The sequence below is a fragment of the Tenacibaculum sediminilitoris genome, assembly GCF_964513795.1.
GTDB classification, from domain to species: domain Bacteria; phylum Bacteroidota; class Bacteroidia; order Flavobacteriales; family Flavobacteriaceae; genus Polaribacter; species Polaribacter sediminilitoris.
Genome location: NZ_CAZEQR010000044.1, coordinates 57672 through 173014, shown reverse-complemented (window position 1 = coordinate 173014; position 115343 = coordinate 57672). Strand labels below are relative to the sequence as shown.

General features: G+C 30.6%; 99 protein-coding genes and 1 other RNA gene (2 of these 100 cut by a window edge). 43 read left to right on the top strand and 57 right to left on the bottom strand.

Going from position 1 to position 115343, the window contains the following annotated elements; all coding sequences use genetic code 11:
- Nucleotides 1–518, bottom strand: the beginning of a protein-coding gene (locus ACKTSW_RS10400) for an alkaline phosphatase PhoX (protein ID WP_408025194.1). 943 nt of this gene lie to the left of the window's left edge; the window shows 518 of its 1461 coding nt (coding positions 1–518); the start codon lies at nucleotides 516–518; the stop codon falls past the left edge of the window.
- Nucleotides 519–2176: 1658 nt separating this feature from the next.
- Here ACKTSW_RS10400 and ACKTSW_RS10395 point away from each other — a divergent pair.
- The 3 genes from ACKTSW_RS10395 to ACKTSW_RS10385 all read left to right on the top strand — a co-directional run bounded on the left by ACKTSW_RS10395 (nucleotide 2177) and on the right by ACKTSW_RS10385 (nucleotide 5141).
- On the top strand, nucleotides 2177–2374 hold the full coding sequence (locus ACKTSW_RS10395) for a hypothetical protein (protein ID WP_408025193.1): 198 nt from the start codon (nucleotides 2177–2179) through the stop codon (nucleotides 2372–2374).
- Nucleotides 2375–2713: 339 nt separating this feature from the next.
- Nucleotides 2714–4468 carry a tetratricopeptide repeat-containing sensor histidine kinase gene (locus ACKTSW_RS10390; protein ID WP_408025192.1) on the top strand — a complete coding sequence of 585 codons (1755 nt, stop codon included), beginning with the start codon at nucleotides 2714–2716 and terminating at the stop codon, nucleotides 4466–4468.
- Nucleotides 4458–5141, top strand: a complete 684-nt coding sequence (locus ACKTSW_RS10385; RefSeq protein WP_408025191.1) for a response regulator — start codon at nucleotides 4458–4460, stop codon at nucleotides 5139–5141. The genes ACKTSW_RS10390 and ACKTSW_RS10385 overlap by 11 nt, the downstream gene beginning before the upstream one ends.
- Before the next feature lie 20 nt (nucleotides 5142–5161).
- Here ACKTSW_RS10385 and acs read toward each other — a convergent pair whose 3' ends face one another.
- Nucleotides 5162–7069, bottom strand: a complete 1908-nt coding sequence (acs, locus tag ACKTSW_RS10380) for an acetate--CoA ligase (protein WP_408025189.1) — start codon at nucleotides 7067–7069, stop codon at nucleotides 5162–5164.
- A 152-nt stretch (nucleotides 7070–7221) separates the two neighbouring features.
- Here acs and ACKTSW_RS10375 point away from each other — a divergent pair, with 152 nt between their 5' ends.
- The gene (locus tag ACKTSW_RS10375) at nucleotides 7222–8001 is read left to right on the top strand and encodes a sulfite exporter TauE/SafE family protein (RefSeq protein WP_408025188.1); all 780 of its coding nucleotides are present in this window, start codon (nucleotides 7222–7224) and stop codon (nucleotides 7999–8001) included.
- Nucleotides 8002–8011: 10 nt separating this feature from the next.
- Here ACKTSW_RS10375 and ACKTSW_RS10370 read toward each other — a convergent pair whose 3' ends face one another.
- A complete protein-coding gene (locus tag ACKTSW_RS10370) occupies nucleotides 8012–9424 on the bottom strand; it encodes a serine hydrolase domain-containing protein (RefSeq protein WP_408025187.1) in 1413 nt (470 codons plus the stop codon).
- A 114-nt stretch (nucleotides 9425–9538) separates the two neighbouring features.
- Nucleotides 9539–10009 carry a Dps family protein gene (locus ACKTSW_RS10365; protein WP_408025186.1) on the bottom strand — a complete coding sequence of 157 codons (471 nt, stop codon included), beginning with the start codon at nucleotides 10007–10009 and terminating at the stop codon, nucleotides 9539–9541.
- A 116-nt stretch (nucleotides 10010–10125) separates the two neighbouring features.
- Here ACKTSW_RS10365 and ACKTSW_RS10360 point away from each other — a divergent pair, with 116 nt between their 5' ends.
- Nucleotides 10126–11067 carry a hydrogen peroxide-inducible genes activator gene (locus ACKTSW_RS10360; protein WP_408025185.1) on the top strand — a complete coding sequence of 314 codons (942 nt, stop codon included), beginning with the start codon at nucleotides 10126–10128 and terminating at the stop codon, nucleotides 11065–11067.
- Between the two features lie 92 nt (nucleotides 11068–11159).
- On the opposite strand, the gene ACKTSW_RS10355 is transcribed toward ACKTSW_RS10360, so the two are convergent.
- Nucleotides 11160–13052 (bottom strand): SulP family inorganic anion transporter, encoded by a 1893-nt coding sequence (locus ACKTSW_RS10355; protein ID WP_408025184.1) that lies wholly within the window; start codon nucleotides 13050–13052, stop codon nucleotides 11160–11162.
- 147 nt (nucleotides 13053–13199) lie between these two features.
- Here ACKTSW_RS10355 and pyrR point away from each other — a divergent pair, with 147 nt between their 5' ends.
- The 5 genes from pyrR to ACKTSW_RS10330 are packed head-to-tail and all read left to right on the top strand — an operon-like array spanning nucleotide 13200 to nucleotide 16352.
- Nucleotides 13200–13754, top strand: a complete 555-nt coding sequence (pyrR, locus tag ACKTSW_RS10350) for a bifunctional pyr operon transcriptional regulator/uracil phosphoribosyltransferase PyrR (protein WP_408025183.1) — start codon at nucleotides 13200–13202, stop codon at nucleotides 13752–13754.
- A gap of 24 nt (nucleotides 13755–13778) precedes the next feature.
- Nucleotides 13779–14711 carry an aspartate carbamoyltransferase catalytic subunit gene (locus ACKTSW_RS10345; protein ID WP_408025182.1) on the top strand — a complete coding sequence of 311 codons (933 nt, stop codon included), beginning with the start codon at nucleotides 13779–13781 and terminating at the stop codon, nucleotides 14709–14711.
- A gap of 3 nt (nucleotides 14712–14714) precedes the next feature.
- Nucleotides 14715–15047: a hypothetical protein gene (locus ACKTSW_RS10340; protein ID WP_408025181.1), complete on the top strand. Its 333-nt coding sequence runs from the start codon at nucleotides 14715–14717 to the stop codon at nucleotides 15045–15047.
- A 42-nt stretch (nucleotides 15048–15089) separates the two neighbouring features.
- Nucleotides 15090–15410, top strand: a complete 321-nt coding sequence (locus ACKTSW_RS10335) for a T9SS type A sorting domain-containing protein (protein ID WP_408025180.1) — start codon at nucleotides 15090–15092, stop codon at nucleotides 15408–15410.
- Complete coding sequence (locus tag ACKTSW_RS10330) at nucleotides 15411–16352, top strand: ribonuclease Z (protein ID WP_408025179.1); 942 nt, start codon at nucleotides 15411–15413, stop codon at nucleotides 16350–16352.
- Here the strand turns inward: ACKTSW_RS10330 and ACKTSW_RS10325 are convergent.
- A complete protein-coding gene (locus ACKTSW_RS10325) occupies nucleotides 16349–16711 on the bottom strand; it encodes a CoA-binding protein (protein ID WP_408025178.1) in 363 nt (120 codons plus the stop codon). The two genes, ACKTSW_RS10330 and ACKTSW_RS10325, sit on opposite strands and share 4 nt — an antisense overlap.
- Nucleotides 16712–16808: 97 nt before the next feature.
- On the opposite strand from ACKTSW_RS10325, the gene ACKTSW_RS10320 reads away from it, so the two are divergent.
- The gene (locus tag ACKTSW_RS10320; RefSeq protein ID WP_408025177.1) at nucleotides 16809–19205 is read left to right on the top strand and encodes a TonB-dependent receptor domain-containing protein; all 2397 of its coding nucleotides are present in this window, start codon (nucleotides 16809–16811) and stop codon (nucleotides 19203–19205) included.
- Nucleotides 19206–19291: 86 nt separating this feature from the next.
- Nucleotides 19292–21661 (top strand): TonB-dependent receptor domain-containing protein, encoded by a 2370-nt coding sequence (locus ACKTSW_RS10315; RefSeq protein ID WP_408025176.1) that lies wholly within the window; start codon nucleotides 19292–19294, stop codon nucleotides 21659–21661.
- A gap of 583 nt (nucleotides 21662–22244) precedes the next feature.
- On the opposite strand, the gene ACKTSW_RS10310 is transcribed toward ACKTSW_RS10315, so the two are convergent.
- The 3 genes from ACKTSW_RS10310 to htpG form a co-directional block, all read right to left on the bottom strand.
- Nucleotides 22245–22373 carry a hypothetical protein gene (locus tag ACKTSW_RS10310; RefSeq protein ID WP_408025175.1) on the bottom strand — a complete coding sequence of 43 codons (129 nt, stop codon included), beginning with the start codon at nucleotides 22371–22373 and terminating at the stop codon, nucleotides 22245–22247.
- Between the two features lie 122 nt (nucleotides 22374–22495).
- The gene (locus ACKTSW_RS10305) at nucleotides 22496–24229 is read right to left on the bottom strand and encodes an ankyrin repeat domain-containing protein (RefSeq protein ID WP_408025174.1); all 1734 of its coding nucleotides are present in this window, start codon (nucleotides 24227–24229) and stop codon (nucleotides 22496–22498) included.
- Nucleotides 24230–24801: 572 nt separating this feature from the next.
- A complete protein-coding gene (htpG, locus tag ACKTSW_RS10300; protein WP_408025173.1) occupies nucleotides 24802–26712 on the bottom strand; it encodes a molecular chaperone HtpG in 1911 nt (636 codons plus the stop codon).
- Nucleotides 26713–26877: 165 nt separating this feature from the next.
- On the opposite strand from htpG, the gene ACKTSW_RS10295 reads away from it, so the two are divergent.
- Nucleotides 26878–27885 carry a 3-oxoacyl-ACP synthase III family protein gene (locus tag ACKTSW_RS10295; RefSeq protein WP_408025209.1) on the top strand — a complete coding sequence of 336 codons (1008 nt, stop codon included), beginning with the start codon at nucleotides 26878–26880 and terminating at the stop codon, nucleotides 27883–27885.
- 427 nt (nucleotides 27886–28312) lie between these two features.
- Entirely contained in the window at nucleotides 28313–29641 is a 1329-nt protein-coding gene (locus tag ACKTSW_RS10290; protein WP_408025172.1) for a M28 family peptidase, read from the top strand.
- Nucleotides 29642–29833: 192 nt separating this feature from the next.
- On the opposite strand, the gene ACKTSW_RS10285 is transcribed toward ACKTSW_RS10290, so the two are convergent.
- Nucleotides 29834–29956, bottom strand: a complete 123-nt coding sequence (locus ACKTSW_RS10285; RefSeq protein ID WP_408025171.1) for a hypothetical protein — start codon at nucleotides 29954–29956, stop codon at nucleotides 29834–29836.
- Between the two features lie 142 nt (nucleotides 29957–30098).
- Here ACKTSW_RS10285 and ACKTSW_RS10280 point away from each other — a divergent pair, with 142 nt between their 5' ends.
- Both ACKTSW_RS10280 and ACKTSW_RS10275 read left to right on the top strand, forming a co-directional pair.
- Nucleotides 30099–30998 (top strand): TIGR01777 family oxidoreductase, encoded by a 900-nt coding sequence (locus tag ACKTSW_RS10280; RefSeq protein ID WP_408025170.1) that lies wholly within the window; start codon nucleotides 30099–30101, stop codon nucleotides 30996–30998.
- Nucleotides 30982–31659 (top strand): GNAT family N-acetyltransferase, encoded by a 678-nt coding sequence (locus ACKTSW_RS10275; protein ID WP_408025169.1) that lies wholly within the window; start codon nucleotides 30982–30984, stop codon nucleotides 31657–31659. The genes ACKTSW_RS10280 and ACKTSW_RS10275 overlap by 17 nt, the downstream gene beginning before the upstream one ends.
- A gap of 48 nt (nucleotides 31660–31707) precedes the next feature.
- Here the strand turns inward: ACKTSW_RS10275 and ACKTSW_RS10270 are convergent, their stop codons facing one another.
- The gene (locus ACKTSW_RS10270; RefSeq protein ID WP_408025168.1) at nucleotides 31708–32448 is read right to left on the bottom strand and encodes a DUF6263 family protein; all 741 of its coding nucleotides are present in this window, start codon (nucleotides 32446–32448) and stop codon (nucleotides 31708–31710) included.
- Nucleotides 32449–32517: 69 nt separating this feature from the next.
- A complete protein-coding gene (locus ACKTSW_RS10265; protein ID WP_408025167.1) occupies nucleotides 32518–33837 on the bottom strand; it encodes a dihydrolipoamide acetyltransferase family protein in 1320 nt (439 codons plus the stop codon).
- A gap of 246 nt (nucleotides 33838–34083) precedes the next feature.
- On the opposite strand from ACKTSW_RS10265, the gene ACKTSW_RS10260 reads away from it, so the two are divergent.
- Nucleotides 34084–36723, top strand: coding sequence for a DEAD/DEAH box helicase family protein (locus tag ACKTSW_RS10260; protein ID WP_408025166.1), 2640 nt, complete (start codon nucleotides 34084–34086; stop codon nucleotides 36721–36723).
- Nucleotides 36724–36731: 8 nt separating this feature from the next.
- Here the strand turns inward: ACKTSW_RS10260 and hemF are convergent, their stop codons facing one another.
- From hemF to hemA, 10 genes are all read right to left on the bottom strand, one after another.
- The gene (gene hemF / locus ACKTSW_RS10255; RefSeq protein ID WP_408025165.1) at nucleotides 36732–37634 is read right to left on the bottom strand and encodes an oxygen-dependent coproporphyrinogen oxidase; all 903 of its coding nucleotides are present in this window, start codon (nucleotides 37632–37634) and stop codon (nucleotides 36732–36734) included.
- A gap of 27 nt (nucleotides 37635–37661) precedes the next feature.
- Nucleotides 37662–38408 carry an EI24 domain-containing protein gene (locus ACKTSW_RS10250; RefSeq protein ID WP_408025164.1) on the bottom strand — a complete coding sequence of 249 codons (747 nt, stop codon included), beginning with the start codon at nucleotides 38406–38408 and terminating at the stop codon, nucleotides 37662–37664.
- A 73-nt stretch (nucleotides 38409–38481) separates the two neighbouring features.
- Nucleotides 38482–39084, bottom strand: a complete 603-nt coding sequence (locus tag ACKTSW_RS10245; protein ID WP_408025163.1) for a TlpA family protein disulfide reductase — start codon at nucleotides 39082–39084, stop codon at nucleotides 38482–38484.
- 20 nt (nucleotides 39085–39104) lie between these two features.
- On the bottom strand, nucleotides 39105–40136 hold the full coding sequence (gene hemE / locus ACKTSW_RS10240) for a uroporphyrinogen decarboxylase (RefSeq protein WP_408025162.1): 1032 nt from the start codon (nucleotides 40134–40136) through the stop codon (nucleotides 39105–39107).
- Complete coding sequence (locus ACKTSW_RS10235; RefSeq protein WP_408025161.1) at nucleotides 40133–40603, bottom strand: protease complex subunit PrcB family protein; 471 nt, start codon at nucleotides 40601–40603, stop codon at nucleotides 40133–40135. Before ACKTSW_RS10235 ends, hemE begins: the two co-directional genes overlap by 4 nt.
- 12 nt (nucleotides 40604–40615) lie before the next feature.
- Nucleotides 40616–41905, bottom strand: coding sequence for a glutamate-1-semialdehyde 2,1-aminomutase (gene hemL, locus ACKTSW_RS10230; RefSeq protein WP_408025160.1), 1290 nt, complete (start codon nucleotides 41903–41905; stop codon nucleotides 40616–40618).
- Nucleotides 41906–41987: 82 nt separating this feature from the next.
- Nucleotides 41988–42953 (bottom strand): porphobilinogen synthase, encoded by a 966-nt coding sequence (gene hemB, locus ACKTSW_RS10225; protein WP_408025159.1) that lies wholly within the window; start codon nucleotides 42951–42953, stop codon nucleotides 41988–41990.
- A 100-nt stretch (nucleotides 42954–43053) separates the two neighbouring features.
- The gene (locus ACKTSW_RS10220) at nucleotides 43054–43656 is read right to left on the bottom strand and encodes a hypothetical protein (RefSeq protein WP_408025158.1); all 603 of its coding nucleotides are present in this window, start codon (nucleotides 43654–43656) and stop codon (nucleotides 43054–43056) included.
- A 14-nt stretch (nucleotides 43657–43670) separates the two neighbouring features.
- Nucleotides 43671–45257 (bottom strand): hydroxymethylbilane synthase, encoded by a 1587-nt coding sequence (gene hemC, locus ACKTSW_RS10215; protein ID WP_408025157.1) that lies wholly within the window; start codon nucleotides 45255–45257, stop codon nucleotides 43671–43673.
- A complete protein-coding gene (gene hemA / locus ACKTSW_RS10210; protein WP_408025208.1) occupies nucleotides 45241–46512 on the bottom strand; it encodes a glutamyl-tRNA reductase in 1272 nt (423 codons plus the stop codon). Before hemA ends, hemC begins: the two co-directional genes overlap by 17 nt.
- Before the next feature lie 211 nt (nucleotides 46513–46723).
- On the opposite strand from hemA, the gene ACKTSW_RS10205 reads away from it, so the two are divergent.
- From ACKTSW_RS10205 to ACKTSW_RS10190, 4 genes are all read left to right on the top strand, one after another.
- The gene (locus ACKTSW_RS10205; RefSeq protein WP_408025156.1) at nucleotides 46724–47608 is read left to right on the top strand and encodes a helix-turn-helix transcriptional regulator; all 885 of its coding nucleotides are present in this window, start codon (nucleotides 46724–46726) and stop codon (nucleotides 47606–47608) included.
- 14 nt (nucleotides 47609–47622) lie between these two features.
- Nucleotides 47623–48147 carry a TrmH family RNA methyltransferase gene (locus ACKTSW_RS10200; RefSeq protein ID WP_408025155.1) on the top strand — a complete coding sequence of 175 codons (525 nt, stop codon included), beginning with the start codon at nucleotides 47623–47625 and terminating at the stop codon, nucleotides 48145–48147.
- A 50-nt stretch (nucleotides 48148–48197) separates the two neighbouring features.
- On the top strand, nucleotides 48198–49235 hold the full coding sequence (hemH, locus tag ACKTSW_RS10195) for a ferrochelatase (RefSeq protein ID WP_408025154.1): 1038 nt from the start codon (nucleotides 48198–48200) through the stop codon (nucleotides 49233–49235).
- A 162-nt stretch (nucleotides 49236–49397) separates the two neighbouring features.
- The gene (locus tag ACKTSW_RS10190; RefSeq protein WP_408025153.1) at nucleotides 49398–49988 is read left to right on the top strand and encodes a CopD family protein; all 591 of its coding nucleotides are present in this window, start codon (nucleotides 49398–49400) and stop codon (nucleotides 49986–49988) included.
- A gap of 136 nt (nucleotides 49989–50124) precedes the next feature.
- On the opposite strand, the gene recR is transcribed toward ACKTSW_RS10190, so the two are convergent.
- On the bottom strand, nucleotides 50125–50742 hold the full coding sequence (gene recR, locus ACKTSW_RS10185; RefSeq protein ID WP_408025152.1) for a recombination mediator RecR: 618 nt from the start codon (nucleotides 50740–50742) through the stop codon (nucleotides 50125–50127).
- A 71-nt stretch (nucleotides 50743–50813) separates the two neighbouring features.
- Between recR and ACKTSW_RS10180 the strand changes: the two genes are divergently transcribed.
- The 8 genes from ACKTSW_RS10180 (at nucleotide 50814) to ACKTSW_RS10145 (ending at nucleotide 61294) form a co-directional block, all read left to right on the top strand.
- Nucleotides 50814–52274, top strand: coding sequence for an aminoacyl-histidine dipeptidase (locus ACKTSW_RS10180; protein WP_408025151.1), 1461 nt, complete (start codon nucleotides 50814–50816; stop codon nucleotides 52272–52274).
- A 93-nt stretch (nucleotides 52275–52367) separates the two neighbouring features.
- A complete protein-coding gene (locus tag ACKTSW_RS10175; protein WP_408025150.1) occupies nucleotides 52368–53057 on the top strand; it encodes a hypothetical protein in 690 nt (229 codons plus the stop codon).
- Between the two features lie 2 nt (nucleotides 53058–53059).
- The gene (locus ACKTSW_RS10170) at nucleotides 53060–55765 is read left to right on the top strand and encodes a TonB-dependent receptor (protein WP_408025149.1); all 2706 of its coding nucleotides are present in this window, start codon (nucleotides 53060–53062) and stop codon (nucleotides 55763–55765) included.
- Between the two features lie 3 nt (nucleotides 55766–55768).
- Nucleotides 55769–56944 (top strand): DUF4249 domain-containing protein, encoded by a 1176-nt coding sequence (locus tag ACKTSW_RS10165; RefSeq protein WP_408025148.1) that lies wholly within the window; start codon nucleotides 55769–55771, stop codon nucleotides 56942–56944.
- A 10-nt stretch (nucleotides 56945–56954) separates the two neighbouring features.
- Entirely contained in the window at nucleotides 56955–58592 is a 1638-nt protein-coding gene (locus tag ACKTSW_RS10160) for a hypothetical protein (RefSeq protein WP_408025147.1), read from the top strand.
- A gap of 51 nt (nucleotides 58593–58643) precedes the next feature.
- The gene (locus ACKTSW_RS10155) at nucleotides 58644–59231 is read left to right on the top strand and encodes an acyl carrier protein phosphodiesterase (protein WP_408025146.1); all 588 of its coding nucleotides are present in this window, start codon (nucleotides 58644–58646) and stop codon (nucleotides 59229–59231) included.
- A gap of 6 nt (nucleotides 59232–59237) precedes the next feature.
- On the top strand, nucleotides 59238–60917 hold the full coding sequence (gene ggt, locus ACKTSW_RS10150; protein ID WP_408025145.1) for a gamma-glutamyltransferase: 1680 nt from the start codon (nucleotides 59238–59240) through the stop codon (nucleotides 60915–60917).
- A 98-nt stretch (nucleotides 60918–61015) separates the two neighbouring features.
- Nucleotides 61016–61294, top strand: coding sequence for a hypothetical protein (locus ACKTSW_RS10145; protein ID WP_408025144.1), 279 nt, complete (start codon nucleotides 61016–61018; stop codon nucleotides 61292–61294).
- Between the two features lie 58 nt (nucleotides 61295–61352).
- Here the strand turns inward: ACKTSW_RS10145 and ACKTSW_RS10140 are convergent, their stop codons facing one another.
- The 23 genes from ACKTSW_RS10140 to ACKTSW_RS10030 form a co-directional block, all read right to left on the bottom strand.
- Nucleotides 61353–61865 (bottom strand): hypothetical protein, encoded by a 513-nt coding sequence (locus ACKTSW_RS10140; protein WP_408025143.1) that lies wholly within the window; start codon nucleotides 61863–61865, stop codon nucleotides 61353–61355.
- A 15-nt stretch (nucleotides 61866–61880) separates the two neighbouring features.
- Nucleotides 61881–63080 carry an eCIS core domain-containing protein gene (locus ACKTSW_RS10135; RefSeq protein ID WP_408025142.1) on the bottom strand — a complete coding sequence of 400 codons (1200 nt, stop codon included), beginning with the start codon at nucleotides 63078–63080 and terminating at the stop codon, nucleotides 61881–61883.
- A gap of 59 nt (nucleotides 63081–63139) precedes the next feature.
- Nucleotides 63140–63949 (bottom strand): hypothetical protein, encoded by an 810-nt coding sequence (locus ACKTSW_RS10130; protein WP_408025141.1) that lies wholly within the window; start codon nucleotides 63947–63949, stop codon nucleotides 63140–63142.
- Between the two features lie 30 nt (nucleotides 63950–63979).
- A complete protein-coding gene (locus tag ACKTSW_RS10125; protein ID WP_408025140.1) occupies nucleotides 63980–64675 on the bottom strand; it encodes a GH-E family nuclease in 696 nt (231 codons plus the stop codon).
- A 1-nt stretch (nucleotide 64676) separates the two neighbouring features.
- A complete protein-coding gene (locus ACKTSW_RS10120; RefSeq protein ID WP_408025139.1) occupies nucleotides 64677–66023 on the bottom strand; it encodes an ATP-binding protein in 1347 nt (448 codons plus the stop codon).
- Nucleotides 66013–66930, bottom strand: coding sequence for a hypothetical protein (locus ACKTSW_RS10115; RefSeq protein WP_408025138.1), 918 nt, complete (start codon nucleotides 66928–66930; stop codon nucleotides 66013–66015). Before ACKTSW_RS10115 ends, ACKTSW_RS10120 begins: the two co-directional genes overlap by 11 nt.
- A gap of 333 nt (nucleotides 66931–67263) precedes the next feature.
- Complete coding sequence (locus ACKTSW_RS10110; RefSeq protein ID WP_408025137.1) at nucleotides 67264–68178, bottom strand: hypothetical protein; 915 nt, start codon at nucleotides 68176–68178, stop codon at nucleotides 67264–67266.
- 17 nt (nucleotides 68179–68195) lie between these two features.
- Entirely contained in the window at nucleotides 68196–70130 is a 1935-nt protein-coding gene (locus ACKTSW_RS10105) for a hypothetical protein (protein ID WP_408025136.1), read from the bottom strand.
- Nucleotides 70131–70228: 98 nt separating this feature from the next.
- Complete coding sequence (locus ACKTSW_RS10100; protein ID WP_408025135.1) at nucleotides 70229–74404, bottom strand: contractile injection system tape measure protein; 4176 nt, start codon at nucleotides 74402–74404, stop codon at nucleotides 70229–70231.
- Nucleotides 74397–77093 (bottom strand): hypothetical protein, encoded by a 2697-nt coding sequence (locus ACKTSW_RS10095; protein WP_408025134.1) that lies wholly within the window; start codon nucleotides 77091–77093, stop codon nucleotides 74397–74399. Before ACKTSW_RS10095 ends, ACKTSW_RS10100 begins: the two co-directional genes overlap by 8 nt.
- Nucleotides 77093–81583 (bottom strand): hypothetical protein, encoded by a 4491-nt coding sequence (locus ACKTSW_RS10090; RefSeq protein WP_408025133.1) that lies wholly within the window; start codon nucleotides 81581–81583, stop codon nucleotides 77093–77095. Before ACKTSW_RS10090 ends, ACKTSW_RS10095 begins: the two co-directional genes overlap by 1 nt.
- A 3-nt stretch (nucleotides 81584–81586) precedes the next feature.
- On the bottom strand, nucleotides 81587–82012 hold the full coding sequence (locus ACKTSW_RS10085) for a GPW/gp25 family protein (RefSeq protein ID WP_408025132.1): 426 nt from the start codon (nucleotides 82010–82012) through the stop codon (nucleotides 81587–81589).
- The gene (locus ACKTSW_RS10080; RefSeq protein ID WP_408025131.1) at nucleotides 82005–82307 is read right to left on the bottom strand and encodes a PAAR domain-containing protein; all 303 of its coding nucleotides are present in this window, start codon (nucleotides 82305–82307) and stop codon (nucleotides 82005–82007) included. Before ACKTSW_RS10080 ends, ACKTSW_RS10085 begins: the two co-directional genes overlap by 8 nt.
- A gap of 15 nt (nucleotides 82308–82322) precedes the next feature.
- Nucleotides 82323–84122 carry a type VI secretion system tip protein VgrG gene (gene vgrG, locus ACKTSW_RS10075; protein WP_408025130.1) on the bottom strand — a complete coding sequence of 600 codons (1800 nt, stop codon included), beginning with the start codon at nucleotides 84120–84122 and terminating at the stop codon, nucleotides 82323–82325.
- On the bottom strand, nucleotides 84119–84796 hold the full coding sequence (locus tag ACKTSW_RS10070) for a CIS tube protein (protein ID WP_408025129.1): 678 nt from the start codon (nucleotides 84794–84796) through the stop codon (nucleotides 84119–84121). Before ACKTSW_RS10070 ends, vgrG begins: the two co-directional genes overlap by 4 nt.
- A 5-nt stretch (nucleotides 84797–84801) precedes the next feature.
- Nucleotides 84802–84969, bottom strand: a complete 168-nt coding sequence (locus tag ACKTSW_RS10065) for a DUF5908 family protein (protein WP_408025128.1) — start codon at nucleotides 84967–84969, stop codon at nucleotides 84802–84804.
- Nucleotides 84970–84993: 24 nt separating this feature from the next.
- Nucleotides 84994–85464, bottom strand: a complete 471-nt coding sequence (locus ACKTSW_RS10060; RefSeq protein ID WP_408025127.1) for a phage tail protein — start codon at nucleotides 85462–85464, stop codon at nucleotides 84994–84996.
- The gene (locus tag ACKTSW_RS10055; protein WP_408025126.1) at nucleotides 85454–85921 is read right to left on the bottom strand and encodes a phage tail protein; all 468 of its coding nucleotides are present in this window, start codon (nucleotides 85919–85921) and stop codon (nucleotides 85454–85456) included. The genes ACKTSW_RS10060 and ACKTSW_RS10055 overlap by 11 nt, the downstream gene beginning before the upstream one ends.
- Before the next feature lie 67 nt (nucleotides 85922–85988).
- Nucleotides 85989–87572: a phage tail sheath family protein gene (locus tag ACKTSW_RS10050; RefSeq protein ID WP_408025125.1), complete on the bottom strand. Its 1584-nt coding sequence runs from the start codon at nucleotides 87570–87572 to the stop codon at nucleotides 85989–85991.
- A gap of 32 nt (nucleotides 87573–87604) precedes the next feature.
- Complete coding sequence (locus ACKTSW_RS10045) at nucleotides 87605–88438, bottom strand: hypothetical protein (RefSeq protein ID WP_408025124.1); 834 nt, start codon at nucleotides 88436–88438, stop codon at nucleotides 87605–87607.
- A gap of 11 nt (nucleotides 88439–88449) precedes the next feature.
- Complete coding sequence (locus ACKTSW_RS10040; RefSeq protein ID WP_408025123.1) at nucleotides 88450–89271, bottom strand: hypothetical protein; 822 nt, start codon at nucleotides 89269–89271, stop codon at nucleotides 88450–88452.
- Nucleotides 89264–89839, bottom strand: a complete 576-nt coding sequence (locus ACKTSW_RS10035; protein WP_408025122.1) for a DUF4255 domain-containing protein — start codon at nucleotides 89837–89839, stop codon at nucleotides 89264–89266. The genes ACKTSW_RS10040 and ACKTSW_RS10035 overlap by 8 nt, the downstream gene beginning before the upstream one ends.
- Before the next feature lie 226 nt (nucleotides 89840–90065).
- Entirely contained in the window at nucleotides 90066–90911 is an 846-nt protein-coding gene (locus ACKTSW_RS10030; RefSeq protein WP_408025121.1) for a helix-turn-helix transcriptional regulator, read from the bottom strand.
- Between the two features lie 232 nt (nucleotides 90912–91143).
- Between ACKTSW_RS10030 and ACKTSW_RS10025 the strand changes: the two genes are divergently transcribed.
- From ACKTSW_RS10025 to ACKTSW_RS09990, 8 genes are all read left to right on the top strand, one after another.
- Nucleotides 91144–92001, top strand: coding sequence for an RluA family pseudouridine synthase (locus tag ACKTSW_RS10025; protein ID WP_408025120.1), 858 nt, complete (start codon nucleotides 91144–91146; stop codon nucleotides 91999–92001).
- Nucleotides 92002–92033: 32 nt separating this feature from the next.
- Nucleotides 92034–92708 carry a tRNA (guanosine(37)-N1)-methyltransferase TrmD gene (gene trmD / locus ACKTSW_RS10020; protein WP_408025119.1) on the top strand — a complete coding sequence of 225 codons (675 nt, stop codon included), beginning with the start codon at nucleotides 92034–92036 and terminating at the stop codon, nucleotides 92706–92708.
- 122 nt (nucleotides 92709–92830) lie between these two features.
- Nucleotides 92831–93178, top strand: coding sequence for a 50S ribosomal protein L19 (gene rplS, locus ACKTSW_RS10015; RefSeq protein WP_408025118.1), 348 nt, complete (start codon nucleotides 92831–92833; stop codon nucleotides 93176–93178).
- A 700-nt stretch (nucleotides 93179–93878) separates the two neighbouring features.
- Nucleotides 93879–96104 (top strand): NADP-dependent isocitrate dehydrogenase, encoded by a 2226-nt coding sequence (locus ACKTSW_RS10010; protein WP_408025117.1) that lies wholly within the window; start codon nucleotides 93879–93881, stop codon nucleotides 96102–96104.
- A 150-nt stretch (nucleotides 96105–96254) separates the two neighbouring features.
- On the top strand, nucleotides 96255–97070 hold the full coding sequence (gene murQ / locus ACKTSW_RS10005) for an N-acetylmuramic acid 6-phosphate etherase (RefSeq protein WP_408025116.1): 816 nt from the start codon (nucleotides 96255–96257) through the stop codon (nucleotides 97068–97070).
- On the top strand, nucleotides 97063–97302 hold the full coding sequence (locus ACKTSW_RS10000) for a DUF6095 family protein (RefSeq protein ID WP_408025115.1): 240 nt from the start codon (nucleotides 97063–97065) through the stop codon (nucleotides 97300–97302). Before murQ ends, ACKTSW_RS10000 begins: the two co-directional genes overlap by 8 nt.
- Before the next feature lie 3 nt (nucleotides 97303–97305).
- Nucleotides 97306–98358: an ATP-grasp domain-containing protein gene (locus ACKTSW_RS09995; RefSeq protein WP_408025114.1), complete on the top strand. Its 1053-nt coding sequence runs from the start codon at nucleotides 97306–97308 to the stop codon at nucleotides 98356–98358.
- Nucleotides 98359–98872: 514 nt separating this feature from the next.
- Nucleotides 98873–99049 (top strand): T9SS type B sorting domain-containing protein, encoded by a 177-nt coding sequence (locus tag ACKTSW_RS09990; RefSeq protein ID WP_408025207.1) that lies wholly within the window; start codon nucleotides 98873–98875, stop codon nucleotides 99047–99049.
- Nucleotides 99050–99210: 161 nt separating this feature from the next.
- Here the strand turns inward: ACKTSW_RS09990 and ACKTSW_RS09985 are convergent, their stop codons facing one another.
- Nucleotides 99211–99708, bottom strand: a complete 498-nt coding sequence (locus ACKTSW_RS09985; RefSeq protein ID WP_408025113.1) for a DinB family protein — start codon at nucleotides 99706–99708, stop codon at nucleotides 99211–99213.
- Nucleotides 99709–99945: 237 nt separating this feature from the next.
- On the opposite strand from ACKTSW_RS09985, the gene ACKTSW_RS09980 reads away from it, so the two are divergent.
- Entirely contained in the window at nucleotides 99946–100650 is a 705-nt protein-coding gene (locus tag ACKTSW_RS09980) for a hypothetical protein (RefSeq protein WP_408025112.1), read from the top strand.
- Nucleotides 100651–100710: 60 nt separating this feature from the next.
- Here the strand turns inward: ACKTSW_RS09980 and rny are convergent, their stop codons facing one another.
- The 4 genes from rny to ACKTSW_RS09960 form a co-directional block, all read right to left on the bottom strand.
- Nucleotides 100711–102276, bottom strand: coding sequence for a ribonuclease Y (gene rny, locus ACKTSW_RS09975; protein ID WP_408025111.1), 1566 nt, complete (start codon nucleotides 102274–102276; stop codon nucleotides 100711–100713).
- A 46-nt stretch (nucleotides 102277–102322) separates the two neighbouring features.
- Nucleotides 102323–102431: non-coding RNA, 6S RNA (ssrS, locus tag ACKTSW_RS09970), on the bottom strand.
- Nucleotides 102432–102486: 55 nt separating this feature from the next.
- Nucleotides 102487–102774: a cell division protein ZapA gene (locus tag ACKTSW_RS09965; protein WP_408025110.1), complete on the bottom strand. Its 288-nt coding sequence runs from the start codon at nucleotides 102772–102774 to the stop codon at nucleotides 102487–102489.
- A 16-nt stretch (nucleotides 102775–102790) separates the two neighbouring features.
- Entirely contained in the window at nucleotides 102791–103081 is a 291-nt protein-coding gene (locus ACKTSW_RS09960; RefSeq protein ID WP_408025109.1) for a hypothetical protein, read from the bottom strand.
- A gap of 147 nt (nucleotides 103082–103228) precedes the next feature.
- Between ACKTSW_RS09960 and ACKTSW_RS09955 the strand changes: the two genes are divergently transcribed.
- From ACKTSW_RS09955 to ACKTSW_RS09935, 5 genes are all read left to right on the top strand, one after another.
- Nucleotides 103229–104926: a M23 family metallopeptidase gene (locus tag ACKTSW_RS09955; RefSeq protein ID WP_408025108.1), complete on the top strand. Its 1698-nt coding sequence runs from the start codon at nucleotides 103229–103231 to the stop codon at nucleotides 104924–104926.
- 6 nt (nucleotides 104927–104932) lie between these two features.
- Nucleotides 104933–107377, top strand: a complete 2445-nt coding sequence (locus tag ACKTSW_RS09950) for a carboxypeptidase-like regulatory domain-containing protein (protein ID WP_408025107.1) — start codon at nucleotides 104933–104935, stop codon at nucleotides 107375–107377.
- Nucleotides 107378–107399: 22 nt separating this feature from the next.
- Nucleotides 107400–108149 (top strand): hypothetical protein, encoded by a 750-nt coding sequence (locus ACKTSW_RS09945; RefSeq protein WP_408025106.1) that lies wholly within the window; start codon nucleotides 107400–107402, stop codon nucleotides 108147–108149.
- 150 nt (nucleotides 108150–108299) lie between these two features.
- Nucleotides 108300–109562 (top strand): glycosyl hydrolase family 18 protein, encoded by a 1263-nt coding sequence (locus ACKTSW_RS09940; protein ID WP_408025105.1) that lies wholly within the window; start codon nucleotides 108300–108302, stop codon nucleotides 109560–109562.
- A 293-nt stretch (nucleotides 109563–109855) separates the two neighbouring features.
- Nucleotides 109856–110368 carry a hypothetical protein gene (locus ACKTSW_RS09935; RefSeq protein ID WP_408025104.1) on the top strand — a complete coding sequence of 171 codons (513 nt, stop codon included), beginning with the start codon at nucleotides 109856–109858 and terminating at the stop codon, nucleotides 110366–110368.
- 93 nt (nucleotides 110369–110461) lie between these two features.
- On the opposite strand, the gene lgt is transcribed toward ACKTSW_RS09935, so the two are convergent.
- The 6 genes from lgt to ACKTSW_RS09905 form a co-directional block, all read right to left on the bottom strand.
- Nucleotides 110462–111313: a prolipoprotein diacylglyceryl transferase gene (gene lgt / locus ACKTSW_RS09930; RefSeq protein ID WP_408025103.1), complete on the bottom strand. Its 852-nt coding sequence runs from the start codon at nucleotides 111311–111313 to the stop codon at nucleotides 110462–110464.
- Nucleotides 111314–111412: 99 nt separating this feature from the next.
- Nucleotides 111413–111661, bottom strand: coding sequence for a membrane protein insertion efficiency factor YidD (yidD, locus tag ACKTSW_RS09925; RefSeq protein ID WP_408025102.1), 249 nt, complete (start codon nucleotides 111659–111661; stop codon nucleotides 111413–111415).
- Nucleotides 111662–113143, bottom strand: coding sequence for a cysteine--tRNA ligase (gene cysS / locus ACKTSW_RS09920; protein ID WP_408025101.1), 1482 nt, complete (start codon nucleotides 113141–113143; stop codon nucleotides 111662–111664).
- A gap of 111 nt (nucleotides 113144–113254) precedes the next feature.
- Nucleotides 113255–114721 (bottom strand): hypothetical protein, encoded by a 1467-nt coding sequence (locus ACKTSW_RS09915; RefSeq protein ID WP_408025100.1) that lies wholly within the window; start codon nucleotides 114719–114721, stop codon nucleotides 113255–113257.
- Nucleotides 114702–115268 (bottom strand): hypothetical protein, encoded by a 567-nt coding sequence (locus tag ACKTSW_RS09910; RefSeq protein ID WP_408025099.1) that lies wholly within the window; start codon nucleotides 115266–115268, stop codon nucleotides 114702–114704. The genes ACKTSW_RS09915 and ACKTSW_RS09910 overlap by 20 nt, the downstream gene beginning before the upstream one ends.
- Nucleotides 115261–115343, bottom strand: partial view of an RNA polymerase sigma factor gene (locus tag ACKTSW_RS09905; RefSeq protein WP_408025098.1) — the final stretch only. Its footprint extends 472 nt past the window's final position; 83 of the gene's 555 nt are visible here — the last part of the coding sequence; the start codon falls outside the window, past its right edge; its stop codon occupies nucleotides 115261–115263. Before ACKTSW_RS09905 ends, ACKTSW_RS09910 begins: the two co-directional genes overlap by 8 nt.

Here is a 115343-nt window from a genome sequence, read left to right as displayed (position 1 = left end):
GCGGCAGAAGCACTTTTTAAAGGATTGGTTGCAAAAACTCCTTTAGAAGCTCCTCCCCATTCACCACCTGAAAGATATAAAGGACCAAAGCCATGTTCTTCTTCAGTAATTAACGATCCTGAACATTGTGCTGTGCTTGCTGTTGCATTGGCGTTTAAGATATATTCTCCTTCAACTGGTTTAAAGGTTTTATCTAATTGAATACGAGCAATTGAATAATCTGCTTCAATATTATTGATTAATGTAAATGTTCCATCTGAATTTCTTAGTAAACCAGCTCCATCTGCCATAGAACCGTACACAAAGTTGGGAGTATCTGCTAATTGGTCTTCAGAGGATAATAAAGGATATATTTTTACTCCAGAAAAGGCTGACTCTAATTTTAAAAAGTTGGGAGTTTTAGAATACGCTTTTAATTCAACCAAATCTCCTCGACTGGGTGAACTATCAGAATCACAAGATGCTAAAGTTATTACACCACAAACACCTAAGAACCCTAATTTAAGTAAGTTTTTCATTGTTTTCTTAATTTTTGTTTATACCCGCAAATCAACAACACTAACTTTAAGAAGTTCTTAGCTGTAGTTTAAATCTACCTCATTAAAAGGTTACGAACTTTAACTAAAGTTAAACCATTCTACAGAACAACCTCACAAAAAAACCTTAAAAACTCATAATCAACACAATACAACTTAACCTCTAGTTAACTTACTAAATATACTTTTGCTTTTACTTACCCCTTTAACAAAAAAGAACGCCCTTAGTAGGCGCTCTTGACTTTGATCATAATTTTACTTTGGTTAAATAAAGTAAAAGTAATTTTGTTTTCTTTTCATAAAATTTCCCCCAAAACGACAAAAAGCAAATTAGTTACTTTTTGACCTTAGCAATAAAGGCTTTAAGCTTTTAACCATGCCAAAAGTAACCCCTCTATTTTTGTTTTTGGTAAGTCAGTGACTTACTAAAAGTAAGTCACTGACTTACTTTTTTATCAAAACGGAAGAAAAAAACACTTTTAAAGCTAAAAAATAGTCTTAAAACAAGAATTATTAAAAATTATATATATTTGCTACTTATGAAAAATATGATTTCACATATAGTACAAAAGCTTGTAAGCTTAGTATGTAGTTTTCGCGGGAATCCTGATAAAGGAATCTGTCGAAATCGGACGTTGTATGTTAATTATAATGAAAACTCAAACATGATTTGATTATAAAACTAGTAATATATAAAGCGTCCAAATAATTTGGGCGCTTTTTTTTATATATATTTTTTGATAAATGACATTTTAATTTAAAACATATAAAAAATACGTAATTGAACTGTAAGCAACTAACGTACAAAAAGTTACATAAGCTATACTTATCTGGGCATTCCCTGGACAGGACTCTCTTATCTCAAAAAGAACATAACTAACTGATTTACAATTATTTAAAATGTTAAATTTCTTGTTTTATTAAAAAATATCCGTATATTTGTACCATACTTATTAAGATATGCTTAATTGGTATTATTAATAAAAATAATTTAGAACTATGGTATTAACAAATATAAACACAAGTATCAGCTTACCTTTTAGAAAAGGGGTTGACTACATAACAAAAAAAGACACGGATGTTTATTGTGAAGCACAATATTTAATGAAGAATTAGCAATTATTCTATACTTATATATAACACAAAGACGTCTTTTTAAAAAAAGACGTCTTTTTTTATTAAAAAACATATTATAGCAAGTTAAAAATTTGCGTAATTCGTTTTTTTTCACTATATTAAGGGGACAAAATAAAAGCTATGAAAAAAATTAAAATTGCACACACTAAATGAAAAAGGACGTTTACTCATTAAACAAGAACGCTTACTAAAATTACCTTCATTATTTATAATGATGTTGCTATTTTAGAATCAGAATCAACTAGCGTTCATTTCAAAATTGCAAACGCTTCCTTTATGACAAAGTAGAATTTCCTGAAGTCTGTTGTACTCAATAGCCCTTGGCAGTAACGCATCTTCATAAATTGATGTTTCTTATCAATTTAATTCTACCTACTACCCAAACACTTGGGTTAGATGACTATTGCCTCATTTTAAAAATGAAGTAATACACACGAAAATTTATTTCGATGCTATATAAGCTGCACATGCGGCTAGGAAAACTATTGTTAAAAATTGAAATTATGAGAACTTTAAAATTTACACTACTAATAAGCATGTTATTTTTGTTAACTACAAGTTGTACAGACTTAACAGAAGATATTGTACCAAACAATACTGTTAACAAAACAGAATTAGTTACAAGTACTGGAACGCTGTCTCTTGATACAGGTGGTACTGGTGATGGAACTGGTACTGGTGATGGTACAAAAGGAAACTAATGGTTATATTTATAAGCTTTTAACAAATTTGTTAAAAGCTTTTTTTAGTTTTGTACAAAACTAAAATCTTTGAAGCCTCTTAAAAAAAACTCATTCTGGTTTATTTTTCTTTTTTTCATATACTCTTATTGTTTTTCTTCTCCTTTACAAGAAATAAAACAAAATGATAGTATAAAAGTGTGGCTTAAGAAAGCAAAAAGCAAAAAAATAGATATTGTCTCAAAAAAACATTTACTCTTCAAGTCTTATGAGCATATCATTGAAAATAATAGTAACTCACCTCTAGAACTGAGCTCTATCGCCTATGAATTTTATAAATTAAAAGACAGTATTAATTTTTTGAAAATTAACAAGAAAGCATTACAGTTAGCTAATAAAACTAATCATAGTTATGCTATTGGTGACGCCCATTGGAATTATGCCACTTACCATGTAAAGTCGGAAGTTTACAGTAAAGGCTATTATCACTTTGATAAAGCCTATCAAAGCTTCATTAAAGGAGGTTTTAAAAAAGAAGCTTCACAAACATTACAAGGAATGGCCAGTATAAAAGGAAAGTATAGAGATTATACAGGTGCTGAAATTTTAAACATTGAAGCCATTAAACTTTTTAAAGATTTAAAAGATTATAGACGATTATATGCCTCTTATAATCACCTAGGTCTTTTACAAGAAGATATCAAGGAATACGATAAAGCAATTTATTATTTCCATAAAGCCATGGAATATTCCGATAGGTTAAATACCCCCTTAAAAAAAGGAGAGTATATTACGGTTAATAATAATATTGGTAATATTTTCTTGAAAAAGAAAGAATACTCAAAAGCATTAGAATTCTACTATAAAGACTTTAAAATACCACTGATAACTAAAACTCAATATGTAAGAATCCTAGACAATATAGCCCATTGTAAGCTTTTAATGAGAGATACATTAGATGTTAAAAAAAACCTACAAAGAGCACTCTTTATTAGAGATAGCTTACAAAACAAAGAAGGTATTGTTTCTTCAAAAATCCATATTTCAGATTATTATAAATACATCAAAGACACTACTAGGGCGCTACAATATGCTAAAGAAGCTAATGTATTGGCCAAAGAGTTAAAAAACGGGGGAGATTATTTAACTACATTAAACCAACTCGCTAACTTAGACACACAAAATTCTAAAAAATACTTAGATAGGTATATAGTGTTTAACGATAGCTTAATTAGTGCTGAACGAAGAATACAAAACAAATTTACGCGTATAGAGTTTGAAACAGATGAATATATTGAAGAAACCAAGCGCTTAAGTCAACAACGTATTTGGATTCTAGTAACCAGTTTTGGAGGCTTATTGGTTCTTAGTTTACTGTACTTTTTACGTGTACAAAAAGTAAGAAATGAAAAATTAAAGATCGAGGCCGAACAACAGAAAGCCAATGAAGAGGTATATGTATTAACCCTACAACAGCAAGCTAAACTAGAAGAAGAACGTTTTAACGAACGCAATCGTATTTCAGCTGAACTACATGATGGTGTTTTAGGTAAGCTTTTTGGCACACGGGTAAACCTTGGTTTTTTAGCTATGCAAATGAAACCTGAGACTCAAGAAAAACATCAAGCTTTTTTAGATGAACTACAAGAGATAGAAAAAGAGATTAGAGATGTTTCGCATAGGTTAAGTGATAATTTTGATAGTGCTAACATTAACTTCACCACTATTTTAACGCAGCTTTTAAAAGATAGAAGCATCGTTGGTAACTTTTCTTATGAGTTTAATTTTAACAAAACTATTCCTTGGAGTGAAATAAACGAAATTACCAAAGCCAATATATATCGTATAGTCCAAGAAGCTTTACAAAATATTATTAAGCATGCAAAGGCAAAAAATGTTATCTTAGACGTCTCTAGTTTTAAAAAAGAGCTTATTATTTCGTTAAAAGACGATGGAATTGGTTTTAATACCGAAAAAAACAAAAAGGGAATTGGCATAAAAAATATTACGGCAAGAGTAAAAAAACTAGGCGGTACTTTAGAGTTTACCTCAAAAGAAAACCAAGGTACTACACTTGTTATTAGAACCCCTTTTAATATGAAAAATGGAAAGTAAAAAGTATAACGCGTTAATAATTGACGATCACCCCTTAATATCAGAAGCCTATAAAAGTGCTTTTACTTATATTGAAAGTCAATATGAAGATGTTTCTTTTCATATTCAAACAGCAAATAATTGTCGTACTGCTTATGAAATTATAGAAGTGCATGCTTCATCTAACCAACCTATTGAGGTTATATTTTTAGATATTAGCTTACCTCCATTAGAAGAAAAAGGTATTTTATCTGGTGAAGATTTAGGATTAGTTATTAATGAAAAACTTCCTGAAGCTAAAATTATTATCTCAACTACTTTTAACGATAATTACCGAGTGCACAGCATTTTAAAAAATGTAAATCCTGATGGTTTTTTAGTTAAAAACGACATTACTCCTGTAGAATTAGTTCATGCAATTGAAGAAGTGTTAAACGACCCTCCATATTACAGTAAAACGGTAATGAAAATGATGAGAAGTCAGGTTTCTAATGAGTATTTCTTAGATGATTTAGATCGAAAAATTTTATATGAATTATCTATTGGTAATCGTGTAAACAAACTTCCTAATATTCTTCCTTTATCGTTAGCTGCTGTTCAAAAAAGAAAACGACAAATGGCTAAGGTATTTGGGGTTGACAATTCTGATGATCGTGATTTAATTTTAATAGCAAAAGAAAAAGGATTCTTGTAAGAATCCCTTTTTTCATCGTTTTAAAATCTATTATCAATTATACTTTGTACAACTTCAGGGTTTAAGAGTGTAGAAACGTCTCCTAAATTATCTAATTCATTATGTGCTATTTTTCGAAGAATACGACGCATAATTTTTCCTGAACGTGTTTTAGGCAATCCTTCCGTAAACTGAATTTTATCTAGCTTCGCTATCGGACCGATATGCTCAGTAATAATTTGATTTATCTCTTTACGTAAGTTATCTTGATTTCTTACCTCTCCTGTTTCTTTTAAAATTACATAACCATATAGGGCATTTCCTTTTACTTCGTGTGGAAAACCAACGATAGCACTTTCAGCAACTGCAGGATGCTCATTTACTGCATCTTCAATAGGTGCTGTTCCTAAATTGTGGCCTGATACTATAATTACATCGTCTACTCTACCTGTAATTCGGTAATATCCTACCTCATCACGAAGCGCTCCATCACCTGTAAAATACATATCCTCAAATGCTGAGAAATATGTTTCTTTATAACGTTGATGATTTCCCCATATACTTCTTGCCATAGATGGCCAAGGATATTTTATACACAATCTTCCATCAACTTGATTTCCTTTCACTTCTTTTCCGTTTTCATTCATTAATGCTATTTGAATTCCTGGTAAAGGCAATGTTGCATAGGTTGGTTTTGTAGGGGTAATATATGGTAATGGTGAAATCATAATTCCGCCTGTTTCTGTTTGCCACCAAGTATCTACAATTGGGCTTTTCTTTTTTCCCACATTATCGTTATACCAATGCCACGCTTCTTCGTTTATTGGTTCTCCTACGGTTCCTAAGACTTTTAGTGATGACAAGTCGTAACTATCTACAAAACCTAAATGTTCTTTTGCTAGTGCTCTAATTGCAGTTGGTGCTGTATAGAATTGGTTTATACTGTGTTTTTCAACTATTTCCCAAAAACGACCAAAATCTGGATAACTAGGAACACCTTCAAACATTACAGTCGTTGCCCCGTTTGCTAGGGGTCCGTACACAATGTAACTGTGACCAGTAATCCAACCAATATCTGCCGTACACCAATACACATCATTTTCTTTATAATTGAATACATTTTTAAATGTGTAGGCTGTATACACCATGTAACCTGCTGTGGTGTGTAGCATTCCTTTTGGACTTCCTGTTGAACCTGATGTATATAAAATAAATAGTGGGTCTTCAGCATCCATAATCTCAGGAACACAATCTTGATAGGCTTCTTCTAACAAAGGTTCTAACCACTTATCACGTCCTTCTTTTAGTTGAATATCTGAATTAATTCTTTTTGCTACCAATACATTCTCTATTGTAGGACAGTTTTCTAATGCTTCATCAACAATACTTTTTAAATCTATTGTTTTAGCTCCTCGGTAAGATCCATCAGAGGTTATTACCATTTTTGCTTCACAATCGTTAATTCTCGTTGCCAGTGCTGTTGAAGAAAATCCTGCAAATACCACCGAATGTACTGCTCCAATTCTAGCACAAGCCAAAACTGAAATGGCTAATTCTGGAATCATTGGTAAGTAAATACAAACTCTATCTCCTTTTTCAATTCCATGGTCTTTTAGCACATTAGCAAATTTACAAACGCGCCTATGTAGTTCTTTATAAGATATGTGTTGAGCTTCTTCATCTGGGTTATTAGGTTCAAATAAAATAGCCGTTTTATCTCCTCGAATATGCAAGTGACGGTCTATACAGTTTTCTGTTATATTTAATTTCGCTCCTTCAAACCATTTGAACTCTGGTTTATTAAAATTGTAGTTTAAAACGGTGTCCCATTTTTTTCTCCAAACAAAGTGTTCTTCTGCTATTTCTTCCCAAAATAATTCTGGGGTTCTTACAGATTTTCTATATACTTGAAAGTATTCTTCTAAATTTTTTACGTGGTAGTTACTCATTCTTATACTCCTTTTTATTTTAGCTGAAGCTACTAAAATAAATCATTTTTAATTGTTTATCAACTAAGAAGAGCTACTTCTTTAAAATAGCTTAAACCACTATTAAATTAAAGACTTTTTTAAAAAAGCTTTTATAGTTACATTTGTTTCTTATGGCGATACCTCTTTTCTTAGATGTTTTAAGTGCTAACTGGCACATTGTTTTACTTTTTTTTTTCGTAGCTGTTTTATACTCTTCTGTAGGCTTTGGTGGAGGTTCGAGCTATTTAGCTGTTTTAGCACTTACTGGGTTACTTTTTACACAGATAAGAGCCACTGCCTTACTTTGTAATGTAATGGTGGTTACAGGAAATGTTTTACTATATATGCAACAAAAGCAATATTGTTGGAAAAAGGTTATTCCTCTTACTTTATTTAGCATTCCTATGGCTTTTTTAGGTGGTTTTTTACGCATAAGCCAAACTTTTTTCTTTATTCTTTTAGGTTTTACATTACTTTTTGCTGCTGTTACCATGTGGATTTCTAGCAAAGTGGTTACAAGTAGTGGTAAAACTACCAATTTAAATTTGGCGAAAAATGCTGGTTATGGGGGAATTATTGGTTTTGTTTCTGGAATGGTAGGTATTGGCGGCGGTATTTTTTTAGCTCCATTACTTCATTTAACCAACTGGGATACTCCTAAAAAAATAGCAGCTACAGCAAGCTTCTTTATTTTGGTAAATTCTATATCTGGGTTGATAGGTCAGTATACAAATCCTGATTTTTCTATTGATTGGCGTTTAACCTCTATTTTATTAATTACTGTTTTTATTGGTGGACAAATTGGTAGTAGGATGAGTAATCAATTCTTTACTCCATTTCAATTAAAAAAGGCAACCGCTATTTTGATTGCCTTTGTGAGTATTCGTATTTTAATTAAATACTTGTTTTAAACTTCTGATGCTACTGAGATATCTTTTTATCTTTTGGTGCTTCTTTTTGAATAAAAACACCTTTTTCTTTGTTTATCCTATTTTGAAAAAATACAGCTTTCTTCCCATTTTCTTCTAAAAAACTGTAAGATATAAAACCATCTTCAAAAGAAAATTCATTTGCTGCGGTTGGATAAATTTTATTTTTTTGCGCACTACCCTCTCGCTGACTATACAATTGATTATCTTCAAGGGTAATAAAACGAACAGATTTATCTTCAAATTCATAAGAACCAACCCATTTATTCAGTTCTTCTTTTGATAAAGTAGTTATTTTTTCTTTACTGAAAATTGGTTTATTAATAGCTAATGCTGCTATTTTTATAGCTGTATTTTTTGGTGATTGATTTCCACAATTAGAAAATATAATTACATATACATCTTCACTCGGAACATATACTCCCATAGACCTATATCCAGGAATTGCTCCACCGTGTTCAATAGTTGGTACACCATTTATTTCGTTAAAACTCCAACCATACCCATAATTTATTTTCTTACCATTGTTTAGTGTGTAGTTAGTAAAAGCTTTATCAATTGTTTCTTTTTGTACTAGTATGTTATTACTAATTGCTTTTTGCCACTGTAACATATCATCTACATTCGACATAATTGACCCTGCTGCATAAGGCAATGTTAAACTTATGTATTGAGCATTTACAAACCCTTCGTTCCTTTTTTGGTATCCTGTAGCTCTGTTTTTGATTAATTTTGTATGACTTCCATAGCAAGAAGAATTCATATTTAATTTCTTAAAAATTCGTTCTTCAACAAATTTTGGATAACTCATTCTGCTTACCTTTTCAATAATATATCCTAAAATAAAATATCCAGAGTTATTGTATTTATATTTTTCTCCTGGTTCAAAATCCATAGGTTCATTTTTAAAGAAATCAATAAATTTTAAAGGAGATTCATCTTTGGTCATTACTTCTCCAAACTTACGCATCGATGTGTAACTTTTAATTCCAGATGTGTGTGTTAATAAGTGATGAATGGTAATTTGTTTTCCTTTGGTTGGATAATTAGGTATAAATTTAGTTATATCGTCTTCTAAACTTAGCTTCCCTTCTTCTAACAACATTAATATTGAAACTGCTGTAAACTGTTTGGTAATTGAGCCAATTTCGAAAACATTTTCTGGTTTCATGTTTACATCTAATTCTAAATTAGCTTTTCCATAAGCTTTTCTATAGATAACTTTTCCTTGCTTTGCCACCAAAGTAACAACTCCACTTTCATTATCTTTATATTGAGCTTTTAAAATTTCATCAATTTTTGACTCTAAATTTTGAGCAGAGATTATACTTGTTAGTAAAAAAAATAAAGAGCAGAAAAGCACTTTTTTAATTTGAATTTGGTTTTTCATTTGGTTTGTTTTCATGATTATTACATTTAAGACGAAACTAGAGCAAATAGGTTACATACTACTTCTCAAAAATAAAAAAGCAGCATTATTTTATGCTGCTTATAATCCCCAAAAGTGTGAATGATGTTCTTAGCCTAACCAAGCGTTCATCATCCATAAAGTTTTTTCTTGTTCTGCAATAAAATCGCTCATCATAGAATTTGTTCCTTCATCTTCAGCTTCATCAGCCAAATCAAGAATTGTACGTTCTATTTTTAGTAATTCTGATAATGAATTAATAATTAACTTCACTGCTTCAACATCATTTGAAATATTTTTCCCTACAGGAACTCTTGATACACTACTGTAATCTTCAAAAGTATGTAATGGTGTGCCTTGTAATGTTAAAATACGTTCTGCAATTAAATCTACTTTCTCTTGTGCATCGGTATAAAACTCCTCGAACTTCATATGCAATTCAAAGAAGTTTTTCCCTTTAATATTCCAGTGTAATCCTCTTGCATTTTGATAATACACTTGAAAGTTTGCTAATAATGTATTTAACTCGTTTACTAAGTTTTCAGTTTTTTGTTTATCTAATCCTAAAATTGTAGTTGACATATTGTATTGACTTTAAGTTTTTTACTTTTTCTACTACAAATTTAAGGCAACTTTTAACAGTTATACTATAAAGGTAATCGATTGTTTTAATATCTTTATCGAAAATTATTATAGAAATGACTATAACACAATTAAAATATACATTAGCTGTCGCAGAATATAAAAACTTTACGATAGCAGCAGAACATTGTTTTGTTACGCAACCTACGTTGAGCATGCAAATTCAGAAATTAGAAGAAGAATTAGATGCTAAAATTTTTAATCGCTCTAAAAAGCCAATAGAATTAACTGAAGTTGGTAAACGTATTGTAGAACAAGCTAAAGTTATTGTTGATGAGAGTAACCGTATTATAGATATTGTACATCAACAAAAAGGTTATGTTGGAGGTGAGTTTAGGTTAGGAATTATTCCAACCGTTATGCCTACATTACTACCTATGTTTTTAAAAACCTTTAGTAGAAATTATCCAAAAGTGCAATTGGTTATTGAAGAGTTAACTACAGAAGAAATTGTTAGAAAATTGATGGATGGTTACATCGATGCTGCCATTGCCGCAACTCCATTAGAAAATGAAGCTATTAAAGAGCGTGTGCTATATTATGAACCTTTTGTTGGGTTAATTCCTAGCGAACATCGATTATTTAAACAAAAGAAAATTAAGGTAGATGATTTAGAGGTTGATGATATTTTATTGTTAGAAGATGGGCATTGCTTTAAAGATAGTATTATTAACCTTTGTAGAACCAATAAAAGAAGTGCAACGCATCATTTTCAATTAGAAAGTGGAAGTTTTGATACATTGATTAAGTTATCTAAAGATGGTTTAGGAATGACCTTACTTCCTTATTTAAATACTTTAGATTTAAATGAACGAGACAAAACTCATTTAAGAGAATTTGAAACCCCTACTCCAGCACGTGAAGTTAGTTTAATTTACCATAAATCTCAATTAAAAATGCAGTTAATAGAAGCTTTAAAAAATACTATTGATGGTGTTATTCGAGGCGCTATTGCTTTTAGTGATGTTGAAATTATAAGTCCACTTCAAAAGAATTAAGTTGTTTAATTTACATAAAAAAATCCCGCTAACTGCGGGATTTTTTATTTTCTATCAAACCTAATCTAAATATTTGGCTATCTCTCTGCGATTTAAAAGCGGTACTCCGATAAAGGCTTTGGAAAATCTTCTGGATTTGCTGCTAAATGATATCGAGGATCATCTACCGCTTCTTCAATAACATCTGCAAAAATTGGACTTGCTTTATATAACAATATCTTACAATCTTCACTCAAGTGTTTCAGAGTTACTTTTTTTCCTGCTTTTTGATATTTTTCAACTAATATAAAAATTGCTTCAATAGCCGAATGATCTGAAATACGAGATTCTACAAAATCAATCTCAATATTGGATGGATCATTTTTAACATCAAACTTTTCATTAAAAGCTGTAATGCTTCCAAAAAACAAAGGCCCCCATATTTCATAAACTTTTGTTCCATCTTTCTTAAAACGCTTTCTCGCTCTAATTTTCTTGGCATTTTCCCATGCAAAAACTAAAGCAGAAATAATTACCCCTACAAATACAGCTATTGCTAAGTCGAATATTACGGTTACAGCAGATACTATAATTAATACAATTGCATCCGATTTTGGAATTTTATTCATAATTCTAAAACTAGACCATGCAAATGTATCAATCACCATCATAAACATAACACCCACTAAAGCAGCAATAGGCACTTGCTCTATATATTTATCAGCAAAAAGAATGAAAATTAATAAAGTAACAGCCATCATAACTCCTGATAAGCGTCCTCTACCACCTGCATTAATATTAATCACAGTTTGACCAATCATACCACAACCACCAGTACCTCCGAACAATCCACTCAACATATTTCCAGCTCCTTGTGCTACACATTCTTTATTCCCGTCACCTCTAGAATCAGTTAATTCATCTACCAAATTCATTGTCATCAATGTTTCAATCAATCCAACTGAAGCTGCTAAAAAGGCATACGGTGCAATAAATTTTAAGGTATCTAGGTTAAACGGTAAATTACTCCAAAGTTCTGCTAAGTTCATTTTCTTAGAAATCTCATCAAAACCATTCAAACCGGCTCCTCCACCATCTCTAATAAAATCTCCTACATTAATAGACTCCAATCCTCCAAAAATAGATATAAATGTTACGATTAAGATAGCTGTTAATGCTGCTGGAACTTTAGTTGTTAATTTTGGTAGCAACCATATAATTAGCATCGTTAATAATACCAAGCCAATCATGGTGTATAATTTTGTTCCTTGCAAAGTAGACTTCACTACTCCACTATCTTTTATTGAATAAAATCCGTCATTTTCTATATTATAAACTACCTTTTTTGTTTTTGCATCAAAAACTTGCGTATCTGACCTTACAAAAACTTCTTGGTTTGTTCCGTTATTGATTATTGAATTTCCTTTGATAGAAAATATTGCTGCACTTGAAACTAAATCTTGTACTTCATTATCGGCTACTTTATATACTAATTCTTTCGATTCGGTTTTGCGCATATTTTGCCCAAAAACATCTTTCTTATTCTCTTTGAACATTCCTAACTGCGCAATAAAAATAACTACAGCTAAGCCATTTACAAACCCCATCATAACTGAATGTGGAATTAACCGAACTAATTTACCTAGTTTAAAAACACCTGCTAGTACTTGAATAATTCCCATCAAAACCACAGCTGCTAATAAATAGAAATAGCCCATATTTTCAACAGGTGTATCAAATAATAACCCTTTTGCGTGACCTTCTTGTATCATATTCACGAAAATTACAGCTACAGCACCAGCTGCTCCAGAAATCAACCCAGGCCTACCTCCAAAAACTGCAGAAACAATTCCTATCACAAAAGCTCCAAATAATGCTACAATAGGACTAATTTGAGCCACAAAAGCAAAAGCTACTACTTCTGGTATCATTGCTAAGGATACTGTTATACCTGCCAATGAATCATCTTTAACGTTAATCTTCTTACTTTTAATGTATTTCATCATAATTTCTAAGAGTCTTTTGTAAAAGTGCGCAAATGTAAAGATAATTTTATAGACCTAGTTTCACGTTTCATTAAGTTTAATTTTGTCAGCTTTAATTTTTGCCTTAATTTTGAGCGTTGAACTATCAAACCAATTTGGTAGCAACAAATGAGCAGAAAAATACTACTTACTTCAAAAGAAATTGAAATCATTCTGCATCGATTAGCGTGTCAGTTAATCGAGAATCACAACGATTTTTCTAATACCGTTTTAATAGGGTTACAACCAAGAGGTACTTATTTAGCTAACCGATTAGCTAAACTGCTAAGAGATGAGTACCAAATTAAAGGTTTACAATTAGGCTTATTAGATATTACTTTTTACCGTGATGATTTTCGTAGAAGAGATGAACCCTTAGAAGCCACTTCAACTCAAATTGACTTTTTAATTGAAGGAAAAAAAGTGGTGATTATTGATGATGTATTATTCTCTGGAAGAAGTGTACGAAGTGCATTAACGGCATTACAATCGTATGGAAGACCTGATAAGGTTGAGTTGTTAGTATTAATTGATCGTCGTTTTAGTCGTCATTTACCTATTCAACCTAATTACCGAGGAAGACAAGTAGATGCCATCAATGAAGAAAAAGTAGTTGTTAACTGGCAAGAAACTCATAAAGAAGATACAATTTACCTTGAACCCAAGCTCTCAAAGCTTGATTAGTTATGATTAAAAAAACAAACTAAGATGAAGCAGTTAAGCGTTGAACATTTATTAGGAATTAAATACCTTAACAAAAATGACCTTGAACTTATTTTTGAAACTGCTGCTCATTTTAAAGAAGTCATTAACCGACCTATAAAAAAAGTTCCTTCTTTACGTGATATTACTATAGCTAATTTATTCTTTGAAAATAGTACTCGCACAAAACTTTCGTTTGAATTAGCTGAGAAACGTTTGTCTGCTGATGTTATTAATTTTTCTGCAGGGCAATCTTCTGTAAAAAAAGGAGAAACTTTAATTGATACAGTGAATAACATATTATCAATGAAGGTAGACATTGTAGTAATGCGTCACTCGAATGTTGGAGCAGGAATTTTCTTATCAAATCATGTCGATGCAAAAATTATCAATGCAGGTGATGGTACTCATGAGCACCCTACTCAAGCATTATTAGATAGTTTTTCTATGCGAGAAGCATTAAACAGCGACCTAAAAGGTAAAAAAATTGTAATTGTTGGAGATGTACTACACTCTCGTGTAGCCTTGTCAAATATTTTTGCACTACAGTTACAAGGAGCTAAAGTAAAAGTTTGTGGTCCAAGCACTTTAATTCCTAAATATATTTCAACTTTAGGAGTTGAGGTAGAAACAAACCTTAAAAAAGCTCTAGAATGGTGTGATGTTGCTAATGTATTGCGTGTACAACACGAACGTATGGACATTAAGTATTTTCCTTCTACAAGAGAGTATACACAACTTTTCGGGATTAATAAAGAAATATTAGACAATCTTAGTAAGAAAATTGTGATTATGCACCCAGGTCCTATTAATAGAGGCGTAGAACTAACAAGTGATGTTGCCGACAGTGATCAATCGATTATTCTAAACCAAGTAGAAAATGGAGTTGCTGTTCGTATGGCAGTTATTTATTTGTTAGCGCAACAAATAAAAAGATAGTTTATGAATATAATACATAAAACAGATTACACTTTAATTACTTCTGATGAAAAAACGTTTTCTAATTTTATAGAAAGTTTTAATGATGAATATCTGAACCTTACAGGTAAAAACCTAATTATTCAAATTTCAGAAGATTTTAACGCTTCTAACGAAAAAATTTTGCTATTTTTGAAATACGCTCACGAACATCAAAACAATGGCACATCTTTTGTAGTTGTGTCTAAAGGTGTTAATATTGATGATTTTCCTGAAACCTTTAACATTGTTCCTACTCTAGTAGAAGCAGAAGATGTTATAGAAATGGAAAAAATTCAACGTGATTTAGGTTTTTAACCTATGTTTTTTGACGATTATCCATCCTCTAAATGATAATACATGGTAAGAAAAATACTTTTTATAACTTTATTCTTGACTATTTCAGTTGGTTTTTCTCAAGAAAAATCAATCGAAAAGTTAGTAGCATCCCCAAACCCTTTTACAACTAGTACGACTATTTACTTCAATGCTAAACACGAACAAACAGTTATCTTAACTGTAAGAAATGTTTTGGGTAAAACTGTTTTTAATAAAGAACTTAAAGTAGTTAGAGGACGTAATTCTTTTCCGTTTCAGCGTAATGATTTAAAGTCGGGAATGTACATTTATGCAATACAAAACAATAAAGAGATTATTTCAAAACGTTTTGTTATCAAATAAATGAGTTTACAGTTAACCGTTTTAGGTTGTCATTCAGCAACTCCAAGAGTTAATGCATATCCTACCGCACAATATTTAGAAATTAACGGTCGTCATTTTTTAATTGATTGTGGTGAAGGTACACAACGACAAATGCGAAAATATAAGGTTGGCTTTTCAAAAATAAACCATATATTTATTTCTCACTTGCATGGAGATCATTTTTTTGGTTTAGTTGGGCTCATTGCCACTTTTGGAATTTTAAATAGAGAAAAAGAGTTATATATTTATGGTCCAAAAGGAATTAAAGAAGCTACAACACTTCAATTAAAAGTTTCTAAATCATGGACAAAATATCCAATTATTTTTCAGGAATTAGAATCTAAAGAAAGTGAACTTATTTTTGAAGACGATAAAGTTTCTGTAAGAACTATTCCTTTGAACCATAGAGTGTATACCAACGGTTTTTTATTTACTGAAAAGTCTAAGCTTAGAAAACTACACCTTGAAAATATTCAGCAGTATACAGAAATAGATACTTGTGATTTTCATAATATTAAAGCTGGTAAAGACTTTGTGCTTTCTTCAGGAGAAATTATTCCTAATAAAGATTTAACCATCTCCCCACCTAAACCTGTAAGTTTTGCTTTTTGTAGTGATACTGCCTATAAACCCGATATTATTCCTATAATTAAAAATGTAGATTTACTGTACCATGAAGCTACCTTTTTAAAAGATAGAGAAGATTTATGTGATAAGACTAAACACTCTACAGCAGAACAGGCAGCTTCTATTGCTCATCAAGCAAATACAAATAAGTTAATTATTGGTCATTATTCTAACAGATATAAAAACATTAATGACTTTAAAATTGAGGCTCAAACGATTTTTAAGAATACTGAATTAGCTGAAGCAGGAAAACGATATAGTATCGACTCTTTTCCGATAGAAATTTTAAACTAGTATTGCCTAGTTGATAAAAGTACTAACGTACAAGCTATTTCGCTCTCAATACCATTTTCTTTTAACAAATTTATAAACTCTTCATTTTCAGTTCCTGGATTAAAAATAACTCTATTAGGTTGTAAGCTAAGAATATAATCATAGTATTTTTTTTGACGCTCAGGATTAAGATAAAGAGTTACTGTATCTATGTTGGTAAAATACTTCTTTTCTGTTTCAATAATAACATTACCTACAGTACCTTCTCGTAGTCCGATAGCAAAAGTTTCTACCTTGCTATCTATCAATCTTTTAATAGCAATATTTGAGTATTTATTAGGGTTTAAAGAAGCCCCTATAACTAAAGTACGTCTCTTCATTTCTTGTTAATATTACGTTAAACTCTAACAATTTAAGTAACAAAGATAGAGCATATGTAGTCTACTAAGTATCAAAACAATTCAAAAAACAATTAAAATGAAAAACATACTACTAGTATTTTTAGCTGTATTTACTACAAGTTTATATGCTCAAATGCCTAAAAATAGCCTTCCTAAACCTGGAGTAATTTCTGGTAAGGTAATCGACCAAACAACCAAGCAAGCTCTGCCTTATGTTAATGTTATAATCAAAGATACTGCCAAAAAAATTATTACTGGTGGAATTACAGATGATAACGGTTTATTTTCTATAAAAAATATTCCTGAAGGCAATAGTATTATTGAAATTCAATTTATAGGTTATAAGACATTTTCTAAGCCTGTTTCTATAAATCGTAAGTCTAGTAAAATTAACTTAGGTGTCATTTCTCTTGAAGAAGATAGTACTACTCTTGATGAAATAGAAATTCGTGCTGAAACTTCTTCTGTTACTCAAAAAGTAGATAGAAAGGTAATTAATGTAGGTAAAGACTTAACTTCTGCAGGTGCAACTGCTTCTGAATTATTAAACAACGTACAATCTGTAAGTGTTGATAGCCAATCTGGTAACATTAGCTTACGTGGTAACGAAAATGTACGTGTACTAGTTGACGGAAAACCAACTAATATTCCTGCTTCTGAGTTATTAAAACAAATTCCTTCTACATCTATTAAAAGTGTTGAATTAATTACCAACCCTTCTGCAAAATACAATCCTGAAGGAATGAGTGGTATTATTAATATCATTCTTAATAAAAATGCCAACATGGGCTTTAATGGCTCTATTAATACAGGTGTTGAAGCTGGACATTATGTTCGTTATAATGCGTCTACAAACATGAATTATAAAACAGGAAAGGTTAACTTTTTTGGTAACTACGGATTTAATGGTGGAGATCGGTATAACTTTGGTTATGTTAATAGACCTGGAGTTAACAATCAAGACTTTATTTTTATTAATGACAATGAATCTCATTTATTTAAAATTGGAGCTGATATTTATTTAGATGATAAAAACACCTTATCTCTTTACACTACTCAAAACTGGTTTGATAGTAATGCTAGAGGTCGTGCTATAATTACGGATAATAATGGTGATTTAATAGAACATTCTCCTAACACACAAACAAATGAAAGTCATAACCAAGCATATAATGTAAATTATAAACATGTGTTTGAAAAAGAAGGGCATAACATAGAGTTTGAGGCTAACTTCACTCAAAATGATTCTCCTAACTTTTTAGAAAATAGTTTTACAGAAGGCTCTCAACCTAATTATATTAATGATATTAAAAACAAAAGAGAAAACACGCTTTTAAACTTAGATTACACAAACCCTATTTCTAAAAATGGGAAATTAGAGCTAGGTTTAGAGTATAGAGTAAATAACACCAATAACACAAACGCAACAACACAAGTTGGTTTTAATAATTCTTCTTTTACTTATGACAGAGATATTTATTCTGCTTATGCTAATTATGGGCATAAGTTTGGAAAAGTTACCATGCAGTTAGGAGCACGTTTAGAACAGTATAAGATAGAAGGAGTATTTAATCAAGTGGGGGAAGCTACAGAAACTGTTACCGATGATATTTTTAGTATATATCCATCTGCTTTCTTTACTTTTAACCCTTCTGAAAAAAACCAATTTCAATTAAGCTACAGTAAAAGAGTTGACAGACCTGGAATACAACAAGTAAACCCTATTAGAGAATGGAGTACCCCTTTAATTACCTCAGTAGGTAACCCAGATCTTGTTCCTCAATTCACAAACTCAGTTGAATTTAATTATACACGAAAAATAAAAGGTGGATCTATAACTTTAGGTAGTTTTTATAGAAATATTAATGATGTTATTAACAGAGCCACTTATAAAGACCCAAGTGATGCTAATGATGTAAGACAAATTTTAACTTTTGCTAATTTTGACGATACAGATGCGTATGGTTTAGAGTTTTCTGCAAACTATAAAATTGCTAAATGGTGGAGAGCAAATGCTAGTATGGATTACTATTCTCAAAAACAATTTGGAACTACTGATTTAAGTGACCCTAACGCTCCTACTACTGAAGTTAAAACAGATATTTTTAACGCACGTATAAGTAATAGCTTTACAGTATCTAAAAAGTTACGTTTACAATTATTTGCAATGTACAGAGGTCCAAGAGAAGATATTCAATGGAATGTTGAACCTATGAAAATGATTAACATTGGTGCTAACTATAGTATTCTTAAAGGAAAAGGAAACATTAACCTTAGAGTGAATGATATTTTTAATGACATGAGATTTAAGTTTAACTCTACAAGACCTTTTGTTCAAAACGGACGCTTTAAATGGGAAAGTAGAACCGCTTATATCGGATTTAATTATCGATTTGGTGGAGGTAAAAACAAAGCTCGTTCTAGAAAACAACGTGATAATAATGAAAAACAAGGAGGCGGAGGTTTCTTATAAAATTAGTTTTTGATTAATTATTTAAAAAAAACGAAGTATTTAACTTCGTTTTTTTACTTTTAGGGAATTTTTTAATCCCCCGATATATGAAAAGATCACTGATCTTATTATTTTTATTAAGCTTTCAACTGTCTTATTCTCAAAATTTTGAGATATCAGGAACTGTTTTAAACAAAAAAAACAACGAACCAATTCCTTTTGTTACTATTACCTGTAGAGATATTTCAAACAAGATAATTACGGGTAATATCTCTGATGAAAAAGGAAGTTTTAATATAAAAAAACTTCCAAAAGAAAATCTACTACTAACCTTTCAATTTATTGGTTACCAAACTCTAGAAAAAAAAATAAGCTTAAAAGAAAGTAGTAAAATAGGAATAATTTATCTTGAAGAAAACACTACACAATTAGATGAAGTTGAAATACAAGGAGAAACTTCTACTACTATTCAAAAAATAGACAGAAAGATTATCAACATAGGAAATGATTTAACAGCTACAGGAACCACTTCTTTAGAAATGCTTGAAAACATTCCTTCTATAGACATTAACCAACTTTCAGGAACTATAAGCTTGCGCGGCAATGAAAATGTTAGAATTTTGGTAAATGGAAAACCATCGAACATGAATACGGCTCAGTTACTAAAACAAATACCTTCTAATTCTGTAAAAAGTGTTGAAATCATTACAAACCCATCAGCAAAACATACCCCTGAAGGTATGAGTGGTATTATTAATTTAATTCTTAAAAAAAACATTGAAATAGGATTTAACGGAAGTTTATCTGCTGGGATAGAACAGAGCAGAAACTTAAGACCTGAGTTTTCTTTAAATACAAACTATAAAACCGGTATTACTAATTTTTACCTAAACTATAATACAGGTTGGGGGGATTATGAAACCTTTAACGATTTAGAAAGAACCAATATTAACTTAACTCAAAACATTGATTTTTTAAGTACTTCAAATAATCATAATATTAAGTTTGGTGTGGATATAAACCTAAATTCTAAAAGTATATTATCTGCATACACATCTCAGAATTTTGATAATAATAGTTTAACTACCAATACTCTCGTTCATGAAAACAACTCGTTAGTTTTTAACAACAAAAGTTTTTCTGACTATAACCAAAAAGATGAGAGTTATAATATTAATTATGTTTATAATTTTGATGATAAAGGTCAGAATTTAGAAGTTGAATTTAATCATTCCATAACTAAAAACCCTGAAAAAACGATTAACGATGAATTCATCAACCCTAATTCAAAAGAATATAATTATGCAAACAATATAAAAGACACACGAAAGCTCTGGTTATTAAATATTGACTACGTTAAACCTATAAAACATGGAAAGTTAGAATTTGGATTTGAGTTTAGAGAACAAGATTTTTACAATCAAATACTCACAGATAGAGAAACTGCTAGTAGTTCATCCACCATACAACCTGTTGGGAATACTGACTTAAATTATGATCGTTCAATTTACTCTGGATATATAAATTTTAGTAAAAAACTCAATAAGTTTGCTATTCAAACAGGGCTTAGAATAGAACAATTCAATTTAAACGCCCTTTTTACAAATACTGAACAAGGAAAAACACCGCTAAAAAACAATATTTTTAGTTTGTATCCTTCAGCATCAATCACCTATAACTTTACTGAAAAAGATAACTTACAATTTGCATATAGCAGAAGAGTTGACAGACCCTCTGCATATCAAATAACTCCTATTCAAGAATGGTTTTCACCACTAACAATATCTAAAGGAAACTTAAACTTACAACCACAGTTCACAAACTCTTTAGAACTTAACTACACTAAAACAATTACTAAAGGTTATATATCTTTCGGTACATTTTATAGAAGAACAAATGACAAAATTGGTCGATTATTACAACAAGGTGATCAAAATCCTGATAGAACTATTAGTTCTTTTACCAATTATAACTTTGCTGATAGTTATGGAGTTGAGATTTCAGCTAGTTTTAAACCTATAAAATGGTGGACTCTTAGACCTTCTTTTGAAACGTATATACAAGATTCTCAAGGAGTGCTAAACAACAACTTAGAAACGGTTAAAAACACCTTACTAAAAGGTAGAGTAAGTAACTCTTTTAAAGCTTCTAAAAAATTAAGTTTTCAATTATCAGGAACTTATAGAGGGAAAAGTAAAAACATACAATATTCAGTGCAACCGTACACGATGATTAATGCTGCTGCGAGGTTAAAAATATTTAGCGGTAAAGGCTGTATTACTTTAAGAGGAACCGATATTTTCAACAATGTTAATTTCGACTACACCTCATACAACCCTTTTATACAAAAAGGAAAATACACTTTAGAATACAACTCTATTTACCTAGGTTTTTCATACAACTTTGGAAGTGGCAAAAATAAAATTAAAGGCAGAAAATATAGAGATGATAACGAAGCCCAAGGAGGCATGTTTTAATATAGTGTTACATCTAAACATTATAAAACGGACTCAAATTACAAAAAACATACACAAAAAGATTACTGTTTAAGTTTAAAGCTTCAAGTTGTAAAAGAGATAGATCAGAATATTTAGCAGACAGAGTTGATAAAAGACCATCTTGTTTGATATGATGATTGATATGGCTGAAAAAAATTCATATACCTAGCAGAAAAAGCAAGACTCCATGTAATATGATTCTTTTCAAGAGAGCACAAACAAAGCATAACAACAATCTGTAGTTTACTTGAGCTAGATAGACAGGCGTATTATCGCGCTATAAAATCTACAAAACAAAAATTAACGTTGAGGTATAGGGTAATAGCACTCATAGTTTTATCCTTGTTTTTTAGAAGATATCCAGTTGTCGATTTTGTTTTCTAAAAGGGCTAACGGAATACAACCAGTTTCTAAAATTTAATTGTGGTATTCTTTAATATCAAATTGATTTCCTAATTCCTTTTTAGCTTTTGCAAGTAATTCACAGTTTTTCAATTGTCCAATTTTGTATGATAATGCCTAACCAGGATTTGCCTTATAACGTTCAATTTCAGAAATAATACTAGCTTGTTTCTCCTTTTGAATTAACTTGATTAATGTTGGCTCCTAATTTTAGGAGGATTTTTACAATTTCTATATTATCATTTCTAATTGCTTTTAATAACCGGAGTGCATCCTTTTGAATTAGCATAGTTAACTATAGCACCTTTTTTAATTTCATTTATCAATTTTTTTTTAATAATATCTTGTGTCCAGCAATAATTATAAGTGCTAAAAAAAATTGTAGCTTTATTACCTATACAAGGTAAAGAATTATTTAAAAAGTTTTTTAATTTCTGAATCATTTGTTAAATCTATAGCTTGTTTATTTGTAGTGTCTCTAATTGTAGTGTCTGCACCAACAGAAAGTAAGTATTTTACAATTTCTTTTTGGTTGGTAATACAAGCAAAATGAAGAGCAGTTCTTCCATTTTTACTCATTTTGTCTAGGTTTACTCCAGCTTTATGAAGGTATTTTACCACTTCTAGTTTTGTTGAAAACACAGCGGAGTGTAGTGTAGTCATTTTAAAATATTTTTCAATAGAATGTACATCAGCTCCAGCATTAATTAATTGTATTAGAACCTGTAAATTTCCTTTATAAGCAGCAGTATGTATAAGAGGTTGACCCTCAGTAGTTGAGGCATTTACATTGGCTCTTGCAGTTATAAGTTGTTCTGCAATTTTTGGTTTCGAATTATTTATAGCAAGATATAAAGGGGTTTCTCCATCATTACTAACTGCTTCTATATTTGCTTTATTATTAATTAAATAACTAACTACTTCATCATGACCTTTTCTTATTGCTAAATGTAAGGGAGTTTGTTTGTCTGATCTTGGTATATTTATGTTGGCGCCAGATTTAATCAAGTATTTTACAATTTTTAAATAGCCTTTTTCTGCTGCTTTAGAAATAGGAGTTTCACCAAACATATTTTGTTTGTTTATATCTGCTGATTGTTGAATTAAAAACTGAACGATTTCTAAGTGGTTATTTTGAGCAGCTAGGAACAAGGCTGTGTTATCTATCAGATTAATTGTTTTTATAGGGGCTTTATATAAAACTAAAAGTTTTACAATATCTAGATAACCATTTTCTGCGGCAATCATCAATGCTGTATCTTTATTCAACTTGTATTTTAATAAAACGTCCGCACCTTTATCAAGCAATAATTCTACCATTTCTTTTTGGTTTTGAGAAACGGCTCTGTATAGAACAGACTCACCTAATCTATCTAATAAATCGATATCTGCTCCTGCTTCAATCAATATTTTCATAATTTCTAAATTATTGTTATATGCAGCCATATAAAGGGGAGATAAACCAAGATTTCCTGTTAAATTTACCGAAGCTCCTTTTGAAAGCAATAGTTTAACTATAGATCTATGATTTTGTCTGGCCGCCATAGAAAGTGGCGAAATCTTAGCAAGTAAGTTAATATCTGCTCCAGCATTAATTAAAAGTTCTACTATTTTTAATTGATTGTATTCAACGGCTAGTAAAAGAGGCGTATAGTTGTTTCTATCAATATAATTAATCTCTGCACCTTTTGAAAGTATTAAATCAACAAGTTCAATATAACCTTTATCAATGGCTAAGAATAATGGTTTTTGAAAGCTTTCTGTAGGCTTATTTACATCTGATCCTTTTAAAATAAGCATCTTGGCAAGCTCTTTATGTTTATTTTCTATGGCATTTGTTAAGGGAGTGAAATTGTTTTTATTCACTTTATTTATTAAAGCTCCAGATTTAATAAGGTATTCTGCAATTTCTAAATGACCTTTATATGATGCCCAATGCAAAGAGGTGTTTTGTAAATTGTCTTCATAATTTATGTTCGCACCTTTTTTAATTATCTTTTTAATTATGTTGATATCAGCATTGTTTTTTTTTACTTCTTTTATAAGTTTAACATGTATAGAATCATTTGAAATACAGCTAAAGGTAAATAAAAATTGAGCTAAAAATAGAAGTAGAGGTATAGTTGATTTTCGATATACTAGCATTTGGTTTTATTCTTTTTTTTAAAAAAAATTTTTGTAATTTTTATTGTTTTAAGGTGTTTAATTACTACTAAAAAAGTATACATAAATAATGAGTATGGTGTTTTCCCTTTTGAGTTTATTGAAGGTAACTTTCTGTTTACTAAGTGAGGTAGTATGCTACAATTGACTTTATTTATTGGTATTCATAATTAACTAAAAACGAAGCTACATTTTTTTTATTTTACAATAAAACAAAAAATATTTGTTTATAGTTAAGAGGTTTTTGAATGTTAATTATCTGCAATTTTTATAGTATGTACAGGGTACAATAAAACTTATCAATTGTAAGACACAACATCGTGAAAATTCTTCTAAAAAAGTTCATTGATTTCAAAACTGAATTTATTTTAAAACATGCACTTTCAACTACTTGATAATTAACACGGTGTGTAGTTATTGTTTTTGTTGAAATAAGATTTAGGTATTGATGCTTTGTGATGAGTAAATAATATATTAAGTGAGTTAATAACTATAAAAAAGAACCCTAATTGTTTTCACAAAGAGGGTTCTTTTTTATCAATGACGATTCGCTATTATTTAATTAATTCGTAGCTACGTTTGATAAAGTTTGTTAACTCTTCACCATGTAATAGGTTTTGAGATAATTTCGCTAAATCAAAAGCTTGCGAAACTAATTGCTTTTGTTTGTCTTCATCAGCATTTAAAATTTCTGATACTAACTCATGATTGGTGTTTACTACTAAGTTGTACATTTCTGGCATATTACCCATTCCCATCATTCCACCACCGGTAGCACTCATTTCTTTCATACGACGCATAAATTCTGGTACGGTAACTAAGAAAGGAGAAGCACTTGAATCCATAGCTTCTAATTGTACTGTATAGCTAGAGTTGTTTACAGCACCTTCAATAACAGGCTTTAATTTTTCTTTTTCTTCATCAGAAAGTTTAGAAATTACCGTATCGTCTTTCTTAATTAAATTATCAACATGATCAGCATCTACACGTTTAAATTGTACTTTAGCATCTCCTGATTCTGTTTCTAACTTTTGCATTAAATGCGGAACAATAGGAGAGTCTAATAACAATACTTCATATCCTTTTGCTTTCGCTTCTTCAACATAACTGTGTTGTGCTTCTTTGTTTGCTGCGTATAAGATTACATGATTCCCATCTTTATCTGTCTGAGCATCTTTTGTTTTTTCAACCAATTCGTCAAACGTAAAGAACTTATCATCAACTGTAGGATATAAGGCAAATTTCTTAGCTTTACTGAAAAATTTATCTTCCGATAACATTCCGTATTCAATAATCACTTTGATGTCATTCCACTTTTGCTCAAAGTCTTCACGATTGTTTTTAAATAAAGAAGCAAGTTTGTCGCCTACTTTTTTAGTGATGTACCCAGAAATCTTTTTAACAGCTCCATCTGCTTGTAAATAAGAACGAGAAACGTTTAAAGGAATGTCTGGAGAGTCAATTACCCCTTTTAGCATTTGTAAAAAATCAGGAACAATTCCTTCCACATTATCGGTAACAAATACTTGGTTTTGGTATAATTGAATTTTATCTTTTTGCATATCCAAGTTCTGCGTTAACTTAGGGAAGTATAAAATTCCTGTTAAGTTGAATGGATAATCTACATTTAAGTGAATGTGAAATAAAGACTCTTCAAATTGCATTGGGTACAATTCACGGTAGAAGTTTTTATAATCTTCCTCTTCTAAATCTGCTGGTTTTTTAGTCCATGCAGGATTTGTATTATTGATGATATCATCAACTTCAATTTGTTTGTGAGGCTCCGTAACTTCCTTACCCTCTTCGTCTTTTGTGGTTTTAGGAGTAAAATCTGGATCGTTTATTTTCTTTGTTCCAAATTTAATTGGTACTTGGTTAAAACGATTGTATTTAGTTAATAATCCGCGAATTTTACCTTCCTCTAAAAACTCGGTAGAATCTTCAGCAATATGTAACACAATTTCTGTACCTCTGTCAGATTTGTCGTGTTCTACTAAGGTGTATTCAGGCGAACCATCACATACCCAGTGAGCAGCAGGTTCGTCTTTAAAAGATTTGGTAAAAATTTCTACTTTGTCAGCAACCATAAAAGCAGAATAGAACCCTAACCCAAAATGACCAATAACTCCTGTTTCGTTTTTATCATCTTTATATTTTTCTAAGAACTCTTCAGCTCCAGAAAAGGCAATTTGATTGATATATTTTTCAACCTCATCCATAGTCATACCAATACCTTGGTCTTTAATAGTTAAGGTTTTTGCGTCTTTATTTATACTGATTTCAATTTTAGCATTACCTAATTCTGCTTTTGCTTCACCAATTGAAATTAAGTGCTTTAATTTTGTAGTAGCATCAGTTCCGTTAGAAATTAACTCACGTAAGAAGATTTCGTGATCAGAATACAAGAATTTTTTAATCAGTGGAAATATATTTTCAACCGATACATTAATGTTTCCTTTACTCATAAGTATATATTTTATTTGATATTATTTTCTATAGAATGATTAGTCAAAAAAAATACCAAATATAATTTTATGACAAACTGACACTTTTTGTTGAAATTACATAAAATCCGTACTTTTATGGGCTGTCAATTAACAAACAACCATAAAACAAACAATAAAACAAATATGTATAATTCAAAAATAACAGGGTTAGGTTACTATGTTCCTGAAAATGTAGTGACTAACGACGATTTAGCTCAGTTTATGGAGACGAGTGATGAATGGATTCAAGAAAGAACTGGTATCAAAGAACGTCGTTGGATAGATCCAACATCTGATGACTCTACATCTGTAATGGGCGCTAAGGCTGCTAAAATAGCTATTGAACGTGCTGGTTTAACAAAAGATGATATTGATTTTATTGTTTTCGCTACGTTAAGTCCTGAGTTATATTTTCCTGGAGGAGGTGTGCAGGTACAAGACTTATTAGATATGCCAACAATTGGTGCGCTAGATGTACGTAATCAATGTTCAGGTTTTATTTATGCAATGTCTGTAGCAGATCAGTTTATTAAAACAGGAATGTATAAAAATGTTTTAGTAATTGGTTCTGAAAATCATTCAGGAGGATTAGATCGTTCTACTCGTGGAAGAGGCGTAACTGTAATTTTTGGAGATGGAGCAGGAGCTGCTGTATTATCACGCAGTGAAGAGGAAGGAAAAGGAATTTTATCATCACACTTGCATTCGGAAGGAAAACATGCAAAAGAGTTGGTTTTAGAGGGGCCTTCTACTGGACATTGGGTTCCAGAAATTTTAAAAAAAAATGATCCAACGGATGTGTCGTATTATCCACATATGAATGGACAGTTTGTATTTAAACATGCAGTCGTTCGTTTTTCAGAAGCAATTATAGAAGGTTTACAGGCTAATGGATTACAAAAGGAAGATATTGATATGTTAATTCCACATCAAGCGAATTTACGTATTGCACAATTTATCCAGAAGAAATTCCAATTGCCTGATGATAAGGTATATAATAATATTATGAAGTACGGTAATACTACTGCCGCTTCAGTTATTATTGCATTAACGGAAGCTTGGGAAAAAGGAAAAATTAAAGATGGTGATTTGGTAGTTTTAGCTGCTTTTGGTAGTGGGTTTACTTGGGGGTCAGTAGTGATTCGTTGGTAACCTTATGATGTATTATCACGTTCTGAAATAGCGATACAGAATTAACAATTATAAAGGTAGTAATTTTATATTGCTGCCTTTTACTTTTTTATATGCTTTTCTTTTCATTATTTTTTGCTTGTGTATTTGATTAGGTGTTAGCATGTAGTTAGATAAATAAGGCTAAAGTTATTGTAAACCTCTCTCTGAGTAATGGGTAAAAGGTTCATTTTTGTAAACTCTATTTTTTAGTACCATTTCTATAGCGAGTAGAAAACCTTTAACACTTTTGAATCATCCTAAAATAGGTTGACAATTTTATAAAAAAATTAGATAACGAGTAAAATTTGTTTAAATAAATGCTAACTTAAATAAAAATGTTAAAAGAGAATAAAGCTAATTTTATTCTCTTTTTTGTTTTGTAATTTAGTAAACTTAATTCCTTAACATGAAAAAATTCATAGTACTATTCTTACTTATTACTACTACAATATCAGCACAAACAGATACTAAGATATACGATATTATCAATGCTGTTTCAGTAGATAGAATCAAAGCTGATCTTACTATACTAACAAATTTCGGAACACGTCACACATTAAGCGATACTATTTCTAATACACACGGAATTGGTGCTGCACGTCGTTGGATTAAATCTGAATTTGATAAAATATCTTCCGATTGTAACAACTGTTTAGAAGTATTTTACCAAAAAGACTTCATAGAAAAAGGAACCAACAGTAGAATTACCAAAGATGTTTGGGTTGTTAATGTCGTTGCTGTTCAAAAAGGAAATAAATATCCTAATAATTTTATTATTATGAGCGGTGATATTGATTCTAGAATCTCCGATCCTAATAATTTTACTGATGATGCTCCTGGAGCTAATGACAATGCCTCTGGAATGGCTGGAACAATAGAAGCGGCTCGTGTTTTAAGTAACTATACCTTTGAAAACAGTATTATTTATGTTGGATTGTCTGGTGAAGAACAAGGCTTATTTGGTGGAAAAGGATTGGCTACATATGCTAAAGAAAAAGGTTGGAATATTGTAGGTGTTATAAATAACGATATGATTGGAAACATAAAAGGTGTTGATGGAGTAATTGATAATCGTACCTTTAGAATATTTTCTGAACCTGTACCTCCCACAGAAACAGAACGCCAGCGAAAATCACGTCGTTTTTACGGTGGTGAAGTAGATGGAATATCACGCCAATTAGCCCGCTATATCTATAAAACTACCAAAACCTACATGCCAGAAATGAATCCTAAAATGATTTATCGTTTAGATAGGTTTGGCCGTGGTGGACATCACAGACCTTTTAACGATGCTGGTTTTGCAGGTATACGAATTATGGAAGCTCATGAAAACTACACACAGCAACATCAAGATATTAGAACCGAAAATGGTATTGAATATGGTGACCGATTAAAGTTTGTAAATTTTGATTATGCTAAAAATTTAACTGCTGTAAACGCTATTAACCTAGCTAGCATTGCTACTGCTCCTCCAGCACCTAAAAATGTGGGAATTGGTGGTATTGTTGAAGCTTCTGCAAAACTTCAATGGGATAAAGTTGACGGTGCTAAAGGGTATAAAATTTACTGGAGAGACACTACTTCTCCCACCTGGGATAATTTTAAATATATTGAAAATACTACTAAGTTTACTTTAGATGGAATTGTTTTAGATAATTTTTTCTTCGGAGTAAGTGCTGTTGGTAAAGACGGACACGAAAGTATTGTTTCTTTTCCTTCCAAAATTATTCGTTAGCAAATGAGTAACAAACCTCTTCAATATTTTAAAACACAAATTGAATGGAAACTTTATGTTTCGATTGGATTGATTAAAAAGTTTAGGAGACGGAAAGAGACAACATTACTCCTACTCTAGAAAACCTAAAAGATTAAACACCACAAAGGTTTTGAAAGTATTGAATTGTTCTATACCTATTGTGTTTTCTCCTTAAAAGGCATAAAAGTATGTAATATCACTTGACACTACTAAACCTAGAATATCAATATGATAAGCTGCTAACAACATTAATCCTTTTAATACTAATGTGTTAGCTTCAATAATTAATTTCATTTTTTTATGGTTGTAAATTTTAAAAAATTAATTACTCATTCAATCTTACTTACGAAGAAATGATAATCTTGGTTTTTATTTTTAAAAAAAACGCTATCAATCTTTTTCTTTCATTAGAAATGAATGTTTATTTTTGAATATTATGGCTACAGTATTAATAACAGGCGGAAAGGGTTTAATCGGAAAAGCGTTAACTAAAAAGTTAACTAATAAAGAACATGTAGTAAATATTCTTACTAGAAATCCTAAAAAGAACAATGAGTTTCTTTGGAATGTGAAAGAAAACTTTGTAGATAAAGATGCTTTTTATAATGTGAGCCACGTAATTCATTTAGCTGGAGCTGGTATTGCTGATAAACGTTGGACAAACGAACGAAAAAAAGAACTAATTAATAGTCGTGTAAAAACTGCTAACTTAATTTTTAATAAAGTACAAGAGTTTGAAATACCTCTAAAAGGTTTTATTTCTGCATCTGGTATTGGTTATTACGGAGCTATTACTTCAGATAAAATTTTCACAGAAGACGACAACAACCCTGAAAATGATTTTATCTCAAAAAATTGTGTAGAATGGGAAAATGCTGCTCATCAATTCGAACTATTAAACATTCCTGTTTCTATTTTACGAACCGGTGTTGTACTTTCTAAAAACGGGGGAGCTTTGAAAAAAATGAATACACCTGCATTTTTAGCTGCCTTAGGAAGTGGTAAACAATACATGCCTTGGATTCATATTGATGATTTATGTGAACTTTATGTAAAAGCCGTAGAGGATAAAAGCTTTACTGGAATTTTCAATGCTGTTGCTCCTGAACATCAAACTAATGAGAGCTTTACAAAGTTACTAGGAAAGGTTATTCATAAACCTGTGTTACCTATGAGTACTCCTTCTTTTATTTTAAAAATAGCTTTAGGAGAAATGGCCTATATTTTACTAAAAGGAAGTAAAGTTTCTTATAAGAAAACTGCCAATATGCACAACTTTTTTTTTCCTGATTTAAAAACAGCTTTAACAAATATTTATAGTGGAAAACAAACTTAAAAACCCCGTTTGGTATTCATTATGTGAAACCCATCATAAATTTCTTCTAAACTATGATGAAGTAAAGTTTTATGACCCTTCTATTTGTCCATTTGGAGCTTTTACCAATACTTCAAAAACAGTAGAAGCTTTAAATGAATATTCTAAGTTAACAGATAAATTCTTTTTAGTTTCCGAAAATAAAATTCCTACTTATGATAAAGATAAAATACGCCTAGATAAGAAAATTGATGGTTGTCAAATGGTATTGGAAAACCTAACAGATTTTGATATTACTGAAGAAGTTATACCTTTAACTGAAAACCATATTGATCAAATTTATAATCTAGTTTGGTTGGTAATGCCTGGTTATTATAGAAAAAGAACTTTTGATATGGGAAAGTATTTCGGTATTTTCAAGGATAATAAACTTGTTGCTGTTACCGGACAACGTATGCAAACTGATGATTTTATAGAGGTTAGTGCTGTAGTTACTCATCCTGAATATACTAGAAAAGGATTTGCTAAGCAGCTTTCTCAACACGTTACCAAAGAAATTTTAAACGATGGAAAACACCCTATTTTGCACACTAATAAAGGAAATCATGCCATCCAACTTTATGAAAAGTTAGGTTATCGGTATACAAGGGATATGAACTGGTGGTATTTTCATAAAAAATAAAAGCTCAGAATAAATTCTAAGCTTTTTAAATCAAATATATTTTTTACTCTATTCTTTAGTAAGTGTAACCGTTATATTAGTTATTGCATCTTGTCCTTGAATCTTCATTGTCATATTAATTTTTGATTCTAAAGGCATACCTGAATCTCTGTCTATATCCATAGATCCTGTGATATCACCATCTGCAGCTCCTGTAATTTTACCTAAAATATCTATTAAAACATTTTTAGAAGAGATGGATTTTACTTTATAAGTAAAACTAAAACTCATTGCTCCATCATTTTTAGTTTTTGTCCAAGTATCACCTACTGCTACTGCTTCTTTAGGGTAAATTACACTACTAGATTGTTTTGTAAAATCTTTTGCTTCTTGAATATTACTAGGCTCAACCTTCGTTTCTAAAATGTTTCCTAAGTTATCTCCTTTAGTCATAATTGTAGCTGATAACATAGGCTGCATTCTTGACTTCATCATTTTCCCTGTTTCATCTAACTCTTCATCTTTTTTAGATGAGTCATATGACACATTCACACCTCCTTGTTTCATATCCATTACCATTTTGGTAATTTTAGCACTACTTTCATACGTGTCATCTGAAACTCCTGTTATATCATATTTCATTTGAATATGCATGTTGTTTGTCATTACACCAACACCTATTACTTGAGCCATTTTCATGTCCATAGTGTACTTTTGACCTTTTTCATAGTTTAAACGTAGTAATACTTTTTTTTGTGCTGTACTAACCATTGTTACACCTAAAAAAAGTGCTATTAAAATTTTTTTCATTTTTTTTATTTCTATTAGTAATTTAAAGTAGCCGCTAATGTAGGTAAAAATTAAAAGGCTTTATTTATTTTAAAAATCTTGATTTACGTCCCAAGATTCTAAAATTTCTTTTAATGTTTTAATAAACATACCTCCTAACGCTCCATTTACCACTCTGTGATCGTAAGAATGAGAAACAATCATTTTGTGACGGATTCCTATAAAATCTCCTTCTGGAGTTTCAATAACCGCTGGCTTTTTAACAATAGCTCCTAAAGCTAAAATTGCTACTTGAGGTTGATTGATTATTGGTGTACCTGTAATACTTCCAAAACTACCAACATTCGTTACCGTATAAGTTCCACCTTGAATTTCGTCTGGTTTTAACTTATTAGCACGAGCTCTACCTGCTAAATCGTTTACTTGTTTGGTAATACCAACTAAATTTAACATATCAGCATTTTTAATTACTGGTACAATTAAATTTCCATCAGGTAACGCTGCTGCCATTCCTAAGTTTACATTTCCTCTTTTAATGATTTTATCACCATCAACAGAAATATTTATCATAGGATGTTTCTTTATTGTAGAAGCTATTGCTTGCATAAATATTGGTGTAAATGTTAACTTCTCTCCTTCTCTTTGTTGGAAAGCATTTTTAACTTTATTTCTCCAATTAACAATATTAGTTACATCAATTTCAATAAACGACTGTACGTGCGCTGATGTTTGAATAGAGTCAACCATATGTTTAGAGATTAATTTCCCCATACGGCTCATTTCTATAATTTCATCTTGACCACTTAATGAAACTGGCGCTGGTGCAGGTTGAGGTACCGATTTCTTTTCTGTTGGAGTTGGTGTCGCAACTTTAGGTTGATCTCCTTTGTTTTCTAAATATGATAAAATATCATTTTTAGTTACTCTACCTTCTTTACCTGTTCCTTTTATAGTTTCTAACTCTTCTACAGATATTCCTTCTGTTTGAGCAATACTCTTTACTAATGGTGAGTAAAAACGATCGCTTGATGAAGTATCAATCGTAGTAGTCACAGTTTCTTTAGCTACTTCAACTGTTTTTTCTACTGCTGCAACAGTTTCTGGTTGAACCTCTTCTTTCTTAGGTGCATTTGTTGTTACTCCTTCTTCTCCTTCTTCTCCTTCTTCTCCTTCTATTTCTATAATTGCAATCGTTTCACCTACTTGCACAACAGTATCTTTTTCAAATAAGATTTCAACTAAGGTTCCTTCAACTTCACTAGGTACTTCACTATCTACTTTGTCTGTAGCTACTTCAACAACGGTGTCATCTATATCAATAGTTTCTCCAACTTCTTTTACCCAAGAAGTTATTGTTGCTTCTGCAACACTTTCGCCCATTTTAGGCAACTTCAATTCGTATCTAGCCATAGTGTATAATTTTAAACGCTTGCGAAGTTACTAAAAATCAACGATTTTTTTATGATTTTCTCCGTTAAATATTTTAGTACTCTTCTTCATCTATTAAATTATTCTCAATTCAACTCTAAAAAATCATAAATACATTATTGTTATCTCTGTAAAAAACAAATATTATTACGAATAACCTAATATTAAATTAAACTTTTGTTTGTTAACTCAAAATTCTATTTTTGAACTCTTTAACCTAATTAAAAATTGTTGAACGAAGCTATTACCAAATTTAACTTCTTATTTGACTGGAGACCTTATCAAGCAAAAGTGCTTCAAAATTTTTCAGTTCATATACAGGATGATCATTTTCATATAGTTGCGCCACCTGGTTCTGGAAAAACAATTTTAGGAATAGAAATTATTAAAAAAATAGGTAAAAAAACATTAATTCTAGCTCCCACTTTAACCATTAGAAATCAGTGGGAAGATCGTTTGCAAAATTTTTTTACTACCGATTGTAATTTCAAGCAGATTTCATTTGATATTAAACAACCTTCTGATATTACTTTTTCTACATATCAGGCTTTACACAGTTTTTATAAATCTTTTAACACTAAGGAAGCCTATTATAATTTCTTTAAAAAACATCAAATAGAGGTTTTATTATTAGATGAAGCTCATCATTTGAAAAATGCTTGGTGGGAATGTTTGTATGACTTGAAAGAGCAACACATACAAACTGTTGTTGCTTTAACCGCTACTCCACCATACGATAGTGAAAACTCAGAGATTCAAAAGTATTTTAAACTTTGTGGAGAAATTGACGACGAAATTGTGGTTCCCGATTTAGTAAAAGAACATAATCTTTGTCCGCATCAAGATTTAGTTTTTCTATCTAAACTAGAAGATCAAGAAATTAATTTCATTACCGATTTCCGATTAAAAATTGCTCAGTTTGTTACTGATATTTTAAAAGATAAAGAGTTTATTTCTTTTCTAAAGCAGCATAGATTTTATGCGAAAACAGAAGAAAACTTAGAAGAACTCTACAAATATTCTGATTTCTTTTCTTCTTTATTAATCTCCTTACACCAAGCAGGAGAAGCTATTCCTTTTGAAAAGCTACATGTATTAGGCTTTGAAGAAAATGAAAAAATTGAATTCCCTTCAATTACTAATGAATGGATTCAAATTTTATTTCAACACTTATTAGTGGTTGACCGTGAAAACCTTATTGAACATGAAACTTATCTTCATATTTTAGAAAAAAGGCTTCGTAAACTAGCTGTTTTTAGCAAAAAGAAAGTCAATTTAGTAGGAAATGAGCTACTGTATAAATCACTCAGTAATAGTCCAAGTAAATTAAAAAGCATTACCACAATTGTTCAACAAGAACAACAAAACTTAGAAGACGATTTACGTTGTGTTATTTTATCGGATTATATTAGGAAAGAATATTTAAATGCTACTTTACCTGAAATAAAAGAGATAAAAAAACTAGGGGTTATTCCTATTTTTCATCACGTTAGAACAACTACTAAAAACAAAAATAGTTTAGCTGTTCTTACAGGTAATTTGGTAATTATTCATAGTAGTAATATTGCTAAACTGGGTTTAATTGATGCTATTGACAACTACAATTATACTGCTTTAAAATCAGATACCGAGTTTGTAATTCTCTCTAGTAAAAATTCATCGAAACATACTATTGTTGAAGCTATTACTCAGCTTTTTGAACTCGGACATATCAAAATTTTAGTGGGTACAAAATCGTTATTAGGTGAAGGTTGGGACGCTCCATCCATCAACAGCTTAATTTTAGCTTCTGTTATTGGCTCTTTTGTTACTTCAAATCAAATGCGTGGTCGTGCAATTAGAGTAGATAATAAAAACCCTGATAAAGTAGGCTTGATTTGGCATTTGGCTTGTATTGATACTTTGGATGAGTTTGGAGGACGAGATTTTGAAATTCTTGCTCGTCGTTTTAATGCTTTTTTAGGTATTTCTAATAATGAAAAAGCTATTATTTCCAACGGAATTAGTCGTTTACAACTTCCTGATAATTTTATTGATGAAGATATTCAACAACAAAATAAAAAGACTTTAGAATTTTCTAAAAACAGGGATTTAATCGCTCAACGATGGACAAATGCTATTAGTAAAGGAAAAGGGGTTATTAAAGAGCTTACTTTTTATAATGAAAAGAATGAGCAATTTCCAAAGCAAAAAAAATTATACTATCAAGATATTGTAAAGTATACAGTGGGCGAAATTATTATTGGTTTGTCTTTTTTTATTCCTAAGTTTATCATTAAAAACTTTAATGTTTTATTACAAAAAGGTGTTGTTTACTTTCTACTTGCATTATCATCTGCTTTAGGATTGACATTTGGTTACAAAATTTATAAGTCTACTCAATTATACTTGTACTTCGGATTGATTCATAGGAAAATAGATAAAATGGCAGCTGTAATTTTGGAATCGCTCAATCGGTTGAATCACTTAACGACACCTATAAACCAAATACAAATTAAAACTGAATTATTAGCCGAAGGAAATGTTTCTTGTACCATTCAAGGAGCAAACAGGTATGAAAGCACATTATTCATAAAGGCTTTGGATGAGTTATTACAACCTATCGATACCCCTAAATATTTACTGATAAAAACTAATTGGTTCCGTAGAAAATTAAAATTAAATAACTTCTTTCCTGTTCCAGAAATTTTTGGTGTCCGTAAAAAAGAATGTGAAGTGCTTCAATCTTGCTGGAATAAACATCTTGGTAAATCTAAATTAGTATACACACGAACTATTAACGGTAGAAAACTACTATTAAAAGCGCGTCTTTTCCATATTCATAACGTGAATAATGAACTTACTAAGAAAAATGTTGTTTGGAAATAAGTTTGAGACTACACCCAATTTGTAGGTTTTGCTAAAACTTCTAACAATTTTGCTTCTTCTGATCCTTCTGCTGGATGATGATTATATTTCCATTGTACTGTTGGTGGTAAACTCATTAAAATACTTTCTATACGTCCGTTAGTTTTTAATCCAAATAACGTTCCTTTATCATGTACTAAATTAAACTCGACATAACGACCTCTACGTACTTCTTGCCAATCTTTATGTTCTTGAGTGTAGGCTATGTCTTTTCTTCTTTCAACAATAGGTAGATAGGAGTTTAAAAAACTATTTCCTACTTCGGTCACGAAATCATATCGATCTTGCATTGAGAACTCTTTCGTTTCTTTTAAATAATCGAAGAACAAACCTCCTAAACCACGCGCTTCGTTTCTATGTGCATTCCAAAAATAATTATCACAGGTTTCTTTGAACTTTAGATAAAAATCTAGGTGATGCTTATCACAAGCTTTCTTACATACTGTATGAAAATGTACTGCATCTTCTTCAAATAAGTAATAGGGAGTTAAATCTTGTCCGCCACCAAACCATTGGGTAACAATGTTTCCTTCATCGTCATACATTTCAAAATAACGCCAGTTAGCATGCACTGTTGGTACAAACGGATTCTTTGGGTGAATTACTAAACTTAATCCACAAGCGAAGAAGTCTCCACTTTCTACCCCAAATTGCTTTCTCAACGCTTCTGGTAACTCTCCAAAAACTTTAGATATATTTACGCCTCCTTTTTCGAAAATATTTCCATTTTCAATTACACGAGTTCTACCTCCTCCTCCTTCAACACGCTCCCATAAGTCTTCTTGAAACTTAGCTTTACCATCTATAGCTTCTAATTTAGATGTTATGGTATCTTGTAATTCTTGAATGTATGCGTAAAATTGTTCTTTCATGTTGATTAAATTGAAGTGCAAAAATACTTATTCTGGTATTTTTTTTTGTTGAATTTTCTTAATAGTTTCTGTAGTCGCTGCGGTAACAGATAATGGTAATACGAGAATTACTCCGATTACAGGAATTAATAAAAAAAGCATGAAAACAATTCCATTTCCTATCGCTAATCCTTTATTTTCTTTTACAAAACGGATACTTTCTCTATATTTAAAATGACGTTCTAAGGTATAATCCATATTACCAAAACCTGCGTAATATGCTTGCATTAAAAACAGTAATACAGTTGAAAAAATACCAATTACGGGAATGAAGCCTAATAGCAAAATAGGAATTGTTAATAACAGTTCTCTAGTTAAATTTCTAAGGTTTATTCGTATCCCTCTAATTAATTGTTCTTGAAAAGATGTTATTCTATGTGTATGGTCTTCTCCTCTAAGATGATCTTCAATTTTTTCTGAAACAGGACTCATAAAAGGTGCAGATAAAGCCATTACAATATGTTTATACAATACCAAACCTATTACCACAATAAGTAATCCGCTTATAAAAGTACTGATTACCTCAAAGGTTTGTTTTCCAAACTCCCATTTCCAAAAATTAGCAACATAATGACCAATATTATCGGAAAATGTATACGCCATAAAGCCTACAAGTGTTGCTGTTAATAGACTTATAAATATTGGAATAATAAAATATTTCCATAGTTTTAATTTTGAAATCATTCCAAAAGATCCAAAATAGGCCTGAACTCCTTTTACTATGTTTTGTATCATATTTTTTTGTGTAAAAATAAAAAACCTCTTTCAATAAAGAAAGAGGTTACGAGTACTATTGTTTCAAATATTTTTATTTTAAAATTGGTGCTAAAAAATCTTCAAAATTCTTTGTATTGATCTCATTTACTTTATCCCAACCTACTTCTTTAGTTGGTGTTGCAGCCCCTCTTTTTACATTTAAAAATTGTTTATCTTTACTAATCAAATAAGCTGTTGGATAATCTAGTTTATGTACAAAACCACTAATATCTAGGTATCCTTTTTTTACTTTATCAATCTCTCTTGCGGGAACTAATTTAATTCTCTTATCTAATTTTTCAGCCATTCTTTTTACTTTAGCTTCTTTGTCCCAAAAAATCATAATAAACTCTAATTGATTATTATACTTTTCAACCATCTTATTTAAAGCTGGTACATCTCCCCAACAAGGAGCCGACCAAGTGGCATTCGCAAGAAGCACTATTGGCTTTTTAACTTTGTCTGTACTTACCGTTTCACTACTCATAGTAGTAAAGTTATAATTTAATAAATAAGAGCCTTTAATACAATTATCTATCAAACCACCTGTACTTTCTTCTACACAATTATTTACTGCGAAATTGTAATACGTTTTATTCTGCGCGAAAGTAACAGTTGTCAAAAAACACATCAAAACAAAAAATAATCTATTCATTTTTAATTATTTAAAGGGGGTTATCTATCTGCTTTATACTCCTTAACCGCATCTATAAATGCTTTAGCATTTTCTAACGGAATGTTGGGTAAAATTCCATGCCCCAAGTTAACAATATATTTGTCTTTACCAAACTCATTAATCATTTGGTGTACCATCTTTTTTATTTCAGCTGGTGGAGAGAACAATCGAGAAGGGTCAAAATTACCTTGCAAAGTAATATTTCCTCCTGTTAAATAGCGTGCATTTCTAGCTGAACATGTCCAATCTACTCCTAAAGCTGATGCATTTGATTGTGCCATTTCATGTAAGGCAAACCAACATCCTTTACCAAAAGCGATAACTGGTGCATCATCTTTTAATGCTTCTATTATTTGATTGATGTATTGCCACGAAAACTCTTGATAGTCGGTTGGAGATAACATTCCTCCCCAAGAATCAAAAACCTGTACAGCGTTTACACCTGCTTTTACCTTTTCTTTTAAATAAGCAATTGTGGTATCTGTTATCTTCTGAAGCAATTCGTGTGCCAAAACTGGTTTTGTAAAACAAAATTCTTTTGCTTTGTCGAAATTTTTAGAACCTTGACCTTGTACTACGTAGCATAAAATTGTCCACGGAGACCCTGCAAAACCTATTAAAGGTATTTCATCATTTAGTTTTTCTTTGGTTGCTTTAATAGCTTCCATCACATAGCCTAATTCTTCATTTACATCTGGTACAATTACACTCTCTAATCCTTTTTTATCTCTTACAGGATTCGGTAGGTAAGGTCCAAAGTTAGGTTTCATTTCCACTTCAATATTCATTGCTTGTGGAATTACTAAAATATCTGAAAACAATATGGCAGCATCCATTCCATACCTACGAATGGGTTGTACTGTAATTTCTGAAGCTAATTCTGGAGTTCTACAACGGGTAAAGAAATCGTACTTTTTACGAATTTCCATAAATTCAGGCAAATATCTTCCTGCTTGACGCATCATCCATACTGGTGGTCGATCAACTGTTTCTCCTTTTAACGCTTTTAAAAATAAATCGTTTTTTATCATTTTGATTTTTCTACAAAGATTATCTCTTTGTTTGTTTTTTTTATTTTAACTATGTTTATTGGTTGGGTTATTACCATAATGACCATATCTGTTGGTTTTGGTCCAATTCTTTCTACAATAACATTTATTTTTTCCTTTTCCTCTTCAAGTTCAGCAACCTTAATTCCAAATCCTCCTGTAGTTTTTACTTCTTCAATAGCAATTAAAACCATATCTGTTGAAAAGTTTACGGAAGGTTCAAATTTTGATGAAACTTTATTTATTCTATTTATTTTGTTTAAAAACTCTTTCCATTCTTTTTCTGAAGAAATTATAAAGTTTTCTTTTTTTAAACCTTCTTCTCCTGCTCCTAATAAGTTTCCTTCAAATAAATGTACTATTTCTTTTGTTTCTTGATTATCATTCATGTTTTTATTTGGACATGAAGTTAGCAATAAACCACATAAGATACTAAATATAATCTTCATACAATATTTCTTTTACATTTTTGAAACTGCTTCCATGGCTTTATCAATTGCCTTTGCAACTTTTTGAATATTTTTTTCTGTTAAAGACGATGATAAAAACCAAGCTTCAAACTGACTTGGTGGTAGAAAAACACCATTCTTAATCATTTCCCAAAAGAAGGTTGCAAACTTTTTCGTGTCAGAAGTTTGTGCTTCTTTAAAATTGGTGACTGTAATATCTGTAAAAAATGGATTAATCATAGATCCAAATCTATTTACTGTGATTGCTACGTCATATTTTTTTGCTGATTCTAACAAGAAAACTTCAATAATTTGTGCTATCTCATTAAATTTATCATATGGATTTTGCTTTTTTAACTCTGTTAAGGTAGCTATTCCTCCTGCCATAGCTATTGGGTTTCCACTCAAAGTTCCTGCCTGATACATTCCTCCTAATGGTGCAACCATTCCCATAATTTCGTTACGAGCTCCATACGCTCCAACAGGAAAGCCTCCCCCAATTACTTTTCCTAAACAAGTAATATCTGCTTCTACCTCAAATAATTCTTGTGCTCCTCCAAATTTAGAGCGGAAACCTGTCATTACCTCATCAACAATTAACAAAGCTCCTTTAGATTCTAAATATTCTTTTAATTCTTTTAAGAAATTATTTTGAGGAGTAACTACTCCCATGTTTCCTGCTACAGGTTCTAAAATAACCCCAGCAATATCATCATGTGCCTCAAAATGTGCTTTTACACTTTCTAAATCGTTGTAATTTGCTATCAACGTGTTTTTTACTGCTCCCTCAGGAACGCCTTTACTTCCGGGTAAACTCAACGTAGCTAAACCAGAACCTGCTGCTACTAACAACGCATCTTGATGCCCATGATAACAACCAGCAAACTTTATAATTTTGTCTTTACCTGTGTATGCTCTTGCCAAACGGATTCCGCTTAATACAGCTTCTGTACCAGAATTTACAAAGCGTACTTTGTCCATTCCTGGGAACGCATCACAAACAATCTTTGCTAATTTAATTTCATTTTTTGTTGATGCTCCAAAAGAATACCCATTTTTTAAGGCTTTCGTAATCGCTTTTTGTACTTTTTTATGACGATGTCCTAAAATCATCGGACCGTAAGACAACACTAAATCGACATAAGAGTTGTTATCTACATCCGTAATTTTACTTCCTTTAGCTTTTTTTATAAATAAAGGATTCCCTCCTACAGATGCGAACGCACGTACTGGTGAATTTACCGCTCCTACTAAGTTTACTAAGCCTTTGTTATATAATTCTTGTGATTTTTTGTATTTCATGTTTTATATTTACTGTCATTGCGAACAAAGTGAAACAATCTTTTACATTTAGATTACTTCGTCATTCTTCCTCGTAATGACGTTAATTTTTTAATAATACCTTAGCCGCTTCTTTAGCAAAATAGGTTATGATAATGTCTGCTCCTGCTCTTTTCATAGACAGTAAGCTTTCCATCATTACTTTTTCACCATCAATCCATCCTTTTTCAGCAGCTGCTTTTACCATTGAATATTCCCCACTCACATTATAGCAAGCAATAGGTCTATCAAAATTGTTTTTTAAATCTCTAATGATGTCCAAATATGATAAGGCTGGTTTTACCATTAAAATATCTGCTCCCTCTTCATCATCAAAAGTTGCTTCACGTAATCCTTCATCTCTATTAGAAGGATCCATTTGATAGGTTCTTCTATCTCCAAATGACGGTGCTGAATCTACGGCTTCTCTAAAAGGTCCATAAAATCCTGACGCATATTTTACAGAATATCCCATAATTGGTAAGTTCGCAAAACCTGTATTGTCTAACGATTCACGCATCATAGCTATAGTACCGTCCATCATTCCTGATGGTGCTACCATATCTGCCCCTGCTTTTGCATGCGAAACTGTTTGTTTTGCCAAGTTTACTAGAGTTGCATCGTTATCTACATCATTATCATGTATTACTCCGCAATGACCATGTGAAGTGTATTCACAAAAACATACATCAGTAATTACATATAAGCTTGGGTAATTCTTTTTAATGAATCGGATAGCTTGTTGCATGATTCCGTTGTCATTCCAAGTTTCGGTACCTTCATCATCTTTTTTAGAGGGAATTCCGAATAGCAAAACTGCTGGAATTTTTAGTGCAACAACTTCGTCTAATTCTTTGGAAATAGTATCTAATGAATAACGCTTAATTCCTGGCATTGAAGGAATTTCAGTTTCAATACCTGTTCCTTCTTCAATAAATAAAGGGTATATAAAATCATCTACCGATAATTTGTTTTCTCTTACCAATCGACGGATGTTTTCTGTTTTTCTTAATCTGCGTGTTCTAAACATGGTTATGATATGCTTTTGGCTGTTGGCTTTTAGCTCTAGGCTTAAAAAATAAATATTGTTTAAAGATTATACTACTTATAGAGTTTTTACAGTTTGTTTTTTATCCTTTTATGTGCGCAATCGTCTTCTCTACTTCTTTTACTAGTAATTTTTCCATATTAAGATTATCTCCTACAACTAAGGTTAAACTACCTACTACATCAATAACTTTAGTTTCATAATTCAACTCCATCATTTTATTAGTTATCAAATTTTGAAAACTTGCAAGATTTTGTATTTTATTGTAGATTTTTGAAATTTCTTGAACAACATTTATATCCATATTTTGTAGTATTCCACTCATTTTTGCTACTTCAAAAGCTGTAGTATCATATTCAGGAAAATTTACCCCCGTCCATCCTTTTATAGTGACAAACTTGAAATGTTTATTTCCAAGGTATCTCTCAAATTTAATTTCTTCAGGGGTTTTTGCTAACGTACTATCTAGGTTTATTTTTATTTTTTGATGATAGCTTACAGATTTTAAGAGTTTTTCCTTATTATCTTCAAGTTCACTTAAAATATTTTGAATTACTTTTTCTTTGTCGGAATTCAACTGCTTATTATTTTCCCATTCATTAACATAAATTCCAAGAAAAACACCAAATGCTACCACTAAAAACTCTGTAACATACTTTTTTATTTTTTTCTTTAGCTTACTCATTAACCCTTGTTAATTTATTCTTTCACAAAGTGAAGGTTTACCAATTCTAGTACACTCTCTACTGTTGGCATCTTTGCTATTTGTACTTCTTTAAAATGTTTCTTAGCTTCATTAGCAGTAGTATCACCAATACAAAAGGCTATTTTATCCGCAGTATTTTTTTCCATATAACTTTCAACTGTTGACGGACTGTAAAATAACACTCCATTTACTTTTTCATCAACTTTTGATGGACTATACATTGTTTTATAAGCTTCTACTTCATTAACAGCAATCCCGTTTGCTTTTAAAAGTATTGGAAGTGTGTCTAAACGTAAGTCACTACAGAAATACGTTACTTCTTGACCTTTTAATTCTTTTGATAAGTAGTCAGACAGTCTTTTCGCATTTCTTTCTGAATGTGTTACTTTTCCTATGCGTTGCTCGATTAACTTTTTTGTTCTTCTACCAACGCAATAAATATTTTTGAATTGTAATTCATCTGAAGTGAATGAATTTAAAATTGCTTCTACACCATTTTTACTAGTGATAATTACATTTTCAATTTCTTTCTTAATTACTTTAGGTGCAATTCTATTAAAACGGATTTTTATAAAATCGCTATCATTCACACTCATGTGTGTTGGTAATAATTTTTTCTGTGCTTCTGATAGTTTTTTAGTCGAATAGATTGAAAACTCTTTTTCAATTCCTTCGTCTTCCATCATAATTAGTTTTCCACCTTTATCAATCACATAATTAGCACAATCTTTTGCTACATACTTATGTTTACCAACTTTTACTTTTTTACTAACTTCAATCTTTTTCTTACCATCTCTACTTAATAAAATTCCTTTAAAATTAAGTTCCTCTTCCTTTTCATTTATAAAAGCTAAAGCCCCAATTGGCGCTGTGCAACCACCTTCTAAACGGTTTAAGAACTCACGTTCTATACTTGTACAGGTTTCTGTGTCTTTATCGTTTAACTCAGCACAAATTTCTTTGATTTCTTCGTCCTTTTCTAACGCTGTAATCATTATAGCTCCTTGAGCTGGTGCAGGAATCATCCAAGTTAAATTTACCGCTCCTTGAGGTCGTAAGCCTACTCTTTCTAAACCAGCTGCTGCAAAAATAGCTCCGTTCCAATCGTTATCTTCTAACTTTTGTAAACGTGTGTTTACATTACCTCGTAGACCTTCTACTGTATGAGTTGGATAGCGGTTTAACCACTGTGCTTTTCTTCGTAAACTACCTGTAGCTATTACACCGTTGGGTTGTGACATAAACTCTTCGTTGTCTTTTAACAACAAAATGTCGTTGTAATTGGCACGCTTTAAAACTGCTGCTTGAATTATATTTTCTGGTAATACTGTAGGAACATCTTTCATAGAATGTACCGCAATATCAATATCACCATTTAGCATAGCAATATCTAAATTTTTAGTAAAAATTCCTGTAATCCCTAGTTCGTAAAGGGGTTTATCTAAAACTAAATCACCCGTTGCTTTAACGGGGATTAATTGAGTTTGATGACCTAATTCTTCTAAAAGTTTTTGAACTTTTTTTGCTTGCCACATAGCCAATTGGCTATCACGTGTACCTATTCTAATTATCTTCTGCATGGGTGGATTCTAAATTTGCTCCGAACACTTTAGTTATTACTTCGATACTTGTATTTACTGAAGTTTCTTCGTCTTTTAAGTGTTTAACAAATTGTGTGGTTATTTTTTGTATAAATCTTGATGTTAGTATTTCTGCTTGTTCTTCATCAAAATTTTTAATTTTCTTCTTATGAAAAGCTATTTCGCCTTGCTGAATGGTTTGTAATGATTCTTTTAAAGCGGTAATTGCTGGAGTAAACCTTCTGTGGTTTAACCATTCTTGAAATTCTTGATTATGAGTTTCAATAATCGCTTCGGCTATTGGTATTTCTTGCTGACGTATCGCTAATGTTTCATCGGTTATTTTTGAAAGATCATCAACATTTATCATTGTGACATTCTCTAGGTCTGTAACTTCTTTTGATACATTGGCTGGCATTGATAAATCTAAAATCAACAATTCTTTATCTACCGGAACATGTTCTTTTGTAATCGTGGGAAAACTAGCACCTGTAGAAACAATTAACACATCACTTTTGTGAACTTCTTCTTCTAAATTTGCATACGACGCTTTTCTAATAGAACTATGGTCTTTTACAAACGCTGAAGTTTTTTCTTCAGTTCTATTAATTAAGCTTACCGATTTATTTTGTGTATATTCTGCTAAGTTTTTACAGGTGTGTTTACCCATTTTACCTAAACCGAACACTAAAATATTTTTCGAGTTATAATCTGGTAAATTATTGATTAAGTACTGAACGGCGGCATATGACACTGAAGTTGTTCCAGAGCTCAACTTTGTTTCATTCTTAACTCGCTTGCTTGCTTGCATTACATGGTTTAATAAACGCTCAAAGTATGCATTTGTAGTTCCTACTTCTTTAGCCTGTTTAAATGCCTGACGTAACTGTCCAACTATTTCGTAGTCTCCTAAAATTTGGCTATCCAACCCTGTCCCCATTCTAAACAAATGGTTAATGGCTTCTTTATTTTTATATACATTTGATACGTTGGCAAATTCTTCTACAGAACCATTTGAATATTTACACAACATACTTATTAACTGAAAAGGGTGTTCTGCGAAACCACATATTTCAGTTCTATTACAAGTAGACAATACAAAAATTCCGTCTACTCCTTTTTGTTTTGCTTCTTCTAAAAGTTGCTTTTGATTTTCTTTAGAAATACTAAATTTCCCCCTAATCGCAGCATCAGCTTTTTTATAACTAACGCCTATGTTGTATAAATTACTATGATGTTTATTTTCTACTGTCATTGAGTCTTCTTCAAAAAAGTCGGTCAAAAATATAAATATTGAACAAAAAAAAGTATCGCTAAAAGAACTTTTAATGTCGCTATTCGCTTTTTCACTCAAAAACACCTCAAAAACTTACGCAAAAGTGTATTTTTGCAGTAAAACAGACTAGGAGAAACATTTTATTTTAGAATCGTTCTAAATAGCAAGCTTTATAAAAACCACTGAATCCATGTCAAAAAACATCGCAGAAAGTACATTTAGAGAAATTCCTATAGAACAGGGTTTTTTTGCACTAAAATTTCAGAATAATTCTGACGAAACAGCATTTTTCAAAAGAGATATTGACAACTCTTACATACAACTACACTACTGTGTTAAAGGTAATTGCAAGTTTCACTTCAACAATAATAGTTACACATTTAATGTTTTAGACAAACATTCAATTTTCTTATACAACCCACAACAAGACTTACCTATTAACTTAGAAATCTTACCAAAAACCTCTTTAGTGTCTGTGTTAATTTCTATAGAAAAATTTCATGCTTTCTTTTCTAAAGAGGCTAGTTATATTCCTTTTTTAAGCGAGAATAATAAAAACAAGAAGTATTACGACAATGCAGAAATAAATGCTAATGTTTTATTGGTACTCCAACAAATTTTAACCGCAAAAAATCAAAGTTCTATGCGCGACCTTTACATAAAAGGAAAAGCATATGAGTTGCTAAGTTTACATTTTGATAGTGGCGAAAACACCAATGAAGAGTATTGTCCTTTCTTAGTTGATGACCGAGAAGTTTTAAAGATTAGAAAAGCAAAAGATATAATTATATCTAGAATGAGTGAACCACCAAGTTTGCAAGATTTAGCGAATGAAGTTGGCCTAAACTTAAAAAAATTAAAAGAAGGTTTTAAGCAAATTTACGGTGATACTGTATATAGCTTCTTATTTGACTATAAAATGGATCATGCACGTAAACTATTAGAAAGCAATCAATACAATGTGAATGAAGTTGGTTTACAAGTAGGGTATAGCACTTCAAGTCACTTTATTGCTGCTTTTAAAAAGAAGTTTGGCACCACTCCTAAGCAATATGTAATGGGCTTACAACAATAAAAGAAATATAGAAGATGAAACAATTAACTCATTACGATATAGAAAATAATCAGCAAAATTTTCCTATCACTATTGTTTGTGATGCCATTCGTACTCCTGAAAATATAGGAATGTGTTTTCGAATTTCAGAAAGTTTTGGAGTATCAAAAATATATTTACACGAAAGTTCTCCTTCTATAGAGAATAGAATTGTAAAGAAAACTGCTCGAAATACTATTCAACAAATACCACATGATACCTACGGTAATTTTGAACAACTTATACATAAATTAAAAGAAGAAGGAAATACTATTATTGGAATTGAAATTACCGATGAAAGTATAAATATTAGCGATTACGATTTTACGCCTCATTCAAAAATTGTGTTACTTTTGGGTAGCGAAAGAAATGGCATAGAAAACGTTAACTTAGTAGATGCAACAGTAGCTATACCAATGTACGGACGAAACTCTAGCATGAATGTAATTCATAGCTTAGCTATTGCATTATATGAAACAACAAGCCAGTTAAAGAACATTATTACGAGTAATGTTGAATAACCGTTGTCGGTTTCTACACTTTACTCGTAAAGACTTAGAAAAGTAAATACATGAAAGGAGTTTTATTAGTTAATTTAGGGTCTCCTAAGAGTACAGACCCAAAAGATGTAAAAAAATACTTAGGAGAGTTTTTAATGGATGAACGTGTTATTGATGTTCCGTATTGGTTTCGTTCATTTTTAGTGAAAGGGATTATTTTAAACACACGTCCTAAAAAATCTGCTGCTGCTTATAAAAAAATATGGTGGGAAGAAGGTTCTCCTTTGATTGTATTATCTGAACGTTTACAAAATAAAGTACAAACTAAAACAGAGCTTCCTGTTTCTTTAGCGATGCGTTATGGAAATCCTTCTATTAAAAATGGATTACAAGAACTACATGATAAAGGTGTTACTGAAGTTTTATTAGTTCCGCTATATCCTCAGTTTGCTATGGCAACTACTGAGACTATTTTGGTATTAGCTGAAGAATTAAGAAAAGAGTTCTTCCCAAATATGAAAATTACAAGTGTACCTGCTTTTTACAACAAACCAGCATATATAAAAGCTTTATCTAATAGTATAAAAGATTATTTAGCTGATAAAGATTACGACCATATTTTATTTTCTTATCACGGAGTACCTGAACGTCATATAAGAAAATCAGATATAACAAAATCACACTGTAATCCTAAACCTGGAAACACAACCTGTTGTGACACTCCTTCTGAAGCACATAAGTTTTGTTACCGTCACCAATGTTACCAAACTACCAAAAATGTAATTACTGAGTTAGGTTTGGATGAAAACAACGTTTCTACTTCATTTCAATCGCGTTTAGGAGTAGATCCTTGGTTACAACCTTATACAGATAGAACAATTGTTAACAAAGCTGAAAAAGACGGTATTAAAAAACTAGCCATTGTAACTCCTGCTTTTGTTTCTGACTGTTTAGAAACTTTAGAAGAAATAGCAATGGAAGGGAAACATGAATTTTTAGAAGCAGGTGGTGAAGAATTCCATACAGTTCCTTGTATTAATGATAATGATGAATGGGTGGATGTTTTAACTGGATGGATTAAAGAGTTTCAGTTAACAGCAAACGATTAACAGATTGCCACGCTTTAGACTGTCTTGAGCGACAGTCGAAAGGCTTGCAACGACAACAAAAAGTGTCATTATAAAGAGTGATAATGACGTGATAATTTCATCCTGATTAGCAGTTAGCAAAATTAAAAACTTGTAACTTTACAACTTTCAAACATAAAACTCATGGACTTTTTATACGTAAAAGCATTACACATCATATTTGTAGTAACTTGGTTTGCAGGGTTATTTTACATAGGTCGCTTGTTTATTTACCATGTGGAAGCAGAAAAAAAAGATGAACCCGCCAAGTCTATATTACAAACCCAATACAAGCTAATGTCTAAACGTTTGTGGTACATAATTACCTGGCCTTCTTTATTTTTAGCAAGTTTTTTTGCTTTTTGGATGCTATATAAAAACCCTGTGTATTTAGAAATGCCGTGGATGCATGTAAAACTAGCTTTCGTATTGGCTCTTTATTTTTATCACGGATTTTGTCATAAGGTTTATTCAGAATTACAACGTGACGAGATTAAATACACACCTAATAAACTTCGAATGTTTAATGAAATTCCGACCGTAATTTTATTCGCAGCTGTATTTTTAGTGGTTTTAAAGAGTGCTATCAACTGGATTTGGGGTGTCGTTGGGATTATTCTATTTGGAGTATTATTGATGATTGGTATTCGTTATTATAAAAAAATAAGAGCTAAAAAATCGTGGGATAAATATGAACAGGAGTTGATTGAAAAGGATAAAAAAGAAGAAGTCTAGACTTCTTCTTTTTTTATTAACATATTTTAACACATACAAATGTAACAAAATCAGTTTTCAATCTTCTATATAGTATAAGATACAGTTAGGAGGAGTGGCTTTCATTTAGTTGGCCTTTCCTCTTTTCTTTTTTTTCTTACCCTTTTATCGATTGTTCAAAAGGTATTCTATTTACAATACTTCTTCCTAAAGTAACTTCATCTGCATATTCTAATTCATCTCCTACTGAGATTCCTCTGGCAATGGTTGATGTTGTAACTCCATATTTTTCTATCTGTTTGTAAATATAAAAGTTAGTGGTATCTCCTTCCATCGTAGAACTTAACGCAAAAATTAATTCTTTTACCTCTCCATTTTTTACTTTCTCTACTAAGGATCCTATTTGTAAGTTTTGAGGACCAATTCCTTCAATAGGAGAAATCTTTCCACCTAATACGTGGTACAAACCTCTGTATTGTGCCGTGTTTTCGATCGCCATCACATCACGAATATCTTCTACCACACATACAATTTCTCCATTTCGCTTCGGGTTACTACAAATATCGCACAACTCCGTATCTGAAATATTATGGCACTTTTCACACGATTTTACATCCTTACGTAAATGCGTTAAAGCCTCTACTAAATACTTCGTATTCTCTTTTGGTTGTTTCAACAAATACAGCACTAAACGAAGCGCCGTACGCTTACCAATTCCTGGTAATCGACTTACTTCATTTACTGCGTTTTCTAATAATTTCGACGAAAAATCCATACTGCAAATTTACAATTTTTCAATAAGGATTAAGTATCTTCGTTGCTTTAAAATTAAAACTTCAATTCACAATGAATTCAGAGATAAGAAACCTAGAACCCAAAGCTGTATGGAAAAATTTTGCCGACTTAAACGCTGTGCCTCGCCCTTCTAAAAAAGAAGAAAGAGTAATTCAGTTTATGGTAGATTTCGGTAAGAAACTAAATCTTGAAACCATGGTTGACAATGTAGGGAATGTTATTATTCGTAAACCTGCTTCAGCTGGAATGGAAGACAGAAAAACAGTAGTTATGCAAAGCCATTTAGATATGGTACATCAGAAAAATGCTGATACCGTTTTTGATTTTGATACTGAAGGAATTAAAATGTTTATAGATGGTGATTGGGTAAAAGCTGATGGAACTACCTTAGGAGCTGACAACGGTTTAGGAGTTGCTGCTATTATGGGAGTTTTAGAATCTACTGATATTGCTCACCCTGCTATTGAAGCTTTATTCACTATTGATGAAGAAACAGGCATGACTGGTGCTATGGGACTTGAAGGTGGAATATTAGAAGGTGAAATTTTATTGAACCTTGATACTGAAGAAGATGATGAAATAGGTATGGGATGTGCTGGTGGTGTAGATGTTACTGCTACTAGGAACTATAGTGAAGAAACCACTCCAGAAAACACTTTAGCTTATGAAATTTCTGTTACTGGTTTAAATGGAGGTCACTCTGGTATGGACATCATTAAAGGGTTAGGAAACGCTAACAAAATTATGAATCGCTTGTTATTTGACGGATTCACCAACTTCGGTTTACGAATTGCTGAAATTAACGGTGGTAGTTTACGTAATGCTATTCCTCGTGAAAGCTTTTCAACTGTAGTAATTGATACAGTTTCAAAAGAACCTTTCTTGTTTGAAATTCATGAACTTATTAACAATATTAAAGCTGAGTTTTTAACATTAGAACCAAACCTTAGTATTGAATTAAAAGAAGTTAAAACTCCTAAAACTGTGATGGAACTAGGGGTTCAAGAAGGTTTAATTAAAGCTGTTTATGCTGCTTTAAATGGTGTATACCGCATGAGCCCTGATATTAAAGGATTAGTAGAAACTTCAAACAACATCGCACGTATTATTGTAAAAAACGGAACTATTACAATTGGATGTTTAACTCGTTCTTCTTCTGAAACTAATAAATGGGATTTAGCAAACTCTTTACGTGGTGCTTTTGAATTAGCTGGTTTTGACGTAGAATTTTCGGGTTCTTACCCTGGTTGGTTACCAAACGTGAATTCTGAAATCTTAAAAACAGTTACCAAGTTATACGAAGAACTTCATAACGACAAACCACATGTAGCAGCATGTCACGCAGGATTGGAATGTGGTATTTTAGGTCAAAATTACCCTGAAATGGATATGGTTTCTTTTGGACCAAATATTAAAGGGGCTCACTCACCAGATGAACGCGCACAAATATCATCAACACAAAAATTCTGGAAGTTTTTATTAGAAATATTAAAGAACACTCCAAAAAAATAACAAAAAAGCAGCTTAAAGCTGCTTTTTTTATTTAAAAAAAATATTACCAGTAAAAAAGTTTACTTTTAAGTGTTTTTAATATGAAATGCTATTATGAAAAATAATATTGTTTTTTGTTTGATACTTGTTTTTAATTTAAAACTAAGTTCTCAAAATAATTTAATAATTAAGAATTTTGATAATCGAATTGGACTCCAAAACACTAATCTTAGTTATGGAAAGCTATTCGTAGAGGAGTTTAGAAAAATAGATGGTAATCATAATTATTTAAAATCTAGCAAATTTTTAAAAGGGGATATTACCTATCAAAATGAACTTTTTATAAATATAGATTTTAAATATAATTTAGTAGATGATAATTTAATCGTAAAAATTCCTGCTTCATCTAGATTTAACATTATAGTTTTAGAGAAAAAACACGTTTCTAAATTTAAAATTGAAAATGCTATTTTTATTAACACAAAAAAGTTTGGTTTTATTCAAGAACTAGAATCAACAAATACTATTTCCTTATATAAGAAATACAGAAAGATATCTCATAAAAAGATTAACCGTAACTTTACTCATTATAAGTTCAGCCAAAAAGAAAATCATATCATAAGTTTTGATAATAACTTTTATGAAATTGATTATCAAAAAAGTTTAATCAAAGTTTTTCCCTCTTTAAAAAACTTAATAAAAAAATTCTTTAATGAAAATAGATCCATTAGAAAAAGGTCACCTGATGATTTTTATAAAATGCTGGTATCTAAATTAAATAAGGAATTAAAAACCCGAGCTTAGTGATGAGAAAATTTATCACCTTATTATTTTTTTTTACTACAGTAAATTTAATCTCGCAAGAAAATGATATTTTGTTAACTCTAAATTTTGAAAATTTAACCAAGCAAGAAATTTTTCAGCAAATAGAGAATAAGAGTATTTATAAATTTTATTATTTAAACAAATGGTTTGACAATAAAACTGAATCTAAAAATTATATTAACAAACCTTTATCTAAAATACTAACAGACTTACTTCAAGATAGTGATCTAAATTACTTTATTACTGATGAGAAAAAGGTAATTCTAACCAAAGGCCTGTTAATAAGAAGGTCTATTTATGATGAAAACGTAAAACAAAGCTCTACTCCTGTTCTAGTTAAAAATAATACAACAGTTGATAAAATTATTGGTAAAGAAGTTAGAACTCCTAATGAATACTATACTTTAAGCGGGGTGATTAAAAGCGAAAAAAACAATAAACCTATTGAAGGAGTTACTATTTTTGAAAAAAATAAAAACATTTTTACTACTACAGATTCTAGGGGTAGATATTCGATTAATTTACCTTACGGAAAAAACAAAATTAAGACTTCTTTAAGTGGTTTTTCTTCAGAAGTTTATGACATTGTAATGTATGATGATGGCACACTCAATTTTAGTTTATTGGAAAAACTAGAAGAGCTAGACGAGATAATTGTTAAGGGAAGTAAAAGCAATAATTTAAGAGAAAACGTTACAGGTTTAACACTTATTAAAGCAAAAGATATAAAAACTATACCCCAAGTACTTGGTGAAAGAGATTTACTAAGAGCTGCTTTAACATTACCTGGAATAAAATCTGCAGGTGAAGGCGCTGAGGGTATTAATGTTAGAGGGGGAAAAGTAGATCAAAATTTATTTCTTCTCGATGGTGGAGTAATGTATAACCCAACCCACTTTTTAGGTCTTTTTTCTGCCATTAATCCTTTTACTACAGATGATTTAAAAATTTTCAAAGGAAATATCCCAACAGAATATGGAGGAAGATTATCTTCTGTTTTTGATATTACAACCAGTGATGCTAGTACAAAAAAGTTTAATGGTGAAGCTTCTATTGGCCCTGTTACAGGTAACATTAAAATAGAAACTCCAATAGTCAAAAATAAATCTGGATTATTAATTGGTGTAAGAAGTACTTATTCAGAGTGGGTTTTACAACAACTAAATAATAAAGAGTTAAAAAACAGTAAGGTTAACTTCTATGATGTAATAGCTAAATACAATCATAAATTTAATAAAAAAAATAAACTGAAAATTACTGGGTATTATAGTAGTGATAAGTTTCAAATTGCATCAGATTCTGTAAATAATTACAGAAATAAAATCATCTCTTTAAACTGGGAACATAAGTTTAATAAAAAAAATATTGGAAATTTAACTCTTAGTAATAGTAGTTATGACTTTGATATTTTATATGATGCCAATAACAACAGAGATTTTAATTTAAATTATAAAATAAACGAGTCAAACATTAAACTTAAATTTAATTACAAACATTCTAAAAAGCATGTTTTTGATTATGGTTTAGAAGCTAAACTTTACAATGTAAATCCTGGTAGGATAAAACCTGAAGATGAGAATTCCTCTGTTCCTTCTGTTAATATACCTAAAGAAAGAGGTTTAGAAAATGCCCTTTTTATTTCAGACAACGTCAATTTTTCTAAAAAATTATCGTTAAACCTTGGCTTACGGTTTTCACAATATCTTGGACTAGGAGCGCATGAACAACGAATTTACGAGTCTAACAAACCCAAAAACTCTTCTAATATAGTTGAAACAAATAATTACGACTCTAATGAAATATATAAAACTTACAATGGTTTTAGTTATAGAGTTGGCTCTAGATACTCTTTAACTGATGATTTATCAATTAAAGCCAGTATTAATAAATCCTTTCAATACATACATCGTTTGAGCAACAACACAACCGCATCTCCATTAGACACATGGAGGCTATCTGACTCAAACATTCTTCCTCAAGAAGGTTTACAGTTTTCTTTAGGTGTGTTAAAATATATAAATGATACAGATTATGAAGTAAGCTTAGAAACCTATTACAAACAATATAAAAACTTAATTGACTATAAAGTTGGCGCTAACTTACTTTTAAATGAAACCATTGAAACTGAAGTATTACAAGGTCCAGGGAAATCATATGGGCTTGAGTTTTTAATCAAAAAAAATCAAGGAAGTTTTAATGGTTGGTTAGGATATAGCTACTCTAGATCCTTAATAAAATTAGACAGTCAATTTGATGAAGAAAAAGTAAATAATGGAGAATACTTTCCTACCAATTACGATAAACCTCATAACTTAGATATTGTTTTTAATTACAAAATAACACAACGTTACAGTATTTCAAGTAACTTTAGCTATCAAACAGGAAGACCAGTTACATACCCCACTGGAAAGTACACGTATAACAATACAGAATACTTAACTTATAGTAATAGAAATGAATATAGAATTCCAGACTATTTTAGGTTAGACATTGGCTTAAATATAGAAGGGAATCATAAAATTAAAAAATTTGCTCATAGTTTCTGGAATATTTCAGTTTACAATGTATTAGGAAGAAACAATCCTTACTCTGTATATTTTGAAACTAAAAATGGTAATGTTACCAGCTATAAGAGCTCTGTTTTCTCTGTACCTATTCCTACAATAACGTATAACTTTAAATTTTAAATAATGAAATCATTAAAAATTGTATTATTTATTATTTCTTCGTTAATGCTATTAACAAGATGTATTGAACCTTTTGAGCCAGAAAATATAGATTTTGAAGACCTTTTAGTTATTGAAGCAAGAATCACAAATGAATATAAATTCCACAATATAAAACTCTCTAGAACCTATCAAATAGATACTTTAAGAAGTAATCCTGAAAAAGGAGCCAAAATTTTTATAACAGACAATCAAAATATAGTGTATAACTTTGAAGAGATAGAAGATGGTTTATATCAATCAATTACTGAGTTTTCTGTTAATCAAAACAAGTCTTATAGCTTAAAAATTGAGACTAACGATGGTAATTCATATTACTCTACAGAAGAGAGGTTACCTCCAATAATACCAATAGACAAAATAAATTATTCGGTTGAAATAAACAACCTAAATGAAGAAGAAGTTTCAATCCAAGTTAGTTCATACAACCCTAATGATAATGCGCATTTTTATTCTTATGAGTATGAAGAAACATATAAAATAATTACTCCTTTTTGGAGTCCATATAGGTTAGATGTAAGCAACCCTGCAGATCCTGTAATAGTCTTTAAAAACTATGATGACAAAGTGTGTTTTAAAACTCAATATTCGAATTCAATAAAACAAACAGAAACTAAATCATTGATAGAAGATAAGGTTGATAATTTTACAATAAGATCTATATCTACAACAGATTTTATACTATCGAATAGATACAGTATTCTTATAAAACAATATGTAAGAACAGAAAACTGCTACAATTATTTTGAAAAATTAAAAACTTTTTCTGAGTCTGAAAATATATTTACCGAAAATCAAATTGGTTTTTTCAATGGAAACATCAACTCTCTAAACAACAAAGAAAAAGTTATTGGTTTTTTTGAAATTTCAAGCGTAAGTGTTAAACGATTCTTTTTAAACAGAGAAGATATAAACGATAAACTTATTCCATTTATTGATAATTGTTCTACAATAACTCCATTAATTTATGACTCTTATTCTGGTACCTTTAACGTTGCCAATGCTATAAACAATGGATACGTTTTTTTTGATAAGGTTCCTAGAACAAGAGATAGCGGACCTTATGCTCTAGTTCCACAAATATGCGGAGACTGTAGAGTTTTAGGAAGTAATGTAAAACCTGATTTTTGGGTTGACTAACAAATTTATTATGAAAAAGACATTCACGATATTCGTTCTATTGTATTCAATTTTTGTGAGCGCACAACAAAGACTTGATCAAGAAGATATATTTTTACATTACAATAACAACCTATTACTTACTGGAGAAAGAGTATTTTATAAAGCCTATTGTTTTAACCAAAAAAGTAACTCCCTTTCTAAAATTAGTAAAATTGCCAACATAGAACTTATAAATTCTGAAAATATGGCAATTTTAAAACAAAAAATAAATTTAGTAGATGGTGTTGGATATGGTGATTTTTACATAGATTCAGAGTTAGAGTCAGGCACCTATAAAATTGTAGCTTATACAAAATGGATGCTTAATCAGAAGACTGTATTTGAAGACAACCTATATATTATAAATCCATTTCAAAAAAAAACACTTCCTAGCATTACAAATAAAGAAGTACTAAAAAAAGAAAAGAAAGTAACACCTAGCAAATTAATAACTCTAAATAAAGAAACCTTTAAAACAAGAGAACTAGTTAAACTTTCATTAAATGATAGCTTATTAAGTGGCGCGCTTTCAATTTCTGTAAAAAAAACAGTTAAAAATGCTCCTCCAAAAAAATCCATACTATACAGAAAAAATAATTTCACAAACAATTCTAATAACTCAACATTACTTCTACCAGAAGTAAGAGGTTATTTAATTGAAGGAAACATCACTTCGAAAAACACCAACAACAGTATTTCATCCATTCCAATAGCCCTAAGCATACCTGATATAAAAGTTAATAAAACAGGCGTAACTGATCAATTTGGAAACTTTTATTTTTATGTAAAAAACCTAAATTCTGATAAAATTAATATTGAAATACTAAACAAAAATAGAAGTGAATACCTTGTTAATTTAAAAAATGAAGATAACCTAAAAATTAAGTTTGATAATTTTAAAGCTTTAAAATTAACCCCAGATATTATTTCTGAAATAAAAAGAAGAACTATTTATCTTCAAGCTGAATATGCCTACAATAGTTTAAAAAAAGATAGTATTATAAATCAATATCCTATATATCGTGAAAAATTATTTACCCATAATACTACTAAAATAAAACTAGATGACTATAAAAGATTTAAAACCTTAAAAGCTACAATTATTGAGATTTTAGAAGATGTTTTTTACACTAAAAATGAAAACCAATACAAAATTCATGTTAGAGATATGGATTATGGCACTAATAAAGAAATACCTACACTGGTAATTATTAATGGACAAATAGTTTATGACCATACGAATGTTATTGATTTAGAAGCAAAAAAAATTGATTCTATTACTGTTCTAAAGGGAAAATATCTATTTGGAAGTATTATATATCAGGGAATAATTGAGATTCATACTTTTGATAAAGATTTTAAACTAAATCTTCCAAACGTTCATGAATTTAAAATCACAAAACCCGAACAAAAAAAATATTACTACAAAGAAAATTATACAACTAATAAAAAAGACAGGATACCTGATTTTAGAACTCAATTATACTGGAACCCAGTACTAATAAAAACCAATAAACATTTAAGTTTTTTTACTTCAGATGTTAAAGGAATTTTTGAAATTCAAATTCAAGGTATTACGCAAGACAAAAAAAACATTCACACAGTAAAAACTTTTATCGTTGAGTAATTAATAAAAACCACAACGCTGCAGTTGTGGTTTTTTGTTTACATTTATAAAATGAATTTTTTAGCGCACTTATACCTTTCTGAAGATAACACAAACATCATGATTGGTAACTTTATAGCAGACCACGTGAAAGGTAATAAGTTTTCTCATTATGAAGAAGATATTCAAAAAGGAATTTTGTTACATCGAGAAATTGATACCTACACAGATGCGCATGAAATTGTTAGAATAAGTAAAAGACGCCTACATGAACGTTACCGACACTACGACGGTGTAATCATTGATATTTTTTACGATCATTATTTAGCTAAGAATTGGAAAAATTATTCTCAAATTCCGTTAAATGTGTATGTCGATTCTGTATACAAATTACTCCAAGAAAACATTGATATTCTCCCTGAGAAAACACAAGAAATACTTCCTTATATGGTGCAATATAATTGGTTATACAATTACCAGTTTGCAAAAGGTATTCAAGAAGTTTTAAATGGTATGAATAGGCGTACTAATGGAAAATCAAAAATGAATTTAGCTACGGAAGATTTATTAGAACATTATCAGATTTTTGAAAATGATTTCATTACTTTTTTTGAAGATCTTCGTGCTTTTTCTCACCAAAAGCTGAAAGAATTAAGCTAAAAATATATGAAAAAAGCAATCTTATTTTTTTCAGCACTCATACTACTATCTAGTTGTAAAAAAGAAAAAATTGTAGGCACAATTACAGAAAAAGCAATGGTGGTATCTGCACGCAAAGAAGCTTCAAAAATTGGTTCCGATATTTTACAAAAAGGCGGTAATGCTTTTGATGCTATGGTTGCTACCGAACTAGCATTAGCAGTAGCTTACCCTTATGCAGGAAACCTTGGTGGAGGTGGATTTATGGTATATCGGAAAAACACAGGAGAAATTGGCGCTTTAGATTATCGCGAAAAAGCTCCACTTGCTGCTCATAAAGATATGTATTTAGATAGCTTAGGAAACGTTATTGAAAACAAAAGTACGTTAGGAGTTATGGCTGTAGGAATCCCAGGGACAGTTGCTGGTGTTTTTGCTACTCATAAAAAGTTTGGGTCATTACCTATTCAAGAGATTTTAAAACCAGTAATAGACTTAGCTAAAAAAGGGGTTGTGGTTACCCAAAAACAAGAAGACCGCATAAAAAAATATCAGCACTACTTTTTAAAAGTAAACAAAGACTCAATTCTCTTTGATAAAAACTGGAAAAAAGGCGACACTATCAAGTATCCTGCTTTGGCAGCTACTTTAGAACGTATCTCACAAAATGGTAGAGATGAATTTTACAAAGGTGAAACCGCTAAACGTCTCGTTGCTTTTATGCTAGACAATGGTGGAATTATGACCAAGAAAGATTTAGCCAAATATGAAGCTAAATGGAGAACTCCAATTACCTTTACGTATGACAATTTACGAATCATTTCCATGTCTCCACCTTCTAGTGGTGGTATTTGTTTAGCACAAATTATGAACGGAATTGAACCATTTAACTTAGATAAATTTGGACATAACTCAACAAAAGCTATACAAGTAATTACCGAAGCAGAACGTAGAGCTTATGCAGATAGAAGTTTTTATTTAGGAGATCCAGATTTTGTTAAAATTCCAATTGAAACACTTATCAGCAAAGAATACACAAAAAATCGAATGAATGATTTTTCTTTTCAAAAAGCCACTTCTTCTACCGATGTTTCTCATGGAAGTATCTCTATGGTTGAAAGTAATGAAACTACCCACTACTCTATCGTTGATCAATTTGGAAATGCGGTTTCTGCCACAACAACAATCAACGGAGCATATGGTTCTAAATTATACTGTTCAGATTTAGGTTTCTTCTTAAATAATGAAATGGATGATTTTTCAAGCAAACCTGGTATACCAAACATGTTTGGATTACTAGGGGCCGAAGCCAACAAAATTGAACCCGAAAAACGCATGTTGAGTTCTATGACTCCTACTATTGTAGAAAAAAACGGTCAATTATATATGGTTGTAGGAACTCCCGGAGGCTCAACGATTATCACTTCAGTTTTACAAACCATTTTAAATGTACATGAGTTTCATATGGGAATGCAAGAAACTGTAAATCAACCTCGTTTTCATCATCAATGGTTACCTGATGTCATTAAAATGGAGCCCACAGGTTTTGACAAAAAAGTAAAAAATAAGCTACGACAACTCGGATATGAATTAGACGAAACCAACTCTCCTATAATTGGTAAAGTAGACGCTATCTTAGTGCTCCCAAATGGAAAATTAGAAGGTGGTGCTGATCCTCGTGGAGATGACAAAGCAGTTGGGTTTTAGTTTTTAACTTAAGCCTTTTTCGCTTAAGGTTTTAACAATTTTTTCACTCCCTTTAACAGTTAATTAAGGAGTTTTAAGGTTTAAAATTTCAACAAAGTATGAAAAAAATACTAACCTTACTTACTTTAGCTGTCTGCTATACTGGTTTTTCCCAAGGAACATGCCTTTTAAGGCAACCTACAATATCTAATTCTGAAGTCGTTTTTGTATATGCGAACGACTTATGGAAAGCTCCTATTCAAGGAGGAAATGCCATACGACTTACCAGCTATGATGGTTATGAATCTAACCCACATTTTTCTAATGATGGTAAAATGATAGCTTTTGGTCATCAAAGTTATTGTACTACCAATAACTATTTTTTAAAACTTCTTTAAGAATATAAAAAAAGATTAGAATATTTTTATACAAAAGCTTGTTAACTTAAGTAATAGACTACCTTCTAGAAAAGCCTCGGTCTCCACCATATTGTTCCCTGTCAGCGTTTACCGAACCCGAAACTGTACGCATATACTCATTTACAACCCTGTAAACCAAACCCTTTGCTTTTTCATCACCTCCTTGATTTAAAGCTTCCTCAACTGCTAACCACGCTCCTCTAGCATTACCACTAAGTTGATATTTCATTTGTTTAAAAACAGCTTCTGCTTCACTCCTTCTTTGTTCTTGTTTAACTGCTTCTGCTTCTTGCTCTTCTTGGCGTCTTTGTGCTTCAGCTGCCTCATCAGCAATTCTACGTCTTTGTGCTTCTCTTTGTTCTTGTAAATAAAAAGCCCCTGCATTATCTGCACCTGTATCTGGTTCCATTGAATAACCATTAAACATTCTCTGAACAATTTCTGGTTTGGAACGATTGTCTTTTAATTGACAAATAGATTTATTATTTTGATTATACTGAGTAGTTGTATTAAAACTACTTTCTTTTTTATGTCCTTTGTAGTTAGTCATTTTTTTAATTTTAAATTATTCAGGTAATAAAGAAGTAGATTCTCCACTATCATTTTTTAAAGATTTTATCTTATCCCTTACTATTCCATAAATGGTTTCTCTATTTAAGTTTTGAACTCTTAATAGTTCTAGTATTCCCATCAAGGCTATGGTTATTGTTGCTCCAATTCCTTTAAAAACAGCTTGTTTATCGTCAGTAGCTGCAAATACAGCCGTAACACCTACCGCTAATGATCCAACAAAATTTGTAATTGACTTAATGTTTTTTTCTTTTTTTACTTCCTCATTACTTTTATTTTCAGGAGTTGTTTTTTCTTGGTTTTCTATAAGTTCTGAAATTAATTTACCAATTAAACCGATTGAAATAGGAATTAACCAACCTAAACCAGATGCTGACGCTGCTTGCGCGATAACACTTATAGCAGCTGCTATCAATGAAGCAATAGTTATGGAGTCTGTTATCATATCCCAAGTACTAGACTCTAAAAGCTGAGTAACATTTTCTTTATTTTCTGAATTTCCATTAGTTAGGAAACGTTCTATAGCTACACATTGTACAGCTTGCCAATCAGAGTTTTTAAATTGATGTGTTGCGTTTGTCCAGTCTTTTGATACTTCATTCCAACTTAAAGTACCTTCAATAGCTTTTTGTGTTTGGCCCATTAATTGAATTGCTTTTTTTCGTTGAATATTATTAGGTTGAATATTTTTTAATTGGAAAGAGGTATTCACTCCTTTCATTCCTATCATCTGCAATGCTTTACCTCCCATTATATCTGCTTCGCTTTCCAACCCTTCATTATCATTTATTTGTGCTCCATTGAGTGAGGTTGTAGGTTGAACTCTTCCTTGTTTTTGCTGTACTATATGCCATGCTTCATGAGGCAGGTGCTTTTCTTGTCCTGAACCTAAATGAATATCTGTTCCTTGCGCATAGGCATGTGCATTTAGTTGTGCAGGTTTATTGGAATTATAATGTACTTTAACATCATCCATAGCATAGCCAGATAAGTTTTCTATTCCCATTTTTAGGTTATCAGGTAAACCTGTATTGTTATCTTTTTTTTGAATTGGTTGTTCTAGTAATTTTCTTTGTATTCCAGCCTCACATCGATTATCTATAAGTTCTTTTTTTTGCTTAACACTATTCTTCTTTTGTACAATAGTGTTAGTTACTTTACTATTTTCTTTTTTTTTGTCTTGCTTGGCATACATACGTCCTTATTATTTATTTTTAGTAAGTATTACTAACTTGTTAGATTATTTTTTTGATATTATACGGTTATTAAAGATCCTGATCCGCCTCCAAAATGGTCATGATCTTCCTCGTCATCTTTATCAGTTCTTTTATCATCTTGAAATTCATCGACATCAAACATACCAGCATAAAGTATTGCATATAATTTATCTAACTCTTCTTCTGTAAATTTATATCCTCTCTTTTTAAGATATTTATCAAATGCTTCTTGATTAACTGAGCTACTTAGTTCTCTTGCTCGCTTAGAGGCTTTTTCAAAATCAGACATTTCATCTGTTTGTTTTGAGCCTGGATTATATTTTTTATGACCTGTTATTTTCGCTATTCTTCTAGCTTCTTTTTTTTCTGTTTTAATACTTCTTAACTCGCTAGTAAATAATTCAGATTCTTTTTTAGTTTTCCCACTAATACCAGCTCCTGATTTTTTACTTCCATGAGCAGAAATACCTCCAGTTCTTCTTCTAGCTTCTTCTATATCTTCTTGTGAATATCCACTTCCAATATCACCGTATGTTTCTCCTTTTTTACCTGTTTTTTTCTTTTTTTTATCTTTTTTACCTCTTTGTATAATTCTTTTGTTCTGTACAACTTTATCTATACTTTTCATTTGAAAAGGTTTCTCTTCTTCCTCTTCTAATCCCTTTTTTTGTGTAGTATCTGCTTTTAATTGCAGCTCTTCTTCTTCGTCTATTCCCTGTAACTGAGTAGTTTTTTTAGAAAGTATGTTCTTTCCAGAACGATTATCCTTGAGTTGTAATGCATCTTTACCTAATCTACTATAATTATTACTTTCTTGTTGAGCTCCTTTTGATTTTTTATATTCCATAATTCTAAAATTTAAAAAACTATCATTTCTCTAAGCGGTTATTCCTCCCCCTCCTCCAGCACCATCGTCATCATCTTTCCTATACCTAAAAGGGCTGTAAAATCCTGAATTTTCTGGTTCTTCGCTATCTGTCAAATACCCTTCTTCTTCATCATCACTTTCATAATCTATATGTTTTGTACTTTCATATTTATGACTTTCATTACATTTTTTGCATAAAGCTCTTAATCTATCTTCATCATTATAATCATCTTTCATTTCTTGATCGGTAGCATTTCTACTTTCTAATTTACTTAGTCTTCCTGCCCAAGGTGGATAGTGATCTAATGTTAATGCTCTTTGACTTTTTAAATTATCATTCTTACTCGTATAAGAAAAATTTGTTAGATTCATTTTTTTTGATCCTTTATTTATATATCCTAAAGGTCTTCTACAGGCCGGACATGTATAAACTGCATCATGTTTTTCTTTGTTATAATGTTTTCTTTTGTGAGCTGTTTTTTTGATTATTTTAGTAGGCTTATCTGCTGTAAATGCAAATCTTCTTTGTTTTTTTGCCCATGGTGGTTGATAATCATCATCACTATCATCATCTTTCTTTTTTTTGCCTCTTTGAATGGGGTTTAAATTTTGACCCCTATTATCTTCTAGAAAACTTCCTTTACCTTCCTTTCTTTGAAAAATGGTTGATTGCGCTTCTTTTTTATGCTTTATATATTCTCCCATATCAGAAAACACTAATTGTTTTATTCTCTTTTTTAAACTCTTTTCTAATTCCTTCTAAGAGCTCTTCTTTAACAACTACAGTATCGTTTCTTGTTATCGCGGCCAAAGCGCAAAAACGAAGTACATTAATTATTGCTCCTCCTGCTAATTCATACTCTTCTGCTATTTTCCATAAATCAATATTTGGATGTAGTGTACATTTTCCTGAGAAGGCATTTTTCCATAATTGATAGCGTTCATTAACCTCAGGTATACTAAAATGTATCATGGATTGAAATCTTCTGGTAAAAGCAGCATCCATATTTCCCTTTAAATTGGAAGCTAAAATAACTACTCCTGGGAAGTCTTCTATCCGCTGTAATAAATACGATGTTTGCTGATTTGCGTGTCGATCATTTGAACTATTGGCTTCTGTTCTTTTTCCAAACAATGCATCAGCTTCATCAAAAAATAAAATCCAGTCTTTATATTGTGCGATATCAAAAACTCTAGATAAGTTTTTTTCTGTTTCTCCTATGTATTTTGAAACAATCATGGATAAATCTACTCGATATACTTCTCGTTTTGATACTTTTCCTAGTAAGGAAACTGTTAAAGTTTTTCCTGTTCCTGGTGGTCCGTAAAATAGGGCTCTATACCCTGGTCTTATTTTCTTAAATAACTCCCACTCATTCATTAATGTGTTTCCATGTTGAAGCCATGATTTTAATTCTAATACTTGGTCCATTACCACATCATTCAAAACCACATCTTTCCACTCTAAATGTGTGGTGATTTTTTGAGCAGGAAAGCTACTACTATGTTCTAACTTTAGTTTTTTCCCTGTAACAAAAAAATGAAACCATCGTTTACTAAAGCCTAATACTCCATTATATTCAGGTATAAAATTTTCTGTTTCTTCAATAAATATAACTTGTTCTTTTATTAGTATACTTTCTTTACCAAAAATGGTTAGCACTTCATTTCTTAAATGAGGTTCTGTTGCCGTTATGAGAAATAATAATGTTTGTCCTGTGGGCAAAAAACCACTATGATTTTTATCTATTATTCCGCCAAATTCTGTAAACCCTCTATCGTAAATTTTATTTCTTCCAAAGAAAACATCTAAAACTTCTGGTTTTAATTGGGTAGCTAAGGCTAAAGCTAAAGCTAACCTTTGGTAACTATTCAATTCCCATTTTGTTACACATTGGGCATATGTTGATTCTTGATTTGTTAGATCTGGTTTGGATATTTCTGTCCAATGGGGTCTTTCTCCTTCATGTTCTAAGTAGGTACTTATTACATTATGAATTACTTCTTGCAGCCATAAAACCTCCTTCTGCAATGCTTTTATATTAGTCTCCATAAGAAATAAATAATCTTTCTACATCATCTAAACTTGTATTTTCCCACTTGAAATATTGTAATGCTGTATTAGGGTTTAACTGATTAGCTTGTAACATATCTAATACACATATTGGTTTATTTTTTGGAATAGATACTGTAAATGTTTCGTTGTGAAAGTTGTTTTTAAACAAGCTGTTTGCCCAGTCTATCACCCCTATTCGTTCCCTTATTAAATCGCTTATAAAAACTTCAAGTTTTTCTGGTTGTACTATGAGTTTCTTTGCTTTAAAAAAAGACGGAATTCTTTTGTTTTCTCTATGATAGTATTCTATATCTCTAGCTTGTATTGTTTTTGAACTTGCTTTCCCAAATAACTCTGTTAATCCTGAACTTTCAGTTTCTGAAGCTATTTCTAACTCTCCTTTATCAGATCCTGAAACCGCCAATGTCCAATTTTCAGTAGTTACGTTTTCTGTAACTACATAGAGCTCTCTAAAAGAGTATAAAACCTGTGTAAGTTTAATGATTAATTCTGAAGCTATTTCATTCCAATTTAAAATTCTAGCTGCCTGAGGTTTTTGACTAGTAAAAAAGAAACTTCCAAATTCTTTAAATGCTAATATTTGTTTACTGTAACCAAAACTTCCTTCTATAGGGTTTTTACCACTATCTCTACCCGAATAGGGTTTTGTTACTCCATTGCTAAAATTCCAGTTATATGAATTTAATTCTATGCCATACTCTATCTTTACTTCATCAATATTGATAATATTATTTTTAAAAATATTACCTAACACAATAACTTCTCCTTTTTGTATTTGAAAAAAATCTCCTGGATACATGTGTTGATTTAATGGTTTTGTGGGTATAAAACCATTAGTTCTGTTATAAAAATCAGTATAAAATTTTTTGGTAATATTTTTCATTTTTTAAAATTTACTTTTTTTTTATTTCTTTCATCTTTTTTTCACCTAGCTTATGCTTTATAATCTGTTTTTATTTGGTTCTCATTAGAGTCAGCTTCATACTCTTCATCATCCATGTCTATACATTGAACAATATTTTGAATACTTTTTCTATTATCTATTAACTGGAGCGGTGTATTTTTCCCTATTTTATCTGGTAATAAATTAGCACTGACTGATGCTCTTGATTTTCGTTTTTATAAGTATACATAACTAATTTTTGACGGAATTTATAAAAAGAGATTGTTTAAAAATGAATAGTATTATTGTATTTAAACAATCTCTTAATTGTTCTTATGAAGCCAAAGCTGCTGCATTTGCTGCTGCTAATCCAGATTGTAATGAGTTTAATTTTATTGTAGCCTCACTAAGTTTAGACTCTGCTTCACTTAATTGCTCTAAAGCATTTTTACTTGCCTTTAGTGTTTGGGTATATATAAAAGAAGCCCTTCCGTAAGCCATATAAATTAGTTCTTTTATGTTATCTTTTTCTTGTTTTACATTTATAGATATTTCTTCTATTATAATTATTTTTTTTCTCTTATAAGATTGTAATTTTGCTATAAAAACTGTCTTATCCTCATTCATTACAGACACTAAATCCTCACCTGTAATAAACTCATATAATCGTATCGCTTGCAACAACTCTAAAGACATGGTTCCTTCTGATTCAATAGTTGTTGCTTGAGAAGCAAAAACAGAATTTAATGCTGTAAGTGTTAATGCTACTGCATTGTTAGCATCTATTCCAGCAGTATTAACCATTGCAACCAATTCGTCTGAAATTAAAGGGTTTTGTGATTTTTTACGAATTATTAAATTTGATAATTTATTTACCACTTCAGCAGAGTAAATAAGTTTATTCATAACGTTATCAATATCTTTTGCTACTATTTTTATTTTTTTATCTGAGCTAATAATTTCATCAAAAGTTATTTTAGAGTTTATAAGTAAATCAATTACACTGTCTACTATTTGATCGAGTAATTCTTTATTATTTAAAGCTGCAGCTTTATTAGCCTCTTCTACTTGTACTAAAACTTGTAGTTTAGAAGACTTTTCTGTTAATGAAGTTACTATTGCTTGTAATTGTTCTACTTCATCTTGTGCATTAAGTACTTGATTTGTTAATGAATCTATCTCTTCTTTTTTCTTCTCTGTTACTCCATATTTACCTGGGTAACTATTTATTATTTTTAATACTGACATGTTTATATTTTTTAATATTAATTATTTTTTAAAGTGTATGTAAAATCTTTTGTTTTTTGAAAATCGGATAATGCTCCAACAAATTGAAGTTTTACATTCTCTTCTTCATTAGACATTGCTAGTACTGCAGGAATGTATACATTTCCTGGTATTAAGCTATTTCCAAAGTTATCTGTTGTTAAGGAATCTATAGATAGTGTATATTCATCGCTATCTTCTGATTCTTTCTCAGCCAGTGCATAACTATCTATCCCTAAACCTTTGGCTATGTTATAATTAAAAAAGAATCCTGGCTTTAAATGTTTAGGGTATTTTACACTAGAGATGGCCTCTTTTTTCTCTTTCTCAACTTTTTCTAACTCTTTTTGAAGAATTTTTATTTCTTTTTCTACTCTTTTATGCTCTTTTTCTATTTTATTATAATCATCTTTTAGTTTTTTAAGCTCTTTTGCATCTAATCCTTTTTCTGATTGTTTCTCTAAGTTCTTTTCTTCTTGCTCTTCAAGTCCTGTTTCTGAAGAAGAAAGATCATTTATTTCTGACTCTAGTCGTTCAATTTCTGGATTATATTTTCTAAAAACATCATCTAATTGCTCTGTTTGTATTTCTATAGATTTTAACCCTTCTACGGTTAACAATCCTTTTACTAAGTCTCTATTATTGGGTAAAAAGATACATCTATACTCTACACTATATTCTGCATCCTCTTGTACACTAAAAGTCATTACATTTTCTGATACTGAAATAGCTTCTGGTGTAGGAGCTGTTAGCTTATTGGTTAACGTAAAAAGAGCAGATGGTGCTGATAAATAATCATCAAAAGTATTAATGACTTTTTTGTATTGATTCTCTAAAACAGCAAACACAAATACTACATATTTTTCTCCCAGCTTCATTCTTTCTCCATCTACATCGTTTAAATCAGACATATATACATCTTGAGAATACTTTCTTTCTTTTGAACTTGGTATTTTTAAATACTTTTTTTCTTTTTTACTCTCCATTATTAACCCTTCAGCATCTGATATAGAAAAAATTTCTTTACTCTTATTTTTAACTAAAAAAATATAATAATCTTTTACTGGATACCCTGTTTCCTCTTCCTTATCGTCTTTTGTTATAGTCTTATACCTAAATGGACTTTTATATTTATTAAATTCAACCGTATAAAATGTAGCATTACCAGAGATTTCCGGTAATACTACCTCTAAATCTAGGTTTAATTCTTTATTTGTTAACTCATAAGCACTTATCCCTGAAAGATAAACCGCCTCTGTATTTTGAAGCGTACCTTCTGCTGATTTTTCTTGAGAGTTTGCTGTTACCAAAGCTTGAGAATCAGTAGCTACATTGTTTGATGCAGTAGTAAAATCTGTAGTAACTATTTCTAGTAAACTTTTTATTGAAGTATCTGTGGCTTGTGCCTTATCAGTTAAACTAACGATAGGAACCTCGGCAATTTGGGCAGATGCTTCCATACTAAGCTGTGAAGTTTTTTCTGCTAAATATGCCGTTTTGTTCATTAACTCATAAGCCTCTTTACTTTGTGTGTAAATTTCGGTATCAAAATCAGCAGCATTTACCATACTAAAGATGCTTCCAACGTCACTAGCTAACTTTAATACAGCATTAGCAGCTATTTGTACATTAGCTGCAGCTACTGAAGTATTTTTAACTGACGTAGATATAAGCTTATTACCTAAATTGGTAGAACTTAACATATTAGTAGACACATCACTATCTATTACTGCTTGTTCTAAGATTAATTGTTGAAAAGCATAATTACTATTTGCTATTTGCAATTCTTCTGCGGCTGTTATACGTGCTCCTTCGGCATAGTATAACGAAAACATAGAAGCGTCTAAACTTGCTTTTGTTTTTTGTAACTGTAATTCTTGCTCACTAAGTGACGATAAGACACTGGCGTGCAAATTTTCATTGTAAGAATTCATAAAAATTAGTTTTAGTTATTATTAATTTTATCACTCCTTTGAGTGCTTGGTTAGTTCTATTTTTTTGTTAGTCTCTTTTTAAACGTTTATTTCTCTTCTTAAAAAGGCCATGTTACATGTAATGGTTTTACCATCCATGGTAATTTTATAATAGAAAAAGAAAAAGGCGATTTTAACATTAATACGTCATAAGGTCTTTTTTCTACTATTAAACTCCAACGGTCTTCTTCCTCTCTTAAAATACCTTCTCGTACCAGCCAGTTTCCTCTAAAACCTTCTATTGAAGTATCTCCAATAGCTCCCCAATATCCAATAGCTGACGTAAGAAGTCCATCTATCAAGTTTTTATCTTTATTTGATATTTCTATTCCTTCACTTATTGGCTCTGATAACGAAACCCCACATATTATTTTATTAAGTGCTAGTAACGATTCCTCTGTCTTAGTCATTCCTGTTGCTAAATATTGTAAATAATGAATGGCATCTAAACGAGTATTTTCTGAAATAAATTGATTAATTTTTACCAAACTTAACCGCTCAAACAACATTAAAAAATAACTATTCAACAGCACTATTCCTGCATTTGGAACTGTGACTCCTGTAGTTAATTTATCATTACGTTGTGTATTCATATTTTCTTGTTTTTTAATTTTATTTGAAGTTGTTTTTTTTCTTCTTTTTGTTTCTTTTAACTCATTATAACTTAGTTGTAGTTGAACTGGCAACTGTGATTTAATATCATCGAAAGCCTTTATAAATTGACGCTCTTCAATATTTTTTTTGGTGCATACTTCCCATAATAATTCTTTCCATACCGAAGTAACTCCTATAAGTTTCCAGTTAGAAGTAACCCAACTTTTCAATACTTTTTTTAATAATATGTGTTGAATTTCTTTCGCAGCAATATTTTCTATTGGAACATATGTTATTGCTTTGTATAATTTCTCAATAGTATTCAATTGGGTTTGTTGATAGGGATATAATTCTTTTAAGACTTTTAATAGAGTTGTAATTTCTATTTTGTCTGTTAACTTACTGAACTGTGAATCGGAAACTGTATTCTTATTTAACACTGATACCATTATTAATGGATAATCTCTTAAAACTTCATTTACTAATCCTCTAACCGTAGCTGGTGTTGAATGTAAAAACCAAGATGGTATTTTGTTTTCTATACATAAAACCTTAACTAATTTTACTATACTAACAGTTTTGTATTTTGAGGTAATAATTTTAGAGTTATAGCTTTTTTGAATTGACTTCTCTAGTAATTCAAAGGTTGGGTTTCTTTTTACCAATAATTCTCGTAGGGTTCTAGATATTTGTATATTTTCATCTTTAATGACACGCACTATTTCTAGGGCTGTTATTTTTTTAATAGAAAAATCTTCCAGAACTATATCAACTAATGTGTTTAATTCTCTATTTCCATCCCTATCTTTAATCTGCTGAACAATTTCCTTCCAAAACTCATTTTCTATTTTGTTTGAATTATTAACAAACTCTTGTACTAATAAAAATAATGTTAAAATATCTTTGTATAAATCTCTTAATTCATCCTTCTCTATAAACACCACAAACTGTTGAAAAGGTAGTATTGATTGTAGGTTTATAAGTTGCTTAGTTGTTATAGATTCATCTCTAAATAACTCATGTATTTGAACTGGATACTGCTCTAGAAGAAACAATAAGACCTCTTTAAAGTCTAAACTTTTTTTATTAGTTTCAATCTTTAACGTTTCTTTTTTAATTGCTTTTTTTACATAAAGCAGTAATTCTTTTACTGAAAAAGCTTCTCCTCTTAATTTTATATTTTTTATAGTTGTTTTTTCTTCTCTAAATATTTTTCCTTCTACCTCTTGCTCCTTTTTATTCTTAAGCGCTCCTAAAAACTGTAAAACAGCAGTATTGAAAAATATTTTAAATTTCTTTTTATCTCCTTTATAGCACTGATAATCTGCAATACTTTGCCAATAAATTTCTGAAATAACTTTTTTAATCTCTACAGCTGTATAATTCTTATTAAGTTGGTTTCTTTGTTTTTGATATTCTCTTATACAATTTTCTTGTAATGCATATCCTTCTTTTAACAAATATTGACTTACACTTTTTTCAAACTGCTTAAAATCTTTAGTATTAATCTTTTTTTCACGAACTAAAAGAGTTAATATTTTTGCTACTTCTTTCTGTTTATCATTATACTCTTTTATATACTTCTTAAGTACATCGAGTTTAGATGAAGTATTTACTGAACGAACAAACGACTTTAAGTCTGATTTTTGGGCTTCTGAGAATTCTTGGTTATCTTTTAAAAGTGATTCTACAACACTAATAATCGATTCTTTATGTAACTTATTATTTGGTTGCTGTTTTTGAAAACTTAGCTGTTCAAAAACTAACTTTATGAAAGAAACTGTATCTAATTTTTGACTACTTATTAAAACTTTCACTCCTTCAATAAATAATCTACTTTTTATGTATTGTAAACTTTGAGATAGTGTTGGTTTTCTTTTTACAATCTGATCAATATTATATTCTATCTTTTTTAATACCTCATATTGTTTAGAATATATTTTTTTTAACAAAGGAGTAATAATCGCTGTATTGTCTAGTAATACTAGTAGTAACTCTTGAACATACTCTTGCTTTTTATATGTTTTTAGCACAGTCCAAACCTCCTTTGGATTTTCTTTTAACCATACACGAAGAATTGCATAATACTTCTCAGTAACCTGTAAACCACTTCCTTTTAACGAACCTAGCTGTAATTCTTTAAGAACTTTTATTAATTTTTCTTTTGAAAAAACAGGTATTTCTTTTGTAAGCTCTAATGTATAGAGTTGTTTTAACTCTTTAAACACAGCCAATGTTTCTGTATTCTTATATGTTGTTAGAATTTTTGCGTTTAGTATATTTTCAAAAACTTTTGCTTTTGATACTTTTTGAGATTTACTTACTTCAACTATGATGTAATAAGAAAACTCTTCACTAGCAAATGCTTCTTTTTTCTCTATTAAATACTGAATTGCTTTACCTAATAACCACTTTTTATCAAACTTAAAATACTTTTCTAACGCAAATTTTTCAAATATTTTTATTTGACTTATTAGTTTTTCTGCATAAGTAGGCGACAATACTTTAAATAGTATTTTTAAAGAATCTTCTGATATATCTTTACTTAGTGATACCGCTTTAAATGAGTTTTTTTCTAATAAACTCATTGTTTCTTTAAATCTTAATGGGTTTTTGATTGATAAAAAGCGTATTAATTCTTCTAATCGTTTTTTCTGATACGTTGTACTGCGGTTATTGGCTGACTCTAAAAGATGCTCAAGTAGCTTCCATTGTTTTTCTACTTGCCTTTCAGTTGATGGGTTTTTATAAAAAGTGTTTTGTTGTTTTTGAGATAGTATAGATAGAATTAAAATAAAGTTATTTTTTACATACGAATGTTCATGTACCTTATCAACTGCTTCCTCTATCAAAGCAAAAAGTTCATAATATTCAATATTAAAATGCTTTGCCATTTGTTGAATATTACTTTGTACAAAATCTACTTTATTAAACATTGTACCTCTTTCGGTAAACAAGTAGTTAAGAATCCAGAACAGCAAATTCTTTTTAAAATCGTGAAGACTTGCCTTAACAATAGCTTCTTGTTCTTGAATTTTTACAAATTCTTCAGAAAATTCAATTATATAATTATCGTTACTTCTTTCTAAGTTTTTAATAATCTCTTTAATACTCTCTTCCTTTAATTGCCATGCCATTCTTTTACGCACATACTCTTTACCCCCTACTAATTCAAGCATATGCATCATCTCTTGTTTATTGTGCTGCAATTGATGTTTAAAAATTTCATTAACCGACCCTTTAATTTTTTGATAATTCCAAGGCATTACACCTTTTAATAAAAAATATTTTAAAGTGGCTAAACGAGTATTTTCTTTCGTAACAACTTCTATGCTTTGTGAATACTTATTTGGGTACATCAAAATATCACTAAGCTTTAATAGCAATTGTGTTTTTAGTTTTAGATATAGATCTTCTTCTAGGTTTTCAAAATGTATAACACCTAAATCTAGCTCTAAGTTTTTAATTTTAAGTGTTTGTTCTTCTGAACATACAGCATCAAAAACACTGTTAATTTCTCTAGGCATACAATACTCACTCCAATGACTTATTGTGTCTTGAAGTTCTTTTCCCTTTTTTTTATTATCAAAAAAAGTATTCCAATAACAACGTGCTACGATATGATTGTTGTTTTTAATCATGGTTTAATTGATTTAATTCAACAAGTATTTTAATCAGTTTTTTTGCATTTGCTATAAGGTTTCCTCCATGTAAAGTGCCTTTTTCTTGATTAAAGCGTAAACTATTATACCAATTAACATATGCTATTATTAGCTCTTTTAGTAAGCAATTTTTAACAAAAAAATTCTTTGTAGTTATCTGAACTGGCAGCTCACTTTCTAAAAAATAAGAAAGTCTGTTTTTAAAATCTGAAATTTTAAAATTTAAGGTTCCTTCAAAAAATTTAGGGAAAATTAAAAGGAGTTCATTTTCAAAAAATGAATCTGTTATTGATAATGAATTTTCATCTAAAGGTATTTTAACAGACCATTTATACGAAGAGTTTTCTACACTTACAAAATCGCTACCTCTATTGTTTTTATTCTCTACTTTTACTAGCGGATATCTTTTTTGTAAATCTATAAAGTCAACTTGTTCTCTTAACAAAATCTCTAACTCTATAAGCTGTTTATACCTCAGTTTTTGAGTTAGTTTCCAATATAGTTCTCCTTTAAGATCTTCAGTAATTACTATTTCATAATCTACTGATTCTTTTAACAAATTGGTTTCAATACATAAAAAACCTTTTCGTTGGGTAATTAACCAGTATGCGTAAGCATTATTATAACTTACTAAATAGTCTTGATAATATACATTTAGAGCAAACAGTAGATTTAACTTTAACTCAACTGCTGAAAAATCTGTAAAATCTAAATTCGTTATTTTTTGTTCTTTATCTACTTTAAGTGTATCAAAAATGAAATTTTTCTGATTTCCTTGAACTAGTTTTTTTTGTAATTCTTTATATTCTTTTTCTGGTAACTCACTAGAACTCTCTATGTGGTTTATAGTTAACTTTGTAGCTCCTATAAAATTATATGCTTTGGTTTTATAGTACGATAATAGTCCTAGGTTTTGTAAATACAAACTTTTAATAATCACCTTATCTTTTTGTGAGTTTCCAGAGTATACTGTACCTTCAATAATTGTATCGATTAGTATAGGTGATTCTCCATGCCTAGCTAACAAATGATTTAATATATCATTTCTTCGCTTTAGGTTTACTTCTTCATTCTCCATAAAAGACATCAAACCCCACATGTAAGAATTGTATGGGTCTTTTTGATACTCTTTCCAACCATTTTCTCTTAAAGTCTGAACTTCATAACCAAACTCATGCTTTTTGAAGTTACGTAACAAAGGACGCACATGCGGTACTTCTTTATACAAAGATTGATAGTAGTATGTTGGTGAAAAACAAACGAAAGGTGATGGGTATTCTCCATGCTTTTTTTCAAAAGCATTTTGAATACTATAAAACTGTTCTTGATCAGACGGAGTTCCTGTTACTGAATTTTCAAAAGAGAATAGTTTATCTAGGCTAGCTAACTGCATAAACTGATTAGTTAACACCTGATCAAATAATGTTAGATACCCTTTTAACTGTCTAGATTGTGCTACTTGAAAAGCTGATGCATTAGCACTTACCCCTTCATTACCCACGGCATACGCGTCTGGAAATGTATTTTGAATAGAATAGTAACTGCTAATATCTCTATACATTCCACTAGGCAATTCTGGAGCCATTTGAACTGTTGATACTTTACTAATTTGGCTATTAGCATCGTCTAACCTTGATAATTCTTTTACAATTGAAGCGTTTATGCTAGCACTTATATCTTTTCCTTTAGTAAAAACTTGTAAACTATTGCTATTCTTTTCTAATGAATCAATAAAACTAAACACTAATATTTCTTCTTCAGATGACCATACTTCATATGGTGTTTTAACATGACTAAATAACACGTTTGTAATAGATAATACTCCTGCTATTGACTGAATAACTTCCGTTAACTCATAAGCCTTAATTCTATTTCTCTTTGGACGCATGTTACTTTCAACAATCCATCCATTTTTGAGTTTTGGTCCATTAAAAATAGTATTTGTGGTTTCTTTTTCTTTCTTTAATTCATTGTACCCTTCTTGAATTAACTTTGGAAAAACATAATTATTTATTGCTATTTCAATTTCTATTAAAATAGTATTTATATCATATCCACTTTCTATTTCTAACTGTCCATATACTTGATGTTTTTTTGCTTTAAAAGCTGTTGGATATAAAAACAGCTCTCCAAGGTTTCGACAAGAGTTTAGAACAAAAAAAGTGTTTTCTAAAATAATCTCTTCTTGACTTTTTACTGTTATTTCTTTTTCTTCGTTATTAATCGTAACTGTTTCAATTAACTTCTCTTTATCAATTCTTCTGTTTATCAATACTTTTACGCTATATACGTTACATTGACTTTTAACAGGTGTAATTTGTAAGTTGATTAGTTCTTTAACTTTATCTACTACATATTTTCTAAAATCGTTAATTGTAATAGGTGAAGTTGTTAATATATTTTCTGGTAAATAAAATTGATTTTTAACTACTAACTCTCCTTCTTTATTGGTCAAGATATCTTTGATAGAAAAATCATTACAATATCCTAATTCAGTGAAAGCAAAACACAACTGGTCTAAAATTGTAACTCCTGGGTCACTTGGATTTAGGTTCGTCCAAGTATTATCATTATTCTTTTGAATATAGGCTAGTCCAAGTTCTTTGAGCTTCTCAAAGTTAACCTCAACAGGTAATGTAGTATTTTCTATGTGATTTAATGCTTCCATTACGTATAGGTTATCTCTGTATTATTTAATGATGGCACTAACAAATCTGATGGCTTTATATCTAAAAGGCTTACTGTGTAGTAAGGTTTTTTATTATATTTAATATTTCCTGAAATGTGTTCTTCATTCCCTAAATAAAGTTCGAGAAATACAATACTTTGAATTTCTTTAAAACTCTTTATAAACTCAGAAATTTGAGCTACACTTACTCCTTTATTAATCGTAATTTGTTCTTGTGAAGTAGTTATCCATGGTGATAAGAATATATTAATTCCTGTATTTATTTTTTGGGCTACTCCCTCTGGTTTGTATCCTGAAGTTATTTTAACCTCTCCTTTTATCTTAACATAAGTCAGTTTAAAATTACGTACCTGAATATTAGCAAACTCAGAAGCTCTATTTTTTAAATATGCTTGAATTTTTTCTTGATAACATTGATTTACTAAAGGTCTAAACGCCATTGAGTCTGTACTCTTTTGAACCTTTTTAACCACATATACTGCTGTCTTTTTTAGTTTTTTATCATAATTAGTTTTTACATAATAAATACTTAAAAACTCTCCAATAATCTCTCTGTAATAATCTTGGCTTGTTACTACTCTACCCTTAGTTTTTAAACGTATACTTACGCGCTTATTCATATGTTTTTCTGTCTCAGCCATCTTCCCTCCAAAAGAAGGAAATGGTTGTACAATAGTTGCTATTTCAGGAATAGCAGTATGTGGCTCTTCAATTACATTTGCCTTTATTTCTGGTTTCTTTGAAGTCTTTTTATAAACTTCACCTGTTCTTTCTAATTTAAAACCGTTTGTTTTTAAAAATGTCGTTTTAGAATATGCATCTGGGTTCTTTTTCACTGCAACACATACCCAATATTTTTCATTAGGCATTATATGTTGTACATCTGTTATATTTGAAGGAATATTACAAGTAACAATACCCGAACAACTGTAATTACTTGTTGTATCTGATAATAGGGGTAACTGTTTCCAACCTTTTTTTGTTAAGTACCTATAGTAAGCTTTTTGTTTCTCTTTATCTGACTCTAAATAATCTTGTGTCAACTCAAAGTAAAAGCTTACTGCAGCTGGTGCTATAACTTTATCTAACCCTAAAAACAAACCACCTCCATATACTACCTTGGGCAACAAGGCCGGAAAAGTATTTTTAATTGTTTTATTTTCTTTTTTAGTAAAGTTAGTATCGTATACTTTATAATTTTTAAAAACATCATAGTAAAAACACTGAATTGGGTATTCGTTTTGTTCACTCAAAAAATTATAGGTTACACTACTTGTATAGCTTCCTTTAAACAAACCTACAACAGGTGTGTAAGGTTCATTTGCGGGTTTTGCTAATGGATATTTTATTTCCCCTTCTTTAAAGTTTAGTGCAATTCCGTCTGCATTATATAAGGCTATAGCACTCACTATTTTCGAATATAATGATGCTCCAAACCCGTACTTAGTCTCTATTAATTGCATACGAATAAACCCAGTAGAAGTTTCTTCATTAAACTCTAAAAGTGTATTTTGAATTTCAGGATTTATATCTTTTTGAACTTCTGAAATTTTTGTAGACCCAAATACACTATCGTTTTTAATTTTCTCAAACAGTGCTATATTCTTTTTTTCTATAACCTCTGTATCTATTTCTAAAACTTCTTGAAAATTTAATTCTTCGTGAATCTTAATATTGTTTTCTAAACTAACCTCCCCATTAATTTGTAACACTCCATAAATATTTACATCAATTTCTTTTTTTAATGTGTTTTGAACAACAAGGTTACCAGAGTAACTAATTTCATTACTTGAGTTTTCTACACTTAACATTAATAAGTCATTTACCGTTACTTCTTTCTTTATCCTAATAATCTCTTTTCCTCTAGATGTTAACAAATCACTCACTATCAGGTCTTTATTAATTTCAAAAACATCTTCAATTGTTAAAGAAGTATTAATTAAAAGCTGATCTTTAATTTCTAAGTCTAACGATTTGACTATATGATTTTTATATAAGGTTATCGTTGAGTTTTTTAAATACTCTTGAATTACTAGTGTATTGTCTACGCTTACTTGTTCATTTATTAGAAAAACATCACTTATTTTTAAGTACTCATTAAGCTCAAAAAGTTCTGTTACTTTTAATTTTTCTTGATTTTTTTTTAGGTAATTAAAACTTACCTCATCCTTTATTTTTATAATGTCACTTATAGCCAGTCGTTCTTCTATTTTTAATAAGCCTTTTATTTTTAGCTTATCTACTATCATCAATTCTTCATTAAGCTTTAAACTTGCTGAAACTTTTAAAATATCTTTAACCGTAAATAACTCATTAACTTTAAGTTGCTTTTTAATTATTAATACATCAATGATTTTTATATCTATATTAGCATAAAAAACTTTTTGAAATAATTCTCTTTTGTAAGTATCTCCTTGCCCTTTAACACTTAAACTATCTAAAAAAGAACAACTTACATTCATTTCGACAGGATACCATTGTTTATTTTGTTGTAATTGAAATACCACTTTAAAACATTCGTCATTAAATGGTTTATTATAAACTGGAACAACTATATTTTTTTTCTTTTTACTAAAAGGCCAAACTCTACTAAAAAAAGAAGTTTCTTTTCTCTCTTTGGTCTCACTAAAACTAGGCAATACATTATAATAACCTGCTAAATACCTGTTGTACTGCTGATAGTAACTTGTAAAAGCAATAGGCAAATTATTCCAGTTTAACTCTACAGAAAAGGTTTTTAAAGGCTTACTAAAAATTTCAGAGTTACCAATCATAAAGCTTTGATCTTTCTCTGGTGCTGGCCCTAAAGGCTGAAAAGGCTTCTCTGTTTCTAATAAACCATAATCGTTATACAACTGAAAAGAGTTTATTTCTTTTACTACAACTTTTATCTGTAACGATTTAATTTTAACAGGGTTATTTACAGACAAAAGCTCGGTATAACTCATTTTAAATATAGGCCACGAGCTTATTATACTGTCTGGATTTTCTAAGAAGGAAACAATCGATGGTGCCGATTCTTCTAAAGTTATTTTAAAATGAACCTTGTGTTTACTTTTACTATTTCTAGTAATTTCAATATTTTCTTTTGGAAGAGGATACCATTTTTCCTCTGTACTTAAATAATACTTTCCTTTTTCAAAAAAGCGTAAGTCATTTATTTTATCTAAAAAAGTAAAATTTAAATATAACTCTCTATTCCCCTCTTTTAATTGTAGCATTGGAGAAGCTATTGCAAAACCTAAGTCTACTTCTTTACCTTCTGGTTTACTTTCCGAGCCAAAAGTTTTCCAACTTTCAATATTCCCATCTTCATCTTCTTTAACCGTACCTACATCTTTAACTCGTTTTTTATATAATTTAGAGAAACCGTTTTCTTTTATTTTTTTAGTAACTGTATATGCTTCAGAAATACTTGCTGGGTTTAAAGAAACATCGTTAACCGTCTTAAACAAAATTGTTGACTCGTCAGCATACTCCCCAGCATTGAATAGTGTATTTTCTTTCAATTGAAAAGGGGTGGTAATTTCAGATAAGTCTGCACAAGTAAATACTGAGTCTGCTTTTGCTAACTGTTTTTTTTGGCGTAAAATATCTTTATAATAAAAACTTAAATGTTTTTCTGTAAGCCCATTTGCCTGATTTTTATATATCTTCATCAATTCAGTAAACGTTTGAAGCAACAAGGTGTCAGGAAATATTTTTTTCTCTTTTTTTATGTTTTTAAATTCTACAAATGAATATTCTATAATGCTATTGAAAAATGAAAAAACAATTTCTCCTGTTGTTTTTAATGAATTGTAAAAATCACATTCCGTATTTTCTTTTAATGGATATTTAAGTTCTAATAATTCTGAATAAGGAACTTTTATATTGCTTTGTTTCCAAATTTTTGGATTAAATGAATTATAGAAATACTTGTTTACTGAAGTTATTCCTTTTATTTGTTTACTTACATACAATTGTTCTTTTAACCAAAGAAGTGACCATAAAAACTGGCTATACTTCTCTTTTACTTGATTAATTGTATAGTCTTTCAAATTATAAGTAAGAGGTGACTCTAACATATAATGCACCCATCTCTCTACTAAATGAAATATGCCTATTAATTGATTAAATAACTGGTTAAAACAGTTTGTTATATTTTCACCTTCTTTGTTTGTTATTGATGTAAACTTTTTACATGCCAACAACTCTTCTAGTGTAATACATGTTTGTGCAAATAATGAATGTATTTTTTTGTAGGGTGTTTTTGCTATTGATGCAATTAGAAAAGTTGGGTCTTTAAGTAAAAAAGGGCTCCAATCTCCATTTACGGTATTCGTTTTATCATAAAAATTAATTAATGATGCGAAATTTACCAAAAAACTAAAATCGTCTTTCTCTGTTCGACTATCAATCAAACGAGAATGACTCTCTAGTGCTAATTCAAGAGAATTAAGTATTTTATTTTGGTCAATTATAGTCATTTATCATAAATTAGTCCCTTCTTTTAAATAGAAAGGATACACATAATTATGTCGTGTATTTGTTTGGTTATATTCATAGTTAATTACAACTTCTACCAAGCCTTCGAAAACATCAGCATAGTTAACTTCTATACTCAAAACACTTATTCTTGGCTCGTTGATTAGTAAGCTATTTATTATTGTATCTTTTATTTCAGCTTTGAGTGTTTCATTCATTTCTTGAAAAAAATACTGCTGAAGTCCAGAACCAAATTGGGGATTCATAGGACGCTCACCAAAATTGGTTTGCATAATTACATCTATAGAGTCTTTGATATTATTTTCATACCTAGTGATTTCTAATTGATGGTTTCCTACTGAAAATGTTACAGGAAAAGACCAACCTGATCCTAAAAACTCTTTTTTTTTATTTACACTAATACTACCCACCTATTATTACATTAAAAGCTCCTATTACTATTTTCCCTCCATGTGCCGTTGTATCTCCCATCCTAGCCGCTGGCATACCTCCTATTTTTACAGTTGCAGAGCCTTTTACAATAGTATCTGGTGGACCTACACACACTAGCATGTCTCCTACTTTTGCAGCAGGTAGTTTTCCTATTAATACATTAGGTTGTCCTGGACCTATAATTGGCCCTCCAACATGTGGTATGGGGGCAGGTACTGCTGGTGTTTGCATTGGACATTGATGAAAGTCTGTTAATCTTGCTGCTGGTGGCATATCTTCGTTTTTTAATTAGTTAATCATAACCATAGCTCCTTTAATAGTAGTTTGAACTCCTGCTTGTAATTCAGCTTGTGCATTCCCTTTTGCCGAGAATTTAACATTCGCTGTTTGCTTAATATTAGTCCCTTTTACAGTAACATCCCCTGGAGAACTATCTACAACTACCCCTTGTTTTCCTTTTATTGTTACTTTTTGGTTTGCTTCTATTGATATATTTTTAGCACTTTTAATTGCTATTCCACTAGAAGACATTACAATACTGTTCTTATTTTGATCTTTAATGGTTATTTCTTTTGTTTTATCGTTAAAAATGGCGGTATTTTTACTGGGTGTTTCTATAGTAAACACCTTATTTTCATCATCAAATTCAATAAAAATCCCTTGTTTAGAGACGATTGCCTTCTTCGTATTTTTCTGATTAGGTGTTAAGCCTTTATATGGTTTGTTTTGAGTACTACTGTAAAGGCTTCCTAAAATTATTGGATATCGAGGGTCTTCATTTAAAAAACCTACTACTACCTCATCCCCTACTTCTGGCAAAAAAAATGCTCCTGCTCCTGATGTTGCATAAAAATTAGCTAAACGTGCCCATATACCTTGTCCGTTAGGATCAAATAATGGAATATCTAACAATATCCGATATTGATTATCTGGGTCTTCATGCATCTTTTTAACAGTAGCATTAAAAAGTCCTTGAACACCAGGTAGCAAGCCTGAAGCTGGAGGGGCCATTACATCTGGCTCTTCTGTAAACCAAATAGGTGATAATCCTACAGTTACTTCTGTTATCCAATTTCCGTCAGCTACAACATGCGTTACATTAGATATAAAATGATCTCCATTAAATCGATCTCCTAAGCCATCTAACGTTATATATTTTCCTGGGTTTACTTTGTTACTTCCTTGAAATTTAACTTCACCTCTAATTTTTGAAAACTCACTCTTAATCAATGTAGCTTTTGACCAATTTGTTAAATCTTTTGTTTCTAAAGGTGCTGTAGTTTGCACTTTAAATTCTTTTAGTCCAACAACTTCTGATAATTTTTTACTAGATAAATTTCCTGCTCCTGCATAATTATTACTAGCTGAACTTGAAGTAGTTTTTTGTTTTGGAAACCCCCATGACTCTCCTTTTACAGAGCCTAACTGGGTTATAGCATCTAAATCGGCGTTAAACTCTAGTAAGTTATCTCCATATTCAATTTCTAGTACTGATTTTTTGTCTTTATCTGGCGGAAAAACAGCTACTTTACCATTAAGAGTTGTAACCACCATTCCATTCACTTCTGCTCTAGCTATTACAAAATCCCAATCGGTCGTATAATACTGTACTTGTTCTGGCCATTTAGTTTGTGTTGCTGTTACATCAGCCAATAACCCTGAATATGTTCCAATAATTGAAGAGATTATTTCACTATCTTTTTTCTTAGTGAAGGTTAAGCTTTTACGTCCTACAATCATACGAATTGCTTCATCTCTACATTCAACTTCTAGAGTAGGTCCTGAAGTTCCGTGTACTCTTATATTTTGTTTTGTTATAATTCCTTCAAAAAGAGTTTCATTTACCGAGTCGTAACCAGCAGCTATTTGTACTTTATTTCCAGGAATAAAGGTTTTAGAAGAGCTTACTGTAAAACCTTCAGTTGCAGGGTTTCCATCAAGAATTACTATAGTCGCCTTTGCTATTCTATTTACAGATTTTTCTACAACTACACGTTGTACTTCAACCGTATCAGGAATTGTACTACCTCCAACTTTTATATCAAAAGTTACTAGTCCGCCACTTTTTATCTCTGTTGTTCCACTCATGATATTGTAGGTTTAATAATTGGAGGAAAAACTAATTCTTGTCCTCCTTTTAACTGTCTAAATTTGTTTAATCCGTTATACTTTGCTACTTGTATATAATGATTAGGTGAATTCCATACCTTATTACATAATTGAGGAAGACTTTCTCCTTCAACTACCTCTACTAGATGCGTAACATCTGGTGATTGTTTTTTTTCTTCTTTACTTTTCTTTTTGGCAGAAACATACTCTCCAAAACTCAATGAAACTTTTGCTCTAAGCGGACTTCCATCTGGTCTAAACAACGTATATGTAGTGTTAAATATTTTTAAAACACTATTAAACGATAAGTTAGCTCCCCATTGAATTTTCACGTAATTAGGTCGATGGATTTTACCATTGTAGGTGTACACAATATCTTCTAAAGTTTTAATTTCTTTAGCCATATCTATTCTTTTTGAAAAGACTACTCCTGTACAATCAATTACAATTTCAAAACTTAATTCATCACTTGGTGTGTTTTTATACTTCTGAGAAGGTTTACTTGAATCTATAGGTTGTTGCTCGTTATATTGAATTTTTCTATTCCATTTTATTGAGTTTGGATTAATCATTACTTTATATGGTTCTCCAGGCACTGGTGTACTAAAATTCTCATCAGTATACCCTGTTATTTTCATAAACTCTAATCCCATAATACCTACCTTCTATAATTTATTTTTTTACTACCCTCAGAGAGCATTCTTTTACATATTTCTATTAACTCCTCTCTCAGTACATTAAAATCTTGTTCATCAAAAGATGTTGGCTGATCTGTTTCAGTCTTAATTTCTGTTTTTATAACTAATTCCCTAATTTCTACAGGCATATTTATTTAATTTTTAATACTACTTTAAGATGTTGTAAAGTGAATATATGCTAACTCAATTGTATCTATTAAAACCTCACTTTCTTGAGACTTAAGATCAGATATTGAATATTTGATTGGATATGCTTTGTAAAAATTCCATTTCATAGATACTTGCCCCTCATTATTTAAAAGATTAACTGAAACTGTTTTGGTTTGTATTGGTTTTGCCAAACCACCATCTATTGTTTCTTTACACCATTTAGTTAATGCATCTCCTTTTGGAACTAGTGCTCTTTTGAGAACCAAATTTTTACTAACGGAAACAGCAGGGAGACGGTATTTAAACCTATTTTCTCCGCCTCCAGCTACTTCTTCTATTGTTTGTTCTTTGGTTAAACCTGATACTTGTTGAAAAGGTAATCCTTCACTACTATCAAATGAAACAGAAAAATAAAAGCCTACAGGAAATTTACCTACTTTATCTTCTGTCTTAGCTTTGTTCTTATTTGCCATTTGTTATAATGAGTTCTTCATGCGCTATCTCAATAGTATCAACAGCAACTTCATTACCATCTGATTTTAAGTCGGTACTAGATATTTTAGTTGGCCACGCATTATTTAGTTGCCATTGCATCGTTACATTGCCTCCCTCATCTAAAAGTTTTATAAGTACTGTTCTACGTTTAATTGTATTCATTTTTATTTCTGCATGCCAATTCCAAAACGTATTGTCATTTACAAATACTCCACGTTTCATGGTAACATTACCGTATTTAACAATTCCTGGCATTTTCTCAGTAGAGAATAAAGGACTATTACTTTTACGATATTCTATAATTTGATTTTCTACATCCATTCCTGACACTTCTTGGAATGCTACTCCTGTTAATTCAGTTCCTAAATCTACTTCGAATCGGAACTTTGGCATGGGCCATGTTGCGCCTTCTACACTACCGTCATCTGTTGCCATAATTTTATTTTTTAATTTAAATTAGTTTGTTTGGTTATTTCTTTGATTAAAATTTTTGATACTTCTATTAACTAGAAGTAGCCATTTGTTGTTGAAAGGTTAACACAATAAATTCTGCAGGTCTTACAATAGCCACTTTAACTGTTACATTCATAAATCCGTTTAATATATCTTCAGATGTCATTGTTGAACCTAAACCACACTCTACTGAAAAGGCATCAGAAGCACTAGCTCCTTGTAAACCTCCTTGTTTCCAAATGTCATTTAAAAAACTTCCAATCATTGCTTTTACTGCTTCCCAAGTATTCTTATCATTTGGTGCAAATACATATGCATTAGCTGCTAGCTTACAAGATTGTTCTAAAAAAGTCATAGTTCTTCTTACTGATAAATACCTCCAGTCTTTACTGTTTCCATCTAAAGTTCTTGCTCCCCATATTAATATTCCTAATCCGTTAAAAAACCGAATAGCATTGATCGACTTTCCAGAGATAGCATCTACGTTTAAATCAGCTTGTTGTGTTTCAGATAAGCTTATTGGTAAGTTTACTGCATCTACCATTGAAGTGTTTGCTGGTGATTGCCATGGTCCAACTTGATTATCTACCGTAGTTATTACTCCTGCCATACCTCCACTAGGTGGTAATAAATTGGCATCTTGTAATACATGAGCTATAATGGTACTGTATGTTGGACTTGCTACTAATAACGAGTTATTATATTGACTAACTGTTAATGCTTTTCCATCTGGTGGATTTTGAATATTTGCTATAATAGCATCAACTGTTGCATTTGGGTTATCAGCAGGACTCAAAATATCTTTTAATTGTGATACATCTCCTCCAAAAAGGTTTGTATAATCAATATCTGTAGATTGCATTATTGTTGTTCCTACAAAAGGATAGTAAGCTGTACCGTAATCTAAGCCATTAGAACCTGTACTATTACGAAATGCCTCAATATCATCCATATACTTTAATGGATCAGGGTCATCTCCTCCAATAATATCAAAAATACATACCGCTGTTTGCATTTCTGTAGACTGTAATAACATAGCTTGCATTAAAGAAGCATTGTTTTCTAGTGATAGCAAGGTTGCTTCTGGGCATATATACATAGTTGGCTCTTGCTCTTGTTTAAGCAATGCTAAACCATTTGTTAATTGATTAATTTGAACATTTGGATTCACTACTTGTTCACCCAGAATTGCTGGGTTTCCTGATGGGGCTCCATATGGTCCTACTGAAACGATATAAGCATCACCTCCTCCATTATCATAAAACAATTTTATACTATTGTATAAATAGTAAATTGTGTTTGGATCTGGTAAAATTGAATAAAAATCACTTCCAATCATCATATAGTCTCCTTGTGTGGGTTGACTATCTTGTTTTACTAAATAATATTCTGGATCATATTGTTTTGCTGGATCTGCTGGTGCAGGTGGGTTTGGTAAGCAAAAAATAGCTTGAAAGTCTGCGAATGACGTTATTTTAGTGGGTACATTCGTGTACGATTTCCCTTCGTACATAGCTTGTGGTGTATATCCAATAAATGCTGGAACTGCTGTAGCAACGGGTACTACTGAATTTCCAAAAGCGCTTACTTCATTGATATAAACCCCTGGAGATTTAATGGTTGATAAATTCATAAAACATTTGGTTATAGTTATTTTTAGTTATTCTATTGATACTGAAATTTTTTAATTACAACTTCTTGTTCTCCTGAAGGAGTATAATTTTGTGGTTGTCTCCATAAGTTTAAATGTACTGTTTGACATCCTTCATTTGGGATATACTGATTTTGACTTATTAATGTTGTCCAAGTTATATCTGGTGTCGGAGGTAAATTATTTAAATCGTATATACCATAGTAAATTGAATAAACTACAGGTGTGTTTTCGTTTTTCCAATCCATTACAATTGTTATTTTCCCTTTATCTTTTAATGTAATTCTATGCACATTTCCTGAAGGTTTCCAAGGTTGTAATGTAAACTGTGCATTTGTTGGATCACTAAGATTGTTCCATCTACTACATTCCAACATATCTAACTCTCTATGACTATTCGTTATTGAAGTATCTGCTTCAAATTGATACGTAAACACTCCAAAGCAACAATTGTTAGCGATATCATTAAAATTACCTACAGTTGTTTCTGCTGCAATTAAATATTTTCCATAACCAGGGTACTTCCGTTTTGGTGGACTACCTACAGCATTAGGATTATTGGCTACTTCACCCCACAATACTAACTCTATTGAAGACCATTGTTTTGGTCCATTAGGCAATTGTGTTTCTTTCATTTTTAAGTGTAATCCATCATTATCGACAGATGCACAACGTGGATCCCATTGTTGGTTATTAAACCAATATCCTGAATTTGAAATTCCGAACGGATAATTTGTCCACCAATAATATCCATCAAACTCTAGCATTCCATTTACAGAAGTTGCATTAGGCTCAATAGCCCCATTAGGCATTGGATTTCTCTGTTTACACTTTTTTGATTTATTCATAACTTATTTATTTAGACATATACATACATTAAAGAAGCAACTACTATATCTAATTCACTTCCTTTTATTTTGATTATATCTGGATTTGGCACTGGTAATCCTTTACAAATCACTCTTATTCTATCTACCCCATTTTTCTTACTACTGCTTATTAAATTAAATTGATACTTTGGAGTCTCTGACAACGGTAGCAATTGCCCTACTAATGAAAACTCTTGAGCTTTTTGTCCATTTTGAAGTTCAACTTCAAAAGGGCCTCTAAACTCTTCTTTTGATTTTCCTTCTATAGATAGCTTTCCTAAATTTTGATTACTATTATTCACTATAAAATATTTCCATTGTGTTTCTCTAGCTTCAAACTGAATCTTATAATTAGCTAATTCTTTATTTTTATCTAGGTTTATTAAATCTTGAAAATTTATAGCTACTTTAAAAAGTACGTTTACTTCTTGTGTTTTTGTAAATTTTGGAATTAACTGTTTTTCTTTATCATTAATTATTATTGAAGCGCTACTAAACTCAATAATTCCTAATTGATTTACTGGTAAGTTTGTATAATGGTAAAACTGTTGATTTGTCGTAGTTACATTGAAATTAAATGACTCTACTCCAGTTACTAATGTTATGTAGTCTAAAAATTCTCTAATAGTCTTTTTAGTATCAGTATAAAAACTAAAACCTTTATTGGTAACTTTTAGTTTTAACGAAAACCTTTTAATAATATCTTCTGTTTCTTTAGATGCTGTATAAATCAATCCTTTACAAACATTATCTATAAAGTAGCTATGCATTACTTCTAAGCTGAATATTTTATAAAAACTACTATTAAACATCTTCAGAAGTATTAGATGTTGCTATTATCTCTGGTATAAATCCTTTTATTTCTTCTGAAGAAATGCTAATCAATTTCATTTTATAAATAACACTTGGCTGATATTTTGCACCTAATGCACTCCATAAATTATGCATCTGCTGATAACCATCACCTTTTTCAAATTCAAACTCTAAACGTGAAATACCCTTTGGAATATTTGATGAAGTATGAGCATCTAATGCTGTATTAATTTGAAAAAATTGAATAGAAGCATTTAAAAATTTTAACACCTCGTTATAATCCTCAAAATTTGGAGATATTAATATGTATAAATTATACCTTTCCTCTAATGATTTGTTTGCATAACTTCCATTATTAACTTGTCTATTTTTATTGTAATAAGGTTTAACAGTTTCTTGATTTACATGAATTAATGTAATTATTACCTTATTTTGATTCTCAATAGGCACTGTTCCATTTTGATCCACAATTTTATTCGTAACAACAACATTATCACTTAACCCGAATTTATTTTTTAAAAACTGATTAAGCATATTACTTGTAAAATGTAACGATTTAAAAATCATTGTTTACGGGGGACTTAGTTTGTTCTTTTCAAAGTTAAACACAAGAAATAAGGCTACCTAAAAACGACTATATACAAATCATAGACATATAGTTAACTTTTAGTTTTTATCATAGACAAATCGTAGACATTTTAGTTTTTAAAAGGATTGAAACTATTTAAACCTCAAAAAAAAAAATGATTCTCTTACAGAATCACTTTTATAAAATACTTTACTTATTGTTTTTTTAAAAGGCGCTAATAAAACTCTTTAAGTCTTGTTGTTTTTCTAAAATCATTTTCTTCTTTAAGCGATATTTATGTGTTCGAACACTTTCTTTATTTATACCTAAAATATATCTTATATCTTCATTTGACATATTCATTTTTAAATAACAACAATACTTTATATCTTTAACTGTTAAGCAAGGAAACTTATTTGATAACTCTTTTATAAAACCTGGATTTATATTTTCAAAGTATACTTTGAAATCATCCCAATGATTTGTTTTTGTGTTTATTTTTATACTATTTACAATAGAATTTAATCTTCCTCTAGTTGTATGATCTACCGATGTACTTAACTCTTTTATCCGTTCCATCATGCTTTTTAATAATGCTTTCTTTTGATCTAGTTCTAAAACATAACGAGCTAAATTTTTATTTTCGGTAAGAAAACTTAGCTCTGCTACTTTATTAACACTTAATTTAGACTCACTATTTATATTACTAAGTGATAAAATACTTTTTACATTACATAATAAATGTTTATTTCCTAAACTATTTTCAAGAGTTTGGATCATTATAGGAATTCTCTCAGATGAAAAATCAACTATTTCATACATATTAGTTAAACATAATACAGGCGCTACTACTTTTGAGAATGAATTGAATAAGTATTTAATTTCTAAATTATTATTTCTAAAGTGAAGTATAATAAGTTTTGGAGTAACGGTGCTTAAAAATTCTTTTAATAATTTAGTTGAATTAACCGTAATGGTGCTATAACCATGTAAACCATCTAACTCACTTACTATTCTTGAAACAGTATGAGTATAATCAGAAGCAACAATTATGTAGTTATCTTTTTTCAAAAGTTAGTTACAATCAGGTATCTTATTTTATTAAGACAAATACCTTCTTTAAGTTAGGTTTAAGAGTCTTTTTACTTTGCACAAACATTTCTAAATCTCATTTTTTAAAATTAGCTTATTATCTACCCTTCTTACTATTTTTTTCTTCTAGTGTTATAAAAAAAGGTAAGAACGTAACTTAATTGATAACAAAAATTATTTACTTAATTTTGAAAAAACAATTCTTCCTTAATTGAAAATTTTAGAAACTCATATAGTCAAAACCATTGGTAAACCTATTCGATTGCAAGAATATGCTGTAGGTGTTTTTAAAACCATTAATACTAAATCTGGTATAAAAAAGGCTATTAAAAAAGGGGTAGTAAAGGTCAATGATAAAACAGCTACAACAGCTTTACACATTAATGAAGGAGACACTATTGAGTTATTTCAATTAGAGGAAAAAGCTAATCAAAAACAATTTGAATTTTCTTTAGAAGTTCTTTTTGAAGACGATTACCTTGCCATTATCTATAAGCCTCCAGGAATTTTAGTTAGTGGAAACTCTTTTGCAACAATTGATAATGCTCTCATGCAAAACTTGCAAAAAAGTGCATTAACTGATACTACCCGACCTCGTCCAGTACATCGATTAGATTATCCCACCAGCGGATTGTTACTCATTGGAAAAACAACTGAAAGTATTATTGTTTTGAACCAACTATTTGAAAAAAAGGAAATTCAAAAAACATATCATGCAATCTGTATTGGTAAAATAGAGAGGAACGGAGAAATAAACTTTCCTATTGATGATAAAAAGGCTTCTACTTCTTTTGAAGTCATACAATCAATTGAATCTCCTCGATTTGGTTTCTTGAACTTAGTTAAATTACACCCTAAAACAGGAAGAAAACATCAATTACGCAAACATTTATTTAGTATTGGAAATCCTATTTTAGGTGATAAAGAATACTCTCTAGAAAATAAGATTTTAAAAGGAAAAGGATTATTTCTGCATGCATCTACACTTACTTTCATACATCCTTTTAATAATGAAAAAATAACGATTACAAAAGAGTTCCCTAAGAAATTCAAAAAAATATTCCCCTAATAAATATTCTTTAAAACATCTATCTTTGCGTTATGCGAATAGATATTATTACGGTAGAACCCGACTTAATAAAAAGCCCATTTGAAAACTCGATGATGAAAAGGGCTATTGACAAAGAACTGGCTGAAGTTCATTTTCATAACCTACGAGAATATGGCTTTGGCAACTATCGCCAAATAGACGATTATCAATTTGGTGGAGGAGCTGGAATGGTTTTAATGATTGAACCCATAGCAACGTGTATTGAAAAACTACAATCGAAAAGAGTATACGATGAAATCATATATATGACTCCTGATGCTAAAACTCTAAATCAAGCCACAGCAAACACTCTTTCATTAAAGGAAAATATTATCATTCTAACAGGGCATTATAAAGGGGTAGATCAACGAGTACGTGATAAATATATTACCAAAGAAATTTCTATAGGCGATTATGTGTTAACTGGAGGTGAGTTAGCTGCTGCTGTTTTGTGTGATGCAGTAATTCGATTAATACCAGGAGTTTTGGGTGATGAAACCTCTGCTTTAACAGATAGTTTTCAAGATAATTTACTATCGCCTCCTGTTTATACAAGACCTTCTGAATATGAAGGAATGAAAGTACCTGAAATCTTATTATCAGGAAATTTTCCAAAAATTGAAGAGTGGCGTTCTGAACAAGCTTACAAACGAACAAAAGAAATTCGACCAGATTTATTAGAGTAACTAATAATCAGTGTTTTATTTATTTTTTTTATCAAAAGAAAAATTCTAAATTTGCAGCCACAAAATCAACCTCTGACGAAAATCGTGAATGTTGCTTTTAAACAACCATAAATAATAATAAAATGGATTTAGTAAAATTTGTTCAAGACGAATTTGTAACAAGAAATGAATTACCAGAATTCGCAACTGGAGATACTATTACAGTATACTACGAAATTAGAGAAGGAGACAAAGTTCGTACTCAGTTCTTTAGAGGAGTTGTTATCCAAAAAAGAGGAAGTGGTGCTTCTGAAACATTTACAATTAGAAAAATGTCTGGTACTGTAGGTGTTGAGCGTATCTTCCCTATCAACTTACCATCTATCCAAAAGATTGAGATTAATAAAACAGGTAAAGTACGTAGAGCACGTATTTACTACTTTAGAGGTCTTACAGGTAAAAAAGCAAAAATTAAAGAAAGAAGACGCTAAGAACCTCTTTTTTTTAAAAATTAAAAAACACCATGATTTTCATGGTGTTTTTTAATTCACATTATGTTAATAACATTACAATTTAAGGTGTTGATAACAAGACTATTAAAACACATACAAAACAAAAACATTTTCTTATCTTTGGTATAGAGTTTACAAAGCAAGTGACTATTAAAACTATAGGTAACTGTATTAATCACCAAAAGTAAACCATTGAAGTAACGTTCTTTATATATTTGTTTTTAAACGTAATTAGAGTTAAATGTGACTATCATAATTTTCGATTAATTGTAAGTTATTATTAATTTATAGTTTTCTAGTTATAAGTATTATTGGTTTTCGTTTAACTTAACTAACCTGTTTAAAAACACCGAGACTTTAATTTTATAAATAAAATTTTTATAAGATAAAGTTTCTTATGAAGTAGTAATATAGTTTTTATAAAAAGCATAAACTTTGTTTATTTAATTATGCAGCAATCCTAATTAATATACTTACTATTTCAAGAAAGCCATATCAATTACAAGAAATTGTTTGATGTGGCTTTTGTTTTCAATAACAAAATCTTCATTTTTGTAGCTTTTATTATCATTTCATCAATAAAACACCCTAATTAATAATAATTTACTATCAAAAAACTCACTCGTAATTCTTAAATTTGCTTCACTTCAAAATATAATTTAATTTATTACTTATAAATATGAATAAGACTGCTAAAATTATGTACACAAAAACGGATGAAGCTCCAGCGTTAGCTACTCGTTCGTTTTTACCAATCGTAAAAGCTTTTACAAAATCATCTAACATAGAAGTAGAAACCAAAGATATTTCTCTTGCGGGTCGTATTCTTGCTAATTTTTCAGATTTTTTACCAAAAGAACAACAGGTTGAAGATGCCTTAGCTTTTTTAGGAGATTTAGTAAAAAAACCAGAAGCTAACATTATCAAACTTCCAAATATTTCAGCTTCGGTTCCTCAATTAAAAGCTGCTGTAAAAGAATTACAAGCTTTAGGTTATGCTTTACCTAATTATCCAGAAGAAGCTACAACTGATGAAGAAAACGCAATTTTAGCACGTTACAATAAAGTAAAAGGATCTGCTGTAAACCCTGTTTTACGCGAAGGTAACTCTGACCGTAGAGCTCCTAAAGCTGTAAAAAATTACGCAAAAAAGAACCCTCACTCAATGGGGGCTTGGAGTGCCGACTCTAAAACCCATGTTTCTACAATGAAAGAAGGTGATTTTGCTCACAGTGAAAAATCAGTTACTGTACCAAATGCCACTAATGTGCAAGTTGTGCATACAGATACTAACGGAAACAAAACTGTTTTAAAAGAAAAAGTATCATTACTGGCTAAGGAAGTAATTGATGCCTCTGTAATGAGTAAAAAAGCATTGTTAACTTTCTTAGAAGAGCAGGTTAAAGATGCTAACGATAAAGGAGTACTTTTCTCTCTACATATGAAGGCAACTATGATGAAGATTTCTGACCCTATTATTTTTGGGCATGCTGTACGTGTTTTCTTTAAAGACTTGTTTGCTAAACACAGTGAAGTTTTCAAAGAAATTGGGGTAGATGTAAACAACGGTTTTGGAAATTTAATAAGCAACCTTGAAGAATTATCAACAAATAAAAAAGCAGAAATTTTAGCCGATATTGAAGCGATATACAAAAGCAATCCTGATGTAGCGATGGTGAATTCTGATAAAGGAATCACTAACTTACATGTTCCTTCTGACGTTATTATTGACGCTTCTATGCCAGCAATGATTCGTACTTCTGGACAAATGTGGAATAAAGAAGGGAAACAACAAGATGCAAAAGCTGTAATTCCTGATAGTTCTTATGCCGGTTTATATCAAGAAACTATCAATTTCTGTAAAAAGAATGGTGCTTTTGACCCTACTACTATGGGTACAGTCCCAAATGTAGGTTTAATGGCTCAAAAAGCAGAAGAATATGGTTCTCACGATAAAACTTTTGAAATTGCTACTAATGGAAAAGTTGAAGTAATTGATGCTAATGGAACTACCCTATTAGAACACACTGTTGAAAAGGGCGATATTTGGAGAATGTGTCAAACAAAAGATGCCCCTATCCAAGACTGGGTAAAGTTAGCCGTTACTCGTGCTAGAGCTACTGGATCTCCTGCTGTCTTTTGGCTAGGAAAAGAAAGAGCTCATGATAGAGAAATTATTAAAAAAGTAGAAAAATACTTACAAGATTATGATACTGCTGGATTAGAAATTAAAATCTTATCTCAAGTAGAAGCTACTAAATATACTTTAGAGAGAGTTAAAGCAGGTAAAGAAACTATTTCTGTAACAGGAAATGTATTACGTGATTATTTAACTGACTTATTTCCTATTTTAGAACTAGGAACTTCAGCTAAAATGCTATCTATCGTTCCGTTAATGAATGGTGGAGGGTTATTTGAAACTGGTGCTGGAGGATCAGCTCCAAAACACGTTCAACAACTAGTAGAAGAAAATCATTTACGTTGGGATTCTTTAGGTGAGTTCTTAGCTTTAGCAGTTTCTCTAGAACACTTAGGAGAAACAACTAACAACAACAAAGCAAAAGTATTAGCTGAAGCTTTAGATGATGCTACTGATAAGTTATTAGATAATAAAAAAGGACCTTCTAGAAAAACTGGTGAATTAGATAATAGAGGCTCTCATTTTTATTTAGCTCTGTATTGGGCACAAACTTTAGCTTCTCAAAACAAAGACACTGAATTGAAAGCTCAATTTACACCTATAGCTGAAAAAATGTCCGCAAATGAAACTGTAATTGTAGAAGAGTTAAATTCTGTTCAAGGTAAAGCCGTTAATATAGGTGGCTACTATGAGCCTAACGATGATTTAGTAAATGCAGTAATGCAACCTAGTAAAACACTAAACAGTATTTTACACAGCATATAATTATAAACATATAAAGTAAAGAAGCGGGTGAGAAATCACCTGCTTCTTTTTTTATCCCTTAAAAATTATTTCCTTTATAAATATTACACTATCAAATTATAATTATTTTATTTTAAATTATTAAAAAGTTTTAATTAGTAAATTTGAATCATGAAATTTACCAAGACAACAGAACAAGACTCTAAGTATAATGACTTAGAAGAAATGAATATTTCTAAATTATTGTTCAGTATAAATAAAGAAGATAAAACAGTGCCTTTTGCTGTAGAAAAAGCACTTCCTCAAATAGAAAAACTTACAGAACAAATTGTTTTGAAGTTGAATGAAGGTGGACGACTATTTTACATTGGTGCTGGTACCAGTGGGCGACTAGGTATTTTAGATGCAAGTGAATGCCCTCCTACCTTCGGTGTTCCGCACGAATTAGTTATTGGCTTAATTGCGGGTGGCGATTACGCTATTAGAAAAGCAGTTGAATTTGCTGAAGACTCAACTAACCAAGGCTGGAAAGACTTACAAGAACATAAAATTTCTTCAAAAGACATTGTAGTAGGAATTGCTGCATCAGGTACAACTCCTTATGTCATTTCAGCTTTAAAAGAATGTAATAAAAACGATATTATAACAGGCTGTATAACCTGTAATCAAAACAGTCCATTGGCATTAACCGCTATGTACCCTATTGAAGTTATTGTAGGTCCAGAGTTTGTGACTGGAAGTTCTCGTATGAAAGCGGGAACTGCTCAAAAACTAGTATTAAATATGCTTTCAACTGCTAGTATGATTCAATTGGGGAGAGTTAAAGGTAATAAAATGGTTGACATGCAACTATCTAATAATAAACTAGTAGATAGAGGTATAAAAATGTTAACTTCTGAATTAAATATCGACCAAGAAAGAGCTAGCGAACTCTTAAAAAAATATGGTAGTGTTCGCAAAGCTATAAAAAAATTTACAAATGAATAAACCCGCTACTTTTGAAACTGGTATAAAAAAACTTTTAGTTTTTTTAGGGCTACTTATTCTTTCGCCTTTGATATTAAGTATTGCATTTAAAGCCTTACGAATCTTTAAAGAAGCTCCTAAAATTTTTATTGCTTATGGTTTGCTAGCTATCGGAATTTTGTTGGTGCTTTTTACTGTATATTTTGGTTTTAAAGCCTTTAAAACCATATTGGATTATATTTTTAGTAAGTAGCCTTTGAAAAAAAATAAATCAATAGAAAAAATAATAAATTGGGAATATTGGCCATCAGCTATGTTTTACCTTCCTAATCTTCCGTATGCTTTTTATTTGGCATTCAAAGCCAAACATTTGGCTTTTTTTAGTGCTGCTAATCCTTGTATAAAGAGCTCTGGAAATGGTACTGAAAGTAAATACGAAACCATTTTATTAGTTCCTGAAAAATATCGACCTAAATCAGTTTTAGTAAAACCTAACACTGATTTTAAAAAAGTATATAAAAATATTCGAAAACAGCAAATTAACTTCCCTTTAATAGCTAAACCAGATATAGGGTTTCGAGGGTTACTCGTTGAAAAAATAACTTCAAGAATAGCATTAAAAGAATACCTTGATAAGTACTCCATCAATATTATCATCCAAGAGTTTTTAGATTATGAAAATGAATGTGGTGTTTTTTACCATAGAAACCCCAAAAGTAATTCTGGGCAAATTTCTTCATTAACCTTAAAACATTTTTTAGCTGTTATAGGAGATGGAGTTTCTACACTGGAAGAACTTATTTTAGCCGATGAAAGAGCTAAATTATATATGGATTTATTCTCTAAAATTCATCAAAAAAAACTTACTCATATCCCTGAAAAGGGTCATAAAATTAAGCTTACAGCTGTTGGTAATCATTCAAAAGGAACCCAGTTTATTAATGGCAACCATTTAATAAATGAAAAATTAACTATAACTTTTGACAAACTAAGCAAATCAATACCTGGTTGGTATTATGGAAGAGTTGATTTAAAATACAATACTTTTGAAAAACTTGAAAGTGGAACTGATTTTAAAATACTTGAGATTAATGGTATTATAGCTGAACCAACTCATATTTATGATGCCGATAATTATACTTATTTAAAAGCACTAAAAGCGATAAGAGCTCACTGGAAATCACTCTTTAACATTGCTACCACAAATCATAAACTATTTAACACTCCATACAAAGGTGCTCTTAGTTTTCTTAATGAAATTATTTTATTAAAAAAATACACAAAAAAAATAAAAAAACTATCTAAATAAAAAAAACATTTATGTTTGCCACCGTTACTTTACATGGTAATGTTCACCCCAAATCTTTAGAAAAATCAATTATTCGATTGAATGAAAGGAAAACTATTTTTTTCTTTGATTTTTATTAGTTTATTATTCCAACTTTATCTCAAGTAAAAATTGAGGAGAATTCTTCTTCAATTCATTTTAATTCAATTCTAGAACTAGAAAGTTCAAACAAAGCTTTAATCACTTAGTAGAATGACAGGTGCTCAAATAGATACTATTTGTAGGCTTCCCAAAAAACAGGACGGTTTTAAATTCGAATTTGCTAACTCTGTATCGGTTGAAATTATATCATGTAATAAAAGGGTAATTACCAACCACTGTATAACTTATAGAGTAAAAAAATGATAACCTTAAAAAGCACATATTAATTGTCCTATTCATAAGTTTAGCTTCGTTGTGTTTTTTACTAAACGCCTTCAATAATAACAGAAATGTATAATTACATGATGGAGCTCAGGTAGATTTTCATACCAACATTATTAATCAAGGCACTTTAGATAATTACACTGGTTTTTATGCTGATAATGAAGTTATTTCTCCAAATGGTGATAACCTTAACGATTACCTAGTTTTCGACGAGGTTAATGAATATACTCATAGCAAGCTAGTTATTTACAACCAGAGGGGGGGGGGATATTGTATACCAAACTAAAGATTATAAAAACGATTGGGGTGGCAGCTCAAAATACTAAGTTAACTATTAATATAAATAATAAACTTCTAGCGGCGACTTACTTTTACCTTCTAGAGTTAGGAGACCAACTTAACACCTATCAAAAACTTAAAAAAGGTTGGGTATATATTAATCGATAATTACTTTACCAATTCTTTATTCTTTGGGGTTGTAGGATTGTACCCAAAATCTGCATCTGGCAGTTCTATTCCTAGTTGATGTATAATAAAACCTATACTTGCAAAATGATGTATTGCATGACTGTGCGCTTGTATCAAAGCGCTACCCAAAGTATAATTTGCCGTTACTTTTCCTGTTCCTAAATCATCTGTAACAGAAATAATTGTATCAAAATCTTCTGCCTCTAAGCAGTATAATTGCTCAATAACCTCTTTAAAATATGCTATTCCATGGGCTGTTTTTTGTTCTGCTAACTGATTGCGTTCTCTATCAGAAAAATCAACACATTTTTTATCTAATCCATTAAAAACACAAGCAAAAACATCTAGAATATGCCTCGTATTAGCACCTATACTCGAGTAATATGGCGGAATTGATGTATCACTATATTGTTCGTCACTAATTGCATCTAATAATTTAATTCCTCTTTGTAAATTTTTATCAATAGCTACTATCATGTAAGTGTAAGTTTTCGAGTAAGTCGTATAAATATAGAACTTTTTACGGGGAGAAATAAATTATTTTTTTAATTCAAAATAAGACTCTACATATCAACAACATAAAACAAAACATCACTTTATATTACCACTTTAGAAAAGCATAAAAAAAAATTTTGGCATGCTCTTTGAAAATTATACAACAACTGCGGAAGCTGAAAAGCACATAGAGTAAGCATAACCCTAAAACTAGCAATTATGAGAACAGGGATACTATTATTATTAGCAATGATGTCATTAACAGCAGTAAACGCCGACAACATTGAAAAATCAACTAGCAGAATTGGGGTTACAAACCGTTATAATGACGCTGTTACCTTTGTAGAAAGAGGAATTCAATTCCATGTATTTTTAAATGGAGATTTCGACTTTAATACACATTACAATAGATATTCTGATTATGGCGTGCGTATTAAACGCGATAGAAGAGGTCGAATTAGAAGTGTAGGCAATGTGTATGTAAACTACGATGCCAGAGGGAATGTAAAACGAATTGGTAGCGTGTTTATGAGATATCAATTCGGAAGCTTATTTAGAGTAGGAAACTTAAGTATTCAATATGATAGATGGGGAAATCCAAGGTTTAGAGGATATGTAAAACCTAAAAACCATCGCTATAATGATGACTATTACTACTATAATGATGGAGTTGATGTGAATATAGACATAAATATTGGAGATATTTTTAATTACGATGATGTTTATTTTTACAGAAAAGATTTTGGAAGAAATTATCGTCAATTTAGAGAAGATAACGACTTCTTTTACTATAAAGCTTTACCAAATGCAAAAATTGGAAAACGTAGTAAAATTATAAAAAGACGTAAGAATAAAGCTTACAGAAACAAACATTATAGAGGAAAATCTGAACAAAGAGGAAAATCGAGAAGAAATCATAATTAAACAACAAATCCCTCATCAAAATTGATGAGGGATTTTTATTATTATTATATAATCAAGGTATTATTTGGCTACATTAACTGCTCTTGTTTCTCTAATTACAGTAACTTTAACCTGTCCTGGATACGTCATATCATTCTGAATTTTTTGCGAAATATTAAATGATAATTCAGCTGCTTTAGTATCATTTACCTTTGCACTTTCTACCATAACTCTTAGCTCACGTCCTGCTTGAATAGCATATGCCTTTTGTACTCCATTGAATCCAAAAGCAATATCTTCTAAATCTTTTAAACGTTGAATGTAAGAATCTAATACTTGACGACGTGCTCCTGGCCTTGCTCCAGAAATTGCATCACAAACTTGAACTATTGGAGCTATTAAATTTTTCATTTCAATCTCATCGTGGTGAGCTCCAATTGCATTACATATATCAGGTTTTTCTCCATACTTTTCAGCCCATTGCATTCCTAATAATGCGTGTGGTAATTCACTTTCTGTTTCTGGGACTTTACCTATATCATGTAATAAACCAGCTCGTTTAGCAGCTTTTGCATTTAAGCCCATTTCAGCAGCCATAATACCACAAAGATTGGCAACTTCCCGTGAGTGTTGTAACAAGTTTTGACCATACGAAGAACGATACTTCATACGTCCAACTGTTTTAATTAATTCAGGATGTAAACCATGAATTCCTAAATCAATCACAGTACGCTTACCAACTTCTATAATTTCTTGAGTAATTTGTTTTTCTGTTTTCTTAACAATTTCTTCAATTCTTGCTGGGTGAATTCTACCGTCTGTTACCAATTTGTGCATTGATAAACGAGCTATTTCACGACGAACAGGATCGAAACAAGATAAGATAATTGCCTCAGGGGTATCATCTACAATAATTTCAACACCTGTTGCTGATTCTAGAGCACGAATATTACGTCCTTCTCTACCAATAATTCTACCTTTTACATCATCAGATTCAAGATTGAATACAGAAACACAATTTTCTACTGCTTGCTCTACTCCTACTCTCTGAATTGTGTTTAATACTACTTTTCGAGCTTCTTGTTGAGCTGTCATTTTTGCTTCTTCAATAGTGTCTTGTATAAAAGACATAGCATCTGATTTTGCTTCATCTTTTAAAGAGGCTACTAATTCTGTTTTAGCTTCATCTGCAGATAAACCAGAAATTTGCTCAAGCATATCTACATGGCGCTTGTGCATTTTCTCTAATTCTGATTCTTTCTTTTCTAAAAACTCTAACTTGTAATCAAAATCAGCTTCTTTCTTTTCTAACTGCTTGTTAAGTTTTTTGGTTTTATCTAGTTCAGATGAAACCTGACTTTCTTTATCTCTAATTCTTTTCTCTACATCAGAAACTTTCTTCTCTCTTGATAAAATAACTTTTTCATGCTCAGACTTTAGCTCTATAAATTTTTCTTTTGCTTGTAAGATTTTATCTTTCTTAACTGCCTCGGCTTCTACTTTAGCTTCTTTTAGAATACTATTAGCCTCTTTTTTTGTTTCTTGTATTAATTTATTTGCACTAGATTTTTCTAACATTTTAGCAATAAAAAAACCTATTGCCATACCTATAATTCCTGCTAAAACAGGAAATAATATTCCCTCCATAATTTTGATTTGATTGTATAAAAAAGCCTACATTAATAGGGTTTAAAAACTCCAAAATAACAAGTTTAGGATTAACTGATTGATCAAGGATCCGAGGTAAAATCGGCTTGCTTTACTAACCACGACTCATCCTTTATAATTGAATAACGTTGAGTTTAACAAACAATGTACTAATGTAGGCAGTATATTAAATATATATTAAAGAACGTTTTATAAATGATCTTCTAGCAAATTAGTTAATTCATTTATCTTTTGCAATACTTCGGTGTTTTCTTTTGTGTTTTTTAACGACACTATTTCTGCTTTTGATGCAAACTGTAAAGCACTCATTGCTAAAACATCTTGCTTATCTGCTACAGCATAACTTTGTTCAAACTTGGCTATTAATTCATTAATGTTCTTTGCTGCCTTACGTAATCCTTCCTCTTCATCAGTATTATTCACACTCAGTGGATACGTTCTACCAGCAATTACTACATTAACTTTTATTTTTGCCATGTTAAAGAACCTTATATTATGTGTTCAAAAGCGTGATACATTTATCAATCTCTCGAACCAAAGCATTTATTTTGAGTTTTGTTTCTCTTGTATTTTCATTACTGCCCTCAATAGTTTTTGCAACCTTTAACAAATTAAATTTTCTTTGTTGTTCTTTGAGTTGCCTCTCTTTTTCTTCTAATAAAATTTGTAACTCCGCATTACTTTGAAGTAATATTTTATTTTCTTCTTTTAAAAATTCATAATTTGAAAGTAAGTTTTTTAACTTATCTTCCAGTAAATGAATTGCTTCTAAAGGGTTACTCATTTATTTAAGAGAATAAAACTATAGTTACAAAGTTATTAATATAACTTATAATTAACAACTCTTTTGACCTTTTTTACCAAAGTACTGATTTTCAAAGAATAAGGTTATTCTCATAATTTTAGTAGTTTTGTACTAAACTGTTGCATTTTGAAACTTTATTCTTCTATTATTTTTTTATGTTTTTATGTTTTCGGATACTCTCAATACCAGTATCCACGAAACTACTTTTCTCCCCCTCTAAAAATTCCAGTAGTACTTGCTGGTACTTTTGGAGAATTGAGAAGTAATCACTTCCATTCTGGAGTAGATATTAAAACTCAAGGTAAAGAAGAAATTCCTATTTATGCACCTGCAGATGGTTATGTTTCACGCATAAAAATTCAACAATATGGTTTTGGAAAAGCTCTTTATATATCCCACCCTAATGGATATACTACTGTGTATGCACATTTAAAACGTTTTGAATCAAATATTCAACTTTATGTAAAAAATATTCAATACAAAAAAGAAAAATACAATACTGGTAATCTTTTTCCTAAACCTGATAAATTTCCTGTTAAAAAAGGGCAACTTATAGGCTATACTGGCGATACCGGAAGTTCTGGTGGACCACACCTACACTATGAAATTAGAGACACTAAAACAGAACGTATTATTAATCCAATGCACTTTGGGTTATCGGCTGAGGATAATAAAAACCCTACTATTCAAAAATTAATGGTATATCCATTAAGTGATGATGCTAGAGTTAACAACTCTTTTCTTGAATCTGTTATTTCTTTTAAAGAAAAAGGAAACGGAAACTACATTGCTAAAAAAATTACTGCTAGTGGTACTATTGGTTTTGGTATTAGTGTGTTTGATAGATTAAATGCTGCGCTAAATAAAAATGGAATTTACAGTTTAGAAATGAAAGTAAATGGTAAACGAGTATATTATCATGATGTTGAAACCTTTTCTTTTGCTGAGAGTAAATACATCAATTTACTAATTGATTATAAACATTATAAAAAATACAGAAGTAAGTTACAAAGAACATACAAAGCTAAAGCTAATAGACTTAGTTTGTATGAAGATTTAGTAAACAATGGAAAAGTTCATATTGAAAACGGAGCTAATTATAATGTTGAGATTATTGCCAAAGATTTCAAACACAATACCTCTAAAATAAGAATACCTGTTAAAGGAACAGTAAGTAATTTAGTATACAAACAAAAAGATACTACAAACTATAAAATTATAGCAGCTAACTTTAATAAGTTTCAACAAAAAAACATAACAATTGCCTTTCCTAAAAATACTTTTTATGAGGATTGTTTTATTGATTTTAAAGTAGAAAACGGTATTGCTAAAATTCATGATCCTACAATCCCTTTAGATAAACGTTATACACTTACTTTTGAAACTTCTTTTTTAACAGAAGAACAAAAACAACATGTATATATAGCTAATGTTACAAACTCTAAGTACCCTAGATATACTTCTACAAGAAAAAAAATAGATAAGGTGTACACTACCACCAAGCTTTTAGGTAGTTACACTTTACGTTTTGATACCGAAAAACCAACTATTCAACTTTATAATTTTAACGATAAACAATGGATTTCTAAAAACAAAACACTAAAAGTTATGATTAAAGATAAAGAAACAGGCATTAAAAATTATCGTGCCACCATTGATGGAGACTGGGTTTTAATGGAATATAATCATAAAAAAGGAATCCTTACTTATGATTTTAATGATAAAAAGTTGGTAGGTAGCAAACATATTTTTAAACTTGTAGTCTCTGACAATGTGGGAAATACTGAAACAGTTTCTGCTACATTTTTCAGGAAAGTAAATTAAACAAACTTGAAAAAACTCATTCTTTTACTACTATTCCCTTTACTAGTCTTTGCGCAAAAAACTGCCACAGTAAAAGGAATCATTACCAATAAATTCAATATGCCTATTGAAGGTATTGCTATTTCTTATTTATCAGAAGGTACTATTACCGATGCTAGAGGGGCGTATCAATTTACTATTCCTATTCGTAAAACAGTAACCGTAACATTCACGCATGTTTCTTATAAAACCTTGGTGAAAAAATTCACCTCTAGAGGAAAAACAAACTTTAACTTCTCTCCTACACTACAAATTAAAAGTGAAGAGCTAGAAGAGGTGATAGTTAAAAACCAGCAAAAAGAAGCACAAGGAATTACTAAGATAAAAACTAAAAAAGTAAAAAATATACTCGGGGCCAATGCAGGGGTTGAAAATATTTTAATGACACTTCCTGGGGTTAGTAATAACAATGAATTAAGCACTCAATATAATGTTCGTGGTGGTAATTTTGATGAAAACCTAGTATATGTTAACGGAATTGAAGTATATCGCCCATTTTTAATTCGCTCTGGTCAACAAGAAGGATTGAGTTTTACCAATCCACACATGATTCAGAATATTAACTTTTCTGCGGGTGGATTTCAATCAAAGTACGGTGATAAACTCTCTTCTGTGTTGGATATTACGTATCGTAAACCTACTGATTTTGGGATTCAAATAGACTTAAGCTTATTGGGTGGTAGCTTTACTATTGAAGATACCTTTGCGAACAACAAACTAAGTGCCATAGTAGGTATTCGTTATCGTGACAATAGTTTACTTGTAAATAGTAAACAAACTGAAGTTAACTTCAGACCGCGTTTTACAGATGTTCAATCATTTTTAAGCTATGAAGCAAATGATAAACTTACTTTGAGTTTCTTAGGAAACTTTTCTCTCAATAATTATAATTATAAGCCTATAACTCGCAAAACACGGTTTGGTACTTTAACCAATCCATTAGAATTAATTGTTTTTTATCAAGGTCAAGAACAAGATCGTTTTCAAACCTTATTTGGAGCATTTTCTGTTGATTATCAAGTTAATAATGATTTAAAAATTACAGGTACAGTTTCATCTTTTAATACACAAGAAGAAGAATACTTTGATATTGCTGCAGCTTATGCTATAGGAGAAGTAAATAGTAATATTGGTTCTGAAGATTTTGGTGAAGTTGAATTTTCTCAAGGAATTGGTTCACAAATTAATCATGCTCGTAACGATTTAGATGCATTAATTAGCAACATTAAACTCAAAGCAACTTTAAAAGATGGCAGCAATGAATGGAAAGCAGGTATTAAATATCAAACAGAAAATATAAAAGATCGTATTCGTGAGTGGGAAGTTATAGATTCGTTAGGTTTTTCTGTTCGCCCGCCACATCATACCCCAAGCAATCAACCATACGAACCTTTTACTGGCCCTATTGAGCCATACAGAAATGTAAGAGCTAACAATGAAACAGACATCAATCGTATTACTAGTTTTTTACAATTTAGTAGAAAAACGACATGGAACGAACATCAAATTTGGATGAATATTGGGGTTCGCTCTCATTATTGGGCTATAAAAACAGCTTCTACGAATACCTATTCTCAAACAATTTTTAGTCCTAGGGCACAATTTGCTATAAAACCTGATTGGGAAAGTGATATGCTATTTAGAATTTCAGGTGGATGGTACTCTCAACCTCCTTTTTATAGAGAATTACGTGATTATGACGGACAAGTTCATCCCGAAGTAAAGGCTCAAAAATCAATTCATATAGTCGCTGGAAATGAATTAAGCTTCGACTTATGGGAACGCCCTTTTAAATTAGTTACAGAAGTTTATTACAAAGATTTATCAAATGTTAATGCTTACTCTGTAGATAATGTTCGTATTCGCTATCGTACCGATAATGTTACCGATGCATATGCATATGGATTAGACATTCGTTTAAATGGAGAGTTCGTACCTGGAAATGATAGTTGGGTTAGCTTCGGCTATTTAAAAACTGAAGAAAACATTAATAATAAAGGTTATATTGCTAGGCCAACTGATCAACGATTAAAATTCGGTATTCTATTCCAAGATTATGTACCTAATTTACCAGATTTAAAAGCCTATTTAAATCTTGTTTATAACACAGGCTTACCGGGTGGAGCACCAGCGTATGCCGATGTATATCAATTTCAAAATCGCTTAAACGATTATAAACGTGCTGATGTAGGTATTTCGTATGTATTTGCTGACGCTAACAAACAACACAAAACTGGTTTTTTACGCCGTTTTAAAGAGCTTACTGCTGGTTTAGAACTCTTTAATATGTTTGATATCCGAAATTCGAACACAAACACCTGGGTAAGAGACGCCTACAGTAAAAATCAATACGGAATTCCAAATTACATGACAGGAAGAGTATTGAACTTTAAATTAGGAATGCAGTTTTAAAGACTTATACACCCCTTTAAAAATGAATTTAGAAACTATTAATATATTCTGGACTGGAGGATGGGATTCCACTTTTAGAGTTCTTGAGCTATCAGATAAGAATATTATTATTCAACCTTTCTATCTCAGAGACAATAGGAAGTCTGAAATGATGGAAATAAATACGGTTAAAAACCTTACCGAAGCAATAAAAAAACTTCCTAATACAAAATGTATTCTTAAACCTTTACTTATTAAAAAGGTTTCAGATATAGATAAGGATGAACAAATAACCAAGTCTTTCAACAATTTAAAAAATCTATACAAAGAGAAAAGTAATGGAGCTAATCTAGGAAGCCAATATGAATGGTTAGCTCGATTTTCTAAGAACATAAATTATTTAGAATTAGGTATTGAAAAAGATTCTAAGCCTCAAAAACTAATAAACATATTTGGACAACTAGAAAAAAAACAAGAAGAAAATTTAGGCGAATTTTATATTCTAGACAAACAAAACTCTACTGAAGACTTAATAAATGTCTTTGGAAGTTACCGATACCCTTTATTAAGCTACAGTAAACTTGATATGCAAAGTATAGCTTTACAAAAAGGTTATATTAACATAATGAATAAAACATGGTTTTGTCATAGACCAAAAAATAACCAACCCTGTGGAAAATGTGCTCCTTGTATGCAAACCATAGAATCTGGTTTAAAATCTAGATTTACAAAATCTGCCTTAATTAGATATAAAATCAAGAAAAAGCTAAAGTTATTTAGCTTAAAAAAGTAACAAAAACTATTTTAGAGAACTTGTCACATTTTAGTAATTCTTAAAAATAGTGAAAAGCTAAAAACTTTTTTAATATACACTATAATTGGCTGTGATATTATCCAATAGTCTTACATAAAACCATAACACTAAACCGAAGTTTCTAACAAAATGAAACAAATTCACAAAAAGTATATCAAGATAATAATTAGTTTCTCTTTTTTAATGGCCTTAATTACGTCTTGTTCAAAACCTAAAAACAAACCTTTACCAGCTAATTCTTCCAACCCTAAGGAGTTTGCAGACAGTAGTCAATTTATGAGCCAACGCCATTGGCATGAAAAAACATACAGCAATTTAAATTTTACTACCGAACAACAATGGGACAATCTAAACAACATTTCAAATAAACCCATAACACATAAAAAAGGTAAAGTTCATCCAAATTACCGCACATTTGGATGGCATATATATTCTAACGGCTCTTCATACAAAACTTATAATTTTTCTATGCTTTGGGGTGTTTCATACTTCTCATATACTGTTGAACCCAAAACAGGCAACTATCAAAACATACATCAGTGGAAAACTACTTCGTTAATTGATAGCGCTAAAACAAAAGGCTGTAAAGTTTTTCTTTCTGTTTCTAATTTTGGAAACAAAAACAATGCAATATTTTTGAATAATCCAAAAGCCCAGAACACACTAATAAATAACTTAATCGAACTACTTACCTTAAGAAATGCAGATGGAATTAATATTGATTTTGAGGGGGTTGCTAAAAAAGATAGAAATAATTTTACGCAATCTATCATTCAAATTTCAAAAAAACTAAAAGAGAAGAACCCTAACTTTATGGTTTCTTTATGCTTATATGCTGTTGATTGGAATGATGTTTTTGATATCCCTGCTATTAATTCGCATATTGATTTTTACACGCTAATGGGGTACGATTACTATGGAAGTTTTAGTAAGACTACTGGCCCCGTAACTCCTTTTAAATACAGTAAAAAATTCGGGAATGGTTTAGAAGCTTCCGTTAATTATTATAAAAACAAAGGTGTGCCACTGAATAAACTAATTGCAGGACTTCCTTATTACGGAGCGGAATGGTATACAAAAAATTCTGAAATGGGTGCTAAAGTAACCAAATTCAAATCGCATCCTCGTTACAATACTATACGAGACATTTACATTGATTCCTTACAAATTCCTATCAAATTTGATCCTAAAAGTGCTTCAAGCTATATGGTTATTAAAGACCACAACGATGAGTATAGACAGTTGTTTTTTGAAGATGTACAATCACTTTCAATGAAATACGACTGGATAAAAAGCAATAAAATAGGAGGTGTCGGTATTTGGGCTCTGGGCTATGACAATGGGTATTCTCAACTGTGGGATTTGTTAGCTGAAAAGTTTTCTAAAGAGTAAGAATTTCTACTATAGAGCAATAAAAAACATACAGTCGTTATAATTTTACAACCCAGCTGTAATGAGATAGTCTTAACAATATTTCTTACAAACCTATAGTTCATAAAAGTAAAACTTAACACTAAAACACGCGTTTTATATTTTTATACGACATTTAAATGTTAAAACTATGATAATTATGTGACTTTTTATACCATTTATGTGTTATATATAGTAAAAGCCTACCTGCAATTATTTATGGTAAAATTAAATGAACGGCTTTTTAAAATTATAAATAACTATAAAAATAAAGTATGAAACATATTATTATATTATTAATAATCCTTTGTGGATTTAAAGTAAATGCTCAAGAAGTAAAAAAAGATGGAAAAACCTACAAAGTTAAAAAGGAAAAAATCTATCTAGAAGAAGAGGAAGTAACAAGCATTTTAAAAGATAAAGAAAAAACAACTATTTTAAAACAAGCTACTTTAATTTCTGAACAAAAGGAATTAAAAGAAAAGGCAAAACAACAGGAAGAAAAGGCGAGAAAAGAGGTAGAAAAAGCTAAAAAAAAGGAAGAAAAAGCTAAAAAAAAGGCAGAGAAGAAACGCGAAAAAGCGAAAAAAAGAGCAGAAAAGAAGATACAAAAAACCGAAAAAGCAAAAAAGAAGTTAGATAAGTTAACTGACAAACTAAGAAAAACTGAAAAAAAATATAGAAAACTAAAAAGAAAAGGAAAATTATCGCCTAATGCTGAAGAAAGATGGCTAAATAAAATAGAAAAGACAAAAGAAAAAATTGAAAAAACAAAAAGTAAGTTATAAATTTAGGTATTGCAAACTGTGATGATAAACCAGTAATAACAAAGTCGTCTAAAAAGTAATTTTAGACGACTTTGTTTATACAATTACCTCAAGTTATTTTGTTTTCCTAAACATTAACCAGAAACCAATTAATACTAACGGAATACTCAATACCTGACCAGTATTTAGAGAATTGAATACCCAATCTTCTCGTCCGTCAACTTGCGCTTCTTTTAAGAATTCAATTACAAAACGTAACGACCACAACACCACCATGAATAACCCAAATAAAAAGCCTGTTTGGTTTTTTTTATCGGTTTTCCAATAGAAGTACCACAAAGCTACAAACAACGCTAAATAACTAAACGCTTCGTATAATTGGGTTGGGTGACGTGGAACCGTCTCTCCTGCTCTTTTAAAGATTACACCAAAACCACTTCCTGTTGGTTTTCCATAAATTTCAGAATTGAAAAAGTTTCCGAAACGAATAAAAAACCCTGCTAAGGCTACCATAATTCCTAATCTATCTAAGATAAATAACCATGGCTTTTGCAAGTGTTTTTTAGCATAAACGTACATCGCTATTGGAATAGCAATCGCTGCTCCATGACTTGCAAAACCTGTAAAGCCTGTAAACTTCCATCCATCTAACAATCCAAATAACGCAGAAGAACCTTCATGTTTTTTAAACGGTAATATAATCTCTAATAAGTGATTTTGGTAATAGTCCCAACTATAAAAGAACACATCTCCTAAACGCATTCCTATTAACATTGAAACAAATACATACATAAATAATGGATCTAATTTTTCTTCCGAAATATTATCATTAATGTATATTTTTTTCATTAAACGAAGCCCTAATATAAACGCTGCTACAAACATTAAACTATACCAACGAATACCAAAACCTCCAAGGTTTATTATTTCTGGGTTCCAATCCCACACTATGGATAAAAAATTCATCTACTTTAATTTAGTTTTTGTGTCATTACGAACCTTTCGGCTGTAATTAAGACAAGTTAAAATGAAGCTATCTCAAAAGATTACTTCGTCGTAAACTTCTCAATGACGATTATTTTTTTCTTTTTTCTCTGGAACAGGATCGTAACCGCTTCCTCCCCAAGGGTGACAACTGAAAATTCTTTTCAAAGCCAACCAACCACCGTAAAACAATCCGTGTTTTTGTAACGCTTCAATTGTATAACTTGAACACGTTGGTGAATATCTACATGTTGCTGGTGTAAGCGGAGATATTGCTGTTTGATAAAATCGAACTAGTAATATAAACGGATATGTTAATATTTTTTTCAATTAATTAACTATAAACGTTGTTCCTTCTCTACCATCTTTTAATTGAATACCTAAAGCTAGTAACCTATCGCGAATTTCATCAGACAATGCCCAATCTTTATTTTCACGTGCTTCTTTACGCATGGTAATCAGCATTTCAACAACACCACTTAGTTTATCAGAATTATTTCCTTCAGAAGTTTCGTTCATTAAGCCTAATACATCAAAAACAAAAGCATTAATTGTATTTTTAAACACCTCTAAGTCATTCTCAGTTAAACTTGCTTTTTCTTCTTTGATTTGATTGATCACTTTTACAGCTTCAAATAAATGAGATATTAAAATTGGTGTATTAAAATCGTCATTCATGGCATCGTAGCAATCTTGCTTCCACTTTTGAACATCAAATGTAGAAGTAGCACCTGCTTCAATTTTATCTAAAAAAGTTACAGCTTCCATCAACTTAGCATGTCCTTTTTCAGCTGCTTCTAAAGCTTCTCCAGAAAAATCTAAAATGCTTCGGTAATTAGCTTGCATATTAAAAAAACGAACAACACTTGCTGAAAATGCTTTTCCTAAAATGCTATTTTCTCCTGTTAAAATTTCGTTTGGTAAAATAAAGTTCCCGGTTGATTTTGCCATTTTTTGGCTGTTCAACAACAACATATTGGTGTGCATCCAGTAGTTTACTGGCTTTACACCACTACAGGTTTGTGATTGTGCTATTTCACACTCATGATGCGGGAATTTTAAATCCATTCCTCCTCCATGAATATCGAACTGGTCACCTAAGTATTTGGTACTCATTACTGAACATTCTAAATGCCAACCTGGGAAGCCATCACTCCAAGGAGAAGGCCAACGCATAATATGACGCTCATCGGCTTTTTTCCAGAGTGCAAAGTCTTGTGGATTTCTCTTATCTGACTGTCCATCTAACGTTCTCGTATTGTGAATAGCGTCTTCTATTTTTCTTCCAGATAAGATTCCGTAGTTACCAGTTTCGTTATACTTTAATACATCAAAATATACTGAACCATTTACTTCATAGGCAAATCCTTTGTCTATGATTTCTTTAATCATTTCAATTTGCTCTACGATGTGTCCTGTTGCTGTAGGTTCTATACTAGGCGGTAAGAAGTTGTAATTATTTAATACATTATGAAAATCAACCGTGTAGCGTTGCACGACTTCCATAGGCTCAATTTCTTCTAAGCGTGCTTTTTTAGCTATTCTATCTTCACCTTCATCAGCGTCATTTTCTAAGTGACCCGCATCGGTAATATTACGTACATAACGTACTTTATATCCTAGGTGTAATAAATAACGATACACTACATCAAAAAACATAAAAGTTCGTACGTTTCCTAAATGGGCGTTGCTATATACTGTAGGACCACATACGTACATACCTACGCGTCCTTCAATTACTGGTTTAAAAGGCTCTTTTGATTTAGTTAAAGAGTTATATACTTTAAGTTGATTTTCTTTGTATAATTCCATAGTAAAAATGACTATTTGCAATCGCTAATATAGGCACTTTATAAAGAATATAGAAAAAGAATTTGGTAGCAATTTTGTAGAAATAAAAAGTAATTTTGTTTGTATTTCTTATTAATTTTTAATTTTTAATTGACTGTATTTACCTTCTATTTTTATTTTTTTATCTTTTGAAACAAGTACAAAATCTCCATTATATTCAACACTTCCATTATTCAATTTTTCAACCTTACCGCTTTCTGTTACAAATAGCTTATTTACCCCTGACAAATCAATTACTCCATCTGAATAATTTAACAGCATTCTCAAATTAGTATGACTAGGGTGTACTTTTGTTATCGTTACACTTCCAAACTTATTGTTTACCTCTACATTGCTATAAATATTACTTACTACTAGTTCTGATGAATTAGAATTCAATGTTGTATTGGTAACCGATGCTAATTGAGCATCGGTTACATTATTTAAGAACAACGTACAAGCGTTTAATGAATTTATATTTACTAGTGAATAAGAAATATTTAACCTTCCACCATCTAAGGCTTCTGCTTTAAAAGTACCATAACTTACTTTTCCTGAAGCTTTTGTTTTAGGTAATTTCACTTTACAATGACGTGTATTCAGGTCAAATGTTGCCGATTCAGGAACTTTTACTTTAATTTTTTTGGTGACTTTTACTTTTTTACCATTCACCATAAAATCATTACTTTCTGACGAAAAAGAATAACTCTTATGAGCTTTTTTCATCTCTTTTCTTGCTTTATGTATTTCTTTTCGAGCCTTTTCTAACTCTTTTTTTATCTCCTCTCTATTAATTTTTCGAACCTCAGCTCTTGCTTTCGCCACTTCTCTTCTAAGTTCTTCTTGATTAATTCTTTCTACCTTAATCTTTTTTAGTTCTTCTTTAATTTCTTTTTTTCTTTCTTCTTGATGTTTTTTAAACTCTTTGTATTTATCTGTTTTCTTGAATTCTTCCCATTCTTTCTTTGATTTTATGGTAATATCATTTACACCATCTTTCCACCTAAAGAAATAATTATCACCGTCTTTTGCATACTTATCAAAGTCAAATTCGATGTCTTCTAAGCCTGTAACAATTTCTTCAAAATTAATTTCTGGGATTTCAATCTCAGGAATTTCTGGCATCTCTGGCATTTCAGGAATTCTTACTTCTGGAACTACAATTACCTTATCGTTACTATCAAATTGAAATGCTCTTGGAAAGTTATTATCTGATGAATTAAAGAACACAATATTGTCATTTCCTAAAGAATGAAAACTATTGCTATTCGCTTTAATTTGTACTTTACCCTTATTACCTAAAGCTTCAAATTTCCAATTGTCTAAGTACTTTTGAGCCTCTTTTTTATCAAGCCCTTCCACTTCGACAACTGCCTCTACTGAAACTTCGTTCTTGTTCCAAGTAGTTACATCAATCTCTGCATTAGATGCGTTGATGCTTACTACTACGTCTTTATTGGTGTTAAAATTTTCACTAAACTTTTTGTTGTATTTCTGAGCAGATACAACGCCAGTTACTAACAGTAAAAAAACACTGATTTTAAATTGTTTGAATGTCATTTTGAGTTGGATTTTTAAATTCTTGTAATTGTTTTTGCATACGTTTTAACAGCTGTAAACGCAGTTGCAGGTTTCCAATCAATGCATTGATAGTATCATCATTAATCCCTTTTATATTGAGCTCTTGGGTTAACGATTTATATTCTTTGGTTAATTCTCCTATTTTGGTCAAATAACCATTGAAAAGTTCTTTATTATCATCAGTTAATTCTAACTGACTTAGTTCGTAATTAATTGTATTCACATAGTAATCTTCTACCGTTTTTAATTCAGGTGAAATTGCTCCTAAACTAATTTTATTTTGAGTTTCTTTTGGAAGCTCAGTTATTATTGGACCTACAGTATTTGTTGGATAAAACTGAATCCCCAAACTCACCAACAACACTATTGATGCTGCTACATACAACCACTGGTATGATTTTTTTACTGATGGCTTTTCGTGCAATTCATCCATCAACTTTTGTTGAAAATGCTGTCTGTGATTGGTTGATAACCTGTCTGTGTTTTCAACATTGCTTTTTAGTATTTCTCTAATATCTTTAGACATGATGTACTGCTTTTAATTGTTCTTGCACTTGTCTTTTTCCTCTTAATAAATGTGTTCTTGAACTCACTTCAGAAA

What these genes read in the sequence shown, in the direction of transcription:
- ACKTSW_RS10395 (WP_408025193.1), top strand. Translation starts at nt 2,177, where the DNA reads ATGAGAACTTTAAAATTTACACTACTAATAAGCATGTTATTTTTGTTA.
- ACKTSW_RS10385 (WP_408025191.1), top strand. Translation starts at nt 4,458, where the DNA reads ATGGAAAGTAAAAAGTATAACGCGTTAATAATTGACGATCACCCCTTA.
- acs (WP_408025189.1), bottom strand. Translation starts at nt 7,069, where the DNA reads ATGAGTAACTACCACGTAAAAAATTTAGAAGAATACTTTCAAGTATAT.
- ACKTSW_RS10375 (WP_408025188.1), top strand. Translation starts at nt 7,222, where the DNA reads ATGGCGATACCTCTTTTCTTAGATGTTTTAAGTGCTAACTGGCACATT.
- ACKTSW_RS10370 (WP_408025187.1), bottom strand. Translation starts at nt 9,424, where the DNA reads ATGAAAACAAACCAAATGAAAAACCAAATTCAAATTAAAAAAGTGCTT.
- ACKTSW_RS10365 (WP_408025186.1), bottom strand. Translation starts at nt 10,009, where the DNA reads ATGTCAACTACAATTTTAGGATTAGATAAACAAAAAACTGAAAACTTA.
- ACKTSW_RS10360 (WP_408025185.1), top strand. Translation starts at nt 10,126, where the DNA reads ATGACTATAACACAATTAAAATATACATTAGCTGTCGCAGAATATAAA.
- ACKTSW_RS10355 (WP_408025184.1), bottom strand. Translation starts at nt 13,052, where the DNA reads ATGATGAAATACATTAAAAGTAAGAAGATTAACGTTAAAGATGATTCA.
- pyrR (WP_408025183.1), top strand. Translation starts at nt 13,200, where the DNA reads ATGAGCAGAAAAATACTACTTACTTCAAAAGAAATTGAAATCATTCTG.
- ACKTSW_RS10345 (WP_408025182.1), top strand. Translation starts at nt 13,779, where the DNA reads ATGAAGCAGTTAAGCGTTGAACATTTATTAGGAATTAAATACCTTAAC.
- ACKTSW_RS10340 (WP_408025181.1), top strand. Translation starts at nt 14,715, where the DNA reads ATGAATATAATACATAAAACAGATTACACTTTAATTACTTCTGATGAA.
- ACKTSW_RS10335 (WP_408025180.1), top strand. Translation starts at nt 15,090, where the DNA reads ATGGTAAGAAAAATACTTTTTATAACTTTATTCTTGACTATTTCAGTT.
- ACKTSW_RS10330 (WP_408025179.1), top strand. Translation starts at nt 15,411, where the DNA reads ATGAGTTTACAGTTAACCGTTTTAGGTTGTCATTCAGCAACTCCAAGA.
- ACKTSW_RS10325 (WP_408025178.1), bottom strand. Translation starts at nt 16,711, where the DNA reads ATGAAGAGACGTACTTTAGTTATAGGGGCTTCTTTAAACCCTAATAAA.
- ACKTSW_RS10320 (WP_408025177.1), top strand. Translation starts at nt 16,809, where the DNA reads ATGAAAAACATACTACTAGTATTTTTAGCTGTATTTACTACAAGTTTA.
- ACKTSW_RS10315 (WP_408025176.1), top strand. Translation starts at nt 19,292, where the DNA reads ATGAAAAGATCACTGATCTTATTATTTTTATTAAGCTTTCAACTGTCT.
- ACKTSW_RS10310 (WP_408025175.1), bottom strand. Translation starts at nt 22,373, where the DNA reads ATGCTAATTCAAAAGGATGCACTCCGGTTATTAAAAGCAATTAGAAAT.
- ACKTSW_RS10305 (WP_408025174.1), bottom strand. Translation starts at nt 24,229, where the DNA reads ATGCTAGTATATCGAAAATCAACTATACCTCTACTTCTATTTTTAGCT.
- htpG (WP_408025173.1), bottom strand. Translation starts at nt 26,712, where the DNA reads ATGAGTAAAGGAAACATTAATGTATCGGTTGAAAATATATTTCCACTG.
- ACKTSW_RS10295 (WP_408025209.1), top strand. Translation starts at nt 26,878, where the DNA reads ATGTATAATTCAAAAATAACAGGGTTAGGTTACTATGTTCCTGAAAAT.
- ACKTSW_RS10290 (WP_408025172.1), top strand. Translation starts at nt 28,313, where the DNA reads ATGAAAAAATTCATAGTACTATTCTTACTTATTACTACTACAATATCA.
- ACKTSW_RS10285 (WP_408025171.1), bottom strand. Translation starts at nt 29,956, where the DNA reads ATGAAATTAATTATTGAAGCTAACACATTAGTATTAAAAGGATTAATG.
- ACKTSW_RS10280 (WP_408025170.1), top strand. Translation starts at nt 30,099, where the DNA reads ATGGCTACAGTATTAATAACAGGCGGAAAGGGTTTAATCGGAAAAGCG.
- ACKTSW_RS10270 (WP_408025168.1), bottom strand. Translation starts at nt 32,448, where the DNA reads ATGAAAAAAATTTTAATAGCACTTTTTTTAGGTGTAACAATGGTTAGT.
- ACKTSW_RS10265 (WP_408025167.1), bottom strand. Translation starts at nt 33,837, where the DNA reads ATGGCTAGATACGAATTGAAGTTGCCTAAAATGGGCGAAAGTGTTGCA.
- hemF (WP_408025165.1), bottom strand. Translation starts at nt 37,634, where the DNA reads ATGAAAGAACAATTTTACGCATACATTCAAGAATTACAAGATACCATA.
- ACKTSW_RS10250 (WP_408025164.1), bottom strand. Translation starts at nt 38,408, where the DNA reads ATGATACAAAACATAGTAAAAGGAGTTCAGGCCTATTTTGGATCTTTT.
- ACKTSW_RS10245 (WP_408025163.1), bottom strand. Translation starts at nt 39,084, where the DNA reads ATGAATAGATTATTTTTTGTTTTGATGTGTTTTTTGACAACTGTTACT.
- hemE (WP_408025162.1), bottom strand. Translation starts at nt 40,136, where the DNA reads ATGATAAAAAACGATTTATTTTTAAAAGCGTTAAAAGGAGAAACAGTT.
- ACKTSW_RS10235 (WP_408025161.1), bottom strand. Translation starts at nt 40,603, where the DNA reads ATGAAGATTATATTTAGTATCTTATGTGGTTTATTGCTAACTTCATGT.
- hemL (WP_408025160.1), bottom strand. Translation starts at nt 41,905, where the DNA reads ATGAAATACAAAAAATCACAAGAATTATATAACAAAGGCTTAGTAAAC.
- hemB (WP_408025159.1), bottom strand. Translation starts at nt 42,953, where the DNA reads ATGTTTAGAACACGCAGATTAAGAAAAACAGAAAACATCCGTCGATTG.
- ACKTSW_RS10220 (WP_408025158.1), bottom strand. Translation starts at nt 43,656, where the DNA reads ATGAGTAAGCTAAAGAAAAAAATAAAAAAGTATGTTACAGAGTTTTTA.
- hemC (WP_408025157.1), bottom strand. Translation starts at nt 45,257, where the DNA reads ATGCAGAAGATAATTAGAATAGGTACACGTGATAGCCAATTGGCTATG.
- hemA (WP_408025208.1), bottom strand. Translation starts at nt 46,512, where the DNA reads ATGACAGTAGAAAATAAACATCATAGTAATTTATACAACATAGGCGTT.
- ACKTSW_RS10205 (WP_408025156.1), top strand. Translation starts at nt 46,724, where the DNA reads ATGTCAAAAAACATCGCAGAAAGTACATTTAGAGAAATTCCTATAGAA.
- ACKTSW_RS10200 (WP_408025155.1), top strand. Translation starts at nt 47,623, where the DNA reads ATGAAACAATTAACTCATTACGATATAGAAAATAATCAGCAAAATTTT.
- hemH (WP_408025154.1), top strand. Translation starts at nt 48,198, where the DNA reads ATGAAAGGAGTTTTATTAGTTAATTTAGGGTCTCCTAAGAGTACAGAC.
- ACKTSW_RS10190 (WP_408025153.1), top strand. Translation starts at nt 49,398, where the DNA reads ATGGACTTTTTATACGTAAAAGCATTACACATCATATTTGTAGTAACT.
- recR (WP_408025152.1), bottom strand. Translation starts at nt 50,742, where the DNA reads ATGGATTTTTCGTCGAAATTATTAGAAAACGCAGTAAATGAAGTAAGT.
- ACKTSW_RS10180 (WP_408025151.1), top strand. Translation starts at nt 50,814, where the DNA reads ATGAATTCAGAGATAAGAAACCTAGAACCCAAAGCTGTATGGAAAAAT.
- ACKTSW_RS10175 (WP_408025150.1), top strand. Translation starts at nt 52,368, where the DNA reads ATGAAAAATAATATTGTTTTTTGTTTGATACTTGTTTTTAATTTAAAA.
- ACKTSW_RS10170 (WP_408025149.1), top strand. Translation starts at nt 53,060, where the DNA reads ATGAGAAAATTTATCACCTTATTATTTTTTTTTACTACAGTAAATTTA.
- ACKTSW_RS10165 (WP_408025148.1), top strand. Translation starts at nt 55,769, where the DNA reads ATGAAATCATTAAAAATTGTATTATTTATTATTTCTTCGTTAATGCTA.
- ACKTSW_RS10160 (WP_408025147.1), top strand. Translation starts at nt 56,955, where the DNA reads ATGAAAAAGACATTCACGATATTCGTTCTATTGTATTCAATTTTTGTG.
- ACKTSW_RS10155 (WP_408025146.1), top strand. Translation starts at nt 58,644, where the DNA reads ATGAATTTTTTAGCGCACTTATACCTTTCTGAAGATAACACAAACATC.
- ggt (WP_408025145.1), top strand. Translation starts at nt 59,238, where the DNA reads ATGAAAAAAGCAATCTTATTTTTTTCAGCACTCATACTACTATCTAGT.
- ACKTSW_RS10145 (WP_408025144.1), top strand. Translation starts at nt 61,016, where the DNA reads ATGAAAAAAATACTAACCTTACTTACTTTAGCTGTCTGCTATACTGGT.
- ACKTSW_RS10140 (WP_408025143.1), bottom strand. Translation starts at nt 61,865, where the DNA reads ATGACTAACTACAAAGGACATAAAAAAGAAAGTAGTTTTAATACAACT.
- ACKTSW_RS10135 (WP_408025142.1), bottom strand. Translation starts at nt 63,080, where the DNA reads ATGTATGCCAAGCAAGACAAAAAAAAAGAAAATAGTAAAGTAACTAAC.
- ACKTSW_RS10130 (WP_408025141.1), bottom strand. Translation starts at nt 63,949, where the DNA reads ATGGAATATAAAAAATCAAAAGGAGCTCAACAAGAAAGTAATAATTAT.
- ACKTSW_RS10125 (WP_408025140.1), bottom strand. Translation starts at nt 64,675, where the DNA reads ATGGGAGAATATATAAAGCATAAAAAAGAAGCGCAATCAACCATTTTT.
- ACKTSW_RS10120 (WP_408025139.1), bottom strand. Translation starts at nt 66,023, where the DNA reads ATGGAGACTAATATAAAAGCATTGCAGAAGGAGGTTTTATGGCTGCAA.
- ACKTSW_RS10115 (WP_408025138.1), bottom strand. Translation starts at nt 66,930, where the DNA reads ATGAAAAATATTACCAAAAAATTTTATACTGATTTTTATAACAGAACT.
- ACKTSW_RS10110 (WP_408025137.1), bottom strand. Translation starts at nt 68,178, where the DNA reads ATGTCAGTATTAAAAATAATAAATAGTTACCCAGGTAAATATGGAGTA.
- ACKTSW_RS10105 (WP_408025136.1), bottom strand. Translation starts at nt 70,130, where the DNA reads ATGAATTCTTACAATGAAAATTTGCACGCCAGTGTCTTATCGTCACTT.
- ACKTSW_RS10100 (WP_408025135.1), bottom strand. Translation starts at nt 74,404, where the DNA reads ATGATTAAAAACAACAATCATATCGTAGCACGTTGTTATTGGAATACT.
- ACKTSW_RS10095 (WP_408025134.1), bottom strand. Translation starts at nt 77,093, where the DNA reads ATGGAAGCATTAAATCACATAGAAAATACTACATTACCTGTTGAGGTT.
- ACKTSW_RS10090 (WP_408025133.1), bottom strand. Translation starts at nt 81,583, where the DNA reads ATGACTATAATTGACCAAAATAAAATACTTAATTCTCTTGAATTAGCA.
- ACKTSW_RS10080 (WP_408025131.1), bottom strand. Translation starts at nt 82,307, where the DNA reads ATGCCACCAGCAGCAAGATTAACAGACTTTCATCAATGTCCAATGCAA.
- vgrG (WP_408025130.1), bottom strand. Translation starts at nt 84,122, where the DNA reads ATGAGTGGAACAACAGAGATAAAAAGTGGCGGACTAGTAACTTTTGAT.
- ACKTSW_RS10070 (WP_408025129.1), bottom strand. Translation starts at nt 84,796, where the DNA reads ATGGGATTAGAGTTTATGAAAATAACAGGGTATACTGATGAGAATTTT.
- ACKTSW_RS10065 (WP_408025128.1), bottom strand. Translation starts at nt 84,969, where the DNA reads ATGCCTGTAGAAATTAGGGAATTAGTTATAAAAACAGAAATTAAGACT.
- ACKTSW_RS10060 (WP_408025127.1), bottom strand. Translation starts at nt 85,464, where the DNA reads ATGGCAAATAAGAACAAAGCTAAGACAGAAGATAAAGTAGGTAAATTT.
- ACKTSW_RS10055 (WP_408025126.1), bottom strand. Translation starts at nt 85,921, where the DNA reads ATGGCAACAGATGACGGTAGTGTAGAAGGCGCAACATGGCCCATGCCA.
- ACKTSW_RS10050 (WP_408025125.1), bottom strand. Translation starts at nt 87,572, where the DNA reads ATGAATTTATCAACCATTAAATCTCCAGGGGTTTATATCAATGAAGTA.
- ACKTSW_RS10045 (WP_408025124.1), bottom strand. Translation starts at nt 88,438, where the DNA reads ATGAATAAATCAAAAAAGTGTAAACAGAGAAATCCAATGCCTAATGGG.
- ACKTSW_RS10040 (WP_408025123.1), bottom strand. Translation starts at nt 89,271, where the DNA reads ATGTTTAATAGTAGTTTTTATAAAATATTCAGCTTAGAAGTAATGCAT.
- ACKTSW_RS10035 (WP_408025122.1), bottom strand. Translation starts at nt 89,839, where the DNA reads ATGATTTTTAAATCGTTACATTTTACAAGTAATATGCTTAATCAGTTT.
- trmD (WP_408025119.1), top strand. Translation starts at nt 92,034, where the DNA reads ATGCGAATAGATATTATTACGGTAGAACCCGACTTAATAAAAAGCCCA.
- rplS (WP_408025118.1), top strand. Translation starts at nt 92,831, where the DNA reads ATGGATTTAGTAAAATTTGTTCAAGACGAATTTGTAACAAGAAATGAA.
- ACKTSW_RS10010 (WP_408025117.1), top strand. Translation starts at nt 93,879, where the DNA reads ATGAATAAGACTGCTAAAATTATGTACACAAAAACGGATGAAGCTCCA.
- murQ (WP_408025116.1), top strand. Translation starts at nt 96,255, where the DNA reads ATGAAATTTACCAAGACAACAGAACAAGACTCTAAGTATAATGACTTA.
- ACKTSW_RS10000 (WP_408025115.1), top strand. Translation starts at nt 97,063, where the DNA reads ATGAATAAACCCGCTACTTTTGAAACTGGTATAAAAAAACTTTTAGTT.
- ACKTSW_RS09985 (WP_408025113.1), bottom strand. Translation starts at nt 99,708, where the DNA reads ATGATAGTAGCTATTGATAAAAATTTACAAAGAGGAATTAAATTATTA.
- ACKTSW_RS09980 (WP_408025112.1), top strand. Translation starts at nt 99,946, where the DNA reads ATGAGAACAGGGATACTATTATTATTAGCAATGATGTCATTAACAGCA.
- rny (WP_408025111.1), bottom strand. Translation starts at nt 102,276, where the DNA reads ATGGAGGGAATATTATTTCCTGTTTTAGCAGGAATTATAGGTATGGCA.
- ACKTSW_RS09965 (WP_408025110.1), bottom strand. Translation starts at nt 102,774, where the DNA reads ATGGCAAAAATAAAAGTTAATGTAGTAATTGCTGGTAGAACGTATCCA.
- ACKTSW_RS09960 (WP_408025109.1), bottom strand. Translation starts at nt 103,081, where the DNA reads ATGAGTAACCCTTTAGAAGCAATTCATTTACTGGAAGATAAGTTAAAA.
- ACKTSW_RS09945 (WP_408025106.1), top strand. Translation starts at nt 107,400, where the DNA reads ATGAATTTAGAAACTATTAATATATTCTGGACTGGAGGATGGGATTCC.
- ACKTSW_RS09940 (WP_408025105.1), top strand. Translation starts at nt 108,300, where the DNA reads ATGAAACAAATTCACAAAAAGTATATCAAGATAATAATTAGTTTCTCT.
- ACKTSW_RS09935 (WP_408025104.1), top strand. Translation starts at nt 109,856, where the DNA reads ATGAAACATATTATTATATTATTAATAATCCTTTGTGGATTTAAAGTA.
- lgt (WP_408025103.1), bottom strand. Translation starts at nt 111,313, where the DNA reads ATGAATTTTTTATCCATAGTGTGGGATTGGAACCCAGAAATAATAAAC.
- cysS (WP_408025101.1), bottom strand. Translation starts at nt 113,143, where the DNA reads ATGGAATTATACAAAGAAAATCAACTTAAAGTATATAACTCTTTAACT.
- ACKTSW_RS09915 (WP_408025100.1), bottom strand. Translation starts at nt 114,721, where the DNA reads ATGACATTCAAACAATTTAAAATCAGTGTTTTTTTACTGTTAGTAACT.
- ACKTSW_RS09910 (WP_408025099.1), bottom strand. Translation starts at nt 115,268, where the DNA reads ATGTCTAAAGATATTAGAGAAATACTAAAAAGCAATGTTGAAAACACA.